The following is a 100,041-nucleotide window of genomic DNA, read 5'->3' as shown; positions in this document are numbered from 1 at the left end:
TCCACCTCGACCTCGACCGGCCTGTCGTCCGCTAACAGCTCGATCGGTTCGCTGTCGACCGGCCTCAGCTCGACCAACAGCTCGGTTACGTCGCTCTCGTCGTCCACGTCCACCGGCCTCTCGTCGGCCAACAGCTCGATCGGCTCGCTCTCCACGTCGACCTCGACCGGTCTGAGCTCGACCAACAGCTCTGTTACTTCGCTTTCGTCGTCGACCTCGACGGGTCTCTCGTCGGCTAACAGCTCGATCGGCTCGCTTTCCACCTCGACCTCGACCGGCCTGTCGTCCGCTAACAGCTCGATCGGTTCGCTGTCGACCGGCCTCAGCTCGACCAACAGCTCGGTTACGTCGCTTTCCTCGTCCACGTCGACCGGTCTCTCGTCGGCCAATAGCTCGATCGGCTCGCTCTCCACGTCGACCTCGACCGGCCTGTCGTCTGCTAACAGCTCGATCGGTTCGCTCTCGACCGGCCTCAGCTCCACCAACAGCTCGGTTACGTCGCTCTCGTCGTCAACGTCCACCGGCCTCTCGTCGGCCAACAGCTCGATCGGCTCGCTTTCCACGTCGACCTCGACCGGCCTGTCGTCTGCTAATAGCTCGATCGGTTCGCTGTCGACCGGCCTCAGCTCGACCAACAGCTCGGTTACGTCGCTCTCGTCGTCAACGTCGACCGGCCTCTCGTCGGCCAACAGCTCGATCGGCTCGCTGTCCACGTCGACCTCGACCGGGCTGTCGTCTGCTAACAGCTCGATCGGGTCCCTGTCGACTGGCCTCAGCTCGACCAATAGCTCGGTGGCATCGCTGTCGACATCCACGTCGACCGGCCTCTCGTCGGCAAACAGCTCGATCGGCTCGCTGTCCACCGGCCTCAGCACGGTCACGACCAAAACCGACAATCTCGGTAACAGCACCGCCGCAGCCCTCGGCGGCGGCGCGGGCTACAACCCGGCAACCGGCACGGTTTCCGCTCCGTCGTACACCACGTACAACACGAACGGTACGACGTCGACCGCCAACAGCGTCGGCTCGGCGATCGACAGCATCAACAACCAGGGCATCAAGTACTTCCACGCGAATTCGACGGGCACGGACAGCCAGGCGCTCGGCACCGACTCGGTCGCTATCGGTCCGAACGCCATCGCCAACAATACCGGCGACGTCGCGCTCGGCAGCGGCTCCGTCACCAGCACCCCGAACGCAACGCCGACCGGTACCGTCGGCGGCGTGACGAGCACGTTCGCGGGCGGCAATCCGAGCAGCGTGGTGAGCGTCGGCAACGCGAGCACGGGCACCACGCGTCAGATCACCAATGTCGCGGCAGGTCAAATCACGGCGACCAGCACCGACGCGATCAACGGCTCGCAGCTCTTCGCGACCAATTCGGCCGTGAATTCGCTGTCGACGACGGTGTCGTCGTCCAGCAACGCAATCTCGTCGTTGTCGACCGGCATCACTTCGTTGTCGACAGGCCTCAGCTCGACTAACAGCTCGGTTACGTCGCTCTCGTCGTCCACGTCGACCGGTCTCTCGTCGGCTAACAGCTCGATCAGCTCGCTGTCCACGTCGACTTCGACCGGTATTAACTCGTTGTCGACGGGTCTGAGCTCCACCGATAGCTCGGTCACTTCGTTGTCGACCTCGACGTCGACAGGCTTGTCGTCGGCAAATAGCTCGATCACGTCGCTCTCCACGTCGACTTCGACCGGTATCAACTCGTTGTCCACGGGCCTCAGCTCGACCGACAGCTCGGTAACGTCGCTGTCGACTTCGACGTCGACGGGTCTGTCGTCGGCGAATAGCTCGATCACATCGCTCTCCACCTCGACCTCGACGGGTATCAACTCGCTGTCGACTGGCCTCAGCTCGACCGACAGCTCAGTGACGTCGCTGTCGACTTCGACGTCGACCGGCCTCTCGTCGGCGAATAGCTCGATCAGCTCGCTTTCCACGTCGACTTCGACCGGTATCAACTCGCTGTCCACGGGCCTCAGCTCGACCGACAGCTCGGTAACGTCGCTGTCGACTTCGACGTCGACTGGCCTCTCGTCGGCGAATAGCTCGATCACGTCGCTCTCCACGTCGACTTCGACCGGTATCAACTCGTTGTCCACGGGCCTCAGCTCGACCGACAGCTCGGTGGCTTCGCTGTCGACCTCCACGTCGACGGGCCTGTCGTCGGCAACCAGCTCGATCAGCTCGTTGTCCACCTCAACCTCGACGGGCATCAACTCGCTGTCCACCGGCCTCAGCTCGACCGACAGCACGGTAACGTCGCTCTCGACTTCGACGTCGACCGGCCTCTCGTCGGCGAATAGCTCGATCACGTCGCTCTCAACCTCGACCTCGACCGGCATCAACTCGCTGTCGACCGGCCTCAGCACGACCGATAGCTCGGTGGCTTCGCTCTCGACCTCCACGTCGACCGGCCTCTCGTCGGCCACCAGCTCGATTGGTTCGTTGTCCACGTCGACCTCGACGGGTATTAACTCGCTGTCGACTGGCCTGAGCTCGACCGACAGTACGGTAACGTCGCTCTCGACCTCCACGTCGACGGGCCTGTCGTCGGCAACCAGCTCGATCGGCTCGCTTTCCACGTCGACCTCGACCGGTATCAACTCGCTGTCGACTGGCCTCAGCTCGACCGATAGCTCAGTGACCTCGCTGTCGACTTCCACGTCGACTGGTCTGTCGTCGGCAACCAGCTCAATCAGCTCGTTGTCCACCTCGACTTCTACCGGTATCAGCTCGTTGTCCACGTCGACCTCGACGGGCATTAACTCGCTGTCGACTGGCCTGAGCTCGACCGACAGCACGGTAACGTCGCTCTCGACTTCGACGTCGACCGGCCTGTCCTCGGCGACCAGCTCGATCACGTCGCTCTCCACGTCGACCTCGACAGGTATCAACTCGCTGTCCACCGGCCTCAGCTCGACCGATAGCTCGGTGGCTTCGCTCTCGACTTCGACGTCGACGGGCTTGTCGTCGGCAACCAGCTCGATCAGCTCGTTGTCCACCTCGACCTCGACGGGTATCAACTCGTTGTCGACGGGCCTCAGCTCGACCGACAGCACGGTAACGTCGCTCTCGACCTCCACGTCGACCGGCCTGTCCTCGGCGACCAGCTCGATCACGTCGCTCTCCACGTCGACCTCGACTGGTATCAACTCGCTGTCCACCGGCCTCAGCTCGACCGATAGCTCGGTGGCTTCGCTGTCGACCTCCGCGTCGACCGGCCTCTCGTCGGCGAATAGCTCGATCACGTCGCTCTCAACCTCGACCTCGACCGGCATCAACTCGCTGTCCACCGGTCTGAGCTCGACCGACAGCTCGGTAACGTCGCTCTCGACTTCGACGTCGACCGGCTTGTCGTCGGCGAATAGCTCGATCACGTCGCTCTCCACGTCGACCTCGACTGGTATCAACTCGCTGTCCACCGGCCTCAGCTCGACCGACAGCACGGTAACGTCGCTCTCGACTTCGACGTCGACCGGCCTCTCGTCGGCGAATAGCTCGATCACGTCGCTCTCAACCTCGACCTCGACCGGCATCAACTCGCTGTCCACCGGCCTCAGCTCGACCGATAGCTCGGTGGCGTCGCTGTCGACCTCCACGTCGACCGGCCTCTCGTCGGCCACCAGCTCGATTGGTTCGCTGTCCACGTCGACTTCGACGGGCATCAACTCTCTGTCCACGGGCCTCAGCTCGACCGATAGCTCGGTGGCTTCGCTGTCGACTTCCACGTCGACCGGCCTCTCGTCGGCAACCAGCTCGATCGGTTCGCTGTCCACCTCGACTTCGACGGGCATCAACTCTCTGTCCACGGGCCTGAGCTCGACCGACAGCTCGGTTGCTTCGCTCTCGACCTCCACGTCGACCGGCCTGTCCTCGGCGACCAGCTCGATCAGCTCGTTGTCCACGTCGACCTCGACGGGTATCAACTCGTTGTCGACCGGCCTGAGCTCAACCGACAGCACGGTTGCTTCGCTCTCGACTTCGACGTCGACGGGCCTGTCGTCGGCGAATAGCTCGATCACGTCGCTGTCCACCTCGACCTCGACGGGCATCAACTCGCTGTCCACGGGCTTGAGCTCCACCGACAGCACGGTAACGTCGCTCTCGACTTCGACGTCAACGGGCCTCTCGTCGGCCACCAGCTCGATCAGCTCGCTGTCGACATCGACCTCGACCGGCCTGTCGTCCGCAACCAGCTCGATCGGTTCGCTGTCCACCGGCCTCAGCTCGACCAACAGCTCGGTGGCTTCGCTGTCGACTTCCACGTCGACGGGCCTGTCGTCGGCCACAAGCTCGATCGGCTCGCTGTCCACGTCGACCTCGACGGGCATCAACTCGTTGTCGACTGGCCTGAGCACGACCGACAGCTCGGTGGCTTCGCTCTCGACCTCCACGTCGACCGGCCTGTCGTCGGCAACCAGCTCGATCGGTTCGCTGTCCACGTCGACCTCGACCGGCATCAACTCGCTGTCCACCGGCCTCAGCTCGACCGACAGCACGGTAACGTCGCTCTCGACCTCCACGTCGACCGGCCTGTCGTCGGCCACCAGCTCGATCGGCTCGCTGTCCACGTCGACCTCGACCGGCATCAACTCGCTGTCCACGGGCCTCAGCTCGACCGACAGCACGGTAACGTCGCTCTCGACCTCCACGTCGACGGGCCTCTCGTCGGCCACCAGCTCGATCAGCTCGCTGTCGACCTCGACCTCGACGGGCCTGTCGTCCGCGACCAGCTCGATCGGCTCGCTGTCCACCGGCCTCAGCTCGACCAACAGCTCGCTCACGTCGTTGTCCACGTCGACCTCCACGGGCATCAACTCACTGTCGACGGGCCTGAGCTCCACGAACAGCTCGGTCGCGTCGCTGTCGACCTCGACGTCGACCGGCCTCTCGTCGGCGACCAGCTCGATCAGCTCGCTGTCCACGTCGACTTCGACGGGCCTGTCATCCGCAACCAGCTCGATCGGTTCGCTGTCCACTGGCCTGAGCTCGACCGACAGCACGGTAACGTCGCTCTCGACCTCCACGTCGACGGGTCTGTCGACGGCCACCAGCTCGATCACGTCGCTCTCCACGTCGACGTCGACCGCGATCGACGCCGCGAAGACGCACTACTACAGCGTCAACGACAACGGCACGCAGCAAGGCAACTACGCCAACGACGGCGCAACGGGTGTCAACTCGCTCGCCGCCGGCGTGAACGCCAGCGCCGCAGGCGCCAGCAGCGTCGCGGTCGGCGATGGCTCGAACGCACAGTCGGCGGGTGCAGTCGCGATCGGCCAGAACGCGTCGGCCACCGGCGGCAAGGCGGTGTCGATCGGCTCCGGCAACACCGCGAGCGGCGACGGCGCGGTCGCGATCGGCGACCCGAGCGTCGCAACGGGCACCGGCGCAGTGGCGATGGGCGCGAACGACACGGCGACCGGCAGCGGCGCAGTGGCGCTCGGCAACGCGAACACCGCAACCGGCAACAGCGCGCTCGCCCTCGGCAGCTCGAATCAGGCCACCGCGGACAACACGATCGCGCTCGGCAACAAGGCAGTCGCAAGCGCCACCGGCGCCCAGGCCTACGGCTCGGGTGCATCGGCCACGGCAGCGGATGCGCTCGCCTTCGGCACGAACGCCACGGCGAACGTCGCGAACTCGATCGCCCTCGGCGCGAACTCGGTCACGGGTGCGGCAGTCGGCACCTCGAGCGCCACGATCGGCGGCGTCTCGTACCTCTTCGCGGGTAGCTCGCCGGTGGGCGTGGTGAGCGTCGGCCAGCCGGGGCAGGAACGCCAGATCACGAACGTCGCGGCAGGCCAGGTCTCGGCCACCAGCACGGACGCGATCAACGGCAGCCAGCTCCACGCGACGAACCAGGCAGTCAACAGCCTGTCCACGTCGACCGCGTCGAACATCTCGTCGCTGTCGACCGGCATCGGTTCGCTGTCCACGGGTCTCAGCTCGACCAACAGCTCGGTGACGTCGCTGTCCACGTCGACCTCGACGGCGATCAACTCGCTGTCGACGGGCCTCAGCTCGACGAACAGCAACCTGACATCGCTGTCCACGTCGACCTCGACCGGCATCGGCTCGCTGTCGACCGGCCTGAGCACGACGAACAGCACGGTGGCCTCGCTGTCGACGGGCGTGACGAACCTGGGCGACCAGGTGTCGCAACTGTCGACGACGATCAACAACAACACGACGCGCTCGTTGAGCAACAACGGTGTCGCGGTCGACATGAACGGCACCGGCAACGATCGGCCGACCGTCACCGCCGGCTCGAACTCGGTGGCGATCGGCGCGAATTCGAATGACGGCGGTCGTTCGAACGTGGTGTCGGTCGGCAGCGACACGCAGCAGCGCCAGATCACGAACGTCGCGCCGGGCACGCAAGGCACCGACGCAGTGAACGTGAACCAGCTGACGCAGGTGCAGACGACGCTGTCGACGGCACTGTCGGGCCAGCAGACCCAGATCAACTCGCTGGGTTCGCAACTGCAGCAGACCGACCAGATGGCGAAGCAGGGTATCGCGGCCGTCGGCGCGATGGCGTCGATCCCGCAGCTCGATCGCGACGCCAACTTCGGGATGGGTGTGGGCACGTCGACCTTCCTCGGCCAGAAAGCGATGGCGGTCAACATGCAGGCCCGGATCACCGAGAACCTGAAGGCGTCGATCAACGGCGGCTTCAGCGGCGGTCAGAAGGTGATCGGCGCCGGCATGCTGTACCAGTGGAAGTAACGCGTCGCGCCGCCACGCCGCCGGCTCACGAGCCGGACGGCGTGCGGCGGCCCCGACGGCACGACGAGCCCGCCGCGCAACCCGCGGCGGGCCTCGGTCAACCCAAGCTTTGAGGACGTAACCGTGAACAAACTCGCTCTTGCGCTCGCACTTTCCACGATGGCCCTCGCCGCGTGCTCGACCGCATCCGGCCCGACCTTCAGCGCATCCGAACTGCAGCCGCGCGATGGCGTGCGCACCTTCCAGGTGGACTGCCACGGCCTGCTGTCGGGTCCGCAGACCTGCATGAAAGCCGCCCGCAAGATCTGTGGCGAGCAGCCGGTACGCACCGTCGACTCGGCCCGCGCGCTGCGCGACGGCTCGGATCCCGCGACGCTGGTGTTCCAGTGCGGCGCCGCGCCGGCCGAAGCGGCATCGGCCGCCGAGCCGGCACCCGCGCCCGCCGCGGTCGAACACGTGAACCTCGCGGGCGACGCACTGTTCGCGACGGGCCTGGCCACGCTCACGCCGGCCGCGCGCGCATCGCTCGACAAGTTGTTGAGCGAGCGCGAAGACCGTACGTATACACAGGTCACGGTCACCGGCCATACGGATTCGGTCGGCAACGACGCCGCCAATCTCGCGCTGTCGAAGCGCCGCGCGGAAACCGTCGCGGGCTACTTGAAGTCACACGGGCTGAAGGCGCAAACCGTGTCGGTCACGGGCCGCGGAAGCGCGGATCCGGTCGCGTCCAACGCGACGGCCGAAGGCCGCGCGAGCAACCGCCGCGTCGACATCTCGCTGCAACGCTGAGCCGCCGGCCGTCGCACCCGCAAGCGACGGCCCTGATCGCCACCGCCCACCGCCCCGCCGGACCCCGCCGACACCGCTTCGCCAGGGCGCCGGCGGCTATGTCAAAGTTCGTCAGCCCCCCTCCACAAACCGCTGACTTCCGTGCCACAATCGCCGCAGACAGCTGCCGGGGCGTTCCGCCCGCGTCGCGCGCCGTGCCAGTCCCGCCCGACGACACACCGGAATCCGCCGGCCGCCCCGCGATCCGCGTCGCTCGACTCGTTGTCGAGCGCGCGCCGGCGCAAACGCAACCACGACAATCCACGGCGCGCCGTTACGCGGCCAGGCGCTCGACGCCACGGCCGAACGCACGACGCCGCAGAGGAAACCAACCGGTGACGGACATCAATCAAGCCGCCTCGGGCGGCACCCGCAAGCAACGGCCTGCCGTCGGCATCTCGCTGTTTGCGCGGGACGGCCAGGCGATCTGGGAAAACGGCATTCACCAGAACATCGCGTACCTCGCGATGATGCTCAAGCGCTCGGACCGCGTCGGCCCCGTCTATTTCCTGAACGGCGGCGACGCGAACGCACTGCCGCTCGGCCTCGAACTCGACGGCCTCGACGTGCCGCTCGTGAAGCCCGCCGACGTCACGCACGAGCTCGACGTCGTGATCGAGATGGGCGCGCAACTGCCGCTCGAATGGCTCAGGCACGTGAAGGCGCTCGGCACGAAGCTCGTCGCGTGCTACGTCGGCCACACCTACAGCGGTCTCGCCGAAACGCCGATCTTCGAAAAGCCGTCGGGGCACATCTTCAACGGCACGCAGTTCGACGAAGTGTGGGTGCTCGAGAAGTCGCAGAAGATCGACGTGCCGCTCTTGCGCACGCTCACGCGCGCGCCGGTTCATACGATTCCGCATCTGTGGTCGCCGTACTTCCTCGATCGCCGCATCGCCGCGCTGGCGAGCGAAGGCGTCACGTTCGGCTATCGGCCCGGCCGCCGCCCGTGGCATCTCGCCACGCTCGAGCCGAACATCTCGGTCGTGAAGACCTGCCATTACCCGATGCTCGTGTGCGACGAGTTCTACCGCGCGCATCCGGACGCGGTCCAGCATCTGTTCGTCGTCAACGCGATGCACATGAAGGCGCATCGGACCTTCGTACACTTCGCGAACAGCCTCGACCTCGTGCGCCAGCACAAGGCGACGTTCGAGCCGCGCATCGACCTGCCGGGCTTCATGGCGCGTCATGCGGATGCCGTCGTGTCGCACCATTGGGAAAATCCGCAGAACTACCTGTACTACGACGTGCTGTACGGCGGCTATCCGCTGATCCACAACTCGACGCTGCTCGGCGACGCCGGCTATTACTACCCGGACTTCGATTCCGTCGCGGGCAGCCACGCGCTGCGCGATGCATGGCTGCATCACGACGAGCGGCTCGACGACTATCGCGCGAAAGCCGACCGGCTGCTGCAGTCGGTCTCGATCGACAACCCCGCGAACCTGGACGCGTTCGTCACGCGCCTGGTCGCCTGAACCGGAGCATACGCATGTCGGACTCCAATGCCCGTCAAGCGCCCGGCGAGGGCAAGCGTCTCGTCGTCGGCGTGTCGCTGTTCGTGCGCGGCGCCGGCCAGTCGCTGTGGGAAAACGGCATCTTTCAGAACTGCCTGCTGCTGATCCTGCTGCTGCGTCAGTCGCCGCACGTCGCTCAGGCCGTGATGGTGAACGGCGGCGAACAGCTCGCCGATCCGCAGTTGATGCTCGGCGAATGGGACGTGCCGCTGCTGTCGATGGACGAAGCGCTGCAGCGCTGCGACGTGTTGATCGAAATGAGCGCGCAGTTCAGCGCCGATTACCTGCGCGCGTTCCGCGACCGCGGCGGCAAGGTCATCACGATGCGGGTCGGCAACGACTACGTGATCGACATCGAGCGCGCGATGTTCGACAAGCCGTCGGGCTTCCTGTTCTCGGGCGCGCCGTACGACGCGGTGTGGACGATTCCGGAATTCGAGCGCTCGTGCCTGCACTATTACCAGACGGGCCTGCGCGCGCCCGTCACGATCGTCCCGCACATCTGGCATCCGATGCTGTTCGACAAGGCGCGCGCGACGCTCGGCGCCGGCCTGTCGTTCGGTTATCAGCCCGGCAAGCCACGCTGGCGCGTGACGATGTTCGAGCCGAACATCTGCATGGTGAAGACGAGCATCATCCCGATGCTGGTGACTGAAGAGGCGTATCGCGCGAAGCCCGAATTCCTCGAGTTCGTGCGCGTGTGCAACACGCTGCACCTGAAGGAACATGCGACGTTCGTGCACTTCGCGAAGAGCCTCGACATCGTGAACCACGGGATCACGACGTTCGAAAGCCGCTACGCGGTGTACGAGTTCATGGCGGCCTACGGCGACGCGGTGGTGTCGCACACGTGGGAAAACGCGCAGAACTACCTGTACTACGAACTGCTGTACGGCGACTATCCGCTGATCCACAACTCGCCGTTCCTCGGCAAGGCCGGGTATTTCTATCCGGACTTCGATTGCCAGGCCGGCGGCCGTGCGCTGCTGCAGGCGTTCGACGAACACGACGCGAACCTGGAAGCGTATCGCGAGCAATCGAAGCACGTGCTCGACTCGGTCAGCATCTACAACCCCGACAACGTCGCCGCGTATTCCGACGCGATCGCGTCACTCTATCGCGACGCCTGACGCGCCGCCCTCTTCGGACTCCGACATGAACCCATACCGGCCCCTCTCCCGCGCGAAATGGCTGATCGGCTGCGCCGTCGCGTCGCTCGCGATCGGCGCGCACGCGCAATCCGGCGGCGAATCGGCCGACGCACTGCTGCGCGACGCCGACGCGGTCTTCAAGCAGCTCGACGCCGGCCAGTACGGCGCGGTATGGACCGATTCCGCCGCGTTCGTGAAGGCACGCATCAAGCAGGATCAGTTCGCGGCGGACATGCAGCGCGCGCGCCAGTCGGTCGGCACGGTCCGCCATCGCGGCTGGGCGCAGGTCACGCGCATTCGCTACACGAACGCACCGGCAACGCCCGACGGGCTTTACGCGAACGTCGACTACGCGACGACGCTCACGACCGGCACGACCGTGTACGAAAAGCTGAGCTTTCGACTCGACGACGACGGCCGCTGGCACCTGACCGGCTATGTGCCGCGCCAGGGGCAGGATTTCACGCCGTAAGCCGCACAGCGCCCGAAGCCGGCGCTGTAAATCAACCTCGCGATTACGATCAAGGTGCAGCGCGACGCCACGCAGTCGCGGATGATGGACGCGTTCATCGCCCCGTCGCACACGAAAGCCGATGCGCGCCGGAAATCCGAAGGTTTCGGTAACAACTGACGGTGCGCTTGCCGGGCAAGCGCATGCCCGCGATCGGTGAGCGTCAAGCGCGGCGCGCAAGCGGGCGCGACGCTTGCACGCCGTCGGCGCGCCGTGCGGCAAACGCGCGGCCATGCCGGCGTCCGATCCGCGCCAGCCTCGTGAAACAGCGGAGTGCGGCGCCGCTGACCTGGCCGGCCCGCCTCGCGAGGCTGCCGGATACACCGCAGGCGATCGCCGAATCTTCGCCGCAGGCCCCCGCAAACACGCCGGCGTAATAGTGCCGCGCCGCGAGGTCGCGGCCGTCGGCGTCGAGCGGCTTCATCCGGTGAATACGGTGCGCGACGGCCTGCAGGCCGTCGAGATACGGTGCGACGTCGATCGGCGTATCGGTCGATTCGGCACCGAGCTGCCACAACATGTCGGCCAGTTCGGCGATCGCGACGAGTTCGCGCGCATCGGCCGCCTGCGTGCCCGTTTTGTGCCCGGCCCTCTTCGTCGCCACCATGCCCACGCCCCTTTGCGATCCATCGTTGCCCGATGCCAGCGCCCCGCGCCCGCGCCGCTGCGTCATGCGGCGGCCGGCGACCGCCAAGAGAAGCGAATGCCCTGCGCCCACGCGACGCCGGAATCCAGGATGATCTGCCGGTCGGTCTCATTCTCCACGCCTTCGACGACGACGTGCCGCGCGCTTTCGTGCGCAAACGCGATCAGCCGGCGAAACTGGTAGCGCCCGATCGCGTTGCGCTTGATGAGCGACAGGACCGACCTGTCGAGCTTCACGATATCGGGGTTGCCGACCACCAGGTTGTTCAGCGCGCTGAAGCCGACGCCGAAGTCGTCGATCGCGACGCGGCATCCGGCCTGGCGGAACCGATTCACGAACGACCGGCCCGCGACGGGGTTCAGCGGCCCCGTCTCGGTAATCTCGACGACCAGCCGCGCCGCGACGGACGGCTCGCGCTCGAGCCGCCTGAAGATGGCCAGCCACGCGTCGTCCACCACCGCGCTCGCCGCCGCGATGTTGCAGCCATATACGGCCTGCGGATCGGCACGCAGCGCGTCGATCGTCCGGCCCACCACGAGCCGGTCGAACCAGCGCATCAGCCCGAGCGACTCGAGGCGCGGCAGGAACGCGAGCGGCGGCAACGCGTCGCGCGACCCCCAGCGCAACCGCGCGAGGCATTCGTGATACAGCACGCCGCCCGACAGGTCGGCGCGGCAGACCGGCTCGCGCGCAAACCCGAGCCGGCTTTCGACGAAACTGCGTACCGACGCAAGGTCGGGGTGATCGTCAGGCGCGCCGAACACGAGATCGATTTCGTCCCGATTCGCTACGCTGTTCGCCTCCAGGCGAGGTTCGACCGCATTCATCCGGCGCTCCGGCAATTGTCGGGCCGCCGATGACGGCCCGCGCTCTCGATACATGTGGCGCGAGCCGACCACGACACGCGCCACCGCCTACCCGGCCCATCCTCTTGTTTCGATCTTTTCAGGGAGCGTACTTTTCATTTCGGCGTGCCGTCAAATCCGATATTGTCAACGATATTCAAATACCGAAAATACACCACGCATGCACATCGCCGACAGTGCGACAGGTTACATAAAACCATCGGCGATATTGCCCGCCCAAACGCCTTTGGCAAAAATCGATTTATCGAGGGTCTCGTTTCAAAATCAGACACCCGTTATTTCGTATGATTAATGTCCGGCAGCGAAACGGTATCCGGACATGTCGCCCGGATTCGCCGCGAGGCCCTGCGGGCCACGTCACCGGTGGATTCCCATCGGGCATTCGGTCCCCGGAGAATTCAATTTCGCCGTTTCAAACGATATTGAAAATAGCCAAACGATAATTCGCCAAAATAAAATTACAATATCGGCCCGAACCATACGGCATTTGTCGATTGAAAGATTTTTAACAATCTTTTCGATTTGTTAACCTATAAAATAATTTCTGACGGACTTCCCTCGGAGCCGTCAATTTCGTGCCTTCAAAAACCGTCGAATCTTCCCCGGTTCGGCGGTTTCTTTTTTACGGCATGATTTTCATCAGACATTAACGCGGGGCCACCGGCTACGGCAGGCGTCACGCAAGCTCAAGCAGCCGTCGCGCCGATCAGGTTCGCGAGCAGCGCGTCGTATTCGGCGACGAGCGCGGGGTTTGCCGACGTATAGCGGCCGAGGATCTCGCGCTGGCGCCGCGTGTACCCCTGCCAGTCGTCGTCGTGTGTGTGCAGCGCGTGCAGCAGCGCCTGCGCGCCCTGCTGCACGTCGTTGTCCGGATAGTAGTAGCCGAGATCGGGCGCGAGGCTCGCGTTGTGCACGAGCGGATAGCCCTGCCAGCACACGTCGAAATAGAAGTAGTTGAGCGGGTTCGACCATTGATGCGACACGACGATGTCGGTCAGGTCGGCCAGGAACAGCGGCGTGTCGAAGCGTCCGACGAAGCTCGCCTTGCCCGCGCGCACGATGTCCAGATAGTTCATCAGCATCACGAACTCGGGGCTGTCGTGCGCGAGACGGTCGGCGTTCGTCACGTGCGTGAAGCAGATCGCCTCGGGGTCGCGGCGATACGCCTCGTCGATGATCAGCATCGGGTACACGCAGAACTTCACGACGTTGTGGTTCGGCTCCATCACCGTGAGCCGCTTGCCCGGCTCGCTGCGCGGCCGGTATTCGCCGTGCTCGGGCAGCGATGCCGCGCGCGCGCTCAGGAACATCGGATCCCACACGAACGGCACGACGCGCCCCGGGCAGCGACGCAGCGACTGCAGGAACGGCAGCGACGACGGCGCGATCTGCGGAATCGCCCACACCTCGTCGTAGCCGCGGTTGATGAACAGCGTTTCCCACAGCCGGCGGCCGAACAGCATCGACTCCATCGCGTTGATGTACTCGACGCCGCAGCAATAGCTGACGATCTTCGCGCCGCGCGCCTTCAGGTAGTCCGTCTGCGCGGCGTCGATCTGGCCGCCGAGTTCGATCACCACGTCGAGCGCATCCTTCATGTCGGCGAATGCACGCGTGTCGAATACGGTGCGATCCCACGGCAGCGCGTCGGTGAGCGACACGTCGGTCGTGTTGACCAGCGTCACGCGATAGCCATGCGGCGACGCCATCAACAGCTTCGCGAGAAACAGCGCGTTCTGCTTGATGCCATTGATCCACAGGCTTTCGTCGGGGGCGCGCAGACCGATCGTGATACCGATGCGCAGGCCGTTCAGGACAGGAGACGTCATCGTCGGCGGGACGGGAAATTGAATGGACGCGATGTGGTGCGCATGGCGGCGCACCCCGGGAACAACGGGTCATTCTAGCGGACTGCCGACCGCAGGAGTGTCATGGATGGTCAGCGATGGACGAGTTACGGCGCGGCCTTTGCCGAGCTGTCACATCTCCCATCGTCCGGCTTCGATTGCCGCCTCCATCATCCGGATGGTCAGCGGACGCTCCAGGATTTTGTCCCTGGCGCCGCTGCTGAACGGCGACTTCAACACTTCCACCAGATATCGACCGAAACCCAGTTTTCTGGATGGGTAATAATAATCCACATCGAAAGCAGAAATATCGACGCCGAACGATTCCGAAAATCTCCGCATCAATCTCAACATGGCTCTGTCGGAAATCTCAAGATCAATGCAGAGATCCGTTTCCGGGGTAATTTCAAGCTCACCCCACAATGGCGAATCAGCCTCCTCCCGCACCATCTCGATCAAACGAGCGTCCATCAAAAACGATCCTCCGGCTTGACCAGGCGATTGTACGTGACTGCAGAGCGATACATTATGATCGATATGTCGGCAGCTGTAATGATCCATCCTGCCACCGGCACCGCCCGTCCGACAAATACGCCGAGCTCCCTGGTAAATTTCACCTTGAGAAGCACGAGACTCTTGAATGAAGTTACCGTTGGAAGAATTTTGTGCTTGATTTCATAGGGCAACATCCTCCGTGAAACCCTTGATGCGACCGATGTCCCCTTGACCGCTCCGCGGAATTTTCCTCGGGTCGGCACAAACCTTTGTCCCAACAAAATCATTGCGATCCCGACAGCATCATCGATACCCAATTCATCACAGGCGACGTCGATCACGATCAGGCAAAACAATTCCGGCGGCGTCAGATCTCCGTGGCCCCTGTAATCATCGAGCGTGAGCAGAAAGATGCGGTGGTTTCGCTCATCCAGCATGACATCCGGAAAGCGATCGATGTCATTCAGCGCGTTGCTCCACGGGGGAAACAGGCGAATTCGCGTTGCGGATGAAGCTGAGGAGAAGCCGTTTTCGATCTGTCAACGAGTGTTGCAATAGCCGAATCGACGAGCAACGGCGCATGTTGCGCCGCTGATCAACGGCCGGGATCGGTTGATGGCCCAGAAACCATGAGGACATTGCACGCGCATCTTTTATTTTTTGTATGCGATCGACGATTCGCGAGCGGACGCCCGCGCTATCCGTGAGGGCCGGCAAGGGCCCTCACGCACACGCTCCGGTCAGTCTTCCGCCATCACCAGCAACTGCGCGCCATCCGCGACCTGGTCGCCGACGCCGTACAGCACTTCCGCGACGACGCCCGTACCCGGCGCGCCGATCGTGTGCTCCATCTTCATCGCTTCCATCACGATCAGCGGCGTGCCGGCCTCGACCTTCTGGCCCGGCTCGACCAGCACCGCGATCACCTTGCCGGGCATCGGCGCGGTCAGGCGGCCGCCGCCATGCTCGGCATCGCCCGCGTGCGCGAGCACGTTGCGCCATTCGAACGTCTCGGCGACACCCTGCGTGAACACGTGGAAACTGTCGCCGTCCGCATACACGCGGCCGCTGCTGCGCACGCCGTCGAGCGTCACGTCGAAGTCGAGCGGCGTCGCGCCGCGCGTCCACGCGAACGGCTGCGCGGCCGCATCGCCGGTGGCGAGGCTCGCGCGGCCGCCATTGTCCTCGTAGGTGACCGTCGCGTCCGCTTCACGATCGGGGGCATGCCATTCAAGCGTGCGGCGATAGCCGCCGTTCAGCCGCCAGTCCGGCAGCGCACGCCACGGCGACATGCCCTGCTGCGCGGCCGCCCCGCGCTCGCGCGCGAGCAGCGCCGCGCAGGCCAGCGCCAGCGTCGCACGCGGCGACGGTTGCGGCGCGAACAGCGCATCGTGGTTGCGCTCGATCAGGCCCGTGTCGAGATTGGCGGTCGCGAACGGCTCGCACGCGACGATCCGCTGCAGAAACGCGGCGTTCGTGTGCAGGCCGACCACTTCGCAAGCCCGCAGCGCGCGCAACATCGTGCCGAGCGCTTCCGCGCGGTCCGCGCCGTGCACGATCAGCTTCGCGATCATCGGATCGTAGAACGGCGTGATCGCGTCGCCTTCGCGCACGCCGCTGTCGACGCGCACCGGCGCGCCGATCGCGAACTCGACGCCTTCCGGCAGCCGCAGGTGCTTCAGTGTGCCGGTGGACGGCAGGAAGCCGCGCGCCGGATTCTCCGCGTAGAGACGTGCCTCGATCGCGTGGCCCTGCACGCGCAGTTGGTCCTGCGTCAGCGGCAGCGGCTCGCCCGATGCAACGCGCAGTTGCCACTCGACGAGATCGAGCCCGGTAACCATCTCGGTGACCGGATGCTCGACCTGCAGGCGCGTGTTCATTTCCATGAAGTAGAACGCGTCGGCCGTCATGATGAATTCGACGGTGCCCGCCCCGACGTAATGCACCGCGCGCGCGGCCGCGACGGCCGCCTCGCCCATCGCGCGACGCAGGTCGTCAGGCAGGCCCGGCGCCGGCGCTTCCTCGAGCACCTTCTGGTGACGGCGCTGCACCGAGCAGTCGCGATCGAACAGGTAGACGGTGTTGCCGTGCGTGTCACCGAACACCTGCACTTCGACGTGACGCGGGCGCGTCAGGTATTTCTCGATCAGCACGCGGGCGTTGCCGAAGCTGCTCGCGGCCTCGCGCTGGCACGACGCGAGCGCCGCCCGGAAGTCCTCCGAGCGCTCGACCACGCGCATCCCCTTGCCGCCGCCGCCCGCGCTCGCCTTCAGCAGCACCGGGTAGCCGATCTCGTCGGCTTCGCGATGCAGGTTGGCCGTGTCCTGGTCGTCGCCGTGATAGCCGGGCACGAGCGGCACCGCGGCCGCGTGCATCAGCGCCTTCGCGGCCGCCTTCGAGCCCATCGCCGCGATCGCGTCGACCGGCGGGCCGATGAACACGATGCCGGCCGCTTCGCATGCGTGCGCGAAATCCTCGTTCTCCGACAGGAAGCCGTAGCCGGGGTGGATGGCCTGCGCGCCGGTCGCACGCGCGGCCTCGATGATGCGCAAGCCGCGCAGGTAGCTGTCCGCGGCCGCCGCGCCGCCAATATGCACGGCTTCGTCGCATGCGGCGACGTGCTTCGCGTTCGCGTCCGCGTCGGAATAGACGGCGACGCTCGCGATCCCGAGACGTTTGCACGTCGCGGCGACGCGGCAGGCGATTTCGCCGCGGTTGGCGATCAGAATCTTGTCGAACATGGCTTCGGTGTCGTCCGGAAAGTTATTGGCACGCCGTCATTCACGCCACGAAGGCGTGCGCTTCTCGAGGAACGACGCGATCCCTTCGCGCGCTTCCGCGCCGGCGCGGGTGCGCGCGATCCAGTCGGCGGTCTGCTCGATCAGCATCGCGTCGAGCGGCCGGCCGGCCACGTCGGCGACGAGCCGCTTGCACGCCCGCACCGCGTCGGGGCCGTTCGCGACAAGCGCCGCGGCCAGCTTCGCGACCGTTTCGTCGAGCGCCTCGGCCGGCACCGCGTCGTGAATGAAGCCGAGCGACGCGGCGCGCGCGCTGTCGAACACTTCGGCCGTCGTGAAGTAGCGGCGCGCCGCGCGCTCGCCCATCGCGCGCACGACGTACGGCGCGATCGTCGCGGGAATCAGCCCGAGCCGCGCCTCGGACAGGCAGAACTTCACGCCGTCGGCGGCGATCGCGATGTCGGCCGCCGCGACGAGGCCCACGCCGCCCGCATAGGCGTCGCCGTGCACGCGCGCGATCACCGGCTTGCCGCAGCGATGGATCGCCTCGAGCATGCGCGCGAGCTTGCGCGCATCGGCACGGTTCTCGTCGTCCGAGTAACCGGCCATCTTCTTCATCCAGTTCAGGTCGGCGCCCGCGCAGAACGCGGCGCCTTCCGCCGCGAGCACGATCGCGCGCACGCCTGCGTGCGCGTCGAGCCACTCGAACGCGGTGGTCAGCTCGGCGATCGTCGTCTCGTCGAACGCGTTGCGCACGGCGGGGCGCGCGAGCGTGACGGTCGCCACGCGGTCGGCCTCGTGTACCTTGATCGTTTCGTATCGCATCGGTCAGCCCTCCCGGCCGTTACATGCGGAACACGCCGAAGCGCGTGTCGTCGATCGGCGCGTTCATCGACGCGGCGAGGCCGAGCCCGAGCACGTCGCGCGTCTGCGCGGGGTCGATCACGCCGTCGTCCCACAACCGCGCGCTCGCGTAGTACGGATGCCCCTGGCGCTCGTACTGATCGCGGATCGGCTGCTTGAACGCATCCTCCTCCTCGGCCGACCACGAGCCGCCCTTCGCCTCGATGCCGTCGCGACGCACGGTCGCGAGCACCGACGCGGCCTGCTCGCCGCCCATCACCGAAATCCGCGCGTTCGGCCACATCCACAGGAAGCGCGGACCGAATGCGCGGCCGCACATACCGTAGTTGCCCGCGCCGAACGAGCCGCCGATGATCACCGTGAACTTCGGCACCTTCGCATTCGACACGGCCGTCACCATCTTCGCGCCGTGGCGCGCGATGCCTTCGTTCTCGTACTTGCGGCCGACCATGAAGCCCGTGATGTTCTGCAGAAACACGAGCGGGATCTTGCGCTGGCAGCACAGCTCGATGAAATGCGCGCCCTTCACGGCCGATTCGGAAAACAGGATGCCGTTGTTCGCGATGATCCCGACCGGATGGCCCCAGATGTGCGCGAAGCCCGTGACGAGCGTCGTGCCGAAGCGCGCCTTGAATTCGTCGAACTCCGAATCATCGACGATGCGCGCGATCACCTCGCGCACGTCGAACGGCTTGCGCGTGTCGACCGGAATCACGCCGTACAGGCTCTTCGCGTCGTAGCGCGGCGGCTTCGGTTCGCGCAGCGCGAGCGGCGACGCGATCTTTGGCGCGAGATGATCGACGATATTGCGCGCGATCGACAGCGCATGCGCGTCGTTCTGCGCGAGATGGTCGACCACGCCCGACAGGCGCGTGTGCACGTCGCCGCCGCCGAGATCCTCGGCGCTCACTTCCTCGCCGGTCGCGGCCTTCACGAGCGGCGGGCCACCGAGGAAAATCGTGCCCTGGTTCTTCACGATGATCGACTCGTCGCTCATCGCCGGCACGTACGCGCCGCCCGCCGTGCACGAGCCCATCACGACCGCGATCTGCGCGATCCCCGCGGCGGACATCGTCGCCTGGTTGAAGAAGATGCGGCCGAAGTGGTCGCGATCGGGAAACACGTCGTCCTGGTTCGGCAGGTTCGCGCCGCCCGAGTCGACGAGGTACACGCACGGCAGCCGGTTTTCCGCGGCGATTTCCTGTGCGCGCACGTGCTTCTTCACGGTTATCGGGTAGTAGGTGCCGCCCTTGACCGTCGCGTCGTTGCACACGATCACGCACTCGCGGCCCGCGATCCGGCCGATGCCGGTGATCACGCCCGCGCCGGGCGCGTCGTCGTTGTACATGCCGTTCGCCGCGAGCTGCGAGAACTCGAGGAACGGCGCGCCGGGATCGAGCAGTTGCGCGATCCGGTCGCGCGGCAGCAGCTTGCCGCGTGACAGGTGCTTGTCGCGCGCGGCCTGGCCGCCGCCTTGCGCGAGCTGTTCGATCTTCGCGCGCAGGTCGGCGACGACCGCCTCCAGCGCCGCGGCGTTCGTGCGGAATTCTTCCGAACGCGGGTTCAGTTTCGATTCGATGATCGGCATCGACGGGGCTCCGTTCGCGTGACGTGGGGCGTTACATCGTTTCCGCGAACAGCTCGCGGCCGATCAGCATCCGGCGGATCTCGCTCGTGCCGGCGCCGATCTCGTACAGCTTCGCATCGCGCCACAGACGACCGACCGGGTATTCGTTGATATAGCCGTTGCCGCCGAGGATCTGGATCGCCTCGCCGGCCATCCACGTGGCCTTCTCGGCCGTATAGAGGATCACGCCCGCGCAGTCCTTGCGCACCTGGCGAATATGGTCGCTGCCCGCCGAGTCGAGATGGCGGCCGACCGCGTACAGGTAGGCGCGGCATGCCTGGAACGTCGTGTACATGTCGGCGACCTTGCCCTGGATCAGCTGGAACTCGCCGATCGACTGGCCGAACTGCTTGCGGTCGTGGATATACGGGACCACCGCGTCGAGACACGCGGCCATGATGCCCGTCGGGCCGCCCGAGAGCACCGCGCGCTCGTAGTCGAGGCCGCTCATCAGCACCTTCACGCCGCCGTTGAGCTGGCCGAGGATGTTCTCCTCCGGCACCTCGACGTCCTGGAACACGAGCTCGCCCGTGTGCGACCCGCGCATGCCGAGCTTGTCGAGTTTCTGCGCGACCGAGAAGCCCTTCATCCCCTTCTCGACGATGAAGGCGGTGATGCCGCGCGGGCCGGCGTCGATGTCCGTCTTCGCGTAGACGACGAGCGTGTCGCAGTCGGGGCCGTTGGTGATCCACATCTTCGTGCCGTTGAGCACATAACGGTCGCCGCGCTTGTCCGCGCGCAGCTTCATGCTGACGACGTCGGAACCCGCGTTCGGCTCGCTCATCGCGAGCGCGCCGATGTGTTCGCCCGACACGAGCTTGGGCAGGTACTTCTGCTTTTGCGCGTCGGTGCCGTTGCGGTGGATCTGGTTCACGCACAGGTTCGAGTGCGCGCCGTACGACAGGCCGATCGACGCCGAGGCGCGCGAGATCTCCTCCATCGCGACCATGTGCGCGGTGTAGCCCATGTTCGCGCCGCCGTATTCCTCGGCCACCGTCATGCCGAGCACGCCGAGATCGCCGAACTTCTTCCACAGATCCATCGGAAACTGGTCGGTGCGGTCGACCTCCGCCGCGCGCGGCGTGATTTCCTTCGCCGCAAACGTCGCGACGGCGTCGCGCAGCATCTCGATGTCTTCACCGAGCATGAATTGCACGCCGGGCAGGTTGATCATGTCTCCTCCGTCTCCAGAAAGTGGGTCGCACGCGCCGATTTCTGAGTTTCGCTCAAATCGGATCAATGCGTCGATTCATTAAGCTAATACAGCGGAAATTTTGCACAGTTTCGCGCCTCGTCCGGCTTGGCGTCAATAGTTTTTTGAGTGATACTCAGATATCATCGCAGCATGACAGCCGCTCCCGCCGACACCATGACCGCCACCGCCAGACCCGACCGCGCCGACCCGTCGCGCGCACCCGCCGGGCGCAAATCCCAGCAGCGCGTGCAGGACATTCTGCGCGCCGGTCGTGAAGTGTTCGCCGAAAAGGGTTACGAGCATGCGACGGCCGCCGAGATCGCGCAGCGCGTCGGCGTGTCGGAGGCGACGGTGTTCAGCTATTTCCGCGGCAAGCGCGAGCTGTGCGCACGCGTGATCGCCGATTGGTACGACGAAATCATTGCCGCGTTCGAACACGGGATGCCGGTGGAGGCATCGGTGCAGCAGCAGTTCGCGTTCATCGTGCGCACCCACCTGCGGCTGATGCTGGTGAACGGCACGGGGCTGTGCGCGCTGGTGCTGTCGGAGGGTCGTGCGAAGCAGCATGCGCTGAGCGACGAGCTCACCGCGCTGCAGCGCCGCTACACGGCGCCGTTGATGGACGTGCTCGCGCGCGGCCAGGCAGCCGGGCAGGTGCGCCGCGACATGCCGCTGAGCCTGCTGCGCTCGATGGTGTTCGGGCCGATCGAGCACGTGCTGTGGGATGCGATCCTCGGACACCGCAAGCTCGATACGGAAACGACGGCCACGCAGTTGGTCGACATGCTGTGGGCGGCCGTGCAGCCGCCCGCGCCGGAGCAGGCGGCCCTGGTGCGCTTCAGGAACGAGGTCGCGGAAGCGGTGCGGCGGCTGGAAGGGCAAGCGTCACGCGCGTGACGCCGGCGGGTTTCGCCTGCCGCCCCGCCGCCTCTTCTGCGCTGTGTCGCGGACCCCGCCGCTACGAATCCTCGCCCACCCGCAGCGGCGCGCGGCTCTGCTCGTTGTTCAGATGGACGAACTTGCGCAACAGCCGCATCAGTTCCTCCGAATCGTCCTCTCCCATCCCGTCGAACAGGCCGGCACGCAGTTCCTTCACCGACGGAATCAGGTGCGTGAGTAGTTCCACGCCCGCCGGCGTCAGCAGCAGGCGCCGCTGACGCCGCGGCAGCACTTCGCGGACGATCAATCCTTTCGCTTCGAGCCGGACCGCGAGATCCGCGGTCGTCGACGTGTCGAGCGCCACCCGCTGCGCGAGCGTCACCTGGTCGAGCCCCGGGCATTCGTAGAGCATCCGCAGGACCGCGTACTGCACCGGCGTCACGTCCCGGCCCAGCTTTTCGTAGAACATCGCAACCGCGATCTGGTGGGCGCGCCGGATCAGGTGCCCGGGTTCGTCGTACAGATCGAGCGGGAATGCCGGCGCGTCGGCGGGATTCGTTTTTTCCATGGATGAGTCGATGACATAGGCGGCGCACGCCGTTGCGTGCACCGACGGCATGGCGCTGCCTCGCGCCATTTCCCGGGAAAACCAGTATACCGCCCGCCTTGCTCCCGCCAATCTCAATGCGTACACTGAATCTCATTCAGTACACGGAATGACCACGTGCCGCGTAACGGCGGCACTGCCCTGAAGGAGACGATGAACGTGTTTCTCAAGAACGCTTGGTATGTGGCCTGCACGCCCGATGAAATCGACGGCAAGCCGCTGGGCCGCAAGATCTGCAACGAGCCGATGGTGTTTTACCGCGCGGCGGACGGCCAGATCGCCGCGCTCGAGGACTTCTGCCCGCACCGCGGCGCGCCGCTGTCGCTGGGATTCGTGCGCGACGGCGTGCTCGTGTGCGGCTATCACGGGCTGGAAATGGGCTGCAACGGCAAGGCGGCCGGCATGCCGGGCCAGCGGGTTGGCGGCTTCCCGCCGATTCGCAGCTTCCCCGTCGTCGAACGGTACGGCTTCGTCTGGGTGTGGCCGGGCGATGCGTCCGAAGCCGATCCCGCCCGGCTGCCCGCGCTGTCGTGGGCCGAGGATCCGGCCTGGGCGCACGGCGGCGGCCTGTATCACATCCGCTGCGACTACCGGCTGATGATCGACAACCTGATGGACCTCACGCACGAAACGTACGTGCATGCGACGAGCATCGGCCAGAAGGAAATCGACGAAGCGCCGCCGAAGACGACCGCCAACGGCGACGAAGTCGTCACGAGCCGCTTCATGCAGAACGTGATGCCTCCGCCGTTCTGGCAGATGGCGCTGCGCGGCAACGGGCTGGCCGACGACGTGCCGGTCGACCGCTGGCAGATCTGCCGCTTCACGCCGCCGAGCCACGTGATGATCGAAGTGGGTGTCGCGCATGCGGGCCACGGCGGCTACGACGCGCCGGCCGAGCTGAAGGCCTCGTCGATCGTGGTCGACTTCATCACGCCCGAGACGGACAGCTCGATCTGGTACTTCTGGGGGATGGCGCGCAACTTCCGGCCCGACGATCACGCGCTGACCGCCGAGATCCGCGAAGGCCAGGGCAAGATCTTCGCCGAGGATCTCGAGATGCTCGAGCGCCAGCAGCTCAACCTCGAGCAGTGGCCGGACCGCAAGCTGCTCAAGCTGAACATCGACGCCGGCGGCGTGCTGTCGCGCAAGGTGATCGAGCGGCTGCTCGCCGACGAACAGGCGTCGAGCCCGCAGCGCCCCGTGATTCCGGTCGCGCAGATCAAGGAGGCGTCATGAGCGCCGCGACGCTGACGGTCCGGGTGGCCCGCAAGTGGCAGGAAGCGCGCGACATCTGCGGCTTCGAATTCGTCAGCGACGACGGTTCGCCGTTGCCGCGCTTCGACGCCGGCGCCCATATCGACGTGCATTTGCCGGGCGGCCTCGTGCGCCAGTACTCGCTGTGCAATCACCCGGAGCACGGCGATCGCTATCAGATCGCGGTGCTGCGCGATGCCGACGGCCGCGGCGGGTCGCGCGCCATTCACGACGAAGTGCGGCAAGGCGATACCGTGCGGATCGGCCTCCCGCGCAATCAATTCCCGCTCGCGCCCGACGCGCCGCACCACCTGTTGCTCGCGGGCGGAATCGGCGTCACGCCGATTCTCTGCATGGCGGAGCGGCTGTTCTCGTCCGGCATCCCGTTCGACATGCACTACTGCGCGCGCTCGACCGACCGCATGGCCTTCGTCGAGCGGATCAACGCGGCCGGGTTCAATGACCGCGCGCGCTTCCACGTCGACGACGGCGACCCCGCGCAACGCTTCGACCTGGCCTCGGTGCTCGCCGCGGCACCCGACGGCACGCACCTGTACGTCTGCGGCCCGCGCGGCTTCATGGATGCGGTGCTAAGCGCCGCGCGCGAGCGCGACTGGGCGGACGAGCGGCTGCATTACGAGTTCTTCGGCGGCGCGGTTGCGTCGTCCGCCGCGGATCGCGCGTTCCAGGTCCGGATCGCGAGCAGCGGCAAGGTGATCGACGTGCCGGCCGAATGCACGGTGATCGCGGCGCTGGCGGCCAACGGCGTCGAGGTTCTTACGTCGTGCGAGCAAGGCGTATGCGGCACCTGCGTGACGCGCGTGCTGGAAGGCCAGCCCGATCATCGCGATTCGTATCTGACGGAAGCGGAACAAGCGGCCGGCGACCAGTTCATGCCGTGCTGTTCGCGATCGCGAACCGACCTGCTGGTACTCGATCTGTAGACGGACCGCGCGGCGCGCGGCGGAAAACCACAATACTGGAGACGATCAATGGCGCATCATGCCGCACCACCAATTAATACTACTAAGTTTCCGATCGACCGATGGTGGGTCGCCGCGCTGTCATCGGAACTGACGGACAAACCCGTCGCGCGCACGCTGCTCGGCCGCCCGGTCGTGCTGTTCCGCTTGCCGTCCGGGGAAGTCGGTGCGCTGGAGGATCGCTGCTGCCACAAATCGCTGCCGCTGTCGTGCGGCTCGCTCGAGGTGCGCGGCCTGCGCTGCGGCTATCACGGCCTGCTGTTCGACCGCGGCGGCACCTGCGTGGAGATTCCCGGCCAGGACCGGATTCCGGCGAAGGCGTGCGTGGCGTCGTATCCGGTGCGGGAACAGGACGCCATCGTATGGATCTGGATCGGCGCCGACGCGCACGCTGAACCGACCGGCGCGCCGCCGCGCTATCCGTTCCACGCGGATCCGCAATACCGGTTCGGCGGCGGCAACTACCATTACGACGCGCCGTATCAGCTGATTCACGACAACCTGATGGACCTGAGCCACCTCGGCTATGTCCATCTGAAAACCATCGGCGGCAACGCGTCGCTGCACATGGGCGCGGAAACCCGCGTCAGCACCGAGGGCGACACGGTGACGCTGGTCCGCCGCATGCCCGATTCGGAGCCGCCGCCGACCTACACGGCGGCATGGCCGTTCACGGGCCGCGTCGATCGCTGGCAGGAAATCGAATTCCACGTGTCACACATCCGGATCTGGACCGGCGCGATGGATGCCGGCACCGGCGACCTGCACGATCCGGCGCGCGGCGGCTTTCACATGCGCGGCTTCCACGGCATCACGCCCGAGACGGAAACGACCACGCACTACTTCTGGACCGTCGCGACCAATCCGCAGCACGACATCGAACGCGTCGCGCGAACGGTCATTGAGCAATCCGCCGCGACGTTCGACGAGGACAAGACCGTGATCGAAGCGCAATACCGGAATCAGCTGCGGTTCCCGGACCGCCGCCAGATCGACATTCATGTCGACGCGGGCCCCAATCGCGCGCGGCGCGTGATCGAGCGGCTGCTGCTGCAATCCGAACCCGCGTAGCCATCGCGCCGGCGCGCGTAACCCGGGTTGCCCGTCAGCCCACGCATTCGCTTTCGTCCCATTCGCTACGGCAGTGCGTCGATTTCATCCCATTCAATTAGTCATACTATTTTTATGAAGGATCTTTGACGTGAGCGCAAATATCCGCAATACGATCGACGAATCCCCGATGAGCGCGTTTCAGACGATGGCGGTCACGGCCTGCGTCGTGCTGAACATGCTCGACGGCTTCGACGTGCTGGCCATCGCGTTTGCCGCGCCGCATCTGGCAGCCGAGTGGAAACTGAGCGGCAAGGAAATCGGCCTGCTGCTGAGCGCCGGGCTGGCCGGCATGGGCATCGGCTCGGTGCTGATCGCGCCGCTGGCCGATCGCGTCGGCCGCCGCCGCATCATCCTGCTGTGCCTCGCCGTGATCTCGACCGGAATGCTGGCCTGCGCGGCCACCCACAGCACGCTGCAACTGGCGGCCGCGCGTGCCTACACGGGGCTCGGCATCGGCGGCATGCTGGCGAGCCTGACCGTCATCAGCGGCGAGTACGCATCGAACAAATGGCGCAGCGCCGCGATCGGCATGCAGTCGACCGGCTACGCGATCGGCGCCACCGCCGGCGGCGTCATCGCCGGTTACCTGCTGTCGACGTGGGGATGGCGCAGCGTGTTCGCGTTCGGCGGCATCCTGACCTTGATGTCGATCCCGATGGTGCTCGCGCTGCTGCCGGAATCGCTCGACTTCCTGCTGGCACGGCGTCCGGACAACGCGCTGCCGAAAATCAACCGCATCCTCGCGAGAATGAAGCGCGCGCCGATCGACATGCTGCCGGCCGCGACCGCTTCCATCGACACGGCGAACCCCGCGTCGAGCTGGACGGCCGTGCTGCGCGCACCGCTCACGCGCCGCACGATCGCGCTGTGGATCGCGTTCTTTCTCGTGATGGGCAGCTTCTACTTCGTCGTGAGCTGGACGCCAAAACTGCTGGTCCAGGCCGGAATGTCGGCATCGCAGGGCGTGACCGGCGGCGTGCTGCTCAATCTCGGCGGCATCGCGGGCGCGTCGCTCTTCAGCCTGCTGTCGACGCGGTTCGGCCTGCGCAACCTGCTGGGCGCGACGCTGCTGCTGGGCGGCGTGCTGATGGTCGTGTTCGGCGCGAACACCGGCTCGCTCGGCATCGGCATGACGGTCGCGGTGTTCCTCGGTGCCGTGATCAACGCGTGCGTGGCCGGCATGTATGCGCTGTCGCCGACGCCGTATCCGGCCGAGATCCGCACGACCGGCATCGGTCTCGCGGTCGGCATCGGCCGCCTCGGTGCGATCCTGTCGCCGATGACGGTCGGCGCGCTGCTGGACGACGGCTGGTCCGTGTCCCATCTCTATCTCGCGTTCCTCGTGCCGCTGGCCGGCGCGGCAATCGCCGTCGCCGTGGCGGGCGCGCGCGCCGCGGCACCGCACCGGCAACGCGATCCGGCGATGTCGTAACGCACGACACCCGCAGGCTTGACCGATACCCGTCGGTACCCCGGGCATGTCCGGGGCAATCAAAAAAACGATAAGTAGATCTACATACTGTTTGGAGACAGCCATGAAAACGAAACTGGGCGCCGCGCTCGCGACGGCGATGGCACTGGCCGGACCGGCCTGCGCGCAAAGCAGCGTCACGCTGTACGGGATCATCGATACCGGTGTGTCCTACTACAACAACGCCGCGCACGGCGGGTCGTTCACCGGGATGCCGACGCTGACCGGCGAGGTGCCGTCACGCTGGGGCCTCAGAGGCACGGAGGATCTCGGCGGCGGCTACCAGGCCTTCTTCGTGCTCGAAAACGGCTTCCAGCCCGGCACCGGCGCATTCAACTATGGCGGGCGCCTGTTCGGGCGACAGGCGAACGTGGGCGTGAACAGTCCGTTCGGCGCGCTGACCCTCGGCCGCCAGATGAACATGTCGATGATCGTGCTGACCAATGCCGACGTGATCGGCCCGTCGATTCATTCGATGGCGGATTTCGACTCCTACCTGCCGAACTCGCGCAGCGACAATGCAATCGGCTACAAAGGCACGTTCCACGGCGTGACGCTCGGCGCCACCTACAGCTTCGGCCGCGACGCGGCCGGCCCGGCTGGACCGTCGGCGACGGGCTGCGCCGGCCAGGTGCCCGGCGACATCGTCGCCTGCCGGCAGTACACGGCGATGCTCGCCTATGACGCGAGCAATTTCGGGCTGGCCGCCTCGCACGACGTGATGCGCGGCGGCGGCGGCGCGCTCGCGCCGCTGAACAATCCGGCGTATACCGACACGCGCGACATCGTCGCCGGCTACGTGAAGATCGGCCCCGCGAAACTCGGCGCCGGGTGGATCCGCCGCAACCTCGCGGCGGCCGAACACCTGCAGGCCGACATCGTGTTCGCGGGCGGCACGTACTACGCGACGCCCTACCTCGCGCTCGACCTGCAGGGCGTGCGCTACCTGCAGCGTCGCGAAAACAGCCAAGGCGGCACGAACGCCACGCTGCTCGTCGGCCGCGCGAACTATTTCCTGTCCAAGCGGACGACCGTCTATACGTCGGTGGGCTACATGTTCAACAGCGCCACCGCCGCCAATGCGGTGGCCGCGGGCGGAACCGTCGCGACAGGCAGCAACCAGCTCGGCGTCATGGCCGGGATTCAGCAGAAATTCTGACGCCCCGGGCAGCGCCGTTGCGGGCGGCTCGCCGCCGCCCGCGAACCGCGCGCGCCGGACGTCAGCCCTCCAGCCGGCAATGCGCGAGCTTCAGCCCCGGCAATACGGGCGCATCGATATAGCCTTCGTTCACGCAGCTGAAGCGGAAATTCGCGGACGCCGTGAACGGCTTGATCTCGCCGCCGGGGAATTTCGGTTTCAGCGCAGCCTGATCGGCCACGTCGAAGTGCGTATCGAACTGTTCGCCGTCGGTCGTCAGCGCGCCGAAGTACGTGCCGCCGGGGTCGCTGCCCATCCGAATCACGGCGCCGACGAACACGAGGCGCTTGCCGTCGTACTTCGTCTTCGCGGCGGCCATGTCCCGCGTGTAGGCCTCGATCACTGCGCCGTAATGCGCGTCAACCGTGGGCTCGGCGGCCGAAGCCGCGCAAGCGGTCTGCTGAATGCCCGCCAGCAGCGTGCAGGACGCAAGCGTCAACGCCGCGAACGGCGCGGAAATCTTGTTCATGGGTGGTCTCCCCTCTAGCGTGGTGATTGAAGTGATTGAAGCCCGGCGCTACGCCGGATGAATTCGCTTCCGTTGCTTTATTCGTTCGAATGGCGGAACACGGCTGCAATCACTTCACCACCCGCGTGGTCGACCGCAGCGCACGAGTTCGCGCTCGCGCTGCACGCGACGTGACGGGAAGATGACATGGTGCGGCCCCCGGCTCTCAATGAATTTCACTGCGTCTGATTTTGGCCGCTACGGTAGCAGACGGCCGACGGCCCGGCAATCGCGGGGCACGGTCCGTCTCGGCCTCATTACAATTGCAAACGATTCTCATTACGTATATCATGCGCATCCTGCCGCAGCGGCGCAGTGAAGCGCTGCGGCCTGTGCCCTCGTCCTTAGCACTCCGTCATTCATCGATTCATGCCATCCCGTCGAACGCCCCGCCGCGCGCGGACCTTGCGCCCGTGGCGCGCGAGCCTGCCTGCCCTGATCACCCTTTGCGTCGCCAGCGGCGCGCATGCGGATACCGAACCTGCCGCGGCGGCATCCGCGCCCGCGTCCGCACCCGAGTCCATTTCGCCGCCCGAACGCGAACTGCCGACGATCAGCGTCAACGCATCGGCGGTCGCCGATCCGACCGTCGGCTATCAGCCGCGCACCAGCAGCATCGCCGGCGGCGACGAGCGCCCGCTCAAGGAGATCCCGCAATCGGTCGCCGTGGTCAGCAGCAGCGTGATGCAGGATCAGCAGGCGCGCTCGCTCGACGACGTGCTCGGCAACATCAGCGGCGTCACGCAGACCAACACGCTCGGCGGCACGCGCGACGCATTCATCAAGCGCGGTTTCGGTTCGAACAACGACGGCTCCGTGCTGGTCGACGGTGTCCGCACGCCGGTGCTGCACAGCTATCTCGCGACGATCGACCGCGTCGAAGTGCTGAAGGGCCCGGCTTCGCTGCTGTACGGGATGCAGGACCCGGGCGGCGTGATCAACCTCGTCACGCGCAAGCCGGAGGACACGTTCGGCGGTTCGATCTCCGCATCGCGCACGAGCCACGACGGCAGCAGCGCGCAGTTCGACCTGACGGGCCCGCTCGGCAAGCCGGGGCAGGTCGCGGGCGGCACGCTCGCGTTCCGGCTCACCGGCGAATACGACACGAGCCGCTACTGGCGCAGCTTCGGCCGCGAACGCAACGCGCTGATCGCGCCCGCGCTGTCGTGGCACGACGCGAACACGTCGATCGACGTCAGCTACCAGTACGTCGACTACACGATGCCGTTCGATCGCGGCACCGTGCTCGTGAACGGCCGCCCTGACGACTCGCTGCGCTATCGCCGCTACGAGGAAGCCTGGGCGCAAAGCAGCGGGATCCAGGAAACGCTGCGGGCGCGCGTCGAGCACCGCTTCTCCGACGCGTGGCGCGTGCGCGCGACGTACGGCTGGGGCCGCGACCGCTACGATCAGTACATCGCCCGCGGCACCACCTTCAACAGCGCGACCGGCGCGATGACGCGCACGGCCGATGCGAACCTCGGGCGCAACGACTCCGACCAGATCGCGACGCTCGGCCTGCTCGGCAACCTGACGCTCGCGGGGATGAATCACGCGCTCTACATCGGTGGCGAATACGAGCGGCAGCGCAGCTTCCGCGGCGACACCATCCGCGGCAAGGCGATCAAGGGCTTCGATCTCTACGATCCCGTCTACGGTCTGCTTGCGCCGGGCGGCACGCCGAACGCGAAGTCGAGCGATTCGCGGTCGTTGGTCCACACGTATTCGATGATCGTGCAGGACTCGGTGAAGATCACCGACCGGCTCACCGCGGTCGGCGGGCTGCGCTGGGAGGACTGGCAGCAGGAATCGGGCATGGGGCGGCCGTTCGCGTTCGCCGACCGCTCGCACGGCAACGTGTGGCTGCCGCAGTTCGGGCTCGCGTATGCGCTCACGCCGTCGCTGACCGCGTATGCGAACGTGAGCCGCTCGTTCAAGCCGAACGTCGCGTCGAATGTCACGTCGCCGCTCGCGCCGGAATTCGGCCGCGTGCTCGAAGCCGGCCTGAAGTTCAGCCTGAAGCCCGGCATCACCGGCACGCTCGCGGCCTACCAGATCGACAAGCGCAACGTCGCGGTAACAGTAGACGACATCACGTCGACGATCGGCACCGCGCGCTCGCGCGGGATCGAACTCGACGTCGCGGGGCAGATCACGCGGCACCTGAGCCTGATCGGCAGCTACGCGTACACGAACGCGAACGATCGCGACAGCAACACGTCGCTCGTCAACGTCGCGCGCCACACCGGCAGCCTGTTCGCGGTGTATGACACGGCGCTCGGGAACCTGCCCGGCCGCTGGCGCTTCGGCGGCGGCGCGCGGCTCGTCGGCGCACGGCCCGGCGACACCGCGAACAGCTTCACGCTGCCCGGCTACGTGACCGTCGACGCATTCGCGGCCTACGAGACGACGATCGGCAAGTTCCCGACGCGCATCCAGCTCAACGTGAAGAACCTGCTCGACAAGACCTACTATCCGTCGAGCAACAGCAACCTGATCGTCGCGGTCGGCGAGCCGCGGCTCGTCACGCTGACGACGACGGTGTCGTTCTGACGATCATCGCGCGGCCAGCGGCGGCCTGGCCTGCGGCTAGTCCGTCGTGGCCGGGCAGACCAGGTAGAACACGACGCTGCACACCGCCAGAAAGCATGCCAGGACAGTCATGCCGATCCGCAGGCCCGCATAGCCGATGATCGTCGCGCCCAGGACGCCGGACAGGCTCCCGCACGCGTTGATCAGCGCGAAACCGGCCGCGGCCGCCGGGCCGGACAGCACACGCCCCGGCAGCGTCCAGAAGATCGGCATCAACGACAGGATGCCCGACGTCGCGACGGTCAGCATCGCCAGTGCGAGCCAGAAGTTGTCGTGCGCCACCGTCGCGACGAACAGGCCGGCCGCCGCCAGCGCGACGGGTATCACGCCGTGCCGCCGCAGCCGCCCGGATTGCTCCGCATGCTTCGCGTTCACGTACATGCAGATGGCGGCAGCGCCGAACGGAATGGCCGTCAGCAGCCCGACGGTCAAACTGTTCTTCACCCCTGCATCATGGAACAGCGTCGGCATCCAGAACGTCAGCCCGTAGAACCCGGTGTTGAACAGGATCATCACGACGATCAGCGCATAGATCTTCGGCGACCGGAAGGCATCAGCCACGCGATGCGACTTGAGGGCCGCCTCCGTCGCGACGTTCGCCTCGATGATCCGCTTCTCGCGCGGCGTCAGCCAATCCACGTCGGACGGCTTGTTTCGCAGCAGCACCAGGATGACGACGCCGAGCAACACCGACGGCAGCCCTTCGAGCAGGAACAGCCACTGCCACCCATGGATGCCGGCCACGCCGTTCAGCGTCTCCATGATCGCGCCGGAGAGCGGCGCACCGAACACGACGGCGATCGGCAACGCCATCAGGAACAGCGAATACATGCCGCTTTGACGCCGCGCCGGCAACCACGTGTTCGTGTAGTACATCACGCCCGGTACGAAGCCCGCCTCGCAGACGCCCAGCAGGAACCGCAGCGAATAGAACGCAACCGCGTTCCGCGAGAAGACCATCAGGATCGACACGATTCCCCACGTAATCATGATCCGCGCGATCCACGCGCGTGCGCCGACACGCCGCAGGATCAGGTTGCTCGGAATCTCGAACAGCATGTAGCCCCAAAAGAACACGCTCGCTCCCAACGCAAACGACGCATTCGTCAGGCCGAAATCGGCCGCCATCTGCAATTTCGCGAAACCGATGTTGACGCGGTCCAGATAGGACATGATGAAACCGAGGAAGAACAGCGGGACGATCCTCAGTATCACTTTCCGGTACAACGCGTCTTCGTTCCGTGCCTCGATGCCTGCGTCCAGCGCAAGCGCGACATCCGCCTTCATGGTCAGTTCTCCCGATGAAAACCAGCGTCCTTGCAGCAATGGGGCCATTCCGTCAGTGCGGTCCGGCGCGACGGCCGGCGCGTCAGCGCTGCGGCGACGCCCGCCGCTGCGCGAGCGCGAGCATGTCGGCCCAGATTCCGTCGTCTACGGCGATGCCGTTGCGCCGCTGCTCCATCCGCGTGCGCAGCGCGCTCTGCCCCGGATAGAGCACTTCCGTGCTGTCTTCCGCGAGCTCGGACGTGTTCACATAGTCCGCCACGCTGTCGGCCACGTGGTTCGTGAATGCTTCGCCGCCGAGTTTGCGCGGGTCGATCACGATGAAGACCTGCGAGCAGCCGGTGCAGCTTCCCTGCTCGATCGCATCGATCCCGTTCGTCGCGAGCCCTTCGGACAGCACCGCCGCCAGCACGTCGAGCATGATCGCGAACCCCGAGCCTTTCCAGTAGCCCATCGGCAAAATGCGCATCGACGCCTCGATCGGGCCGGGCTCGACAGTCAGCTTCCCGTCGCTGTCGAAGCCGGCGGGAAACGGCATGTTCTTCCCCTTGAGGCGGGTGGCCTGCAGCTTGCCGTACGAGTACTGGGACATCGCCATGTCGAGCACGATATGGCCGCGCTCGCGCGGCGCCGCCATCACGAACGGATTGTTGCCGACGCGCGTGTTCTTGCCGCCCCAGCCGGGCATGCAGGATTCGGTGTTGGTCCAGCAGATCGCGATGTAGCCGCGCTCGGCCGCGTGCCAGCCATACGTGCCGCCTCGCATCCAGTGGGTCGCATTGCGCATCGCCACGATGCCGACGCCCTGCTCGTCGGCCATTTCGATGGCCCGGTCGGTCGCGGATAGCGCATTGAGAATGCCGGGGCCGCGCTGGCCGTCGCAGACCTCGATCGCGCCGAATTGCTTGACGGGCGTGCACGCTCCGTCCAGGTTCACCCACCCCTTGTCGACATAGTCGACGAATCGCGCGACGCGATTGATGCCATGCGAATTGACGCCGTCACAGGTCGATTCGGTATGCACCCGCGCACAGATTTCGGCGTCGCGTTCGCGCATGCCGGCATTCACGAGCGCCGCATGGATCACGCGTTGCATTTCCTCGAAGGCAATCCGGGTCACGATGCATGTCTCCTGATATTGGATATCGTTGTGTCCGATCCCGAAGCTGCCCTCGCTACGGCGCGCGGGATTCGCGCCGCCGCGACTCGCCTGCGGCGAGCGATCGCACCGGGCGGCCGGGGCCGCGCGACACGCGCGACACGCTCCGGCCGGCGACACGAACCGGTAAGGCGCGCTATCAGCCGCCCGCGAAATCGAGCAGGATCTTGCAGCTTTCCGCGGGATTGCGCTCGGCCATCTCGAACGCCTGCGCGACGTCGCGAAAGCCGACCTTGTGCGTGACGATGTGCTCAGGCTCGATCAGCCCGCGAGCAATCCAGTCGATCACCTGCGGGAACATCGCGCAGTTGAGCCGCGACGCGGCGAGCGTGAGCTCCTTCTTCGTCAGCTCGGCCTGCACGATCGCCGACGGCTCCGACGAAAATCCGAGCACGCCGATCCGGCCAGCCGGCGCGGCGATCGTCACGGCCTCCTCGAGAATCGACGGATGGCCGACCGCATCGAAGATCAGCGTCGGGCCGCCGTCGACGCCGCGCTTGTCCAGCGCGTCGGGCAGCGACTCGACGCTCGTGTTGATGATCTCGTCCTCCGCCGCGCCGCACTTGCGCGCGAGCTGCAGCCGCGCGTCGAGCCGGTCGGTGATGAACGCGCGAATGCCGTGCACGCGCTTGAGCACCTGCAGGATCGTCAGCCCGACGGTGCCGGCGCCGTAGATCAGCGCGACATCGCCCGGCAGCACGCCGGTGCGCGACGTCGCGTTCGCGGCCACCGCGAACGGCTCGACGATCGCCGCGCAGGTATCGGCGATCGCGTCCGGAATCCAGTACGCATTGCCGGCCGGCACGCACGTGTACTGGCTGAAGCCGCCGTCACGATGCACGCCGAGCACGGTCAGGTGGCGGCACACGTTGCGCCGGCCGATCATGCATGCGTGGCAATGCCCGCAACTGATCACCGGATCGACCGCGACGGTCTCGCCGAGCCGCGCGGCATCGACGCCCGCGCCGACCGACTCGATCGTGCCGACGAATTCATGGCCGATGATGCGCGGGTACGACACGAACGGATTCTTGCCGTGAAAGATGTGCAGGTCCGACCCGCAGATGCCCGCATAGCGCACCTTCACGCGCACCTCGCCGGCGGCGGGCACGGGCAGCGGCACTTCACGCACGCCCATGCTGTTCGGACGATCGACAACGACGCTTAACATTTCGGTTCTCTCCTTCGGATCTTCGCCGCTCACCAGTTCCACATCGAGCCGTCGCGCAGCCGCGCGACCGGCAGGTACGCGCGCTCGTACGGATATTTCGCGGCCAGCGTCTCGTCGATGTCGACGCCGAGGCCCGGCACGTCGTCCATCACGAGATAGCCGTCCTCGAAGCGGTAGTTGTGCGGAAACACTTCATCGGTCAGCGTGCTGTGCGGCATCAGTTCCTGGATGCCGAAGTTCGGCGCCCACAGCCCGAAGTTCACGGCCGCCGCCATGCAGACGGGCGACAGGTCCGTCGCGCCGTGGAAGCCGGTGCGTACCTGGTACATCGCCGCGTAATCGGCGATGCGCCGCACGTGCGTGATGCCGCCCGCGTGCACGATCGTCGCGCGGATGTAGTCGATCAGCTGGTCGCGGATCAGGTCCTTGCAATCCCAGACCGAGTTGAACACCTCGCCGACCGCGAGCGGCGTCGTCGTGTGCTGGCGGATCAGGCGGAATGCGTCCTGGTTCTCCGCGGGCGTCGCGTCCTCGAGCCAGAACAGCCGATGCGGCTCGAGGTCGCGACCGAGCCGCGCGGCCTCGATCGGCGTGAGCCGGTGATGCGCGTCGTGCAGCAGGTGCGGCGCATCGCCGACCGCGTCGCGCACCTTGCGGAACAGTTCCGGCGTGTGACGCAGGTAGAGCGCGGTGTCCCACGGCTCCTCGGGCGGCAGACCCTTCTCGGCCGGCTCGTACGCGCCGGCCGTCTTGCCGACGCCGTACACCTTGTCGAGCCCCGGCACGCCCGACTGCACGCGGATCGCGCGATAGCCGGCCTCGATGTGCGCACGCACCGCGTCGACCGCTTCCGCGTGATCGCGCCCGTTCGCGTGGCCGTACACCATCAGGCCGTCGCGGCTCTTGCCGCCGAGCAACTGGTAGACGGGCATGCCCGCGAGCTTGCCCAGGATGTCCCACAGCGCCATGTCGATCGCGGCGATCGCCGTCATCGTCACGGGCCCGCGCCGCCAGTACGCGCCGCGATACAGGTATTGCCAGATGTCCTCGATGTTGCGCGGGTCGCGGCCGACGAGGCACGGGAACACGTGGTCTTCCAGGTACGCACGCACCGCGAGCTCGCGCCCGTTGAGCGTCGCGTCGCCCAGGCCGTGGACACCCTCGTCGGTCACGATCTTCACCGTCACGAAGTTCCGGCCCGGACACGTGACGATGGTCTGCAAGCGTTCGATTTTCACAGCGCTCCTCCAGCGGGCGATTCAGATGTCAGTCGACAAAGTAATGGGGCGCGCGGCTGCGCACTTCCGGCAGGTGCGAGCCGATCCGGTCGACGTGCGCCGCGACCGATGCGCCGAGCAGCGCCATGTTGCGCGACGCGATGTGCGCGAGGATCTGTTCGTGTTCCTGCAGCGCGCGGCGCGCGTGATCCTCGACGCGATCGAGCAGCAGCCAGCGCACCCGGTCGAACTGGCGCTTCATCGGCTGCAGCATTTCCCACACGTGCGGCCGGCCCGCGAACGCGAACATCCGTCCGTGCATTGCCTCGTCGAGATCGAAGAACGCTTCGACATCGCCGGCGGCCACCGCGTCACGCTGGGCGTCGATGATCCGCGACAGCTCCGCGAGTTGCGCCGGCGCGATCTTCTGCGCGAGCTCGACGTGGTTCGCGCATTCGAGCGTGCTGCGCGCGAAGCGCCCTTCCTCGAGGATCGACACCGGAATCGGCGCGACCAGCGTGCCGACCTTGCGGATGATCTGCACGAGCCGCTCGTCGGCGAGCTGCGCGAACGCTTCGCGCACCGGCGTGCGGCTGACCTTGATCGTCGTGGAGATCACCGCCTCCGACAGCGCGGTGCGCGGCGGCAGCGCGCCGCGCACGATCGCGTGGCGCAGCAGCGCATGCACCTGCTCCGTATATGACCGGCTCTCGTCCAGCGAGAACCCCTGCAACGCCGTGACGACGACGTCCGCTTCTTCCATTACTGCCGTTTCGCTCATGGTGCGATTGATCCGACTCGATATCGATAACTACCATGGTACAGAACCGATCGAATTCAGGCGATCTGGCGTTTACACCAATAACTTCGCGAGAAAACTCGAAATAACCTGCACGCATTCGACCATCTACCATGGTACGCACCGCCCCTGATCACCATGTCATCCGCCCCCGATTTCCTGCGCACCGCGCCGCCCGGCACCCGCCGCCCCCGTTATGACCGGCGGGCGGTCCACACCGGCATCGTCCATCTCGGCCTCGGCGCGTTCCATCGCGCGCACCAGGCGCTTCATACGGAAACGGTGCTCGAACAGGGCGATCTCCGCTGGGGGATCGTCGGCGTCGAGCTGCGCCGGCGCCATACCGTCGACCTGCTCGCCGCGCAGGATCACCTGTACACGGTGACCGAACGCGACGGCCACGGGGCACGCACGCGCATCGTCGGCGCGGTGCACGGCGCGCTGTTCGCGCCCGAATCGCTGCCCGCGCTGCTGGCGCTGATCGCCGATCCGGCGGTGGCGATCGTCAGCCTGACCGTGACCGAGAAGGGCTATTGCCGCCGCCCCGGCGGCGGTCTCGATGCCGACGATCCCGCGATTCGCCAGGATCTCGCGACGCCCGACGCGCCGCGCACCGCGCTCGGCGTGATCGCGGCCGGCCTGCGCCGGCGGCCGGCCCATGCGCCGCTGACCGTCGTGTGCTGCGACAACATGACGTCGAACGGCGACACGCTGCGCGCGTTGCTGATCGACTATGCGGAACGCATCGACGGCGCGCTCGCGCGGCGCATCCGCGACGACGTCGCGTTCCCGAACAGCATGGTCGACCGGATCGTGCCGGCCGCGACGCCCGAATCGCTCGACTGGGCGCACGCGCATCTCGGCGCGCGCGACGCGGCCGCGATCGTCTGCGAGCCGTTCTCGCAATGGGTGATCGAGGATCGCTTCGCCGGCCCGCGCCCGCGCTGGGAAGACGCCGGCGCGCACCTCGTCGGCGACGTGCGGCCCTACGAAACGATGAAGCTGCGGTTGCTGAACGGCTCGCATTCGGCGATCGCGTATGCGGGGCAGCTGCGCGGCCGCGCGACCGTGTCCGACGCGATGGCCGATCCGGCGATCGCGGCGCTCGTCGACGGCGTGATGACGCGCGACCTGCTCGCGACCGTCGACGTGCCGTCCGGTTACGACGCGCACGGCTATTGCGCGACGCTCGTGCAGCGCTTCCGCAATCCGACGCTCGCGCATCGCACCGAACAGATCGCGATGGACGGCACGCAGAAGGTGCCGCTGCGCTGGCTGCCGGCGCTGGGCGAAAGCGCGGCGACCGGGGTCGAGCGTCCCTGCCTGGAACGCGCGCTGGCGCTCTGGCTGCACTACGTCGCCACCGCACGCGACGAGTCGGGCCGGCCGCTCGCGATCAGCGATCCGGGCGCGGCCGCGCTCGGCGCGACGCTGTCGGCGGCCGGCGATGCAACCGGCGCGGTTCGCGCCGCACTCGGCAGCAGCGCGCTCGCCGGTTCGACCGTGTGGCCCGATGCGTTGATCGCGCGCGTCGGCGCGCATCTGTCGACGCTGCGCACGCACGGCACCGACGCGCTGCTCGCGCCGTTGCACGCACGCTGAACGAACGCTCGTCACGGTTCGCCGCAACCGCAGCGAACCGCGCAATGCCCCTGCCCGCCGACGGCGATACCGACGCGGCGAACGATCGATCGACACGACATGACGGCCGGCCCACCGGCACGAAGGAGACAGACAATGAAGCAGAAGTCGCAGGCGTGGTTCACGGTGTTCCTGCTGTTCCTGGTGTACGGGATCAACTATCTCGACCGCGTCGCGCTGTCGATCGTCGCGCCGATCGTGCAGACCGATCTCGGCATCGATGCCGCGCAGATGGGCCTCGTGTTCAGCACGTTCTTCATCGGCTACGCGTTGTTCAATTTCATCGGCGGGCTCGCGTCCGACCGGCTCGGGCCGAAGCTCGTGTACGTGCTGTCGGTCGGACTGTGGTCGGTGTTCTGCGGGATGACCGCACTCACCGTCGGCTTCGTGAGCCTGCTGATCGTGCGGCTGCTGTTCGGCATGGCCGAAGGGCCGCTGTGCTCGGCCGCGAACAAGATGGTCAACAACTGGCTGCCGCGCGACGGCGCCGCGACCGCGATGGGCCTGCTCAGCGCCGGCTCGCCGCTCGGCGGCGCGATCGCCGGGCCGATCGTCGGCCTGCTGGCCGCGCAGTTCGGCTGGCGGCCGGCCTTCTGGATCGTGTGCGCGATCGGGCTCGCGTGGGTCGTCGTGTGGATGACGTCGACGTCGGACCGTCCGGCCGCGCCGGCCGGCGATGCGCCGGATGCGCGTGCAGCAACGCGTGCGGCATCGCCCGCCCACGCGCCCGCGGCGGCGGCCGCGACGCCGGCGCACACGCTGTCGCACTACGTGCGCCAGCCGCGCATCATCGCGACGGCCGCCGCATTCTTCAGCTACAACTACGTGCTGTTCTTCTTCCTGAGCTGGTTCCCGAGCTACCTCGTGCGTGCGCACCATCTGAACATCAAGGAGATGAGCGTCGCCACCGTCGTGCCCTGGCTCGTCGGCACGGTCGGCCTCGCGTGCGGCGGCGCGATCTCGGATGCGCTGTACCGGCTCACCGGCAACCTGCTGCTGTCGCGCCGGATCGTGCTCGTCACCTGCCTGCTCGGCGCGGGTGCTTGCGTGGCCGTCGCGGGCGCCGTGCAGTCGACGCAGGGCGCGGTCGCACTGATGTCGGTGTCGCTGTTCTTCCTGTACGTGACGGGCGCGATCTACTGGGCGATCGTGCAGGACGTCGTGCATCCGACCCGCGTCGGCGGCGTCAGCGGCTTCCTGCATTGCATGGGCAGCCTGTCGGGCGTGATCGGGCCGGCCGTGACCGGCTTTATCGTCGAGCGCAGCGGCTCGTTCGCGTCCGCGTTCGTGCTGGCCGGCGCGATCGCCCTCGCGGGCGCGGTGCTGGCCGGCGTGTTCGTGCGCAACGTGCGGCCGTCGAACGTGCTGCGCGAACGTACCGTGCACTGACTTTCCACCGCTGACGAAGGCCGCGCGGCGCCGCATGAACGGCACCGCGCGGCCTTGGCGTTTGCGCCAATCATCGCCCCCTCGAATATCTCCCATCCGATATCGCGATTTCCGGTATCGATCGCGCGCCTCTAGACTGGCTACGCGATGGCGATGCATCGCCGGCAGCACGGCGATGCGGCACGCCCCCCACAACAACGACATGGGAGAGATCGATGTCCGACCGGCATGCGCGCCGCGGCGCGCTCAAGACACTCGGCCTCACGGCCGGCACCGCGCTGCTCGGCGCAGCGCGCGTCGCCCAGGCGGCCACACCCGAAACCGGCGCGCTGCTGGCCAGCGGCGCGACGCACCTCGCCGAGCTCACCCGCCGCCTCGCAGCCGCGCCGAGACGGCGCGACTTCAAGACGGTGCCGATGATCGTCGAGCGCCCCGATCAATGGGATCACGCGGCGCTCATGGAAGTAATCGGCTATCGCGGCGGCCCGAAGCAGGTGTGGGACAACACCGAGCTCGGCGGCCCGTGGCTGAACCTGATGCGCAATGCACTGAACGCGCAGATCTGGGGGTTCGGTCATCCGGACTTCCTCGTCGTGTCGGCCACGCACGGCGCCGCGCATCTCGCGCTGTTCGACCAGCTCGCGTGGGACAAATACGGCCTCGCGAAATTCGCGGGCGCCGCGTTTCCAACCAACACGCTGCTCGCCGCGAAACCCGCGCAGTCGAAAGACGCGCACGACCACGAACTGGCCGACGGCGCATTCTCGTCGCACGACAACAGCATCGCCGCGCTCGAGCAGCGCGGCGTCGTGTTCCTGTCGTGCCACAACGCGATCTGGGAACTCGCCGAACGGCTCGACCGCGCAAGCGCAAATCCGGACAAGCTGCCGCTCGACGCCCTCGCCGCCGACCTGACCAACCATGTGATTCCGTCGGCGATCGTCACGCCAGGCGCGGTCGGCACGCTGCCCGAACTGCAGCACGCCGGTTTCACCTACGCGAAGTGAGGCGCGCCATGACATCGATCCGTACGCGCGCTCCGTTGCAACGCGGGTGGCGCACGGCGCTGCAGGCGGCGCTGGCTGCGCTCTGCTGCACGTCGGCGCTGGCGCTCGCCGCACCCGCCGCCCCTTCCACCAGCGTCTTTCCGCCGTGGCAGGACGGCCGCAACAACGACGCGACGAATCGCGGCCTCGAATTCACGGTGCCGCAGGTCGACGTGCTCGCCGATTTCCATGGCGACCTCACCGCACCGAAGCTCGTCCTGTACGTCGGCGGCAATTACTTCTTCGCGATGGCGCCGCTCGTCGCGAAGTTCGAGGCCGATCATCCCGAATACCGCGGCCGCATCTACTGGGAAACGATCCCGCCCGGCCTGCTCGTGGAGCAGATTCACGCGGGCGGCACGATCACCGTGGGCAACATGACGTGGACGGTCAAGCCCGACGCGTATTTCGCGGGGCTCGGCAAGATCGACGACCTGATCGCGGACGGCACGCTCGAAGGGCCGGCCGTGCCGTACGTGACGAACCAGCTGACGATCATGGTGCGCGCCGGCAATCCGAAGCACATCGCGTCGCTGAACGATCTCGCGCGGCCCGACGTGCAGCTCGCGATGCCGAACCCGGCATTCGAAGGCGTCGCGCGGCAGATTCGCGCGTCGCTCGTGAAGGCCGGCGGCGATGCGCTCGCGCGCACCGTCTACGACGACAAGGTGCGGGCCGGCACGACCGAACTCACGCACATCCATCATCGGGAAACCGCGCTGTTCCTGATGCAGGGCCGCGCGGACGCCGGCGTGCTGTGGCAGTCGGAAGCGGCGTTCCAGGAACAGGTCGGGCATCCGCTGATGCACATCGACATCCCGGCCGCGCACAATACGACGGCGATCTATGCGGGCGCGATGGTGAAGCACGCGCCGCATCCGGAAGCCGCGCGTGCATGGCTGGCGTTCATCCGGTCGCCGGACGCATTCCGGATTTTCGCGCGCTACGGCTTCGGGCAATACGACGCGACGGCGCCGACGCCGCATCTCGCGCCGCCTCTCGCGCCACGGCAAGACCGGCCCGACGCGGGCTGAGCGCGCGAGCGCACGCGCAACAAGACAGACAACAAGGAGGGGACACGTGAACGATTCGGTCGACCTACCGCGACGCCGGTTCGCGCCGCTGCTGCTCGCCGCGGCCGCGCTGTTGGCCGGCCACGCCCGCGCGGACGACATCGCGCTCGGCAAGACGATCGCCACCCAGGGCACGACGACGGGCGTGGCCGCCTGCGTCGGCTGCCACGGTGCACAGGGTGAAGGCAACGCGGCCGCCGGCTTCCCGCGTCTTGCCGGCACGAACGCTGGTTACCTGTCCGTGCAACTCGCCGCGTTCGCGGACGGCAGCCGTCAGAACCCGGTCATGCAGCCGCTCGCGAAACAGCTGTCGCCGCACGATCGCGATGCGGTGTCCGCGTATTTCGAGAGCCTGCCCGCGCCGCCGGCGATCACGACGTCCGACGCCACGTCGATCGATCCGGCCAACACCGGCGCATGGCTCGCGACGCGCGGACGCTGGTCGCAGGGCCTGCCCGCGTGCGCGCAATGCCACGGCGCGGGCGGCCTCGGCGTGGGCGCCGCGTTTCCGCCGCTCGCCGGCCAGCCGGCCGCGTATCTCGCGGGCCAGCTGAACGGCTGGAAGCACGGCACGCGCGCACCCGGCCCGATGGCGCTGATGCCGATGATCGCCGGCAAGCTGTCCGACGCCGACATCGACGCGGTGGCCGCCTACTATGCGCGCGGCGGCGCCGCGAACGGAGAAAAACAATGATCAAGCGCACGAAGTTGATCCGCGGCGCGCGCGCCGCGCTGCTCGGTGCGGCCTGGCTGCCCGCGCTAGCCTGCGCGGCCGCGCCGCAGGACGCACCGGCCGCCGCTTCCGCCACCGCGGTGGCGCCGCTTCCCGCCGCGGCGAAGCCGTTCACGCCACCGCCCGAATCCGCGATCCCTGCCGACGACTTCGGCAAGACCGTGAAGCTCGGCGAGCAGATCTTCCTGCACACGCCCGAGTACGCGGGCAAGTACGTCGGCAACAAGCTGACCTGCGCGAGCTGCCACCTCGACGCGGGCCGCCGGCCCGATGCGGGCCCGATGTGGGCCGCGTACCTGCTGTACCCGGCCTACCGCAGCAAGAACGGCCACGTGAACACGTTCGCCGAACGCCTGCAGGGATGCTTTCGCTACAGCATGAACGGCAAGGCGCCGCCGGCTGGCGACCCGATCCTCGTTGCGCTCGAAACCTATTCGTACTGGCTCGCGAAGGGCGCGCCGGTCGGCACCCGGCTGCCCGGCCAGGGTTTTCCGAAACTGCCGCCGCCCGCGCAAAAGGCCGACTACGCGCGCGGCGCCGCCGTCTACACGCAGCACTGCGCGCTGTGTCACGGCGCGGACGGCCAAGGACGGTCGAGCGGCGACAAGCCGGTCTTTCCGGCGCTGTGGGGCGCACGCTCGTTCAACTGGGGGGCGGGGATGGGCGACATCCGCAACGCGGCCGGCTTCGTGAAGGCCAATATGCCGCTCGGGCTCGGCGGCACGCTGACCGATCAGCAAGCGTGGGACGTCGCGACCTTCATGGACAGCCACGAGCGTCCGCAGGACCCGCGCTTCACCGGCTCGGTGCAGGACACGCGCGCGAAATTCCACGACACGCCCGACTCGATGTACGGGCGCGAGGTGAACGGCCACGTGCTCGGTGCGCCGTGAGGTCCGCCCGCCGCGGCCTGCGTGGTCACGGATGCCAGCGATACACGACGAGGCTCGACCCGTTGTAGTTGTCCTTCGTGATCACGTATTCGCCGGTCGAGCGCCGGTACGCGCGGATGCCGTACATCGAGTCGACGTCGTTGCCGACGTCCATCGCGGACGTGTTCGAGTTCGTCAGCGTGGTGACGAGGCTGCCGGTGTTCAGGTCGAACACGTCGACGTTCGGCACCGTGTGCACGTAGCCGACGAACAGGTAGTGGCCGGCCGCCGCCATCGATTTCGGGTTCGCGCTCGTCAGGTCGATCGCCACGTTCGGCGTGCTCGTGTTGCCGGCCTTCCAGCCGCGATAGACCTCGATGTGCCCGTTCATCGCGGTCCAGTCCCAGCTGCCCGAGATGCCCTGCGCGAGGATCATCGTGTCGCTGTCGGCCTGGTAGATGATCCGCGTGAGCGGCAGCACCGTGCGCGGAATCTGGATCTGCTCCGGCGTGCCCCATGTCGGCTTGCCGGTCGCGTCGAAGCCCTTCATCGGATAGTGCGAGATGTTGTTGGTGCGATCGAGCCCGGCCCATACGTCGCCGTTGTCGTCGAGCGCGAAACCGGCCGTCACCTGCAGGGTCGTGTTGAACGGCTTGCCGGGGATCGAGCCGTCCGGAATCGCGATATAGCCGCTCGCGTTGTTGAAGTGATAGAGGTTGTAGTTGCCCGGGTTCTGCCCGGTCGCGACGAGCATCCGGGTGCCGTTCACCAGCGCGAGCTGCCCGAAATGCTGGCCGCGCTGGTAGTCCTTCATGTCGAGGCGCGGGTCCTTCGGATAGGTGAACGGATCGATCGTGTTCGCGACGAACGTGCCGCCCGCCGTACCGGTATAGACGTTGTTGCCGCTGTAGAAGAACGCGCCGTCGGTCGCCGGGTCGGGCGCGGCGGCGCCCTCGAAATTCAGCGCCTGCAGCTTCCATTGCAGCACGCCCGTCGGGCCGTACGAATGGAGGTCGGTGCTGCCGTTGCGCCCGAGATCCCAGCCGCCGCCCCACGCGTTGTTCAGCACGTACAGGTTGCCGGCCGCGTCCTTGCCGATGCCCGCGACGCGCGTGAAGCGCTTGTCGCCGACCTGCCCCTTGATGCCCGACGTCGTGTCGAGATAACCGCCCTGCACGCCGAACGTGCCGACCTGCACGGGCTGGCCGGCGAGCGTGTAGATCTTGATGTTCATGTCGGGGCCTTCGTCGCCCACCAGCATCTGTCCGCTCAGCGCGTCGAAATACAGCGACGCCGGCCGCGCGCGGGCCGCCATCTGGATCGTGTTCATCGCCGTGCCGGCCGGGCTGAACTGCGCGACGATGCCCGCGCTCTTGCGTGCGACCCACAGGTTGCCGCCCGCGTCGAGCGCCAGCGCGCCGGGCCCCGCTACGCCGATGTCGCGCTGCCACACGCCGTCCGTCGTATACACACGCACGCGGTTGCCGTAGAAGTCGCTCACGTACAGCAGGTTGCCGGTCGTCGCGAGGCCGGTGATCACGTCCGCGTACTGGATGCCCGTCCACGTGCTGACCGGGATGCGCAGGTCGCGCTGGTTCGTGCTGCGGTTGTAGCGGCCGACCGAGCCGCTGCCGAAGGTGCGGTTGTAGCCGAGCGCGACGAACAGCGAGTTCGCGTTGCCGGTGATCGCGCCGCCCTGGAATTCGTCGTGGATGCCGATCGTGCCGAGCGTCTGCCCGTTCTGGTAGATCGCGACGCCGCCGGCATTCTCGTCCCAGCGCGACGCCGTATAGATCACGCCTTCGGGCGCGACCCACAGCGAGCGCGCACCGTTGCCGACGTGCGCGGCCACCGTGCCGAACGTGTTCGCGAGCCAGTCCGTCGTGTATTGCGCTTGTGCGTGACTGACCGGCGCCAGCATTGCCATGCACAATCCAAGCAATGCCGCGCGAATTTGTTTCGATAACATGAATGATGCTCCCGGACGATCGCCTGTCGATACTCTAGTTCGACGCGTATGAAATATTGGTGATTTCTGCAAAAACCCGTTCATTTCCACCACGAATGACTCATTACGTTCTTTTACCGCGTGACAGTGGTTGGCCGACGCCGGAGCATCCCGGGACCAGCGCCTGGGCTCCCGCCGGACAGCGCTGTGGCGATTCATCATTACCGGCACTTTGTTCCGAATTTCCTAATGCAAATGCGTCATTTTTTCTGATACACGCACATTGAATTTCCATTGCCGGCAAATCGACTCGATGATTACAAATCGAAATTAAAATGAAAGAGAAAAAATATTATCCGCAGCATGTTGCATTGCCGGGAAAATCGTGAAGAAGTGAAATAAGGCGGGGCGCGGCGGAATACGGTTGCCGACGAAGACGGAGGGATAAACGAAGGTGGGCCGCACGTGCGGCGAAGCGTGATGCGGGCCGTGTTGAATAGAGAATGGAGAAGGCCGTACGCCGGCCCGGCGTGCGACCGGCGGCCCGCAGCGCGCGCGGGCGGCCGGTCGCGCGCGTGGCGTCAGAACTTCTGGCGCAGGCCGAGGCTGACGATCGCCTGCGACCGCGAATCGGACGAGTGGCCGTTCGCCTTGTCCGACACCGACGCGGTCGCGGCCACCGGCCGACCGAGTGCGTCGAGCGTCGTGCCGGACGCACGCTGGTAGGCGCCGAGCAGGTACACGCTGGTGCGCTTCGACAGGTCGTAGACCGCGCCGAGCGTGACGTTGTGATACTGCGCGCGGTTGTCGATGCCGTCGACGTCACTGCCGCGCGTGTAGCTGTAGCCGGCGAACAGCTGGGTCTGCGGCTGCACGTTCCAGCGCGTGAACACGCCCGCGACGTTGAACGTCGCATGACCGTTGAACAGCGACTGCGCGCCGCTGCGGTACTGCACGTTGCTGTAATTCACGCCGACGACGGCCGGGCCGAAGTCGTACGTCGCGCCGGTCGCGATGACCTGCTGCGACTGCGCGCTCGCATAGCCTTCGTTGATCGACGAGTTGAACAGCCCGTCGTCGGTGCTCTGCCATTTGCCGGCCGTCGGATCGGTCGCGCCCGTCTTGCTGTTGTCCGAGCGCTCGTAACCGACGCCCACGCGCAGCGGCCCCGCCGCGTATGCCGCGCCGACGCTCCACGTGTTGCGCTGCTTCATGCTGCCCGGCTGGCTGCCGAAGCCGTACAGCGCGCCGAACGTGAAGCCCGCGTAGTTCGCGCTCGTGTACTTGATCGAGCTGTCGACGCGTGCGGTCTGGTCGAGGTCGTCGATGTCGCCCGGGTGCGCGCCGAACCCGCCGATGAACGACGACGGGCCGACCGGGCTCACGAAGTCGTTGAGCGACGTGTACTGGCGGCCGAGCGTGACCGTGCCGTAGCGGTTGCTGCCGACGCCGACGAACGCCTGCCGGCCGAACTGGCGGCCACCCTGGCCCGACGTGCCGTTGGTGATGTCGAAGCCGTTCTCGAGCACGAACAGCGCGCGCATCCCGCCGCCGAGATCCTCGGAACCCTTGATGCCCCAGCGGCTGCCCGACAGGTTACCGGTGGTCAGGCCGACCTCCGAATGCCCGGTGTAGGCGCCCGGCGAGCCGACCCGTTCGTTGCTGCGATAGGTCACGCCCGCGTCGACGATGCCGTACAGCGTGACGGAGCTTTGCGCGGATGCGATGCCCGCGAGCGAGAGCAGCAGCGGTGCTGCGATCAGTTGCTTGTTCATGGTTTTTAGCGTCTCCGGGCGGTCAGCCCGTTGTTCTATGCGAGTAACGCGTGCGGCCGGCGAGATACGCCTGCATGCGAGGCCGACGGCGGTCGCACGCGGGAACGCGCGCGTGCGATACGCGCGCGGCACGTCGCGGCGAGCATGCCCGCCGAGGCCGCCATGGTAGATGGAACCGGTTCCGTTCGATAGCGCAATAATGAAAACAGCTTCTTGCCGATTTCGAGATAATTTGTCGCGCGACGAACGTCGCTGTACGGCGTGGAGCCGCGCGCCCGATAATCGAGCGCGCATCTGCCATCGGGAGTCTCCGTCATGCCTGAAACCACCCCCGCTGATCTTCGCCGCCGCCGCAGCCCGTGCTGCTCGCGCTGTATCGGCGTCATGCTGCGTAGGGGCGTCGGCACGCGTATCGCATCGTTCGCGACGAGCGCGCGATGAGAATCGCCGCGCCGCCCCGCGCCGGCGCCCCCGGCCTGTCGCTCCGGCAACTCGACCGCACGGATCTCGACGCGTGGTACGCGTACCTGTCGAACCCCGACGTCGTCCGCCACACGAGCTGGAACCTGCATTCGCGCGACGACCTGCTGCCGCTGTTCGACGGCATCGATTCGGCCCAACCGGATTCGATCCGCCGGCTCGCGATCGTCGATGATGCATCGGGCGCGCTCGCCGGGACGATCGGGCTGCATACGGTGTCCACCGCGAACCGCTCGGCCGAGATCGCGTACGACCTCGCGCCGTCGCACTGGGGGCGCGGCATCGCGAGCGCGGTGTGCGCGAGCGTCACCGCGTGGGCATTCGCCGAAGACGGCTTCATGCGCATCCAGGGCGTCGTGCTGACCAGCAACGCCGGCTCCAAGCGTGTGCTGCAGAAATGCGGCTACCGGTACGAGGGATTGCTGCGCGCCTACCGGATGGTGCGCGGCGTGCCGGGCGATTTCGCGATGTACGCGCGCATCGCGACCGACTGAAGCGCCGGCCGACCGATGGCCGACGCTCGACGCGCGGGTCCACTCGCCGTCGGCGCGATTGGACGCGCCACGCCGAATTGGCGACAATCGCCGCTCCCCGCCTCGACTTCCTCGCCATGAAAATCGCCGCGCTGTCCGACATCCACGGCAACCTCGCCGCGCTCGACGCGGTGCTCGACGACGTGCGCCGCCGCGGCGCCGACCTGATCGTCAACCTCGGCGACATCGTGTCGGGCGCGCTCCATCCGGCCGAGACGGCCGATCGCCTGATCGCGCTCGACCTGCCGACCATCAAGGGCAATCACGAACGGCAACTGCTGAGCGGCGATCGCGAAACGATGCGGCTCTCCGATCGCTGGGCGCACGACACGTTGCGCGACGACCATCGCGCGTGGATCGCCGCATTGCCCGAACGCCTGACGCTCGACGACGACGTGCTGATGGTGCACGGCACGCCCGCCAGCGACCTCGTTTATTTCCTCGAAACGGTGACGCCCGACGGCTGCCGCGCGGCGACGCCCGATGAAATCGCGCAGCGTGCGGGTGACGCGCCGGCGTCGCTGATTCTGTGCGGCCACACGCATGTCCCCCGCATCGCGAAGCTCGACGACGGCCGGCTGATCGTCAATCCGGGCAGCGTCGGGCTGCAGGCGTACACGGACGATCAACCGCATCCGCACCGGATCGAAACGGGCTCGCCGCATGCGCGCTACGCGATGGTGTCGCGCACGCCGGCCGGCTGGCAGGCCGAATTCCACGCGGTCGAATACGACTGGCACACGGCCGCCGACACCGCGGCAGCGCGCGGCCGCGACGACTGGACCGTCGCGCTGCGCACCGGCCGGTGCTGACGGATCCCGCGCGATCCGGCCGTCGCATCACACATCACGCAGCATTCGCCAGCGTCAGCCGCGCTTCGAGCCCGCCGCCATCCGTCCGGTTGCGCAACGTGAGCGTGCCGCCCATCGCGAGCGCAAGCTGCCGCGCGATCGCGAGACCGAGCCCCGTACCGCCCGTCTCGCGATTGCGCGACGTCTCCACGCGCCGGAACGGTTCGAACACCGCGTCGAGCTGATCGTCCGGAATGCCGGGCCCGCGATCGCGCACCGCAATGACCGCGCCGCCGCCTGACGCCGCCTGCACGTCGATCTCGGCCGCGCCCGCAAACTTCAGCGCGTTGTCGACGAGGTTGCCGACGATCCGGCGCAGCGCCTTCGGTCGCGTGACGAGCGCGAGCGGGCCGCCGCTGTGCAGCGCGACGTCCTGCCCCGCATCCGTGTAATCGCACACGATGCTGTCGAGCAGCGCATCGAGATCGATGCGGCGCGCGGCTTCATCCGTGCCGTGCAGCGTGCGCGCATAGGCGACGCCCTCCTTCACCAGATGCTCCATCTCGATCAGGTCCTGGCGCAGCTTCGCGCCCTGCGCGTCGTCGTCCATCACGTCGACGCGCAATCGCATGCGCGTGATCGGCGTCTGCAGGTCGTGCGAGATCGACGCGAGGATCTGCATGCGTTCGGCCATGTACTGCGCGATGCGGTCCTGCATCGCGTTGAACGCCCGCGCGGCACGCGCGACTTCGGACGGCCCGCCCTCGTTCAGGCGTTCGCCCTTCAGGTCGGGGCCGAGCGCGTCGGCCGCCCGCGCGAGCTGGTTCAGCGGCCGCGTCGCGAGCCGCACCGCGAGCCAGCAGCACGCGGCCAGCACCGCGAGCTGCAGCGCGAGCACCACCGGCAGCCAGCCCGACAGCGGCACCGTCGACATCGGGTGGATGTCGATCGTCAGCGGCGAGCCGTCGGTCAGGCGCAGATGCACCTGCAGATGCTCGCGATCGCCGGGGATCGCGTTCGCGGTCAGCGGGTAGTCGCCGCCGATGCCGTCCGAGATCGACCGCTCGACGCGCGCCGACAGCCGCGCCTCGGACGGCGTGCCCGTCTCGCCGGGCCCGAGGATGAACACGTAGCTGCGCCGCGCGAGACGCGGCAGCCATGCGGCGCGCTCGCCGGGCGGCAGGTGGTCGAGCAGCGCGACCGAACTCGCGACCTCGCGCTCGATGTAGCCCATCATCAGGTTGGTGGTCGCCTGGTCGCGCTCCATCACCGTGAGCCAGAACGACAGCGTCTGCGCGAGCGCGAGGCCCACGCACAGGATCAGCGCGAGCCGCGCGAACAGCGAGCGCGGCCAGTGCCACAGGGTGCGCGCGCTCATGCGTCGCCTTCGACCGTGGTCACCGCCGACGAGAACACGTAGCCCTCGTTGCGCAGCGTCTTGATGTAGCGCGGCTCGCGCGCGCCGTCGCGCAGCCGCTGGCGCAGCCGGCTCACGAGCAGGTCGATCGACCGGTCGAACGGATCGGACTGGCGGCCCTGCGTGAGGTTGAGCAACTGGTCGCGCGTCAGCACGCGCTGCGGATTGTCGAGGAACACGCGCAGCAGCCGGTATTCGGCGCCGCTCAGCGCGACCAGCGTGCCTTCGGCGTCGAGCAGGTGACGCCCCGTCGTGTCGAGCCGCCATTCGCCGAACGCGAGCATCTCGGCCGTCTCCGTCACCTGCATGCCGGGCGGCAGCATGCGCGCGCGGCGCAGCACCGAGCGGATCCGCGCCAGCAGCTCGCGCACCGCGAACGGCTTCGCGAGATAGTCGTCGGCGCCCATCTCGAGGCCGATGATGCGGTCGGTTTCCTCGCCGCGCGCGGTCAGCATCAGCACCGGCACCGTCCGGAACTTGCCGGCGCGCAGGTCGCGGCACAGCGTGAGGCCGTCCTCGCCGGGCAGCATCAGATCGAGCACGATCAGGTCGGGCGCGCCATCCTCGAGCACGTTGCGCATCTCGCGGCCGTTCGCGGCGAGCGACGCGCGCATGCCGTTCTTCTCGAGGTAGTCGGCGATCAGTTCGCGGATCGCGCGATCGTCGTCGACGATCAGTACGTGGTCGATCTTGTCCATGAGTCGGGGTCGGGGTCGTGAGGTTGCGGCTGGCGATGTCCGCCTTTATACCGCACCGCGGGCACGCATTTGTATCCCAATGTATCGCGCCGCCGCGACGACACACAACATTGCACGCACGCGGCTCGCCGGACACATCGCAGATACGTCGGCGCGGCCCAATGAGGGCTGTCGAAACCAGTCCGGCCGACGCGATCGCGCGGCGGCCGGCCGAACCGGAGAACCGCCATGCTGCCCAGACTCAAGACTGCCGCCCTCGTGATCGCGCTCGCCGCCACGGCCGGGCTCGCCGCGTTCGCCGGCACCCGCGACGACGCGGGCATGACGGCCTCGCTCGCCGGCACGCCGGCGCCCGACTTCACCGGCATCGAGCGCTGGCAGAACAGCGCGCCGCTCAAGCTCGCGCAGCTGCGCGGCAAGGTCGTGCTGGTCGATTTCTGGACCTACTCGTGCATCAACTGCATTCATACGATTCCGTACGTGAACGACTGGTACCGGAAGTATCGCGACCAGGGGCTGGTCGTGGTCGGCGTGCATACGCCCGAGTACCCGTTCGAACGCGATCCGAAGAACGTCGCCGATGCGCTCAAGCGCTTCGACATCCAGTATCCGGTCGCGCAGGACAACCGCTACGACACGTGGCGCGCGTACGGCAACCAGTACTGGCCCGCGCTGTACCTGATCGACGCGAACGGGAAGATCGTCTATACGCGCTATGGCGAGGGCGGGTACGACAAGACGGAGGCGGCGATTCGCGAGGCGCTGGCGCAGGCGCATGCTGGCGAAGGCACGAAGGGCGCGACGCGTACGCAGTAACGGGCGCCGCCGGGGGCGCGGCATGCGCCCCCGGGCGATTCACCGCCGCTCACTTGAGCTTCGCGTCCGCCTCCGCCAGCATCGCCTCCCCGATCGCGAGATGCCCGTCCGCGATCAGCGCGTCGCCCGCGCCGCGGATATCGTCGACCGCCTTGTTCTGCCCGAGCTTGCGCTTGCCGACGAGCCGCGTGATCTCGATCTGCAGACCGACGATCGACTGCAGCATCGTGTCGAGATAGTCCTTCGGCGCGTCGGCCATCTTCCACGGCGCCGGCTGCGACGCCTCGTGCGTGCGGGTCAGCCGCGCGACCACGCCGCGCACGAACTTCTCGTCGTCGCGCACCGTGATGCGGCCGTGCGCGTGCACGACCACGTAGTTCCACGTCGGCACCTGCCGGTGCGCGACATGCTTGCTCGGGTACCAGTTCGGCGAGATGTACGCATCGCCGGCACGGAAGATCACGAGCACCTCGTCGCCGTTCACAACCTCCTGCCAGACCGGATTCGCGCGCGCGACGTGCGCATGCAGCTCGCCGAGGCCGCCGTCGCCCGGCAGCAGTTCGAACGGAATGTGGTTCGCGTCGAGCCCGCTCCTGCCATGCGTGATCAGGCTGCCGAACGGATGCTGGACGATCAGTTCGCGCAGCGCGTCGGGACGGGATTCGGCGAAATCGGCGGGGACATACATGGCGGCTCCACGGTCGGACAGGGTTCAGGAACGAACGGGCCTGAAACAGGCGCGTCATGCCCCGATTGTGAGCGCTAACTGGTTTATGCTGTAGAGCCGGTTTCGAACAATTTCAGCAGACCAGAATCATGGCCAGAACCGCCCGGATCGTCGAAATCCCGTCGCTCGGCGCGCTCGACCGCGCGGCCGGCGACCTGAGCCGCCAGCTCGCGCAGGCGTTGCGGGACGCGGTGCGCCGCGGCGACGTGCGGCCCGGCGACACATTGCCGTCCACGCGGCTGCTCGCGGCATCGCTCGAGGTCGCACGCGGCACCGTCGTCGACGCGTATGCGCAGCTCGTCGCCGAAGGCTTCCTGGAGTCGCGCGGCGGCGCCGGCACGCGGGTCGCGAACGCGCTGGCCGAGCCGCCGGCGGCCGGCGAACCACCGGCCGCGCGACCGCGCGCCGCGCACGCCGGCCTGCCCGAGCCGGCCGCGACGTTCGCGCGGATCGCCCGCGAATTCCGTCCGCTGCCGGCCGCGCCGTTCGCGATCTCGGTGCCGGTCGGGCTCACCGCGCCCGACGACATCTGGCGCCGGCTCGGCAACCGGCTGCGCGCACGCGGTGCCGGTGCGCCGTCCGGCTATGCGGATCCACAAGGCGCGTTACCGCTGCGTGAAGCGATCGCCGATTACGTGCGCCGCTCGCGCTCGGTGCGCTGCAGCGCCGATCAGGTCGTGATCACGAGCGGCACGCAACAGGGGCTGCACCTCGCGAGCCAGGTGCTGCTCGGCGCGCACGATCGCGCGTGGGTCGAGAATCCCGCCTATCGCGGCATCACCGCGCTGCTCGAGAGCACCGGGCGCCGCGACGCGATGGTCCGCGTGCCGGTCGACGCGGACGGCATCGACGTCGAGGCCGGCATCCGCGTCGCACCGGACGCACGCGCGGCATTCGTCACGCCGTCGCACCAGTACCCGCTCGGGATGCCGATGAGCATGGCGCGGCGCAACGCGCTGCTCGGCTGGGCGCGCACGCATCGCGCCTGGGTGGTCGAAGACGATTACGACAGCGAGCTGCGCTACGAAGGCTATCCGTTTCCGTCGCTGCAGGGGCTCGACCCCGATCGCGTGGTCTATCTCGGCACCTTCAGCAAGATCCTGTTTCCGTCGCTGCGGCTCGGCTACGTGATCGCGCCCGACGATCTCGTGCCGGCCTTCTGCGGCGCGCGCGTGCTGATGGATCGCCATGCGCCGACCGCCGATCAGCACGTGCTCGCCGCGTTCATCGCGGAAGGCCATCTCGACCGCCACATTCGCCGCGTGCGCGGCGTCTACGCGGAACAGCGCGCGCTGCTGATCGACACGCTCGGCGCGCGGCTGCCGCGCGAGCGCGCCTGGGTGCAGCCGGGCGATCAGGGCATGCACGTCGTGCTGTGGCTTGCGCAAGGGATCGACGATCTCGACGTGGTGGCGCGCGCCGCGCAGGCGGGCGTCGCGGTGCGTGCGGTGTCGCCGATGTTCGCGCCGGGCACCGAGCGTCCGGGCCTCGTGCTCGGTTTCGGCGGGTTCGATCGCGCGCGGATGGAAGCGGCCGCCCAGCGGCTCGCGGATGTAGTGGGCGACGCGGCCGGCGCCGATTCATCGGACGAATCGCGATGACGCGACGACCAAAGGTTGTCCGCGGGCAACAAACGTAATCGTCTGTAAATCCTGCAAGAAAACCGGCATTTTGGCCACAGCCAACGTTGCGCGGTTTGCTAGGATCGCGCCTTTTCCGAACGCGCTCCTGCCGCCGTGAATCGCTTCGTGCCGTTTCTCCGCAACCTTTGGCTTCGCTGCCGTGACGGCGCCCGCGCGCTGGGCGTCGGCACGTGGCGACGCCTGAGCCATCCGACGCGCCGCGGCGTCGCGCTGACGCTCGCCGCGATACCTGTGCTCGGCCTGCTGGTCCTGCTCGCGTTCGTGCCGTTCACGCCGAGCATCGGCGACATCCGCAAGGCGCGCATCGACCGTCCCGCGCGCGTGCTGTCGGCCGACGGCCAGCTGGTCGCCGAGTTCCGGCCCGTCAACCGCGAATGGGTGCCGCTCAAGCAGATCTCGCCGCACATGGTCGACGCGCTGATCGCGACCGAAGACCACCGCTTCTACGCGCATCACGGCATCGACTGGCGCCGCACGCTCGCGGCCGGCCTGCATACGTTCTCGGGCAGCCGCCAGGGCGGCTCGACGATCACGCAGCAGCTTGCGCGCAACCTGTATCCGGATGAAGTCGGCCGCGCGCCGACGCTCACGCGCAAGATGAAGGAGCTGATCACCGCGTTCAAGATCGAGACGGTGTACAGCAAGGACGAGATTCTCGAGACGTACCTGAACACCGTGCCGTTCCTGTACAACGCGTTCGGCGTCGAAATGGCCGCGCGCACCTATTTCGGCAAATCGGCGGACCAGCTCGACATCGTCGAAAGCGCGACGCTCGTCGGGATGCTGAAGGGCAATAGCTACTACAACCCGGTGCTGAATCCGGAGCGTGCGGTCCAGCGCCGCAACACCGTGCTCGCCCGGATGGCGGCGATGGGCATGCTGTCGCCGCAGCAGCTCGCGCGATTGCAGCGCCGGCCGCTGCGCGTCGACTTCGAGCCGCAGACGGCACAGCCCGGCCTGGCCCCGCACTTCGCGGTGCAGCTGCGCAAGTGGCTGATCGCATGGGCCGACCGGAACAACTACGACCTCTATTCGGACGGCCTCGTCGTGCGCACGACGCTCGATGCACGGCTGCAGGACATGGCGACGCAAGCGCTGACCCGGCAGACCGAACGGCTGCAGGCGGTCGCCGACGGCGCGTGGCGCGGCCCGTCCGGCTGCGGGCTGCGCAACGACCTGTTCCGCGGCTTCATCCGGCAGACATCCGACTACCGCGACGCGCGCGATGCAGGGCTCGCCGATGCAGCGGCACTGAAGCAGCTCGGCGCGAATCGCGCGTTCATGCAGGCGTTGTGCGAGCGCAAGACGCAGGTGCAGGCCGGCTTCGTCGCGATCGATCCGCGCAACGGCGCGATCCGCGCATGGGTCGGCAGCCCGGATTTCGGCAGCGAGCCGTTCGATCACGTCATGCAGGCGCGGCGCCAGCCGGGCTCGACATTCAAGCCGTTCGTCTATGGCGCCGCGTTCGCGGACGGGATGCGGCCGGGCGATACGTTCGTCGACCGCCCCGTCGCGATCCCGATCGGCGCGCACGCGATATGGCGGCCGACCGATGCGGAGCCGCCGACCGACGCGCCGATGACGCTGCGCGACGCGCTCGCCCTGTCGCGCAATCGCATCACCGCGCAGGTGATGCAGCGCGAAGGCGCAGCCAGGGTCGCGCAGCTCGCGCGCGCGATGGGCGTGCGCGACAGCCCGCTCGACGCGGTGCCGTCGCTCGCGCTCGGGACGAGCCCCGTCACGCTCAAGGAGATGGTGTCCGCGTACGGGACGATCGCAAACCGCGGCGTGTACGTCGCGCCGCAGATGATCACGCGCATCGAGGATCGCGACGGCAAGGTGCTCGCCGCATTCGGCAGCGCGCCGCCCGAACGCGCGCTGCCGGTGGCCGCGGCGCAGACGCTGGTCGACGTGATGCGCGGCGTCGTCGATTACGGGACCGGTGCCGACATTCGCTCGCGCTACGGGATTCGCATCGACGTCGCGGGCAAGACCGGCACGACGCAGGACAACACGGACGGCTGGTTCATCCTGATGCATCCGCAACTGGTGGCCGGCGCGTGGGTCGGCTTCGACGACGGCAGCGTGACGCTGCGCAGCGACTACTGGGGTGCGGGCGCACACAGCGCATTGCCGATCGTCGGTTCGTTCTACGATGCGGCGCTGCGAGCGCGGGCAATCGACCCGCATGAGCAGTTCTCGCCCGACTTCCGGCCGCGCAGCGCACCGGCGCCGGCACCGAAGCGGCGTCCGCATCCCGGCCTGTTCGACTGGTTGAGAATTTTCCGCTGACCGCTGCGCGAAGTCGCTCGACGCGGGCGGCAGGCGGCAGACGGCCGGCGTGACCGCGTGAGCGATCCGCCGGCCGGCCGTTACGGCAGAAAGCGCGCTCAGCCCGCCGCGAGCGTCGCGGCCAGTGCGTCGAATTCCGGCGCCCACGCCGCGCGCCATGCGGCCTTCGTGTCATCGTCAACCCACGCGCCGTCGATCCCGTTCAGCATGAGCTGCTTCAGGTCGGCGGTCGCGAAGCCGAAATGGCTGAACATCAGCTCCCACGCCTCGGACGGATTCACCTTGTGCAGCGTCGGATCGTCGGTATTCGGATGGATCTTCAGCCCGAGGCCCGGCATCTTGCGCATCGGATGCCGTTCCGCCCATTGGTCCGGCGGCAGCGTGCGCAGGTAGTACGAATTGGTCGGCACGACCGTGAAGACGATCCCGCGCTCCGCATAGCGCGCGCAGAGCTCGGGGTTGTCGACGATCGTATAGCCGTGATCGACGCGGTCGACGTGCAACAGATCGACGGCCGTCTCGACGTTGCGCCACGGCATCCCGAACTCGCCCGCATGCGCAGTGGTGCGGAAGCCGGCCGCACGCGCGTCGCGATACGCCTTCCAGAACAGCTCCGGCGGTCGGTCGTTCTCGCGATAGTCGATCCCGAGCCCCGCGACTTCGTCCGCGCGATTCGCCTTCATCCAGTCGACGATCGCGACCGCTTCGTCCGGGTCCTGCTCGCGATCGATGCTTGGAATCAAGCGGGCGCCGATCCCGAAATCGCGCGCGGCATCGCGCATCCCCGTCACGATCGCGGCCTGCGCGTCCGCATATGGAATGCCCGACACGCGCACCGTACCCGTCGGATTCCAGAAGAATTCCGCATGCCGGACATTGTGCGCGGCCGCATCCTCGAGATACTCGTACGCGATCCGCCGCAGGTCGTCGGGGCGCGTGAGCAGGTATTGGTCGAGCGCGCGCAGCACGTGCAGCACGCCGACCGGCTTCTCGCCGCGCGCATAGAACGCGTCGATCTCCGCGCGCTCGATCGGTGCGCCGCTGCGCTGCGCGAGTGCGACGAACGTGTCGTGCCGCACCGCGCCGAGCAGGTGGCAATGCAGCTCGACCTTCGGCAGCGCGTGGAAGAAGGCCCGATGAGCGGCCGTGATTTCGATGCCCGTGCGCGCGGCCGGGACGTTGCCTGGTGTTTCCTTCATCAGAATTTGCTCCGAGAAACCCCGCCATTGATGGCGGGAAGGAAAGGAGTGCTGTTGACAGGCAGCTTCTTCCACGGGTTAGGATCACCGGCATGATTCTTGTCTACCGCTATCGCGTGAAGTCGCTCAACGGACTGCTCAACACGCAGAGCCGTGCGGTGAACTACGTCTGGAACTTCTGCAATGACACGCAGAAGCACGCGCTCAAGTGGAGCAAGAAGTGGCCGACGGGTTTCGATCTGAACGTGCTGACGACGGGGAGCAGCAAGGCGCTCGGCATCCACTCCGGCACGATCAACGCGACGTGCGAGCAATATGCGAAGTCGCGCAGTCAGCACCGTCGGCCCTGCCTGCGCTATCGCGGCAGGAAATCGCTGGGCTGGGTGCCGCTGAAGGGGCGTGACCTGAAGCGCGAAGGCGATGCGTTTCGTTTTGCCGGCAACACGTTTCGGGTATTCCACAGCCGGGCGCTTCCCGAAGGCAAGATCAAGGATGGGACCAACTTTGCGCAGGATGCACGCGGCAACTGGTTTCTCAACATCGTGATCGAGATGCCCGATATGCAGGCCCGCCCGGTCCGTTCCGGTGTTGGCATCGATCTCGGCCTGAAAGACTTCGCCACACTTTCGACCGGCGAGAAGCTGCCCAATGACCAGTTCGGTCGACGAGCGGCGGAAAAGCTGGCGAAAGCGCAACGGGCGCGAAAGCACAAGCGGCATATCGCGAAGTTGCACGCCAAGGTTGCGAATGCCCGTGCCGATTTTCAGCACAAGCTCGCGCTCGATCTGGTGCGGCGTTTCGATTACCTCGCGGTCGGCAACGTGTCTGCCGCGAAGCTCGCCAGAACCAGGATGGCGAAGAGCGTCTACGACGCGTCCTGGTCGTCCTTCCGAAACAAGCTCCGTTACAAAGCGATCGCGCACGGAGCCACGTTCGAGGAAGTCGACGAAAGCGGTTCTACCCAGTCCTGTTCGGCGTGCGGATCGAAAGACAGCACGACGCGGCCGAAAGGTATCGCGGGACTGCGAATAAGAGAGTGGGCCTGCAGTGACTGTGGTGTCGTGCATGATCGTGATATCAACGCTGCGCTGAACATTCTCCGATGCGGACGTGCATCGCCAGGTGTGGGAATCACCTGCCTTTAGGCGGGTGAGGACGTCAAGTCTGTCTCTTTTTCGGTAGTGCCAATGCGTCGTGAATACCGTCTCTCAGTGCGGCTTCACGACGGTCCAGAAGTAGTAGCCGAGCGGCAACGCGAGCACGACGAGCCCCCACGACACGTCGCGCCAGCGGCCGGCCAGCAGCTTGACGAGCACGTAGCACAGCAGCCCGCCCGCGATGCCGGTGCCGAAGCTGTTCGACATCAGCGTGAGCAGCACCATCGACATCACGGGCAATGCATCGGTGAAGTCGTCGAAGTGGGTATGGCGGATCGTCGCGAACATCGACAGCCCGATCAGGATCAGCGCCGGCGCGGTCGCCTCCTTCGGGATCGCGAGCGCGACCGGCACGAACAGCAGCATCGCGGCGAACAGCACGGCCGCCGCCAGCGACGACAGCCCGCTGCGGCCGCCGGCCTCGACGCCCGCCGCCGATTCGATCAGCGCGGTCAGCGCGGGAATGCCGAACACGGGGCCGAACGTCGCGGCGAGCGAGTCGACCAGGAACGGCCGGTTGATGTTCGGCAGGTTCCCCTGCCCGTCGAGCAGGTTCGCCTTCGCGCCGACCGCGAGCGCCGTGCCGAGCGTCGAGAAGAATTCCGCCGCGAAGAACGCGAACAGGTACGGCGCGGCAGCCAGCGTCAACGCGCCGCGGAGGTCGAGCTTGAACGCGATCGGCGCGATGCTGTGCGGCAGCGACATGAACGACGCGGGCAGATGCGTGACGCCGAGCGGCACGCCGGCGGCGGCCGCGGCGAGAATCGCGATCAGGATCGCGCCGGGCACCTTGCGCGCCTGCAGCACGATCGCGACCGCGAGACCGATCAGCGCGACGAGCGCGCCCGGCCGCGAGAAATCGCCGAGCGCGAACGCGTTGGTCTTCGCGTTCGCGACGACCATCCCTGCATTGCGCAGCCCGAGCATCGTCACGAACAGGCCGATCGATGCGCCGAGCCCGAGCTTGATCTGCACCGGAATCAGCCGCATCACGACGCCGCGCGCGCCGAAGATCGTCAGCAGGAAGAACAGCACGCCCGACACGCAGGCGATGCCGAGGCCCGTCTGCCAGCCGACATGTTCCGTCGTCGCGAGCGTCACGCCGATGATCACCGAGCCGCCGATGCCGGGGCCGACGAGGAACGGCAGGTTCGCGTAGAGGCCCATCAGCGTCGTGAACAGCACGAACACGATGATCGTCGCGGTCGTCGCCGCGCCGCGCTCCATTCCGCCCGTCGCGAGCAGCGACGGGATCACGACGAGCAGGTACGCGGCCGCGAGAAACGACGTGATGCCGGCGATCGTCTCGGTGCGCACGCTGGTGCCGCGCGCCGCGAGCGCGAAGCGTCGTTCGAGCCAGTTGGCCGGCGTACGCGCCGGCATCGTGTCAGTCGCTGACATGGTGGTTCTCCTGTGATTCCGATTATTGTCCTGTGTCGGTTCGCGCGGCGCGGCCCTATACTGCCGCGTACCGCACCCGACCGTTATTGCCCGATGTCGTCCGACCGCTCGTCGCTGTTACCCGCACTCACGCTGCGGCAGGTCCAGCACTTCGTCGTCCTTGCGCATGCGCGCAGCTTCACGCAGGCCGCGCAGGCGCTGTCGCTCACGCAGCCCGCGCTCACCGCGTCGATCCGCCAGATCGAGTTCCTGCTCGGCGGCCGCCTGTTCGCGCGCACCGCCCACCGGCTCACGCTGACCTCCGCCGGCGAGGCCGTGCTGCCGCTCGCCGAGCGGCTGCTGAACCAGGCGCGCGGCACCTTCGACGACATGACGCGGCTCATCGGCGAACGCATCCAGACCGTGCGGATCGCGTTCATCCCGTCGGTCGCCGGCCGCCTGCTGCCCGCGCTCAACGCACTGCGCGGCACGCATCCGGCGCTGCGCTTCACGCTCACCGATCTGCCGAACAGCGCACTCGTCGAAGCCGTGCGCGACGGCGTCGCGGATCTCGGCATCGGCGTGCGCGAACCCGACAGCGACGACGGCACGCTGCACTATCAGCAGCTCTTCGAGGACGAGATCGTGATCGTCGTGCGGCACGACGATCCGCTCGCGGGCGTGAAGAGCGTCACGTGGGCGAAGCTCGTCGACCGCGAGCTGGCCGTGTTCGTGCGTGGCAGCGTCAGCGAGTCGCTGCATCGCACCGGCGGCGCCGCGAAGCTGCGCCTGAACGTCGCGTACCGGATGGAATACACCGAACCGCTGTATGCGCTCGCGCGCAACGGCCTCGCGACCGCCGTGCTGCCGAGCCTCTACACGATGCATCTGCACGATCCCGAACTTGTCGCGCTGCGCGTCGAGAAACCGCGCGTCACGCGTGCGATCTCGCTGATCTCGCTCGCCGCCGACGATCGCGGCCCGCACGTGCGCACCTGCCGCGAGTGGATTGCGAAGCACATCTGATCCGGTTCGGCGCGCGACACGTCACGTTGCGTCACATTGCCTTCAGGGAAGCTTCGCGATGCGCTCGGCGAGCGTCGCGTAGAAGCGGTCCGCGTCGACCTCGTTGATCCACGTCGCGTTCGGCGCGCGGCCGCTGCGCCCGTTCCAGTCGACCACCGTCTCGCCGAGCGTCCACTGCCCGGTCGTCTCGACGACCACGTTCACCTTGCGCCCGTTGAACAGCGTCGGATCGACGAGATAGCCGACCGCCGTCGGGTCGTACATCGGCCCGTCGTCGACGCCGCGCCGCTTCTTGTTGTACGCGAGCTCGGCGTCCATGATGTCCGCGACGATCGCGCCGCAGCGGTTGCCGAGCGCACGGAACGGCGCGACGCGCGCCGGCGTGATCGGCGCCTTCACCGCGACGTCGCGCGGCAGCACGATGATCGGCACACCGCTGCCGAACACGACTTCGGCCGCCTGCGGATCGACGTAGATGTTGAACTCCGCGGCCGGCGTGATGTTGCCGCGCTCGAAAAACGCGCCGCCCATCAGCACGATCTCGCGCAACGCGCCGCGAATCTGCGGCGCTTCGACCAGCGCGGTCGCGATGTTCGTCAGCGGGCCGAGCGCGCACAGCGTCACGCTGTTCGGCGCCGCGCGGCTCAGCGTATCGACGAGGTACGACACCGCGTGCCCGGACGCGAGCGGCGCGCGCGGTTCGTGCAGCGCGACACCTTCGAGGCCGGTCTTGCCGTGCACGTTCGCGGCCGTCACGAGCTCGCGCACGAGCGGGCGCGGGCAACCCGCGAAGACCGGCAGTGTCTGCGTGCGGCCGGCCCAGTCGCGGATGATCCGCGCATTGCGTTCGGTCAGGTCGAGCGGCACGTTGCCGGCCACGGCAGTCAGCGCGCGCACGTCGAGGCGGTCCTGCGCGCCCAGCGCGAACAGGATCGCGATGGCGTCGTCCTGCCCTGGGTCGGTATCGATGATCACCGTGCGGCGCGCGGCGTCGCCGCCGGCCGCGAACGCGCCCGTTTCGGGCAGCAGCGCGGTGCCGGCCAGCGCGGCGGACAGTTTCAGGAAGGTGCGGCGGGATGCGATCGGATGGGTCATGGTCGGGCTCTCAGAATACGTGCCGCACGCCGAGCGTCGCCATCATCTGGCGCGTGCCGGTCGAGCGTGCGTACGCGAAGATCTGCGCGTGCTCCGCATCGCCGGCCGCCTGCTGCGCGATCACCGTCAGCGCGACGTCGGTGCGTTTCGACAGGAAGTAGTCGGCCTGCAGGTTCACCTGGTGCCATTTCGGCCGCTTGTCGATTACGTCGTACTTGCCGTTCGTGAACGCATACGCGGCACCGAGAAAGAGCTGCGGCGTCATCGTATAGACGACGTTCACGCCGACGTTCTGCAAGTGCAGATGCGAATTGTCGAGGTAATCGTAGCGCACGTCGGTAAACAGCGCCGCGAACTGCGCGCGGCCGATCGTGTAGAAGCCGCCCGTGCCCGCGATGCGCTGCCGGCTCGCGAACACCGCCGGCGACATCGCACTCTTCGCGAAGATCAGGAGCGGCGAACCATAGTCGTTCGCGATCGCGCCGTCCTGATTCGTGCTGCTGTATGGATGGTTGTACTGCGCGTAGACCACGCTCCAGCGCAGCGGGCCGCGCTCGTAGCCGAGACCGAAGCTGTACGCGCTGTTGTTCGCGAAGCCCGTCGCGTTACTGAAGCCGTACAGCGCGGTGAACTTCAGGCCGTAGTAGACGGGGCTCACGTACTTCACCGAGTTCTGCACGCGGATGTCGTTGTAGCCGTTGTCGTTGTCGCCGATGTTCACGCCGTTGCTCGCGATGATCACGGGCCCGATGTAGTCGTGGATCGCGTCGTACTGGCGGCCGAACGTCAGCGACCCGTAGGTGCGGTCGGCGAGGCCCACGTAGGCCATGCGCCCGAACTCGCGGCCGTTCTGCGCGGCGGTGCCCGTCATCACGTTGAAGCCGTTCTCGAGCTGGAAGATCGCCGACAGCCCCTGCCCGAGATCCTCCTTGCCCTTCAGCCCCCAGCGCGGGTTCTGGTTCGTGCCGGACAGTGCCTGCCAGGCGTTCTTGCCGCCCTGGTTGGTTGCGTACCCGACGCCGGCCGAGATGAGACCGTACAGCGTGATGCTGCTTTGCGCACCGGCATGGGTCGCGAAGGCGCCGAGCATCGCGAGCGGAGCGAGCTTGTAGAGAGTTTTCATGCGGGTCGTAGGGTCGGTGAGGGTCCGGGCGCGGCAGGATTTCCGCGAAACCGGACTCGACTATACGAACCCCGATCGGATAATAAAAGTTTGCTTTTCTTATGTCTCGATAAAACGGATTTATTCTTATCCGACCATCTCCCGCAGCGGCGGACCGGCGGCCGTCAGTCCGCCGTGTCGCCGTTCTTCGGCAACTTCGACCATGCGTTGCGCCCCGGCGCCGGCGACCATGCCGGACGCGTCTTGCGCGCGCTGTCGATCACGACCAGGTAGCGGCCGGCGATCGGCGTGATCTCGCGATCGTGGCGCAGCACCCACAGCGACTTGCCGGCTTCGACGCGCGCCTGATAGTCGTCGTCGAGAATGCCGTGCCGGTCGAGGAACGTGTTCAGCGACGCGGGAATCCGCACACAGCCTTTCGAGTGGCGGATGCCCAGCAACGCCTCGAGACGGTCGGGGTCGGTCGCGTGCATCTGGAAACGCATCGGCGACTTGCCGCCCTTGCCCCAACCGCGCTCGCCGTCCACCCAGCCGAAGTCGTAGATGCGCATGTCGCGCTGGCCGTAGCCGCGAATGCCGTTGTCGTTCGTCGTGCCTTCCGCGCGGAAGTCCATGTTGTCGGGCGAATGATGGAACACACCGAGCGGCGTCAGGAAGTGATCGTACTTGCCGGGCCAGCCGGTGCCGACCGGCGACGCGCCGATCATCAGCCACGGATTGGTCGGCGTCGCGCGGAAGTAGATGAACAGCGCCTGCACGTTCGGCGTGCGGTCGACCATCGCGACGTACTCGCCGGCCAGGTCGCCGAGGTTCGCATCGGCGAGGGCCTTCTGAAGGCGCACGCCGTACGCGCGCTGCTCGCTCGCGGGCACGTTCAGGCGCCGCGTGACTTCCTGCGTGAAGTCCTTGCGCATGTCGATCGCGCGCGCGGTTGCATTCTTCGCTTCGTCGGCCGACAGCGGCGGGTGTCGGCGCGGCGGCGTCGGCGCGGGAGCCTCGGCTTCGCTCGCCGGCGTGCCGGAAGCGGCCGATGCAGGCGATGCCGCGGATGCCGGCGATGCGGTGGACGCGGAGGATGCTGCTGATGCCGCGCTGGCCGGTGCAGCATGATTCACAGTGGATGCCGCTGATGCCACGCTGGCCGGCGCAGCATGATGCACGGCCGATGCCGCGGACGCCCCGCTGGTCGGCGAAGCATGATGCACGGCCGATGCCGCGGCTGCCCCGTTGGTCGGCGCAGCATGATTCACGGCGGATGCCCCGGACGCCCCGCTGGCCGGCGCAGCACGATGCACGGCCGATGCCGCGGATGCCCCGTTGGCCGGCGAAGCACGATGCACGCCCGATGCCGCCGATGACGGCGTGGCCCTCGACGACGCAGGTGCCGCCGAAGCAGGATGCGCGGGCGATGCAGTTGATGAGGATGACGTAGCAGCGGACGACGGCACGTCGGACGCGGCAAAGGCTGACCGCTCGACAAGCACGGAGATCGGGAGCGCGGCCGCGAGCCACACGGACGCGCCGACGGCGAGGGTACGGCAACGCGGCTTGGGCAACCGTCGCGTCAGGTCGGAAAGCATCATACGATCGAGGCCATCGGCCGATCCGGCCGCCGCACATGGCGAACGGCGCGTCTTCCGCACGAGCCATCGACACGCCGCAGGCATCGCATGCCTCGGCGCCGACGCCTCTTCGCGGTGGAGCCGTTCGCAGTGCAACACGTTCGGCACGATGGCGGCTAATGAGTCGTCAGGTCTTTCATTCTACCCGCGCGGACGACAATCGGCAGGGCCGAACCCCCGGTTTTGCGCTTCGTCACGCTTTGTTTCAACTGGTTGCCGATTGCTTCGCCGCCGCATGGCAGGCTGTTACGTTGTGCGTTTCGGCAACATGAAACCGCGGCAACGCGCGCTCGCATGCCGTACCCAACACACGAGCGCACCGCCGTCTCTATTTCGAAATCGCTTCGAGCGCGATGCCTTTGGTGCGCGGCCCCATGAGCCCGATCGCGGCCATCACGATCACCATCGCGCCGGCGATGAACGCGAACACGCCGAACGTGCCGAAGCCTTTCAGCACGGCCGCGATCACGAACGACGAGAAGATCGCCGAGAAGCGGCTCCACGAGTAGACGAAGCCCACCGCGCGTGCGCGGATCGACGTCGGGAACAGCTCGGCCTGATACGCGTGGAAGCTGTACGACATGATGTTGCTCGCGAGCGTGAGGCCGATGCCCAGCACGATCAGGAACGCGCCCACCGTCGTCTGGCTGAACAGCAGCCCGCAGACGACGATCGCCGCCGCCATCGCGACGATCACCGACTTGCGCTCGAAACGGTCGGCGATCACGAGGCCGATCAGCGGACCGAGCGGCGCCGCGAGCGCGATCACACTCGAATACATGAGGCTCGACGTGATCGTGATGCCCTGCTTGATCAGCAGCGTCGGCACCCAGTTCGCGAAGCCGTAGAAACCGACCGTCTGGAACACGTTGAAGATCGTCATCATGATCGTGCGGCGGCGATACGGCGGCACCCACATGTCGCGGAAGCTGCCGCGCGGCGGCACCGGCTCGGCCGGCGCGGGCGGCGGCAGCGGCCGACCGTATTCGGCTTCGACCTTCGCCTCGAGCGCGCGCATGATGCGGTCGGCTTCGTCGACGCGACCCTGCTGTGCGAGCCAGCGCGGGCTTTCCGGCAACGCGCGGCGAATCCACCACACGAACAGCGCGCCGTGCGCGCCGATCAGCACGACCCAGCGCCAGCCGTCGAGACCGAACGGCGCATGCGGCACGAGCAGGTATGCGAGGAACGCGACCACCGGCACCGCGACGAACCCGACTGCCTGCTCGCATGCGAATGCGCGGCCGCGGATCTGCTTCGGCACGAGTTCGGAGATATACGTGCCGATCGTGACCATCTCGACGCCGAGGCCAAGACCGACGACGAAGCGCCAGAAGTTCAATCCGCCTGCGGTGTCCTGGAACGCCATCACGACGTTGGCGGCCGTGTACCACAACAGCGACCACGTGAAGATCGCCCGGCGGCCGAAGCGGTCCGCGAGGAAGCCGCATGCGATCGTGCCGATGAAGAGGCCGGAGAACAGCGCGGCGATGAAGCTCGCGACGCCCGTGGTGCCGAACAGGCCGTGCGTCGTCGCGGACAGGATCCCGCTTTTCACGAGGCCCGGCGCGATGTAGCCGCTGTACAGCAGGTCGTAGAGTTCGAAGAAGAAGCCGAGACTCAGCAGCACGACGAGCTTCCAGACGCTGCGGGTCGGCGGCAGGCGGTCGAGGCGGGCTGAAATCGAGCCGGCGTCGATGGGGGCAGTTCGAATGGTGTCCGCTACGGAAGAGGGATCAGGCGCGGTCGATGCCATGGTGGCGAGTCTCCGGATTATTGATTGTCTTGGCGCTACCAGAGGGCGTTGGCAAGCGGCTTTGCGCATTTTAGCGAGGCGAGAGACTGAACACATCAATCGTTGAAGCACGGTCGCAGGCGACAATGCGCTGGACCCGCGGTGATCCACCGCTGCGTCGACGACCGCCCTGCGCACTCGATCCCCATTTATATACGTGATACGCGCCAGCAGTATGTAAATTTCGTAACTATCGATCCGGCTGATCGAGCACGCCGAATCGTCGAAACAGCGCTTCCCGGGTTCGGGAAATCGGCGTTCGCCCTGTTGGCACGGGCGCGAGCGGCCGTTTCGGGCGCTGCCGCCCGCGCCCCGTCGGCCGAATTCGCGCATATCTGTTCGAATTTCGTTCGACCCACACCCCGGTAACATGCTACCGGGCCAAACTCCCGGCTTCCGGGCGCCGTTCGGCGTCCGGCATTGTCGGCAAAACGTAAGCATTCCATGTCCATACAACGACTATCCACGTACGCACGCCGGATCGCGCTGTTCGCGTTGCTGCAGTTCGCAGCGCTCGCGACCGCGTCGGCGTTTCCGGGCGCCGCATCCGCGCCGAGCGCGAGCGGCGTCGGCGTCCCCGTGCCGACCATCTCGCTGAGCGACGCGGTTGCGCAGCTCAAGCAGATGCAGGTGCAACAGGACCGCATCAAGCAGCAGACGTCGAACGCGACCAACAGCAAGGAGCTCGACGGGCTTGGCGAAGCGACGCAGGAACTGAGCGCCGATGTCGAGAAGCTGCAGAGCGAGCTCGCGCCGCAGCGCACGCAGATCCAGGCTCAGCTCGACGTGCTCGGCCCGCCGCCGGCGCCGGGCGCATCGCCCGAAACGCCCGCGGTCGCGCAGCAGCGGGCGACGCTGAACGCGCGCAAGACGCAAATCGAGGCAGCGCTGAAGCAGGCGGCCGACCAGAAGGCCAACCTGGCGAACCTGAACGACCAGTTCGCGAAACTGCACCGCAGCCTGCTGCGCAATCAGCTCGCGTTCCGTTCGGGCAGCATCTTCGGCGCGCAATTCTGGTTGCCGCTGTTCCATCTGTCGCCGGACGATGTCCAGCGCCTCGCGGACTTCAACGACGAGCTGCGCGACATGCTGCGCTCGTCGTGGACACCCGGCCAGCGCGCCATCACCACGCTGCTGTTGATCGCCGCGCTCGCGGTCTGGCTCGGCGGCCGCCGCCTCCTCGAGCGCGGGCTCGCGTGGTTCTGCCTGAACCGTCTGCCGCCCACCCGGCTGCGCCGCAGCGCACTGGCGCTGGCGACGGCATTCTCGACGCTGCTGGCGACCGCGGTCGCCGTGCAGGTGCTCTATCTCGCGCTCGCCCGCCACTACGAGCTCACGCCGTCGATGAGCGATCTGTGGGACCAGTTCGCGAAGCTCGCCGTGACCTGCGCGCTGATCGCCGGCCTCGGCCGCGCGCTGCTCTGCACGAAGCATCCGTCGTGGCGGCTGCCGGCACTCGCCGATCCCGTCGCGCTCGCGATGCGGCCGTTCCCCGGCGTGCTGGCCGCGCTGCTGCTGATGTCCGGCACGCTCGAATCGATCAACCGGATCGTCGATACCAGCCTGTCCGTCACGCTGTTCGGCCGTGGCATCGTATCGCTCGTCGTCGCGCTGACCGTCGGCGCGTCGATCCTGCGCGCGAACCGCGTACGCACCGCGCTCGCGGCCTCCGGCGAGGCGCCCGAGGAGCGTTCGACGCTCGCGGGGCTGATCCATGCGGGCGTCACGCTGGCGATCGTCGTGTCGCTCGTTGCGCTGCTGATCGGCTACATCACCGTCGCGCGCTTCATCACGTACGAGCTCGTGTGGTTCGAGATCGTGCTGTGCAGCGTCTACATCCTGACGCAGCTGACGCGCGACGCCAGCGAAAGCCTGTTCTCCGCGAACCTGTCGAGCGGCAAACAGATCAAGCATCTGTTCGCGCTCGACGACCGGCATCTCGACCAGGCGCACACCGTCGTGTCCGGGCTCGGCACGAGCCTGCTGATGCTGGTCGCGGCCATCGCGCTGGTGACGGGCGGCTTCGGCACGACGCCGAGCGACCTGCTCGACAGCGCGATCGCGATGATCGGCGGCCAGCGGCTGCAGAGCCTGAACATCATGCCGGACCGGATCCTGAACGCCGTCATCGGGTTCGCGATCGGCTTCTACCTGCTGCGCTCGGTGCGCCGCTGGCTCGACAACGAATTCATGCCGGCGCTCGGCATGGACGCGGGGATGCGCGTGTCGCTGGTCACGCTGTTCACCAACGTCGGCTACGTATTGCTCGTGCTGATGACGCTGGGGCTGCTCGGTGTCAGGTGGAGCAACCTCGCGTGGATCGTCAGCGCGCTGTCGGTCGGTATCGGTTTCGGCCTGCAGGAGATCGTGAAGAACTTCGTGTCGGGGCTGATCCTGCTGACCGAGCGGCCGGTGAAGGTCGGCGACATGGTCAGCATCGCGGGCGTCGAAGGCGACATCCGCCGCATCAACGTGCGCGCGACCGAGATCCAGCTCAGCGATCGCTCGACCGTGATCGTGCCGAACTCGCAGTTGATCTCGCAGAACGTGCGCAACGTGACGATGGGCAACAGCACGCAAGGCGTCGCGACGCTGACGCTGACGTTCCCGCTGAACACCGATCCCGTGCAGGTGCGCGACCTGCTGCTCGATGCGTATCGCGAACACCCGGCCATTCTCGACAAGCCGGCGCCGTCGGTCACGTTCAGCCAGCTGGCGCCGGACGGGATCACGCTGAGCGTGACGGGCTACGTGGCGAGCCCGCGGATCGCGGCCTCGACCAAAAGCGACCTGCTGTTCGAGATCCTGAAGCAGTTGCGCGCGGCGCAGATCACGCTGTCGACGCCGCAGATGCTGGTCGTGCAGAACATGCCGGCGCTCGAGGGTGCCACGCGGCAAGAGCCGGAAGCGAACCCGCGGGTGCACGCTGGTCGATCCTCATAGCACACGCATCACCGGAAACGACAAGGGCCGGTTACCGCTCCCGCGGTAACCGGCCCTGTTCATTCGACCGTCGAGGCGCCCTGCCGGGCGCCGCGCATCACACGTCGAACTTCACGCCCTGCGCGAGCGGCAGCTGACGGCTGTAGTTGATCGTGTTCGTCGCACGGCGCATATACGCCTTCCATGCATCCGAACCCGACTCGCGGCCGCCGCCCGTTTCCTTCTCGCCACCGAACGCGCCGCCGATCTCCGCGCCGCTCGTGCCGATGTTCACGTTGACGATCCCGCAATCGCTGCCCGCTGCCGACATGAACTGCTCGGCCTCGCGCATGTCGTTCGTGAAGATCGCCGACGACAGGCCTTGCGGCACCGCGTTGTGCAGTTCGATCGCATCGTCGAAGTTGTCGTAGATCATCACGTACAGGATCGGCGCGAACGTTTCGCGCTCGACCACCGCCGATTGCTTCGGCATCCGCACGATGGCCGGACGCACGTAGTACGCATCCGCATGACCGATGTCGACGCGCTCGCCGCCCTTCACTTCACCGCCCTGCTCGCGTGCATCGGCCAGCGCCTTCTGCATCGCGTCGAACGACGCGCGGTCGACCAGCGGGCCGACGAGCGTGCCTTCCTCGAGCGGGTTGCCGACCTTCACCGACGCATAGGCCTTCTCGATGCGCGGCAGCAGTTGCTCGACCAGGCTGCGATGCACGATCAGGCGGCGCAGCGTCGTGCAGCGCTGGCCGGCCGTGCCGACCGCCGCGAACGTGACCGCGCGCACCACGAGATCGAGATCGGCGCTCGGCGCGACGATCATCCCGTTGTTGCCGCCGAGCTCGAGGATGCCGCGCGCGAGACGCTGGCTCAGCACCTTCGCAACTTCCTGGCCCATCCGCACGCTGCCCGTCGCGCTGACGACCGGCACCTTCTTCGACGACGTCAGCACCTCGCCGACATCGCGCATGCCGAGCACCAGCTGGCTCAGGCCCTGCGGCGCGACGCCCGGGTGGGTCTTCTCGAATTCGCGGATCGCCTTCTCGAGCAGCACGTGGCATGCAATCGCGGTGAGCGGCGTCTTCTCCGACGGCTTCCACACGACCGAATCGCCGCACACGAACGCGAGCGCCGCATTCCACGCCCACACCGCGACCGGGAAGTTGAACGCCGAGATCACTCCGCACACGCCGATCGGGTGCCACGTTTCCATCATCCGGTGGCCCGGGCGCTCCGACGCGATCGTCAGGCCGTAGAGCTGGCGCGACAGGCCGACCGCGAAATCGCAGATGTCGATCATTTCCTGCACTTCGCCGAGGCCTTCCGACGTGATCTTGCCGGCTTCGAGCGTGACGAGGCGGCCCAGCTCGGCCTTGTGCTCGCGCAGCACGTTGCCGAATACGCGCACGAACTCACCGCGCACCGGCGCCGGCACCGTGCGCCACTTGAGGAATGCGTCGTGCGCGGCGTCGATCTTGCGCTCGGCGTCGGCGGGCGAGTCGACCGCCAGCGTCGCGAGCGTCGCGCCGTCGAGCGGCGAACGCGCGGTCAGCGCGGTGCCTTTCCACCGGGCGAGATCGATGTCGAGCGCAGCAAGAATGTCGTTGAATTGCATCACTTCCTCTTCAGGGACAGATTGATCGGTGCGGCGGCGACGCCGCCCGCGTGATTCGATTGGAGCGCGTTCGCGCGCCTTGTGCAAGCGGATGCGCGCCTCGGCCGGCCCGACGCGCCGTACGGCGCATCGCCCGCGCGCCGCCGCCGAAACCCCGGCCGGCCGGCACGCCCTCGCCTCGCGAGGCACGATCCATGAGACACATTGTCGGCGGCCACAAGTCGGCCCGCTATTGATATTAACTCACGACTTCATTCCGAAAGCGCAACACCCTGGCTGGACGAATCCCCCACTTTCCGTATCGGCATGAGACTTGTCCGAGGCCCGTGACCGGGCCGGCCGCCGCGTTGCCGCCCACCCCGACTTGATGACTAACCCGCATTACCCTGTGCGGAAATATCGTTTGCCGCGCGTGCCGCCGGCCGCACACAATCGGGTCGCGTCGAAGTGCTCCGCACCCGGCGCGACGACGGCCGCCCGACACGCGGCCGGACGACAGACGAACGCGACGCGCAGCGCGCCCCCGGTTCGCCCGAACCGGGCCGCGCGGAACCGCCGCTGTCCGGCCGGCGGCCGGCGACGGGTGGCGCTTCGCGGCCAAAAAACAATTCCGGAGACAGCGCCCAGCCCCGCCCATGCATTCAGATGCCCGCCCCGATTCCCCCTCCCCGTCCGGCTCGCGTCCCGCGAAACCGGCCCTCCACCGCAGCCTGCAGGCGCGCCATCTGCGGATGATCGCGATCGGCGGCTCGATCGGCACGGGCCTGTTCGTCGCGTCCGGCGCATCGATTTCCCAGGCCGGCCCCGGCGGCGCGATCGTCGCGTACATGCTGATCGGCCTGATGGTCTACTTCCTGATGACGAGCCTCGGCGAAATGGCCGCGTTCATGCCGGTGTCGGGCTCGTTCGCGACCTACGGCTCGAAGTTCGTCGACGAAGGCTTCGGCTTCGCGATCGGCTGGAACTACTGGTATAGCTGGGCCGTCACGCTCGCGGTCGAACTCGTCGCCGCGCAGCTCGTGATGCACTACTGGTTTCCGCACGTGCCGGGCGTCTGGTGGAGCGCGCTGTTTCTCACGCTGATCTTCGCGCTCAATGCGCTGTCGGTGCGCGGCTTCGGCGAAGCCGAATACTGGTTCGCGCTGATCAAGGTGCTGACGGTCGTCGCGTTCCTCGGCGTCGGCGTGATGATGATCTTCGGCATTCTGCAGGGCGGCCCGAGCGCGGGCTGGGCCAACTTGACGATCGGCGACGCGCCGTTCGCCGGCGGCCTGCCGGCATTGATGGGCGTCGCGATGATCGCGGGCTTCTCGTTCCAGGGCACCGAAATGATCGGCGTCGCAGCCGGCGAATCGGAGAACCCGCGCACGACGATCCCGCGCGCGGTGAGCCAGATCTTCTGGCGCATCCTGCTGTTCTACGTGCTCGCGATCATCGTGATCGGCGTGCTGATTCCGTACACCGACCCGAGCCTGTTGAAGAGCGACGTGACCGACATCGGCGTGAGCCCGTTCACGCTGGTGTTCCGCCATGCAGGCCTCGCGGTCGCGGCCGGCGTGATGAACGCGGTGATCCTGACGGCCGTGCTGTCGGCCGGCAACTCGGGCATGTACGCGTCGACGCGAATGCTCTACAACCTCGCGGTCGAAGGCCGCGCGCCGAAGCTGTTCGCGAAGCTGTCCCCGGGCGGCGTGCCGCGCAATGCGCTGTACGCGACGACCGCCGTCGGCGCGCTCTGCTTCCTCACGTCGCTGTATGGCGACAAGACGGTCTACCTGTGGTTGCTGAACACGTCGGGCATGGCCGGCTTCATCACGTGGCTCGGCATCGCGATCAGCCACTACCGGTTCCGCAAGGGCCTGCTGAAGCAGGGCTACCGCGTCGACCAGCTGCCGTATCGCTCGAAGTGGTTCCCGTTCGGCCCGATCTTCGCGTTCGTGCTGTGCGCGGTCGTCGCGCTGGGGCAGGACTACCAGGCGTTCATGGGCAGCAAGATCGACTGGGCGGGCGTCGCAGCAACGTATATCGGCGTGCCGTTCTTCCTCGCGATCTGGCTCGGTTACGCGCTGGTGCGCAAATGCCGCCTCGTGCGCTACGAGGACATGGAGATCGCGCCGTGGATCGAGCGCAACGCGACGCCCGACGCCACGCAGAAGCCCGACGCCGGCTATCCGGCCTTCGTCGCCAGCCCGGCCAACCCGACGCCGGGCGCCTGACGTCCGGTAAGCCCGGGAACCAGGGAAGCCCGATAACGCAGCGGCCGCCGCCCGAATGCGACGGCCGTTGCGCTGAAAACCCCATTCGACGCGGCGCGCGCGTTCAGGCAAGATCGACGCGCGACGCCTGTTTTTCCGCCGTTACGAGTCACCGAAACCGCATGCAGAACTTCTACGAAGCCACCGTTACCCGCCAGCCCTACCCGCAACTGACCGGCCCGATCGATACGCAGGTCTGCATCGTCGGCGGCGGCCTCGCCGGCCTGTGCACCGCGCTCGGTCTGGTCGAGCGCGGCGTGCAGGATGTCGTCGTGCTCGACGGCGAACGGGTCGGCTTCGGCGCGTCGGGCCGCAATGGCGGCTTCGTGTTCGGCGGCTACAGCCTCGACAACGCGGACCTGCTGCGCACGCTCGGCCGCGACGAAGGCCGTCGCCTGTACCGGCTCACCGTCGATGCGGTCGAGCTGATCCGCGCGCGGATCGCCCGCTACGGAATCGACTGCGACATCGTCGACGAGGGCGTGATGCTCGCGAACTGGTTCGACGATCCGTCGCGGCTCGACAGCGTGCGCACGCTGATGAAGCAGGAATTCAACGTCGACTGGGCACCCGTCGCGACGGACGCGCTGCGCGCGCGGCTGAAGACGCAGCGCTATCACGGCGGCCTGTTCGAGCCGAACGCGTTCCACTTCCATCCGCTCAAGTACGTGCTCGGCGTCGCGGCGGCCGCGTCGCGCGGCGGCGCACGCGTGTACGAACGCTCGGCCGCGCTCGGCATCGCGCGCGAAGGCGCCGGCTACGTCGTGCGCACGGCGCAGGGCATGGTGCGTGCGAAGGACGTCGTGTTCGCCGGCGGCGGTTATGCGCGCGGCGTGTCGCCGCGCATCGAGCGCGCGGTACTGCCGATCGCGACCTACGTGATCGCGACCGAACCGCTCGGCACGCGGCTGCCGGACGCCATCGATGCGCCGTACGCGATCTACGACACGCGTTTCGCGTTCGACTATTACCGTCCGCTGAAGGACACGCGAATTCTGTGGGGCGGCCGGATCTCGGTGCTCGACCGCGGCCCCGACGCGATCGCGCGGCTGCTGCGGCGCGACCTGCTGCGCGTGTATCCGCAGCTCGACGGCGTGAAGGTCGAATATGCGTGGGGCGGGCTGATGAGCTACGCGCGGCACAAGATGCCGCAGATCGGGCGCGACGCGGACGGCGTGTGGCACGCGATCGCGTTCGGCGGCCACGGGATGGCGCCCACCACCGTCGCCGGCGAAGCGCTCGCCGCCGCGCTGGCCGGCGAGCGGCCGGTGCCGGAAGGCTTCGCCGCGTTCGGGCTCACGCGCACGTTCGGGCTTGCTGGCCTCGCCGCCGCGCAGCTCACGTACACCGCGTATCAGGCCCGCGACGCTCTCGCGTCGTGCCGGCGCTGAACCGTCGCGGCGGCGGCCGAAACCGCGCCGCCGATTAGAGCGGCGAGTCGGCAGGATGGCGATTTCCTGCATGCTAGAATGATTTTTTCATGCCGCCGCGAACGCACAACAAAGTCACATGAAAGCTGCAAGCAAGGCCGCCACGTCCGAAAGCCGCGCGCTTGCGACCGATGCGCGGCGCAAATACGATCCCGAGCAAACCAAGCGCAACATCCTCGACGTCGCCACGCAGGAGTTCTCCGCGATGGGCCTCGCCGGTGCGCGCGTCGACGCGATCGCCGAGCGTACGAACACGACGAAGCGGATGCTCTACTACTACTTCGAAAGCAAGGAAGGCCTGTACGAGGCCGTGCTGGAGAAGGTGTACGGCGACATCCGCGCGCTCGAGCAGGAACTGCACGTCGGCGACATGGAGCCGCGCGAAGGCATGCGCCGGCTCGTCGAATTCACGTTCGACTATCACGACAAGCATCGCGACTTCGTCCGCCTCGTGTCGATCGAGAACATCCACGGCGCGAAGTATCTCGAACAGCTGAAGTCGTTCAAGAACCGCAACGTCAGCATCATCAAGACGCTCGAGGAACTGCTCGAGCGCGGCGCGGCGAGCGGCGCGTTCCGCAAGGACATCGACGCGTTCGACCTGCACCTGCTGATCAGCTCGTTCTGCTTCCACCGCGTGTCGAACCGCTACACGTTCGGCGCCGCGTTCGGCCGCGATCCGTCGGCGCCGCGGCTGCGCTCGCGGCATCGCGAGACGATCGCCGACTCCGTGCTGCGCTACGTCGCCGCGTAGTCGCACCGCGCGATTCCGCGCGATTCCACCCGAAGGCCGAACGACATCACGACGCGTGCAACCGGCATGAGCCGGAAGCACGTCGCGCTTCCGGGCGAGCGCATGCGTCATGCGTCATGCGCCACCCGTCAGTCGGTCGGCGCGGTCGACGCCAGCGCGATCCGCGCCTTCTCTTCCGGGCTTCCCGCCACGTAATACTTCTTCGCCCAGCTCGAATCCAGCGCGAGCGCGAGTTGCCGATGCGAACCGGCGCCGTGCTGTTTCGTCTCGATCGCCAGCGCCCGCGCGCGATAGTGCTCGTAGAGCCGCAGGAATTCCGCGAGATAGATCGCCGCGATCCGCGTGTCGCGAATCTCGAGCAGGTTTTCGTCGTTGTACTGCTCGGAATTGCGGCTCATGTTCGCCGAGCCGGTATAGACGATCGGGTTCGCGCCTTCCGCATCGAGTACCTGCAAGTGCTCCGGCGTGGCGACGACCGGAAAGACGTCATAGCGAAACGACGCATCGCGAGCCTGCGGATCGATGCGCGCATCCCACCACTTGACGTCCTCGTCCGCGCTAAAGGCGGAGGATTCCCACACCTGGCGATGCACGTCCGCATCGGAGAATGTTCACAGCAGCATTGGTATCTCGATCATGCTCGACACCACAGTCACTGCAGGCCCACTCTCTTATTCGCAATCCCGCGATACCTTTCGGCCGCGTCGTGCTGTCTCTCGACCCGCACGCCGAACAGGACTGGGTAGAACCGCCTTCGTCGACTTCCTCGAACGTGGCCCCGTGCGCCATCGCCTTGTAACGGAGCTTGTTTCGGAAGGACGACCAGGACGCGTCGTAGACGCTTTTCGCCATCCTGGTCTTGGCGAGTTTGGTGGCCGACACATTGCCGACCGCGATGTAATCGAAGCGCCGCACCAGATCGAGCGCGAGCTTGTGCTGAAAATCAGCGCGGGCGTTCGCCACCTTCGCGTGCAGCTTCGCGATATGTCGTTTGTGCTTTCGCGCCCGTTGCGCTTTCGCCAGCTTCTCCGCCGCTCGTCGGCCGAATCGATCGTTCGGCAGTTTCTCGCCTGTCGAAAGGGTGGCGAAGTCTTTCAGGCCTAGATCGATGCCGACACCAGACCGGATCGGTCGGGCCTGAACATCGGGCACCTCGATCACGATGTTGAGAAACCAGTTGCCGCGCGCATCCTGCGCGAAATTGGTGCCGTCCTTGATCTTGCCTTCGGGAAGCGGTCGACTGTTGAACACACGGAAGGTGCTGCCGGCAAAGCGGAACGCATCGCCCTCGCGCTTCAGGTCGCGGCCCTTCAGCGGAACCCAGCCCAGCGCCTTCCTGCCACGATAGCGCAGGTAGGGGCGTCGGTTCTGGCTGCGCGACTTCGCGTACTGCTCGCACGTTGCGTTGACGGTACCGGAATGGATACCGAGTTCCTTGCCGCTGCCGGTGGTCAGCACGTTGAGATCAAAACCAGTCGGCCACTTCTTGTTCCACTTGAGTGCGTGCTTCTGCGTATCGTTGCAGAAGTTCCAGACGTAGTTCACCGCACGGCTCTGCTTGTTGAGCAGTCCGTTGAGCGACTTAACCCGGTAGCGGTAGACAAGGATCATGCCGGTGATCCTAACCCGTGGAAGAAGCTGCCTGTCAACAGCCCTCCTTTCCGCCATCCGCCCCGAAGGAAGTCCCCTTGGGGGAAATGGCGGGGTTTCTCGGAGCAAATTCCGATGAATTTCTGGATCGGCGCCTGGTCGGTTGGCGCGTCGCCCTGCGTGTCGGCGGCCGGGCCGTCGAACGTCAGCCGGTTCGGCAGCCAGCTGTTCGGCGCCCGCGTCTTGCCGTCGGCCGACCAGAAGCCCGGCGTGCGCCGGATCGCGAAGCCGAGGAAATCGGCGCGCAACGCCGCCTCGGGCCAGTCGAAGGCCAGCAGGACCAGGGTGGGGGAAAGATAGCTGCGTACGCTGACGGTCATTCGTGCTCCTGGCGTTTCGGCCGAAAGAGATGAATGGGTCAGTGTTGACGGCGGTTCTTCCCGGGCGATGACCGTTCGATGAACCTTGTATGTCGGAGCCGCGTCAGTCGCACACGAGCAGCTCGATGCCGCGTGCGGCCAGCGCGCGGCGCACGGCCTTGTCCGGCGTGCGCTCGGTGACGAGGTAGCGCGCGGCCGACGTGCCGTTGATCCGCACCGGCGTCACGCGGCCGAACTTCGAATGGTCGGCGACGATGACCGCGGTGCCGGCCGCCGCGATCATCCGGCTGCGCACTTCGGCGGCGAGCCGCGAGTAGTCGGTGCAGTCGCCGTCGACCGTGATGCCGCCCGCGCCGACGAACGCGAAATCGACGTGGTATTGCGCGAGCTGCTGGATCGTATCGAGCCCGAACGTCGCGTCCTCGTCGTCGGACAGCTCGCCGCCGAGCAGCGTCACGCGATTGCCGTTGCGGCGCGCGAGCACGAACGCGGTGCGCCAGTCGTTCGTGTAGATCGACAGCCGGTGCCGGTCGGCCAGCGCGAGCGCCACCGCATGCGGCGTGCTGCCCGAGTCGATCAGCACCGATGCATCGTCGGGCACGAATTCGGCCGCACGTCGCCCGATCGTGCGCTTCGCTTCGGCGTTCGCCGCTTCACGCTCGGACAGGCTCGGCTCGCGGCGGTCCGCCGCCAGCGCGCCGCCGTGCGTCATCACGAGCAGGCCGCGCGCCGCGAGCGCGTTCAGGTCGCGCCGCACGGTCTCGCGCGACACGTCGAGCGAGCGCACGAGTTCGGCAACCGACAGCGCGCCCGATCGTCCGAGCTCCGACAGAATGTATTGATGACGTTGTTCCGCCAGCATCGCAATGCGCCCGAGGCGACTGGTAATGGGTAAGCCAGCCATTGTATTACGGCCGTTTGACTACCATTTGACGACGCCGCGTCCGGCAGCGGCCGCGTTTCACGCCAGCGAAATTCTGTATTGCCGGATGCGCGCGAATCGGCACGGCAAGCGATTGCTACACTTTGCGCTTCGCCTAACGACAGACCATCAAGGGGCTTGCGCAATGTATCGCAAAGGCAGTGTGCTCGAAATCCAGTTTTCGCCGGAACGACTCAACGACGGGGCCGGCGATCCGTACTGGATCGACCTGACGCTCGACGAAGCGCGCCGGCTGTATGAACAACTCGCCGCTCGCTTCGCGACCGACGCGCGCGCCAACCAGCCGCTCGACACGTTCTCGCTCGACTGATCTCCGTTCCTTTGCCCACGCCACGGCGCGCCTTCATGGCGCGGCGCTTTCGCCCGGCCGGGTGATAACCGAACGGCTGGCTCGACTGATCCCCGCTCCTTTGCCCGCGCCACGGCGCGCCTTCATGGCGCGGCCCTTCCAGCCGGCCTGCCGCTGATCGAACGGCCGGTACGCTAGCGCGCGCTGGCGACGCATCGCATCCGCGGTCGCCGCTTGCAGCCGCAGCAGCGCGCGGCGCATGGCCGCCGCATGCGTCCCGCACGCGCGACAAGCGAGTGCAGAATCCGACAAGACGGCGGCACCGCTTGACCCGATACTGACCGACTTCACGATTCGTCCGGCCGTATCGCGGCCCGCCACGCATGTTTACCTCGCTCGTCGCCGCGGCTTTCGTCGCGCTGTGGTCCACCGGCTTCATCGTCGCCCGGGCAATCAAGCCCTACGCCGATCCGAACCTGTTCCTGCTCGCGCGTTTCGCAGGCACGGCCGCGCTGTTCGGCGCCGTCGCACTCGTCGCGCGCGCGCCGTGGCCGGCCCGCCGCGAATGGCCGCGCCACCTGATCGCCGGCGCGCTGCTGCAGGGCGTCTATCTCGGCGCCAGCTACTGGGCCGTCGCGCAAGGGCTGAACGCGGGCGTGATGGCGCTGCTCGGCGCGCTGCAGCCGCTCGCCACCGCCGTGCTCGCCGTGCCGCTGTTCAACGAGCGACTGCCCGCGCGCGGCTGGCTCGGGATGGCGCTCGGGCTGGCCGGCGTGGCGCTCGTGCTCGCGCCGAAGGTCGCGGGCGGCGTCGCGCCGCCGCCCGGCGCCGCGCCCGCGTGGTTCGTCGTGACCGTATCGGTCCTGGCGGTCGGCTCGATCACCGCCGGCTCGCTGTACCAGAAGGGCAAGCTCGCGCAGAACGATCTGCGCACGGCCGTCGCCGTGCAGAACCTCGGCGCGGCGATCGTCGCGGCCGTCTTTGTCGTGCTGCTGCATGAAACGCGCTGGATCGGCGCGCCGGCGCTGTGGATCTCGCTCGTGTGGGGCGTCGTGTTCCTGTCCGGCGGCGCGGTCACGATGCTGATGTGGATGCTGCGGCGGGGCAACGCGGCGCGCGCGACGTCGCTGCTGTTCCTCGCGCCGCCGCTCGCCGCGCTGCAGGGATATCTGCTGTTCGGCGAAACGCTCGCGACCGTCCAGCTCGCCGGCTTCGCACTTGCGCTGGTGGGTGTCGTGCTCGCGCGGCGCTGACGCAGGCGGTCAGGCGATCGGAAGCGCCCGTCACCGCCGCCCCCACCCTGCATCGAAACGAAGCATCCGTGCGCACGCGAGGGTGCGCCGCCGCGCGCGCTGCACCATGACGATGCACCGCGTCTCGCCGATGCAACGCGAAGCCGCCGGATCGCATGCCCGGCGCGGCGCCGCGCCACGATTGCGCTTATGATGGGCGCCTCGCATTTCGTTCCGGAACCACCCCCATGACATCCGCCGATTACGCCAGCCGCCAACGCGCGATCATTGCCGAACTGAACGTCGCCCCGCACTTCGACGTCGACGCCGAGATCGCCCGGCGCGTCGATTTCCTTGCGCAGTACCTTCGTTCGAGCGGCCTGCGGACCTACGTGCTCGGCATCAGCGGCGGCGTCGATTCGTCGACGGCCGGGCGGCTCGCGCAGCTGGCGGTCGAACAGTTGCGCGCCGGCGGCTACGATGCCCGCTTCATCGCGATGCGCTTGCCGAACGGCGTGCAGAACGACGAAGCCGATGCGCAGCGCGCGCTCGCGTTCGTGCGCGCGGACGAGACGTTCACGGTCGACGTGAAGCCCGCGGCCGATGCGATGCTCGCGTCGCTGGTCGCGTCGGGCCACGCGTTCGAAACCCCGGCGCAGCAGGACTTCGTGCACGGCAACATCAAGGCGCGCGAGCGCATGATCGCGCAGTACGCGGTAGCCGGCGCGCGGCGCGGCATCGTGATCGGCACCGACCACGCGGCCGAATCGCTGATGGGCTTCTTCACGAAATTCGGCGACGGCGGCGCGGACGTGCTTCCGCTTGCCGGCCTGAGCAAGCGCCGCGTGCGTGCGGTCGCCCGCGCGCTCGGCGGCGACGAGCTGATCGTGATGAAGGTGCCCACGGCCGACCTCGAGGAACTGCGTCCGCTGCGCCCCGACGAGCATGCATACGGCGTCACCTACGACGAGATCGACGATTTCCTCGAAGGCAAGACCGTCGCCGACACGGTGTACGAAACGGTGCTGCGCTTCTACGACGGTTCGCGCCACAAGCGCGCGCTGCCGTATACGCCGTTCGACTGGCCGACCGCGTAAGTCGACCGCGTAAGTCAAACCGCGCCGCGCGAACCCTAGCGGTCACGCGCGGCACGTGCACGACGGGCTACGCTACGCGTGCCCGCCCGTCTTCTTCGCTTGCAGCGCGCGAATCCGCAGCCGCGCGCCCGTATCGCTGACCGTCGCGTCGTACATCGTCGCGAGATCGCGCTTGAGCGCGGTGCGCGAACCGCCGTCGAGATACACCATGTGCCCCGACGGATAAAAGCGTGCCGACAAGTTCTGCCGCACCTTCTGATCCTCGAGCGGCATCTGCTGCAGGTCGATCACGGTCTGGTAGAACGGCGTGACGAAATCGTACAAGCCGTTCGCCGACAGCACCTTCAGGTCGACGTTCAGCGCCATCACCGCGGCGAGGTCGCCCGCCGTGTAGAGAATCACGTTCCCCTTCGCATCGATGCCCTGCTGCGCGCCGGTCGGGTCGATATGGCTGAAGTCCCAGTTCTGGAACGCCTGGTCGTTCAGGTCCGTGAACGCGGAGTTCGACGTGAACTTCAGCTGCTCGTTCAGGTAGCTGTTCCACATCGCCGTGTAGACGCCCGTCACGGCCGTCATCGTCGGATCGTTGCCGCCCGAGTTCGGATCGATCTTGCCGGCGATACCGGTCGAGATCGCCGTCACGCGGCCGTCGTACGAACCGAGCGCCAGCCCCTGCGCCTGCAGCAGCGTCGTCAGGAACAGCGAATTGCCGCGCGCGTTGTAACCGGCGATGTCGAGCCCCCACGTCTGCAGCGTTGCCGTGTCGATGCCCGTGTAGTCCGACAGCTTCCGCACGGCGGCCGGGTCGGCATGCGGCACGTTGCGCAGTGCCTTCAGGTAATCGGTGCGCGCGAACTGCGCGACTTCCTCGATGAACGTGCCGAGATCGGCCGGCGCCGGCTTGACGCCGAGTTTTTTGTGATACCACGCGTCGGCCGCCGCGGTCGGCAGCGCGCCGACCGGGTTGCCGGCCTGCCGATAGTCGAGGATCGACGACTGCAGCGTGACGCCGTTCAGATCGACGCCGTCCTCGTGCAGCTTGTACGCGAGCACGCAGCTGCGCGCGGTGCCATACGACTCGCCGAACAGGTATTTCGGCGAATTCCAGCGGTTGTTCTTCGTCAGATAGCGCTTGATGAACTGCTTCAGCGAATCCGCATCCTGGTCGACGCCCCAGAAATTGCGGTTCTTGTTCGGCGCGACGGCCGCCGAATAGCCGGTGCCGACCGGATTGATGAACACCAGGTCGCTGTGGTCGATCATGCTGTCCGGGTTGTCTTCCATCTGGTACGGCGCAGGCGGCGTGAACCCCGGCATCGACGTCTTGATGCGCTTCGGCGCGAACGAGCCGAGCAGCACGAACACCGACGACGAACCGGGCCCGCCGTTGTAGAAGAACGTGACGGGCCGCGTTTCTTCCTTCGCGCCGTCGGCCGTGAATGCGACGTAGAAGATCTTCGCGGCCGGCTGCGAACTGCTCGGGTCGACCGTCACGAGATGGCCGACCGTCGCCGTGTACGCAATCCGCTTGCCGCCGATCAGGATCGTGTGGTGCGTGATCGCAGCCGCTTCGGTCGTGTCGGTCACCGAGTCGTCGGGACCGTTGCCGTACGCGACCGGATCGAAGAACGGCTGGTCGCGGCCGTGGCTCAGCGCGACGGGATTGATGGTCGGCGGCACGCTATGCGAATTGTGGTCGCCGTGATGCAGCGGATACACGCCGCCGGAAGATGCGGAATCGATGCCCATCGTGCTGCTCCTGGAGGTGAAAAAAGACGCGGGCAGGGAACCCGCGTCACATGGAAAGGCCTGTGCCGGCGTGTCAGCGCGATGGCTTGCGCGCGAGGATCGCCGCGAGTTTCGCGCCGTCGGGGCTGCCGAGGCCCGTGCACGCGTCCCAGCCGGACGCGGCCGCATACGTGCCGTTCGAGCCCTTCGTGATGTCGCGCAGCGTGCCCGGATTCTTGTACAGCGCGGGATTGATCCAGCCGGCCGATGCGCCGGCCGCCGCGTTGATCCGGGCGATCAGCGCGGCCCACAACGGCGCGACCGCGCTCGTGCCGCCCATCACCGCGGGCGTTCCCGCGATCGACACTTCGTAGCCCGTTTGCGGCGACGCATCGCCGGCGACGTCCGGCACGCCGCGCTTCGCGAGCGGCCTGCTGCTGCCGTCGGCGAGCGTGACGGTCAGCCCCTTCTGCCAGGCCGGCACGTCGAACATCGTGCTGACGCCGCCGCCACCCGCGCCGCCACCGGCCGTCTCGTCGTTCCACGTGATCTCGCTGCGAATGCCCTGCCCCGGCAGCGCATCGAGCTGCGTGCCGCCGCAGCCGAGCACGTACGGGCTCGACGCCGGGAAGTCGACGTGATCGGCGCCGTCCTGCAGCCCGTCGCCCGAGCCGCTGTCGCCCGACGCCGCGCACACCGTGATCCCCTGCGCGGCGGCGGCCTGCAGCACGCGGTTGAACGCATGGGCCGACTGCGCCTGCCAGATCGCTTCCGGGCCGCCCCAGCTGATCGAGATCACGGACGGCCGGTTGGTCTTGTCTGTGACCGCCGCGTTGACGGCCTGAATGAAGCCCGCGTCGCTGTTCGGCGCGAAGTAGACCGCGATCTTCGCGGCCGGCGCGATCGCACCGGCGATCTCGATGTCGAGCGCGACTTCGCCGTCCGGGCCGTTCGCGTCGCCGGTCGGCGTGTTGCGGCCGGTGCCGACGTTCACGTCGACGAGCGTCGGCGGCTTGTCGATCCCGAGCCCGCGGAAATACTGCTGGATATCGGTCGCGCGATAACCGCCGCCGAGTTCGACGATCGCGATGCATTGCCCGGCGCCATCGCCGGCCGGAAAGCCGTACAGCGACGCGAGCTGGGGCGGCGTGAACGTGACGGCGGTGGCGCCGCGCGCGGGCTTGAACGGCGGCCGCAGCCGGAAGTGCGGCCGCGCCTGCGGCCGGCTGTCGAGGCCGAGCACGGCCGTGACGACATCGCCGAGCTCGTCCGGCAGCGCGATCGGGCCCGAGCGGCCGCGGTACTGGCCGATCGAGCGATGCTCGAAACGCTCGAGCTTCACGCTGAATGCCGCCTCGAACTGCTGGATCGTGCCGGACAGCACGACGACGCTTTCCACCGGATCGACGCGATCGACCGTCAGCTGGTGACGGTGCGCGAAGTCCTCGGTCTTGCGAATGTCGTCGGGATTGGCGGAGAAACGCTGCGCGAAGGCGTCGCGCGACAGCGGTTTTGCGTCGGTGTCGCCAGCGGCGAGCTGATTGACCAATGCGTCGAGTTGCCCTTCTTCCTGCCGCCGCAACATGATCGTGACGTGGATGCGTTCTGCCGGATCGCACTGACCGAGACACTTGGACTCGGCGACGATGCGGGGTTCACGGTCGGCTTGAAGATGCCTTGCCATGTTCTGACCCTCCTTGGTATCGCGTTGCACGGGCGTTGCACGGAACAGCCAGGAAATCGGACAGGGCCGGCGGCAGACGGTTCCGTCCGGTCGTCGGTTCGCGGCAGCGCGAAGTCAAAGGAAGTTTAGAACAGTCAGATGATTTGCGCGCGTGCCCTGTCGTTGTCGGGGCCGGCGCGCGAAGGCCGGCATTGCGCGCGGCCCCGCGTTCGTTGGTGCACTGCACCGCGCGATGCGGTGCAGTGCGATGGTGCGGCTCAGTCCATCGACAGGCGCAGCGCGAAGCCAATCAGCGCCGCCGAGAAGGTCCAGCGCTGCACCGTCTGCGCGAGCGGATGCGCGCGCATCCACGCCGCAATGCGCGACGCGCCGAACACGCATGCGAGGTCGAAACACACGCCGGCCGCGACGAGCATCGCGCCAAGTTCGAACATCTGCCACACGACGGGCCCGGCCTCGGGCCGCACGAATTGCGGCAGCAGCACCGAGCAGAACAGCAGCGCCTTCGGGTTCAGCAGGTTCGTCAGCAGCCCCTTGAAGAACGACTGACGCAGCTCGCCCGCGGCGGCCGCGTCGCCGTCACCGAGCGCGAACACCGGCGAGCGGAACACCTGGATCGCGACATACGCGAGATACAGCGCGCCACCGTAGCGGATCGCTTCATACAGCCACGGCGCGCTGCGAATCAACGCCGCGACGCCGCAGGCGGACAGCGTCACGTGCGCGGTGCGCGACAACGACAGGCCGGCCGCCGCCGCCATGCCCGGTCGCACGCCGCGACCGATGCTGGTCTGCAGCACGAGCGCCATGTCGGGGCCCGGCACCGCGTAGATGGCCGCCAGCGCGGCGAGATAAATCAACAGCAAATGCGTGGAAATCATGGTCTGCCCCCGTCCTTCAATGACGATATGTTGCCGCTGAAGGTGGAGGGATTATTGGCCTTCTGTGTCCGAGAATTGGCGATCCATAGCGGAATCCGCCACAATCCTGAAACTACAACACGGATTCCGCCAACATGATCGAACTCGACAAAACCGATCGCGCGATTCTCGCCGCGGTGCAGCGCGACGGCCGCCTGCCGATCGCGCGCCTCGCCGATTCCGTCGGCCTGTCCGAGACGCCGTGCGCACGGCGGCTGAAACGTCTCGAAAACGACGGCTACATCGAGCGCTACCGCGCGCAGCTGTCGCGCCAGGCGCTCGGCTACGGCGTCGTCGCGTTCGTGCTCGTGCGGTTCGCGACGCACGACCGCAAGGTCGCCGACCGGTTCGAACGGGAAGTGCTCGCCATCGAGCGGATCCTCGCGTGCCACAACGTCGCGGGCACGGCTGATTACCTGCTGCAGGTGGTCGCGCGCGATCTCGACGACTACGGCACGTTCATTCGCGATTCGCTGCGGATGCTGCCCGGCGTGACGTCGATCGAATCCGCGCTGTCGCTGCGGGAGGTGAAGCACGACGCGGGGTTGCCGGTGCCGTGATGCGGCGGGCCAACGGCGGGAAGCGGCACGTTACCGCACGCGCCCCGTCACATCGACGCGCATCGATGTGGGCGGTTGGCCGCCCGCTGCGTAACACTTGTTCACCTGTTTGACGCCGCTGGCCCTCACACGGCGTCGGGCGCCTGGTGCGCGTGTTCGAGATCCTCGAGAAACGCCTCCACGAGCGGATTGCCGCGCCCGTCGCGCGCGACGACCATGTGGAACGTGACGTCGTAGCGCAACTCCTCCGGATTGAGCGGCGCGAGCAGCCCCTGCGCGACGTACGGCGCCGCGAAGTGCTGCGGCAGGTAGCCGAGGTGATGGCCCGACAGGATCAGCAGCGCGACGGCCTCCATGTTGTCGGCGGTCGCGGTCACGCGGTCGGGCGTCGTCGACATCTGCGCCTCCGGCAACGGATACGAGCGCCACGCCCACTCGAATCCCGCGACGTCGGCCGGCGTCAGCGCGCCAGCGACGTCGAACAGCGGATGGCCGCGCCCGCAATACGCGATCTGCCGCTCAATGAACAGCGGCGTGTAATGCAGCGACGGCACGCGATGCCAGAAATAGCCGACGGCAATCTGGATCTCGTCGCTCAGCAGCTTCTCCTCGAGATCGCCCGGCGCGCGCACCGAGATCGAGAAGCGCACGGCCTGGTCGCGCGCGCGGAACGCGGCGATCGCCTCGGCGATCCGCGCGTTCTGGCTGATCGGCGTATGGCCGATCAGGCCGATGTTCAGCGTGCCGACCAGTTGGCGGTCCATGTGCCGCGCCGCCATCCCGAATTCGTCGAGCGCCGCGAGCAGCTTGCGACTCATCGCGTGGAACCGCTCGCCCTTCGGCGTGAGCCGGAAGCCGCTGCGGCCGCGTTCGCAGAGCCGGTAGCCGAGCCGTGTCTCGAGCGACGACAGCTGCGCGCTGATCGTCGACTGGCCGACGTTCAGCATCACCTGCGCGGCCGACACGCCGCCCGCGTCCGTGACCGCGAGAAACACGCGGATCAACCGCAGATCGAGGGTCGACAGATTCCCCAGCACGCTATTCCCCTTCCATACATCGATGAAAATCGATGTTTACGTCGATATCTTCGCATTCTTCTTTGCGGTCGGACGCGTAAGACTATGCGCCAGACCGCGTCGCATGATACGGCAACCCCACATCGGAAGAGACACCATGAACGACCACACCCATTTCCAGCCGCTCGGCGGCAATGAAATGCCGCGCTGCGGCGGCATCGCGACGATGATGCGCCTGCCGCACGTGGCGAGCGCCGCGGGCCTCGACGCATGCTTCGTCGGCGTCCCGTTCGATCTCGGCACCTCCAACCGCACCGGGGCACGCTTCGGCCCGCGCCAGATCCGCACCGAATCCGTGCTGCTGCGCCCGTACAACATGGCCACGCGCGCCGCGCCGTTCGATTCGCTGCAGATCGCCGACATCGGCGACGTCGCGATCAACCCGTACAACCTGCACGACTCCATCGCGCGCATCGAGGCCGCATACGACGCGATCCTCGAGCACGACTGCAAGCCGATCACGCTCGGCGGCGACCATACGATCGCGCTGCCGATCCTGCGCGCGATCCACCGCAAGCACGGCAAGGTTGCATTGATCCACGTCGATGCGCACGCCGACGTGAACGATACGATGATGGGCGAAAAGATCGCGCACGGCACGCCGTTCCGCCGCGCGGTCGAGGAAGGCCTGCTGCATGGCGACAAGGTCACTCAGATCGGCCTGCGCGGCACCGGCTACGCCGCGGAGGATTTCGACTGGTGCCGCGAGCAGGGCTTCCGCGTCGTCCAGGCCGAGGAATGCTGGAACAAGTCGCTCGCGCCGCTGATGGACGAAGTGCGCGCGCGCGTCGGCGACACGCCCGTCTACATCAGCTTCGACATCGACGGCATCGATCCGGCCTACGCGCCCGGCACCGGCACGCCGGAAATCGCCGGCCTCACGGTGCCGCAGGCGCTCGAGATCATCCGTGGCGCGAAGGGGCTGAACATCGTCGGCTGCGATCTCGTCGAAGTCGCGCCGCCGTACGACCCGTTCGGCACCACGGCGCTGCTCGGCGCGAACCTCGCGTACGAGCTGCTGTGCGTGCTGCCCGGCGTCGCATACCGCGACTGATCCGGCCGCGCGACCGATTCCAAATCAGAGGATTCCAGAGGAGCACAAAAACAGATGGGGACTTCCGTCAAACAACCGAAGCGGGCGGCGCTCGCGTCGTTCGTCGGCACCACGATCGAGTGGTACGACTTCTACAGCTACGCGACCGCCGCCGCCATCGTGTTCGGGCCGCTGTTCTTTCCCGGTGAAAATCGCTTCGTCAGCCTGCTCGCGTCGTTCGGCTCGTTCGCGGTCGGCTTCTTCGCGCGGCCGCTCGGCGGCGTGATGTTCGGCTATCTCGGCGACCGCTTCGGCCGCAAGCGTTCGCTGCTCGCGACGCTGATGCTGATGGCCGTGTCGACGGTCGCGATCGGCCTGCTGCCGACCCACGCCCAGGCCGGCGTGATCGCACCGATCCTGCTCGTGCTGATGCGCGTGCTGCAAGGCATCGCGGTCGGCGGCGAATGGGGCGGCGCGGTGCTGCTCGCCGGCGAGCATGCGCCCGAAGGCAAGCGCACGTTCTTCGCGTCGTTCGCGCAGCTCGGCAGCGCGAGCGGCCTGATCCTGTCGATGCTCGCGTTCGGCGCGATCAGCACGCTGTCCAGGGACGACATGATGAGCTGGGGCTGGCGCGTGCCGTTCCTCGCGAGTTCCGTGCTGCTGGTGGTCGGCTTCGTGATCCGCGCGAGCGTGTCGGAGTCGCCCGAGTTCGAGGAAGTCAGGAAGAGCGGCAACACCGCGCAAAACCCGGTGCGCGAAGCGCTCAAGTACTGGCCGCTGCTGCTGCTCGCGATCGGCGCGAACGTGTACGGGATCGCCGGCGTGTATTTCAGCAACATCTTCATGATCAGCTACGCGACGCAGTTCCTGTCGCTCGACCGGTCGATGGTGCTGCATTGCATGACCCTCGTCGCCGTGCTGCAGTTCGTCGTGCAGCTCGCCGCCGCGTTCCTCGCGCAGCGCTTCGGCACGACGCGCGTGCTGCTGATCACCGGCGCCTGGGCCGCGATCGTGCCGTTCGTGATGCTGCCGCTCGTGCACATGGGCACGCCGCTGTCGATCACGGTCGGCGTCGGCCTCGCGACGCTCGCGGAATCGGGCTACTACTCGGTGGTCGCCGGTTTCGTCAGCGGCATCTTCATCGCGCGCATCCGCTACACGGCGATCTCGATCGCGTACCAGGTGTGCGGCGCGATCGCCGGCGGCCTGACGCCGCTCGTCGCCACGCTGATCGCGCAGAACGTCGCGCCGCAATGGTGGCCGCTCGCGATCCAGTACACGAGTGCCGCCGTGCTGTCGTCGCTGTGCGTGTGGCTGATCTCGCGCCGCGTCAGCATCGACGATGCGGGCGCGCCGCGTGAAGCGCTGCCGCGCGGCGCTCGCACCGCCTGACGCACCACCCGACGGGCGGCCTCCCGGGCCGTCCTCCCCCCTACACAATCATTCAGGGCCTGCTGCGACGCTGTCGCGGCAGGCTTGCGCACGCCCCGGCCTCGCGGCCGTGCGCCAGGAGACACTGCCGTCATGAACCGCCCCGACACCCTCGCGCTCGACCGCGCCGAACCGGCCGGTCTCGAGATCGAGCATCGCTCGATCGACTACATCCCCGAAACCGAACGCCACGCGAAACTCGCGAGCCAGGGCCCGTTCTGGTTCCTCGGCAACTTCCATTTCTTCACGATCTCGATCGGCTTCGTCGGGCCCGGCATGGGGCTGTCGGCCGGCTGGACCACGCTCGCCGGCGCGCTCGGCATCATGTTCGGCACGCTCTTCATGGCGTTCCACGGTTCGCAGGGCCCGGAGATGGGCCTGCCGCAGATGATCCAGTCGCGCGCGCAGTTCGGCTATCGCGGCGTGATCGTCGCGCTGCTCGCGACGTTGTTCGTGTTCGTCGGCTTCAACGTCGTGAACGTGTCGCTGATTGTCGACGGCGTGCATAACGTGTTCGGGATCGACGGCGGATTCGTCGCCGTCGCGGCCGTGTCGATCGGCGCGCTGCTCGCGATCTACGGCCACGACCTGATGCACCGCACCTTCAAGTGGGCGCTGGTCGCGACGCTGCCGCTCTATGCACTCGTCACGCTCGCGGTCGCCTTCGGCCACGCGGCGCCCGCGCAGGCGGGCACCGCCGCCGCGCCGGGCTTCAACTGGATCGCGTTCGCGACGCAGTTCGCGATCGCCGCGAGCTACAACATCTCGTATGCGCCCTACGTGTCCGATTATTCGCGCTACCTGCCGAAACACACGAGCCGCGCGAAGTTGATCGCGGTGATCTTCGCCGGCGCGTCGCTGTCGGGCGCGTGGATGATCGGGCTCGGCGCATGGCTCGCGCAGACGCTGCACGCGGCCGATGCGCTGGTCGCGATGAACGACGTCGGCACGTCGCTCGCACCCGGCCTCGGCAAGCTGATCGCGATCGTGTCGATCGCCGGCTTCCTGCCGATCATCGCGCTCAATGCGTACAGCGCGATGCTGACCGTGCTCACCGGCGTCGATTCGCTCGTGCCGATCAGGCCGACCCGGCGCGCGCGCGTCGTGTCGATCGTTGCGATCAGCGCATTTGTGCTCGGCTGCGTGTTCGCGATCCGTGGCAACGGCATCGCGCTGCTGCAGACGTTCCTCACGCTGATGCTCTACTTCCTCGTGCCGTGGACCGCGGTGAACCTCGTCGACTATTTCTTCGTGCGCCGCGGCCGCTACGCGATCGCGCACTTCTTCACGCCGCGCGGCCTGTACGGTGCGTGGCAACTGCGCGGCATCCTGTCGTACCTGATCGGCTTCGCGGCGATGGTGCCGTTCTTCTATGTGTTCGACGCCGAAGCGAACCGCGAGGTGTTCGTCGGCCCGTTCGCGCGGATGCTCGGCGGCGTCGATCTCGCGTGGCTCGTCGGGCTGGTGGTCGCGGGCGGCGTCTACGGGCTGCTGTCGCGCTCGCTCGACCTCGACCACGAGCGGCGCGTGATCGCCCAAACACCCGCGCCCGACGCGCCGGCCGCCACGGCGGCGCAGGGAGACGCACGATGAACGGTCCGCGCATTCGCATCGTCCAGTCGGCACTGCGCGACGGCGACGTTACCGGCAATCTCGCAAAAGCGCTCGCGATCATCGCCGCCGCGCGCGGCGCAACCGACCTCGTCGTGTTCTCCGAAACTTACGCCAGCGGCTTTCCGACGCCCGACGACGTCGCTCGGCTGGCCGAGCCGCTCGACGGGCCGTCCGTCATCGCGGTACGCGATGCCGCACGCGATGCGGCGGTCGCCGTCGCGTTCGGCTTCCCGGAACGCGACGGCTCGCGCTTCTTCAACACAGCGCTGCTGATCGATGCGAACGGTGACGTGCTGTTGCGCTACCGGAAGACCCATCTGTACGAATCCGACCTCGGCGTGTTCGAGGCCGGCGACGCGTTTCCGGTCTGCACGTGGCATGGGATGCAGGTCGGCCTGCTGATCTGCTTCGATCTCGAGTTTCCGGAAACGGCGCGCGCGCTCGCGCATGCCGGGGCCGAACTGATCGTGATACTCGACGGCATGATGAACCCGTACGGCGACGTGCATCGCCGGATGATCCCGGTGCGCGCGCTGGAAAACCAGCTCTACGTCGCGATGGCGAACCGGGTCGGCGCCGGCGACCGCTACACGTTCAGCGGCACGAGTCTCGTCGCAGCCCCCGACGGCACGTGCATCGCGGTCGCGCCCGGCGATCGGGAAGCGATCGTCGACGTCACGCTCGATCCCGCGGCGATTCGCGATGCACGCGCGGCGTTCCGCTACGTCGACCTCGCCGCGGTGCCGCTCAGCGCGGCGACGCGGCGCAATTGACGCGAACGGCCCGGCGGTTGGGGGATGACCCGCGACGATCCGGCATCGTGGCGACAGCGCCGTCCGCGCTCCCGCGTCACGGCGCGCGATTGCGCAGCGTCTTCGCGGCGGCGACCATGTTCGTCAGCGCCGGAATCACTTCCGCCCACTGGCGCGTCTTCAGCCCGCAGTCCGGGTTCACCCACAGGCGTTCCGCCGGAATCCGCTCGGCCGCCTTCTTCATCAGGCCGACGATGTGATCCTGCGTCGGGATGTTCGGTGAATGGATGTCGTACACGCCCGGCCCGATCTCGTTCGGATACCTGAAGTTGTCGAATGCGTCGAGCAGTTCCATGTCCGAGCGCGACGTCTCGATCGTGATCACGTCCGCGTCCATGTCGGCGATCGACGCGATGATGTCGTTGAACTCCGAATAGCACATGTGCGTGTGGATCTGCGTGTCGTCCTGCACGCCGTTCGCGGTGATGCGGAACGATTCGACCGCCCACTTCAGGTACTCGCCCCATTGCGCGCGGCGCAGCGGCAGCCCCTCCCGCAGCGCGGCCTCGTCGATCTGGATCACGCGCACGCCGGCCTTCTCGAGATCGAGCACTTCGTCGCGGATCGCGAGCGCGAGCTGATAGCACGACACCGAGCGCGGCTGGTCGTCGCGCACGAACGACCAGTTCAGGATCGTCACCGGACCGGTCAGCATGCCCTTCATCGGCTTGTTCGTCAGCGACTGCGCGTACGTGATCCATTCGACCGTCATCGCCTTCGGACGGCTGATGTCGCCGAACAGGATCGGCGGCTTCACGCAGCGCGAACCGTACGACTGCACCCAGCCGAACTGGCTGAATGCGTAGCCGTCGAGCTGCTCGCCGAAGTATTCGACCATGTCGTTGCGCTCGGCTTCGCCATGCACGAGCACGTCGAGTTCGAGCGATTCCTGTTCGCGCACGCTGCGCTCGATCTCGGCCTGCATCGCCGCGCGGTAGCCGGCTTCATCCAGCGCGCCGGACTTGAACTGGCTGCGCGCCTGGCGAATTTCGGCGGTCTGCGGGAACGAGCCGATCGTCGTCGTCGGGAAGGCCGGCAGGTTCAGGCGTGCCGACTGCTTCGGCGCGCGCTGCGTATAGGGGCTCGCGCGGTTGCCGAGCTGCGCGTCGATGCGCGCGATCGCGGCCTTCACCGCCGGATTGTTCACGCGCGGCGAACGGCGGCGTGAGTCGATCGCGGCGGCGTTGGCGGCAAGCGCGTCGGCCACCTTGTCGCGGCCTTCATTCAGCGCCGTCGCGAGCACTTTCAGTTCGTCGAGCTTCTGCAGCGCGAACGCGAGCCACGAACGGATCTCCGTGTCGAGCTTCTCTTCGCTCGCGAGATCGACCGGCACGTGCAGCAGCGAGCACGACGGCGCGACCCACAGGCGATCGCCCAGTTGCTTCGCGAGCGGCTCGAGCCAGTCGAGCGTCGCGCTCAGGTCCGTCTTCCAGATATTGCGGCCGTTGATCGCGCCCACCGACAGCACGCGGTCGGCCGGCAGTTCGCGCACGAGCGCGTCGACTTCGTCGCGGGCGTTGATCGCGTCGACATGCAGGCCGTCGACCGGCAGCGACGCCGCGAGCGTCAGGTTGTCCCGAAGCGGGCCGAAGTACGTGGCGAGCAGCAGCTTGATACGGCGCGTTTCCAGCGCCGCATACGCGGTGCGGAATGCCTGACGCCATTCGGCGTCGAGCTCGGTGACGAGGATCGGTTCGTCGATCTGCACCCATTCGACGCCCTGCGCGGTCAGCGTGTCGAGCAGCGCGCCATACACTGGCAGCAGCTTCGGCAGCAGCGCGAGGCGATCCGAATCGTCCTTCGCCTTGCCGAGCCACAGGTACGTGACGGGGCCGAGGATCACCGGCTTCGTGGCGACGCCCAGCGCCCGAGCTTCGGTCAGTTGCTGAAGCAGGCACGACGGATCGAGCGAAAAGTTCGTGTCCGCGTGGAATTCCGGGACGATGTAATGGTAATTCGTGTCGAACCACTTCGTCATTTCGCCGGCGGAAACGCCGCCGCAGCACGCTGCATGCTCGTCCACCGCTTGCGCCGAACGGCCGCGCGCGACGCGGAAATAGTTGTCGAGCACGTCGCCGTGGAAGCCCTGCACGCGCTTCGGCAGGTTGCCGAGCGTAAAGCTCATGTCGAGCACCTGGTCGTAGAACGAGAAATCGCCGATCGGCGCGAGATCGAGGTCGCGCTGGTCGTTCCAGTGACGCTCGCGCAGCTCGGCGCCGAGTGCCTTCAGCTCGTCGCGCGACGATTCGCCCTTCCAGTAGCGTTCGAGACCGAACTTGAGTTCGCGCTTCGCGCCGACGCGCGGAAAACCGAGATTGTGTGTCGTAACCATGAAGCTGCCGTCCAGAGAGAAATTGAAGATCCGGCAGCCATCATAGGGATTTCATCTCATGAAATAAAATGGCATTATTTCATTCATCCATTAAATTCTTTCATGTGTTTGCGGAGTGAGCGATATCCATGCTGGAACGATTCCATCTCGTCGTGATCCGTGAAGTCGAGCGCCAAGGCTCGTTGACTGCAGCCGCCAATGCGCTGCACCTCACGCAATCGGCGCTCAGCCATACCGTCCGGAAGATCGAGCAGCAGCTCGGCACGCCGATCTGGGATCGGGAGGGCCGCGGCCTGCGGCTGACGCAGGGCGGGCAATATCTGCTGAAGCTGGCGAACCGGCTGCTGCCGCAGTTCGAGCTCGCCGAGGAGCGGATGAAGCAGTATGCAAAGGGCGAGCGCGGCACGCTGCGCATCGGGATGGAATGCCATCCGTGCTACCAGTGGCTGCTGAAGGTCGTGTCGCCGTACCTGTCGCGCTGGCCGGACGTCGACGTGGACGTGAAGCAGCGCTTCCAGTTCGGCGGCATCGGCGCGCTGTTCGGCCATGACATCGACGTGCTCGTGACGCCCGACCCGCTGAACAAGCCGGGGCTGCGCTTCGATCCCGTGTTCGATTACGAGCAGGTGCTGGTGGTCGCGGATGCGCACCGATTCGCGAACGCCGACTACGTGACGCCCGAACAGCTGACCGACGAGGTGCTGATCACCTACCCGGTCGAGACCGACCGGCTCGACATCTACAACCAGTTCCTGACGCCGGCCGGCATCGTGCCGCGGCGCCACAAGTCGATCGAGACGACCGACATCATGCTGCAGATGGTGGCGAGCGGGCGCGGCGTGGCCGCGCTGCCGAGATGGCTTGCCGACGAATACGCGGACCGGATGCCGGTCGTGCCGGTCAAGCTCGGGACAAAGGGCATCGCGAAACAGATCTTCCTCGGCATCCGCGAGGCGGATGCGTCGATCGACTATCTGGCCGCATTCGTCGCGCTGGCGCGCGAATCGACGTGGAGCGCGCCGCGCATGCTGCGCTAGGCGCGCCCCGATGCCATGCGCGTCAGGCGGCGCGCATGCCGGTGCGTTCGCCGCGTTCGACCCATGCGCCGAACAGCAGGCCGATCGTCGTCCACATGATCGCCTGCATGCCGATCGCGGCGACGCGGAACTTCCACAGCACCGCGGCCGGGAATTCGGCCGGCACTTCATCGATCGACGGCAGCCCGATCTGCACGGCCGCGATGATCGCGACGAACGTGAGGCCCCCGACGATCGATGCGTTCCACGGGCCGAGCTTCGCCAGCAGATGACGACGCACGCTGACCGAGAACACCATCGTCGCGATCGAGATCGCGATCATCAGGAAGAACAGGCCCGTGCGATAGCCGATCGTGTCGTGGTCGCCGACCGCCGGCGGATTGGCCGGGTACTTGATGTTCGGCACGATCACGAGCGCGACGAACGCCGCCGCCGCGAGCCATGCCGCGAGCGGCCGCGCCGGGAGGCGGCTGCCTCGCCCGTATGCAAACGCGAAGACCAGCGAGAACAGCCCGCCGAATGCCGCGCCGTAGGTCACGACGCCCGTCAGCAGGCCGACGCCGGCCTGCGTGTGGCGGCTGACCAGTTCGGGCTCCGGCGCTTCGCCGTTGGCCGCTTCGGTTTTTTCTTCGAAGGAGATTGCCTGATCGACTTGCGGTTCGCCGACGATTCTGGCGAAACCGAACGTGAGGAGGCCTGCGGCGATGCCTGCGAGCATCCCGCGCATGAGCAGCTTTCCGACCATCGTGTACTCCGCGTCAGTGGCAGGGAAAGCCGAGCAGATGGCGGCCGTCGTGGACGAACTCGTGCACGTACATGCCCGGCACGAGCGACGTCGCCCCCTGTTCCGCACCGACGAAATAGAGCGCGAGTAACAGGATCAGGCCGACGAAGATGGCCCACGGCAACAGTTCGCGGACGGGAATGGGCGCCGGCACGACGACCGGCTTCAGCACTGCTTCGCTCATGGATGCACCTCAGGGGAATCGCGCCCCGACAAAAGTTGGATGGAATACGAAGGCAGGTCTGGCTTCCGGGATTGAAGATCCGCGGTTACAGTGGCGCGACCGCGCCGGGCTTGCACCGGCTTCCGCCCTTCGTATCGGGCGAATTGTACGCGCGAACGTTCGCGTGTTGAAGGCCCGCGCACCACGGGCGCGGCCGTTCCGAACCCTCCGGCCATCGACATGACCCAACCTGCCTTGCTGCGCCTGATCGCGCATGCGCCGACCCGCGCGATGCGCGCCGGCGCGTTTCCCGCCGACGATCCGCTCGATGCACCCGGGCTCGCCGAGGCTGCCGCGCTGCGCGGGCGGTTCGCCGGCGCACCCGGCGCGATCGTGCTGTGCAGCCCCGCACGTTGTGCGCAGCAGACCGCCGACGCGCTCGGACTGCGCGCGGGCATCGACGATTCGCTGCGCGATGTCGACTACGGCCACTGGCACGGCAAGCGGCTGCACGACCTCGCGCGCGACCTGCCGGACGAACTTGGCGCCTGGATCGACGATCCGGCCGCGTCGCCGCACGGCGGTGAATCGTTCGAAGACGTCGCGCGCCGCGTCGGCGCATGGTTGAACGCACTGCCACGTCGTCGCGATATCGTCGCGATCACGCATGCGGCGATCGTTCGTGCGGCCATCGCGCACGTGCGCCGGATGGACGCGAAGGCGGCGACCCGCATCGACGTCGCGCCGCTGTCGTGCACGGTATTCGCCGCGTCGGGAGAGGGCTGGACGTCGATCACGGACGACGTTCGACGCGATGCCGATGCCGATGCGTAAGCCCGCCTGCTCACTATATGGAGAATGACGACGCCATTTTCTTACATGTCTGTAAGACAATGGTTCGTCCTCCCGACTGTCATCAAACTGACTGGTAGCGAAAGCTAGGATCGGCTGCGGTTACCTACGAGATGCCGCCATGAATCAACCTGCTTCGTCCGCCGCGAACCCTTCCGGCTCAACCGAACGTACCCGACAGGTCGGCTATGCCGTCTTTCTGCTGGTGCTCGTGATCGGCGCCGTCTATATTGCCACCCATCTGATAGCCGATCTGTCGCCCGTGCGCGAAGGGTCGCTGTTCCCGTACCTGATGCTCGGCGCCGCGCTGGTGATCGCGCTCGGCTTCGAATTCGTCAACGGCTTCCACGACACCGCGAATGCGGTCGCGACCGTGATCTACACCCACTCGCTGACGCCGAACGTCGCGGTGATCTGGTCCGGCATGTGGAACTTCCTCGGCGTGATGGTTTCCAGCGGGGCCGTCGCCTTCGGCATCCTGCAGCTGCTGCCGGTCGAGCTGATCCTGCAGGTCGGCAGCGGGTCGGGTTTCGCGATGGTGTTCGCGCTGCTGATCGCCGCGATCGTCTGGAACCTGGCGACCTGGTACTTCGGGTTGCCGTCGTCGAGCTCGCATACGCTGATCGGATCGATCATCGGCGTTGGGCTGATGAACCAGCTGATGCATGGGCCGTCGGGCACGAGCGGCGTCGACTGGGGCCAGGCGCTCGGGGTCGGCAAGTCGCTGCTGTTGTCGCCGATCGTGGGCTTCCTGTGTGCGTCGCTGCTGCTGCTCGTGCTGAAGGCCGTCGTGCGAATTCCGGAACTGTACAAGGAGCCGCCGAAGGATCAGCCCCCTCCGTTCTGGATCCGCTGCCTGCTGATTCTCACGTGTACCGGCGTGTCGTTCGCGCACGGGTCGAACGACGGGCAGAAAGGGATGGGCCTCATCATGCTGATCCTGATCGGCACGATGCCGACTGCGTATGCGCTGAACAAGGCGGTCACGACGGCGGAATCGCAGACCTTCGTCGCCGTCGCGAACCAGGCTGCCGCGACCTTCGCGAAATACTCGAACGGCGTCGCGGCGTCCGCGAATCCGCGCGCCGACGTCGAGCACTTCGTGCAGCGCCGCGAGATAACGCCTGCCGTGCTGCCGGCCCTGCAGCAACTGTCCACGTCGCTCGCGGCCTCGGTCGGCTCGTCGGGCTCGATGGCGGCCGTGCCGCAGGGCGACGTCGACAACGTGCGCAACACGATGTATCTGATATCCGAAGCGATTCGCCTGATCGAGAAGGCGGGTCAGCCCGCCTTCGCCGCCGACGACAAGCTCGCGATCGACAACTACCGCAAGCAGCTCGATCACGCGACCAAGTTCATTCCGACCTGGGTGAAAGTGGCCGTTGCGATCGCGCTGGGTCTCGGCACGATGGTCGGCTGGAAGCGGATCGTCGTGACCGTCGGCGAGAAAATCGGCAAGCAGCATCTGACGTACGGACAGGGCGCGTCGGCCGAACTCGTCGCGATGCTGACGATCGGCGCGGCCGACGTGTACGGGCTGCCCGTGTCGACGACGCATGTGCTGTCGTCGGGCGTCGCGGGCACGATGGCGGCGAACGGGTCCGGATTGCAGTGGAGCACGGTGCGCAGCCTCGTGCTCGCGTGGGTGCTGACGCTGCCGGCGTCGATCGCACTGGCGGCTGGACTTTACTGGCTGTTCCGGTCGATCGCCTGAGCGGACGGGCGGTGAGCGGCCGGGGAACCGGCCGCTCACCGTCGAGGATTTGGCTCGGTTGCTACGTCTCCTCACCTCGCCTCGTCTCTCTTCGCCTCTCCGCCTCTTCGCCTCTTCGCCTCTTCGCCTCTCCGCCTCTTCGCCTCTTCGCCTCTTCGCCTCTTCGCCTCTTCGCCTCTTCGCCTCTTCGCCTCTTCGCCTCTTCGCCTCTTCGCCTCTTCGCCTCTTCGCCTCT

79 protein-coding genes, 3 pseudogenes and 1 riboswitch are annotated in these 100,041 nt (G+C 67.2%); of the genes and pseudogenes, 40 read left to right on the top strand and 42 right to left on the bottom strand.

From position 1 onward, the window contains the following. Positions 1 to 881: hypothetical protein (locus ACVK00_RS31590; protein ID WP_456826976.1), on the bottom strand; the 881-nt coding region annotated here is incomplete at its 3' end. Here ACVK00_RS31590 and ACVK00_RS31585 point away from each other — a divergent pair. Beyond that, a pseudogene (locus tag ACVK00_RS31585) lies at positions 862 to 6,744 on the top strand (YadA family autotransporter adhesin); the annotation flags it as partial. The gene ACVK00_RS31590 and the pseudogene ACVK00_RS31585 overlap by 20 nt on opposite strands. Here the strand turns inward: ACVK00_RS31585 and ACVK00_RS31580 are convergent. Then, on the bottom strand, positions 6,702 to 6,845 hold the full coding sequence (locus ACVK00_RS31580) for a hypothetical protein (RefSeq protein WP_354123251.1): 144 nt from the start codon (positions 6,843 to 6,845) through the stop codon (positions 6,702 to 6,704). The pseudogene ACVK00_RS31585 and the gene ACVK00_RS31580 overlap by 43 nt on opposite strands. Positions 6,846 to 6,867: 22 nt before the next feature. On the opposite strand from ACVK00_RS31580, the gene ACVK00_RS31575 reads away from it, so the two are divergent. From ACVK00_RS31575 to ACVK00_RS31560, 4 genes are all read left to right on the top strand, one after another. Further along, positions 6,868 to 7,536, top strand: coding sequence for an OmpA family protein (locus ACVK00_RS31575; protein WP_284888950.1), 669 nt, complete (start codon positions 6,868 to 6,870; stop codon positions 7,534 to 7,536). Between the two features lie 374 nt (positions 7,537 to 7,910). Continuing rightward, positions 7,911 to 9,056: a DUF2827 domain-containing protein gene (locus tag ACVK00_RS31570; RefSeq protein ID WP_284888951.1), complete on the top strand. Its 1,146-nt coding sequence runs from the start codon at positions 7,911 to 7,913 to the stop codon at positions 9,054 to 9,056. 14 nt (positions 9,057 to 9,070) lie between these two features. Then, positions 9,071 to 10,225, top strand: a complete 1,155-nt coding sequence (locus ACVK00_RS31565) for a DUF2827 domain-containing protein (protein WP_006754840.1) — start codon at positions 9,071 to 9,073, stop codon at positions 10,223 to 10,225. Between the two features lie 25 nt (positions 10,226 to 10,250). Further along, positions 10,251 to 10,718 (top strand): DUF4019 domain-containing protein, encoded by a 468-nt coding sequence (locus ACVK00_RS31560; protein ID WP_228908373.1) that lies wholly within the window; start codon positions 10,251 to 10,253, stop codon positions 10,716 to 10,718. 202 nt (positions 10,719 to 10,920) lie between these two features. On the opposite strand, the gene ACVK00_RS31555 is transcribed toward ACVK00_RS31560, so the two are convergent. The 9 genes from ACVK00_RS31555 to ACVK00_RS31515 all read right to left on the bottom strand — a co-directional run bounded on the left by ACVK00_RS31555 (position 10,921) and on the right by ACVK00_RS31515 (position 21,014). After that, positions 10,921 to 11,364 carry a hypothetical protein gene (locus ACVK00_RS31555; protein WP_228910021.1) on the bottom strand — a complete coding sequence of 148 codons (444 nt, stop codon included), beginning with the start codon at positions 11,362 to 11,364 and terminating at the stop codon, positions 10,921 to 10,923. A 62-nt stretch (positions 11,365 to 11,426) separates the two neighbouring features. Continuing rightward, positions 11,427 to 12,230 (bottom strand): EAL domain-containing protein, encoded by an 804-nt coding sequence (locus tag ACVK00_RS31550; RefSeq protein ID WP_228908374.1) that lies wholly within the window; start codon positions 12,228 to 12,230, stop codon positions 11,427 to 11,429. Positions 12,231 to 12,955: 725 nt separating this feature from the next. Then, positions 12,956 to 14,098, bottom strand: coding sequence for a DUF2827 domain-containing protein (locus tag ACVK00_RS31545; protein WP_284888952.1), 1,143 nt, complete (start codon positions 14,096 to 14,098; stop codon positions 12,956 to 12,958). Positions 14,099 to 14,248: 150 nt separating this feature from the next. Then, positions 14,249 to 14,587 carry a DUF1493 family protein gene (locus tag ACVK00_RS31540; RefSeq protein ID WP_284888953.1) on the bottom strand — a complete coding sequence of 113 codons (339 nt, stop codon included), beginning with the start codon at positions 14,585 to 14,587 and terminating at the stop codon, positions 14,249 to 14,251. After that, on the bottom strand, positions 14,587 to 15,048 hold the full coding sequence (locus ACVK00_RS31535) for an STM2901 family protein (RefSeq protein WP_284888954.1): 462 nt from the start codon (positions 15,046 to 15,048) through the stop codon (positions 14,587 to 14,589). The genes ACVK00_RS31540 and ACVK00_RS31535 overlap by 1 nt, the downstream gene beginning before the upstream one ends. Positions 15,049 to 15,351: 303 nt before the next feature. Further along, complete coding sequence (locus ACVK00_RS31530) at positions 15,352 to 17,352, bottom strand: acetyl/propionyl/methylcrotonyl-CoA carboxylase subunit alpha (protein ID WP_284888955.1); 2,001 nt, start codon at positions 17,350 to 17,352, stop codon at positions 15,352 to 15,354. Between the two features lie 36 nt (positions 17,353 to 17,388). Beyond that, on the bottom strand, positions 17,389 to 18,174 hold the full coding sequence (locus ACVK00_RS31525) for an enoyl-CoA hydratase/isomerase family protein (RefSeq protein ID WP_284888956.1): 786 nt from the start codon (positions 18,172 to 18,174) through the stop codon (positions 17,389 to 17,391). A gap of 19 nt (positions 18,175 to 18,193) precedes the next feature. Next, a complete protein-coding gene (locus ACVK00_RS31520) occupies positions 18,194 to 19,801 on the bottom strand; it encodes a carboxyl transferase domain-containing protein (RefSeq protein ID WP_284888957.1) in 1,608 nt (535 codons plus the stop codon). A gap of 31 nt (positions 19,802 to 19,832) precedes the next feature. Next, positions 19,833 to 21,014 (bottom strand): isovaleryl-CoA dehydrogenase, encoded by a 1,182-nt coding sequence (locus ACVK00_RS31515; RefSeq protein ID WP_059532493.1) that lies wholly within the window; start codon positions 21,012 to 21,014, stop codon positions 19,833 to 19,835. 171 nt (positions 21,015 to 21,185) lie between these two features. On the opposite strand from ACVK00_RS31515, the gene ACVK00_RS31510 reads away from it, so the two are divergent. After that, complete coding sequence (locus ACVK00_RS31510) at positions 21,186 to 21,932, top strand: TetR/AcrR family transcriptional regulator (protein ID WP_175654251.1); 747 nt, start codon at positions 21,186 to 21,188, stop codon at positions 21,930 to 21,932. Positions 21,933 to 21,993: 61 nt separating this feature from the next. Here ACVK00_RS31510 and ACVK00_RS31505 read toward each other — a convergent pair whose 3' ends face one another. Further along, a complete protein-coding gene (locus ACVK00_RS31505) occupies positions 21,994 to 22,482 on the bottom strand; it encodes a MarR family winged helix-turn-helix transcriptional regulator (RefSeq protein WP_166723434.1) in 489 nt (162 codons plus the stop codon). 198 nt (positions 22,483 to 22,680) lie between these two features. Here ACVK00_RS31505 and ACVK00_RS31500 point away from each other — a divergent pair, with 198 nt between their 5' ends. From ACVK00_RS31500 to ACVK00_RS31480, 5 genes are all read left to right on the top strand, one after another. Beyond that, entirely contained in the window at positions 22,681 to 23,760 is a 1,080-nt protein-coding gene (locus ACVK00_RS31500) for an aromatic ring-hydroxylating dioxygenase subunit alpha (RefSeq protein WP_284888979.1), read from the top strand. Next, positions 23,757 to 24,722, top strand: coding sequence for a PDR/VanB family oxidoreductase (locus tag ACVK00_RS31495; RefSeq protein WP_284888958.1), 966 nt, complete (start codon positions 23,757 to 23,759; stop codon positions 24,720 to 24,722). Before ACVK00_RS31500 ends, ACVK00_RS31495 begins: the two co-directional genes overlap by 4 nt. Before the next feature lie 48 nt (positions 24,723 to 24,770). Continuing rightward, on the top strand, positions 24,771 to 25,832 hold the full coding sequence (locus ACVK00_RS31490; RefSeq protein WP_284888959.1) for an aromatic ring-hydroxylating dioxygenase subunit alpha: 1,062 nt from the start codon (positions 24,771 to 24,773) through the stop codon (positions 25,830 to 25,832). Between the two features lie 130 nt (positions 25,833 to 25,962). Further along, entirely contained in the window at positions 25,963 to 27,306 is a 1,344-nt protein-coding gene (locus ACVK00_RS31485) for an MFS transporter (RefSeq protein WP_284888960.1), read from the top strand. A 103-nt stretch (positions 27,307 to 27,409) separates the two neighbouring features. Continuing rightward, complete coding sequence (locus tag ACVK00_RS31480) at positions 27,410 to 28,504, top strand: porin (protein ID WP_284888961.1); 1,095 nt, start codon at positions 27,410 to 27,412, stop codon at positions 28,502 to 28,504. Positions 28,505 to 28,565: 61 nt separating this feature from the next. Here the strand turns inward: ACVK00_RS31480 and ACVK00_RS31475 are convergent, their stop codons facing one another. Then, on the bottom strand, positions 28,566 to 29,012 hold the full coding sequence (locus ACVK00_RS31475; RefSeq protein ID WP_284888962.1) for a hypothetical protein: 447 nt from the start codon (positions 29,010 to 29,012) through the stop codon (positions 28,566 to 28,568). Between the two features lie 408 nt (positions 29,013 to 29,420). On the opposite strand from ACVK00_RS31475, the gene ACVK00_RS31470 reads away from it, so the two are divergent. After that, on the top strand, positions 29,421 to 31,604 hold the full coding sequence (locus ACVK00_RS31470) for a TonB-dependent siderophore receptor (RefSeq protein ID WP_284888963.1): 2,184 nt from the start codon (positions 29,421 to 29,423) through the stop codon (positions 31,602 to 31,604). 36 nt (positions 31,605 to 31,640) lie between these two features. On the opposite strand, the gene ACVK00_RS31465 is transcribed toward ACVK00_RS31470, so the two are convergent. The 5 genes from ACVK00_RS31465 to ACVK00_RS31445 all read right to left on the bottom strand — a co-directional run bounded on the left by ACVK00_RS31465 (position 31,641) and on the right by ACVK00_RS31445 (position 37,255). Next, complete coding sequence (locus tag ACVK00_RS31465) at positions 31,641 to 32,930, bottom strand: MFS transporter (RefSeq protein ID WP_228908386.1); 1,290 nt, start codon at positions 32,928 to 32,930, stop codon at positions 31,641 to 31,643. 82 nt (positions 32,931 to 33,012) lie between these two features. Further along, a complete protein-coding gene (gene yiaK, locus ACVK00_RS31460) occupies positions 33,013 to 34,047 on the bottom strand; it encodes a 3-dehydro-L-gulonate 2-dehydrogenase (protein ID WP_284888964.1) in 1,035 nt (344 codons plus the stop codon). 178 nt (positions 34,048 to 34,225) lie between these two features. Beyond that, on the bottom strand, positions 34,226 to 35,257 hold the full coding sequence (locus ACVK00_RS31455; protein WP_284888965.1) for a Zn-dependent oxidoreductase: 1,032 nt from the start codon (positions 35,255 to 35,257) through the stop codon (positions 34,226 to 34,228). Between the two features lie 29 nt (positions 35,258 to 35,286). After that, entirely contained in the window at positions 35,287 to 36,495 is a 1,209-nt protein-coding gene (gene manD / locus ACVK00_RS31450; protein ID WP_284888966.1) for a D-mannonate dehydratase ManD, read from the bottom strand. Between the two features lie 28 nt (positions 36,496 to 36,523). Next, a complete protein-coding gene (locus ACVK00_RS31445) occupies positions 36,524 to 37,255 on the bottom strand; it encodes a GntR family transcriptional regulator (protein WP_284888967.1) in 732 nt (243 codons plus the stop codon). A gap of 156 nt (positions 37,256 to 37,411) precedes the next feature. Between ACVK00_RS31445 and ACVK00_RS31440 the strand changes: the two genes are divergently transcribed. The 6 genes from ACVK00_RS31440 to ACVK00_RS31415 all read left to right on the top strand — a co-directional run bounded on the left by ACVK00_RS31440 (position 37,412) and on the right by ACVK00_RS31415 (position 44,048). Then, positions 37,412 to 38,875 carry a mannitol dehydrogenase family protein gene (locus tag ACVK00_RS31440; protein ID WP_284888968.1) on the top strand — a complete coding sequence of 488 codons (1,464 nt, stop codon included), beginning with the start codon at positions 37,412 to 37,414 and terminating at the stop codon, positions 38,873 to 38,875. Between the two features lie 135 nt (positions 38,876 to 39,010). Next, the gene (locus tag ACVK00_RS31435) at positions 39,011 to 40,303 is read left to right on the top strand and encodes an MFS transporter (protein WP_228908392.1); all 1,293 of its coding nucleotides are present in this window, start codon (positions 39,011 to 39,013) and stop codon (positions 40,301 to 40,303) included. A 215-nt stretch (positions 40,304 to 40,518) separates the two neighbouring features. Next, positions 40,519 to 41,310: a thiosulfate dehydrogenase gene (gene tetH, locus ACVK00_RS31430; protein ID WP_284888969.1), complete on the top strand. Its 792-nt coding sequence runs from the start codon at positions 40,519 to 40,521 to the stop codon at positions 41,308 to 41,310. A gap of 8 nt (positions 41,311 to 41,318) precedes the next feature. After that, on the top strand, positions 41,319 to 42,383 hold the full coding sequence (locus ACVK00_RS31425; protein WP_284888970.1) for a molybdate ABC transporter substrate-binding protein: 1,065 nt from the start codon (positions 41,319 to 41,321) through the stop codon (positions 42,381 to 42,383). A 46-nt stretch (positions 42,384 to 42,429) separates the two neighbouring features. Then, on the top strand, positions 42,430 to 43,116 hold the full coding sequence (locus tag ACVK00_RS31420) for a c-type cytochrome (RefSeq protein WP_284888971.1): 687 nt from the start codon (positions 42,430 to 42,432) through the stop codon (positions 43,114 to 43,116). After that, positions 43,113 to 44,048, top strand: coding sequence for a c-type cytochrome (locus ACVK00_RS31415; protein WP_228908396.1), 936 nt, complete (start codon positions 43,113 to 43,115; stop codon positions 44,046 to 44,048). The genes ACVK00_RS31420 and ACVK00_RS31415 overlap by 4 nt, the downstream gene beginning before the upstream one ends. Positions 44,049 to 44,073: 25 nt before the next feature. On the opposite strand, the gene ACVK00_RS31410 is transcribed toward ACVK00_RS31415, so the two are convergent. Further along, complete coding sequence (locus tag ACVK00_RS31410; RefSeq protein ID WP_354123250.1) at positions 44,074 to 45,996, bottom strand: SMP-30/gluconolactonase/LRE family protein; 1,923 nt, start codon at positions 45,994 to 45,996, stop codon at positions 44,074 to 44,076. 560 nt (positions 45,997 to 46,556) lie between these two features. Continuing rightward, positions 46,557 to 47,750 (bottom strand): porin, encoded by a 1,194-nt coding sequence (locus tag ACVK00_RS31405; RefSeq protein ID WP_229050658.1) that lies wholly within the window; start codon positions 47,748 to 47,750, stop codon positions 46,557 to 46,559. A 437-nt stretch (positions 47,751 to 48,187) separates the two neighbouring features. Between ACVK00_RS31405 and ACVK00_RS31400 the strand changes: the two genes are divergently transcribed. Further along, entirely contained in the window at positions 48,188 to 48,724 is a 537-nt protein-coding gene (locus ACVK00_RS31400) for a GNAT family N-acetyltransferase (RefSeq protein ID WP_284888973.1), read from the top strand. 116 nt (positions 48,725 to 48,840) lie between these two features. Continuing rightward, positions 48,841 to 49,575 (top strand): metallophosphoesterase family protein, encoded by a 735-nt coding sequence (locus ACVK00_RS31395; RefSeq protein WP_284888974.1) that lies wholly within the window; start codon positions 48,841 to 48,843, stop codon positions 49,573 to 49,575. Between the two features lie 34 nt (positions 49,576 to 49,609). Here the strand turns inward: ACVK00_RS31395 and ACVK00_RS31390 are convergent, their stop codons facing one another. Further along, the gene (locus ACVK00_RS31390; protein WP_228908401.1) at positions 49,610 to 50,932 is read right to left on the bottom strand and encodes an ATP-binding protein; all 1,323 of its coding nucleotides are present in this window, start codon (positions 50,930 to 50,932) and stop codon (positions 49,610 to 49,612) included. After that, positions 50,929 to 51,669: a response regulator gene (locus ACVK00_RS31385; RefSeq protein ID WP_284888975.1), complete on the bottom strand. Its 741-nt coding sequence runs from the start codon at positions 51,667 to 51,669 to the stop codon at positions 50,929 to 50,931. The genes ACVK00_RS31390 and ACVK00_RS31385 overlap by 4 nt, the downstream gene beginning before the upstream one ends. A gap of 228 nt (positions 51,670 to 51,897) precedes the next feature. On the opposite strand from ACVK00_RS31385, the gene ACVK00_RS31380 reads away from it, so the two are divergent. Further along, the gene (locus ACVK00_RS31380) at positions 51,898 to 52,485 is read left to right on the top strand and encodes a thioredoxin family protein (protein WP_006750895.1); all 588 of its coding nucleotides are present in this window, start codon (positions 51,898 to 51,900) and stop codon (positions 52,483 to 52,485) included. A 49-nt stretch (positions 52,486 to 52,534) separates the two neighbouring features. Here the strand turns inward: ACVK00_RS31380 and ACVK00_RS31375 are convergent, their stop codons facing one another. Next, a complete protein-coding gene (locus ACVK00_RS31375) occupies positions 52,535 to 53,173 on the bottom strand; it encodes an FMN-binding negative transcriptional regulator (protein ID WP_228908402.1) in 639 nt (212 codons plus the stop codon). Positions 53,174 to 53,301: 128 nt separating this feature from the next. Between ACVK00_RS31375 and pdxR the strand changes: the two genes are divergently transcribed. Further along, complete coding sequence (pdxR, locus tag ACVK00_RS31370) at positions 53,302 to 54,813, top strand: MocR-like pyridoxine biosynthesis transcription factor PdxR (RefSeq protein WP_284888976.1); 1,512 nt, start codon at positions 53,302 to 53,304, stop codon at positions 54,811 to 54,813. Between the two features lie 135 nt (positions 54,814 to 54,948). Beyond that, the gene (locus ACVK00_RS31365; protein WP_284888977.1) at positions 54,949 to 57,147 is read left to right on the top strand and encodes a penicillin-binding protein 1A; all 2,199 of its coding nucleotides are present in this window, start codon (positions 54,949 to 54,951) and stop codon (positions 57,145 to 57,147) included. A 98-nt stretch (positions 57,148 to 57,245) separates the two neighbouring features. Here the strand turns inward: ACVK00_RS31365 and add are convergent, their stop codons facing one another. After that, positions 57,246 to 58,346: an adenosine deaminase gene (add, locus tag ACVK00_RS31360; RefSeq protein WP_354123249.1), complete on the bottom strand. Its 1,101-nt coding sequence runs from the start codon at positions 58,344 to 58,346 to the stop codon at positions 57,246 to 57,248. A gap of 92 nt (positions 58,347 to 58,438) precedes the next feature. Here add and ACVK00_RS31355 point away from each other — a divergent pair, with 92 nt between their 5' ends. Then, entirely contained in the window at positions 58,439 to 59,491 is a 1,053-nt protein-coding gene (locus tag ACVK00_RS31355) for an RNA-guided endonuclease InsQ/TnpB family protein (protein WP_354123248.1), read from the top strand. A 63-nt stretch (positions 59,492 to 59,554) separates the two neighbouring features. Here ACVK00_RS31355 and ACVK00_RS31350 read toward each other — a convergent pair whose 3' ends face one another. Beyond that, positions 59,555 to 60,904 (bottom strand): NCS2 family permease, encoded by a 1,350-nt coding sequence (locus ACVK00_RS31350; RefSeq protein WP_284901646.1) that lies wholly within the window; start codon positions 60,902 to 60,904, stop codon positions 59,555 to 59,557. A gap of 93 nt (positions 60,905 to 60,997) precedes the next feature. On the opposite strand from ACVK00_RS31350, the gene ACVK00_RS31345 reads away from it, so the two are divergent. Further along, positions 60,998 to 61,909: a LysR family transcriptional regulator gene (locus ACVK00_RS31345; protein ID WP_284901647.1), complete on the top strand. Its 912-nt coding sequence runs from the start codon at positions 60,998 to 61,000 to the stop codon at positions 61,907 to 61,909. A 42-nt stretch (positions 61,910 to 61,951) separates the two neighbouring features. Here the strand turns inward: ACVK00_RS31345 and ACVK00_RS31340 are convergent, their stop codons facing one another. The 4 genes from ACVK00_RS31340 to ACVK00_RS31325 all read right to left on the bottom strand — a co-directional run bounded on the left by ACVK00_RS31340 (position 61,952) and on the right by ACVK00_RS31325 (position 67,505). After that, positions 61,952 to 63,004, bottom strand: coding sequence for a nucleoside hydrolase (locus ACVK00_RS31340; RefSeq protein WP_284901650.1), 1,053 nt, complete (start codon positions 63,002 to 63,004; stop codon positions 61,952 to 61,954). 10 nt (positions 63,005 to 63,014) lie between these two features. Further along, the gene (locus ACVK00_RS31335) at positions 63,015 to 64,127 is read right to left on the bottom strand and encodes a porin (protein ID WP_284901652.1); all 1,113 of its coding nucleotides are present in this window, start codon (positions 64,125 to 64,127) and stop codon (positions 63,015 to 63,017) included. A 164-nt stretch (positions 64,128 to 64,291) separates the two neighbouring features. After that, positions 64,292 to 65,710, bottom strand: coding sequence for a hypothetical protein (locus ACVK00_RS31330; RefSeq protein ID WP_435521266.1), 1,419 nt, complete (start codon positions 65,708 to 65,710; stop codon positions 64,292 to 64,294). Between the two features lie 367 nt (positions 65,711 to 66,077). Then, positions 66,078 to 67,505 (bottom strand): MFS transporter, encoded by a 1,428-nt coding sequence (locus ACVK00_RS31325; RefSeq protein WP_284901656.1) that lies wholly within the window; start codon positions 67,503 to 67,505, stop codon positions 66,078 to 66,080. 483 nt (positions 67,506 to 67,988) lie between these two features. Between ACVK00_RS31325 and ACVK00_RS31320 the strand changes: the two genes are divergently transcribed. Further along, positions 67,989 to 70,487 carry a DUF3772 domain-containing protein gene (locus tag ACVK00_RS31320; protein WP_284901658.1) on the top strand — a complete coding sequence of 833 codons (2,499 nt, stop codon included), beginning with the start codon at positions 67,989 to 67,991 and terminating at the stop codon, positions 70,485 to 70,487. Positions 70,488 to 70,584: 97 nt separating this feature from the next. On the opposite strand, the gene amaB is transcribed toward ACVK00_RS31320, so the two are convergent. Next, positions 70,585 to 72,096, bottom strand: a complete 1,512-nt coding sequence (amaB, locus tag ACVK00_RS31315; RefSeq protein WP_126226063.1) for an L-piperidine-6-carboxylate dehydrogenase — start codon at positions 72,094 to 72,096, stop codon at positions 70,585 to 70,587. A gap of 635 nt (positions 72,097 to 72,731) precedes the next feature. On the opposite strand from amaB, the gene ACVK00_RS31310 reads away from it, so the two are divergent. The 3 genes from ACVK00_RS31310 (at position 72,732) to ACVK00_RS31300 (ending at position 76,535) form a co-directional block, all read left to right on the top strand. Continuing rightward, positions 72,732 to 74,312 (top strand): amino acid permease, encoded by a 1,581-nt coding sequence (locus tag ACVK00_RS31310; protein ID WP_284901661.1) that lies wholly within the window; start codon positions 72,732 to 72,734, stop codon positions 74,310 to 74,312. A 161-nt stretch (positions 74,313 to 74,473) separates the two neighbouring features. After that, positions 74,474 to 75,742 carry an NAD(P)/FAD-dependent oxidoreductase gene (locus ACVK00_RS31305; protein WP_228908413.1) on the top strand — a complete coding sequence of 423 codons (1,269 nt, stop codon included), beginning with the start codon at positions 74,474 to 74,476 and terminating at the stop codon, positions 75,740 to 75,742. Positions 75,743 to 75,860: 118 nt separating this feature from the next. Further along, a complete protein-coding gene (locus ACVK00_RS31300) occupies positions 75,861 to 76,535 on the top strand; it encodes a TetR family transcriptional regulator (RefSeq protein ID WP_166725025.1) in 675 nt (224 codons plus the stop codon). Positions 76,536 to 76,663: 128 nt separating this feature from the next. Here the strand turns inward: ACVK00_RS31300 and ACVK00_RS31295 are convergent. From ACVK00_RS31295 to ACVK00_RS31280, 4 genes and pseudogenes are all read right to left on the bottom strand, one after another. Further along, positions 76,664 to 77,017, bottom strand: a pseudogene (locus ACVK00_RS31295) (phospholipase D-like domain-containing protein); the annotation flags it as partial. 76 nt (positions 77,018 to 77,093) lie between these two features. Further along, positions 77,094 to 78,146: an RNA-guided endonuclease InsQ/TnpB family protein gene (locus tag ACVK00_RS31290; protein ID WP_354123246.1), complete on the bottom strand. Its 1,053-nt coding sequence runs from the start codon at positions 78,144 to 78,146 to the stop codon at positions 77,094 to 77,096. Between the two features lie 113 nt (positions 78,147 to 78,259). Further along, positions 78,260 to 78,505 (bottom strand): annotated as a pseudogene (locus ACVK00_RS31285) (phospholipase D-like domain-containing protein); the annotation flags it as partial. A 103-nt stretch (positions 78,506 to 78,608) separates the two neighbouring features. Continuing rightward, on the bottom strand, positions 78,609 to 79,367 hold the full coding sequence (locus ACVK00_RS31280) for a DeoR/GlpR family DNA-binding transcription regulator (protein WP_166725027.1): 759 nt from the start codon (positions 79,365 to 79,367) through the stop codon (positions 78,609 to 78,611). 205 nt (positions 79,368 to 79,572) lie between these two features. Between ACVK00_RS31280 and ACVK00_RS31275 the strand changes: the two genes are divergently transcribed. Continuing rightward, positions 79,573 to 79,758, top strand: coding sequence for a hypothetical protein (locus tag ACVK00_RS31275; protein ID WP_006752380.1), 186 nt, complete (start codon positions 79,573 to 79,575; stop codon positions 79,756 to 79,758). Between the two features lie 33 nt (positions 79,759 to 79,791). Here ACVK00_RS31275 and ACVK00_RS31270 read toward each other — a convergent pair whose 3' ends face one another. Then, positions 79,792 to 79,998 (bottom strand): hypothetical protein, encoded by a 207-nt coding sequence (locus ACVK00_RS31270; RefSeq protein ID WP_229050651.1) that lies wholly within the window; start codon positions 79,996 to 79,998, stop codon positions 79,792 to 79,794. A gap of 122 nt (positions 79,999 to 80,120) precedes the next feature. On the opposite strand from ACVK00_RS31270, the gene ACVK00_RS31265 reads away from it, so the two are divergent. After that, a complete protein-coding gene (locus ACVK00_RS31265) occupies positions 80,121 to 80,990 on the top strand; it encodes a DMT family transporter (protein WP_284901671.1) in 870 nt (289 codons plus the stop codon). A gap of 227 nt (positions 80,991 to 81,217) precedes the next feature. Then, positions 81,218 to 82,066: an ammonia-dependent NAD(+) synthetase gene (nadE, locus tag ACVK00_RS31260; protein WP_175658704.1), complete on the top strand. Its 849-nt coding sequence runs from the start codon at positions 81,218 to 81,220 to the stop codon at positions 82,064 to 82,066. Between the two features lie 72 nt (positions 82,067 to 82,138). On the opposite strand, the gene ACVK00_RS31255 is transcribed toward nadE, so the two are convergent. From ACVK00_RS31255 to ACVK00_RS31245, 3 genes are all read right to left on the bottom strand, one after another. Then, positions 82,139 to 83,815: a S10 family peptidase gene (locus ACVK00_RS31255; RefSeq protein ID WP_228908416.1), complete on the bottom strand. Its 1,677-nt coding sequence runs from the start codon at positions 83,813 to 83,815 to the stop codon at positions 82,139 to 82,141. A gap of 73 nt (positions 83,816 to 83,888) precedes the next feature. Further along, positions 83,889 to 85,478 (bottom strand): S53 family peptidase, encoded by a 1,590-nt coding sequence (locus tag ACVK00_RS31250; protein ID WP_284901674.1) that lies wholly within the window; start codon positions 85,476 to 85,478, stop codon positions 83,889 to 83,891. A 257-nt stretch (positions 85,479 to 85,735) separates the two neighbouring features. Next, complete coding sequence (locus ACVK00_RS31245; protein ID WP_006758659.1) at positions 85,736 to 86,359, bottom strand: LysE family translocator; 624 nt, start codon at positions 86,357 to 86,359, stop codon at positions 85,736 to 85,738. A gap of 134 nt (positions 86,360 to 86,493) precedes the next feature. Between ACVK00_RS31245 and ACVK00_RS31240 the strand changes: the two genes are divergently transcribed. Next, positions 86,494 to 86,958: an Lrp/AsnC family transcriptional regulator gene (locus ACVK00_RS31240; RefSeq protein ID WP_175732528.1), complete on the top strand. Its 465-nt coding sequence runs from the start codon at positions 86,494 to 86,496 to the stop codon at positions 86,956 to 86,958. A gap of 125 nt (positions 86,959 to 87,083) precedes the next feature. Here the strand turns inward: ACVK00_RS31240 and ACVK00_RS31235 are convergent, their stop codons facing one another. Beyond that, a complete protein-coding gene (locus ACVK00_RS31235) occupies positions 87,084 to 87,995 on the bottom strand; it encodes a LysR family transcriptional regulator (protein WP_228908418.1) in 912 nt (303 codons plus the stop codon). 136 nt (positions 87,996 to 88,131) lie between these two features. Between ACVK00_RS31235 and speB the strand changes: the two genes are divergently transcribed. The 4 genes from speB (at position 88,132) to ACVK00_RS31215 (ending at position 92,885) form a co-directional block, all read left to right on the top strand. Further along, positions 88,132 to 89,088, top strand: a complete 957-nt coding sequence (gene speB, locus ACVK00_RS31230) for an agmatinase (protein WP_228908419.1) — start codon at positions 88,132 to 88,134, stop codon at positions 89,086 to 89,088. Between the two features lie 54 nt (positions 89,089 to 89,142). Then, the gene (locus ACVK00_RS31225) at positions 89,143 to 90,459 is read left to right on the top strand and encodes an MFS transporter (RefSeq protein WP_284901678.1); all 1,317 of its coding nucleotides are present in this window, start codon (positions 89,143 to 89,145) and stop codon (positions 90,457 to 90,459) included. 132 nt (positions 90,460 to 90,591) lie between these two features. Next, complete coding sequence (locus ACVK00_RS31220; RefSeq protein ID WP_284901680.1) at positions 90,592 to 92,091, top strand: purine-cytosine permease family protein; 1,500 nt, start codon at positions 90,592 to 90,594, stop codon at positions 92,089 to 92,091. Then, on the top strand, positions 92,088 to 92,885 hold the full coding sequence (locus ACVK00_RS31215) for a carbon-nitrogen hydrolase family protein (RefSeq protein WP_354123245.1): 798 nt from the start codon (positions 92,088 to 92,090) through the stop codon (positions 92,883 to 92,885). Before ACVK00_RS31220 ends, ACVK00_RS31215 begins: the two co-directional genes overlap by 4 nt. A gap of 76 nt (positions 92,886 to 92,961) precedes the next feature. Here ACVK00_RS31215 and metE read toward each other — a convergent pair whose 3' ends face one another. Next, positions 92,962 to 95,256 carry a 5-methyltetrahydropteroyltriglutamate--homocysteine S-methyltransferase gene (gene metE, locus ACVK00_RS31210; protein WP_284901683.1) on the bottom strand — a complete coding sequence of 765 codons (2,295 nt, stop codon included), beginning with the start codon at positions 95,254 to 95,256 and terminating at the stop codon, positions 92,962 to 92,964. A gap of 128 nt (positions 95,257 to 95,384) precedes the next feature. On the opposite strand from metE, the gene ACVK00_RS31205 reads away from it, so the two are divergent. Next, positions 95,385 to 96,293: a LysR family transcriptional regulator gene (locus tag ACVK00_RS31205; RefSeq protein ID WP_284901685.1), complete on the top strand. Its 909-nt coding sequence runs from the start codon at positions 95,385 to 95,387 to the stop codon at positions 96,291 to 96,293. 22 nt (positions 96,294 to 96,315) lie between these two features. Here the strand turns inward: ACVK00_RS31205 and ACVK00_RS31200 are convergent, their stop codons facing one another. Continuing rightward, a complete protein-coding gene (locus ACVK00_RS31200) occupies positions 96,316 to 97,038 on the bottom strand; it encodes a CbtA family protein (protein WP_228908425.1) in 723 nt (240 codons plus the stop codon). Between the two features lie 13 nt (positions 97,039 to 97,051). Continuing rightward, positions 97,052 to 97,261, bottom strand: a complete 210-nt coding sequence (locus ACVK00_RS31195; protein WP_006752367.1) for a CbtB domain-containing protein — start codon at positions 97,259 to 97,261, stop codon at positions 97,052 to 97,054. 34 nt (positions 97,262 to 97,295) lie between these two features. Beyond that, a riboswitch (cobalamin riboswitch) is annotated at positions 97,296 to 97,437 on the bottom strand. 43 nt (positions 97,438 to 97,480) lie between these two features. On the opposite strand from ACVK00_RS31195, the gene ACVK00_RS31190 reads away from it, so the two are divergent. Continuing rightward, on the top strand, positions 97,481 to 98,074 hold the full coding sequence (locus tag ACVK00_RS31190) for a histidine phosphatase family protein (RefSeq protein WP_284901689.1): 594 nt from the start codon (positions 97,481 to 97,483) through the stop codon (positions 98,072 to 98,074). A gap of 139 nt (positions 98,075 to 98,213) precedes the next feature. Beyond that, the gene (locus tag ACVK00_RS31185) at positions 98,214 to 99,806 is read left to right on the top strand and encodes an inorganic phosphate transporter (RefSeq protein WP_354123244.1); all 1,593 of its coding nucleotides are present in this window, start codon (positions 98,214 to 98,216) and stop codon (positions 99,804 to 99,806) included. Positions 99,807 to 100,041: the final 235 nt, after the last annotated feature.

It is taken from the genome of Burkholderia sp. PvR073 (assembly GCF_054055695.1).
The sequence above is the reverse complement of the archived record's forward strand: the minus strand, read 5'-3'. Positions and strand labels throughout refer to the sequence as shown.

What these genes read in the sequence shown, in the direction of transcription:
- ACVK00_RS31565 (WP_006754840.1), top strand. Translation starts at nt 9,071, where the DNA reads ATGTCGGACTCCAATGCCCGTCAAGCGCCCGGCGAGGGCAAGCGTCTC.
- ACVK00_RS31560 (WP_228908373.1), top strand. Translation starts at nt 10,251, where the DNA reads ATGAACCCATACCGGCCCCTCTCCCGCGCGAAATGGCTGATCGGCTGC.
- ACVK00_RS31555 (WP_228910021.1), bottom strand. Translation starts at nt 11,364, where the DNA reads ATGGTGGCGACGAAGAGGGCCGGGCACAAAACGGGCACGCAGGCGGCC.
- ACVK00_RS31550 (WP_228908374.1), bottom strand. Translation starts at nt 12,230, where the DNA reads ATGAATGCGGTCGAACCTCGCCTGGAGGCGAACAGCGTAGCGAATCGG.
- ACVK00_RS31545 (WP_284888952.1), bottom strand. Translation starts at nt 14,098, where the DNA reads ATGACGTCTCCTGTCCTGAACGGCCTGCGCATCGGTATCACGATCGGT.
- ACVK00_RS31540 (WP_284888953.1), bottom strand. Translation starts at nt 14,587, where the DNA reads ATGGACGCTCGTTTGATCGAGATGGTGCGGGAGGAGGCTGATTCGCCA.
- ACVK00_RS31535 (WP_284888954.1), bottom strand. Translation starts at nt 15,048, where the DNA reads ATGCTGGATGAGCGAAACCACCGCATCTTTCTGCTCACGCTCGATGAT.
- ACVK00_RS31530 (WP_284888955.1), bottom strand. Translation starts at nt 17,352, where the DNA reads ATGTTCGACAAGATTCTGATCGCCAACCGCGGCGAAATCGCCTGCCGC.
- ACVK00_RS31525 (WP_284888956.1), bottom strand. Translation starts at nt 18,174, where the DNA reads ATGCGATACGAAACGATCAAGGTACACGAGGCCGACCGCGTGGCGACC.
- ACVK00_RS31520 (WP_284888957.1), bottom strand. Translation starts at nt 19,801, where the DNA reads ATGCCGATCATCGAATCGAAACTGAACCCGCGTTCGGAAGAATTCCGC.
- ACVK00_RS31515 (WP_059532493.1), bottom strand. Translation starts at nt 21,014, where the DNA reads ATGATCAACCTGCCCGGCGTGCAATTCATGCTCGGTGAAGACATCGAG.
- ACVK00_RS31510 (WP_175654251.1), top strand. Translation starts at nt 21,186, where the DNA reads ATGACAGCCGCTCCCGCCGACACCATGACCGCCACCGCCAGACCCGAC.
- ACVK00_RS31505 (WP_166723434.1), bottom strand. Translation starts at nt 22,482, where the DNA reads ATGGAAAAAACGAATCCCGCCGACGCGCCGGCATTCCCGCTCGATCTG.
- ACVK00_RS31495 (WP_284888958.1), top strand. Translation starts at nt 23,757, where the DNA reads ATGAGCGCCGCGACGCTGACGGTCCGGGTGGCCCGCAAGTGGCAGGAA.
- ACVK00_RS31490 (WP_284888959.1), top strand. Translation starts at nt 24,771, where the DNA reads ATGGCGCATCATGCCGCACCACCAATTAATACTACTAAGTTTCCGATC.
- ACVK00_RS31480 (WP_284888961.1), top strand. Translation starts at nt 27,410, where the DNA reads ATGAAAACGAAACTGGGCGCCGCGCTCGCGACGGCGATGGCACTGGCC.
- ACVK00_RS31475 (WP_284888962.1), bottom strand. Translation starts at nt 29,012, where the DNA reads ATGAACAAGATTTCCGCGCCGTTCGCGGCGTTGACGCTTGCGTCCTGC.
- ACVK00_RS31470 (WP_284888963.1), top strand. Translation starts at nt 29,421, where the DNA reads ATGCCATCCCGTCGAACGCCCCGCCGCGCGCGGACCTTGCGCCCGTGG.
- ACVK00_RS31465 (WP_228908386.1), bottom strand. Translation starts at nt 32,930, where the DNA reads ATGAAGGCGGATGTCGCGCTTGCGCTGGACGCAGGCATCGAGGCACGG.
- ACVK00_RS31455 (WP_284888965.1), bottom strand. Translation starts at nt 35,257, where the DNA reads ATGTTAAGCGTCGTTGTCGATCGTCCGAACAGCATGGGCGTGCGTGAA.
- ACVK00_RS31445 (WP_284888967.1), bottom strand. Translation starts at nt 37,255, where the DNA reads ATGAGCGAAACGGCAGTAATGGAAGAAGCGGACGTCGTCGTCACGGCG.
- ACVK00_RS31440 (WP_284888968.1), top strand. Translation starts at nt 37,412, where the DNA reads ATGTCATCCGCCCCCGATTTCCTGCGCACCGCGCCGCCCGGCACCCGC.
- ACVK00_RS31435 (WP_228908392.1), top strand. Translation starts at nt 39,011, where the DNA reads ATGAAGCAGAAGTCGCAGGCGTGGTTCACGGTGTTCCTGCTGTTCCTG.
- tetH (WP_284888969.1), top strand. Translation starts at nt 40,519, where the DNA reads ATGTCCGACCGGCATGCGCGCCGCGGCGCGCTCAAGACACTCGGCCTC.
- ACVK00_RS31425 (WP_284888970.1), top strand. Translation starts at nt 41,319, where the DNA reads ATGACATCGATCCGTACGCGCGCTCCGTTGCAACGCGGGTGGCGCACG.
- ACVK00_RS31415 (WP_228908396.1), top strand. Translation starts at nt 43,113, where the DNA reads ATGATCAAGCGCACGAAGTTGATCCGCGGCGCGCGCGCCGCGCTGCTC.
- ACVK00_RS31410 (WP_354123250.1), bottom strand. Translation starts at nt 45,996, where the DNA reads ATGTTATCGAAACAAATTCGCGCGGCATTGCTTGGATTGTGCATGGCA.
- ACVK00_RS31405 (WP_229050658.1), bottom strand. Translation starts at nt 47,750, where the DNA reads ATGAACAAGCAACTGATCGCAGCACCGCTGCTGCTCTCGCTCGCGGGC.
- ACVK00_RS31400 (WP_284888973.1), top strand. Translation starts at nt 48,188, where the DNA reads ATGAGAATCGCCGCGCCGCCCCGCGCCGGCGCCCCCGGCCTGTCGCTC.
- ACVK00_RS31395 (WP_284888974.1), top strand. Translation starts at nt 48,841, where the DNA reads ATGAAAATCGCCGCGCTGTCCGACATCCACGGCAACCTCGCCGCGCTC.
- ACVK00_RS31390 (WP_228908401.1), bottom strand. Translation starts at nt 50,932, where the DNA reads ATGAGCGCGCGCACCCTGTGGCACTGGCCGCGCTCGCTGTTCGCGCGG.
- ACVK00_RS31385 (WP_284888975.1), bottom strand. Translation starts at nt 51,669, where the DNA reads ATGGACAAGATCGACCACGTACTGATCGTCGACGACGATCGCGCGATC.
- ACVK00_RS31380 (WP_006750895.1), top strand. Translation starts at nt 51,898, where the DNA reads ATGCTGCCCAGACTCAAGACTGCCGCCCTCGTGATCGCGCTCGCCGCC.
- ACVK00_RS31375 (WP_228908402.1), bottom strand. Translation starts at nt 53,173, where the DNA reads ATGTATGTCCCCGCCGATTTCGCCGAATCCCGTCCCGACGCGCTGCGC.
- pdxR (WP_284888976.1), top strand. Translation starts at nt 53,302, where the DNA reads ATGGCCAGAACCGCCCGGATCGTCGAAATCCCGTCGCTCGGCGCGCTC.
- add (WP_354123249.1), bottom strand. Translation starts at nt 58,346, where the DNA reads ATGAAGGAAACACCAGGCAACGTCCCGGCCGCGCGCACGGGCATCGAA.
- ACVK00_RS31355 (WP_354123248.1), top strand. Translation starts at nt 58,439, where the DNA reads ATGATTCTTGTCTACCGCTATCGCGTGAAGTCGCTCAACGGACTGCTC.
- ACVK00_RS31350 (WP_284901646.1), bottom strand. Translation starts at nt 60,904, where the DNA reads ATGTCAGCGACTGACACGATGCCGGCGCGTACGCCGGCCAACTGGCTC.
- ACVK00_RS31345 (WP_284901647.1), top strand. Translation starts at nt 60,998, where the DNA reads ATGTCGTCCGACCGCTCGTCGCTGTTACCCGCACTCACGCTGCGGCAG.
- ACVK00_RS31340 (WP_284901650.1), bottom strand. Translation starts at nt 63,004, where the DNA reads ATGACCCATCCGATCGCATCCCGCCGCACCTTCCTGAAACTGTCCGCC.
- ACVK00_RS31335 (WP_284901652.1), bottom strand. Translation starts at nt 64,127, where the DNA reads ATGAAAACTCTCTACAAGCTCGCTCCGCTCGCGATGCTCGGCGCCTTC.
- ACVK00_RS31330 (WP_435521266.1), bottom strand. Translation starts at nt 65,710, where the DNA reads ATGATGCTTTCCGACCTGACGCGACGGTTGCCCAAGCCGCGTTGCCGT.
- ACVK00_RS31325 (WP_284901656.1), bottom strand. Translation starts at nt 67,505, where the DNA reads ATGGCATCGACCGCGCCTGATCCCTCTTCCGTAGCGGACACCATTCGA.
- ACVK00_RS31320 (WP_284901658.1), top strand. Translation starts at nt 67,989, where the DNA reads ATGTCCATACAACGACTATCCACGTACGCACGCCGGATCGCGCTGTTC.
- amaB (WP_126226063.1), bottom strand. Translation starts at nt 72,096, where the DNA reads ATGCAATTCAACGACATTCTTGCTGCGCTCGACATCGATCTCGCCCGG.
- ACVK00_RS31310 (WP_284901661.1), top strand. Translation starts at nt 72,732, where the DNA reads ATGCATTCAGATGCCCGCCCCGATTCCCCCTCCCCGTCCGGCTCGCGT.
- ACVK00_RS31305 (WP_228908413.1), top strand. Translation starts at nt 74,474, where the DNA reads ATGCAGAACTTCTACGAAGCCACCGTTACCCGCCAGCCCTACCCGCAA.
- ACVK00_RS31300 (WP_166725025.1), top strand. Translation starts at nt 75,861, where the DNA reads ATGAAAGCTGCAAGCAAGGCCGCCACGTCCGAAAGCCGCGCGCTTGCG.
- ACVK00_RS31290 (WP_354123246.1), bottom strand. Translation starts at nt 78,146, where the DNA reads ATGATCCTTGTCTACCGCTACCGGGTTAAGTCGCTCAACGGACTGCTC.
- ACVK00_RS31280 (WP_166725027.1), bottom strand. Translation starts at nt 79,367, where the DNA reads ATGCTGGCGGAACAACGTCATCAATACATTCTGTCGGAGCTCGGACGA.
- ACVK00_RS31275 (WP_006752380.1), top strand. Translation starts at nt 79,573, where the DNA reads ATGTATCGCAAAGGCAGTGTGCTCGAAATCCAGTTTTCGCCGGAACGA.
- ACVK00_RS31270 (WP_229050651.1), bottom strand. Translation starts at nt 79,998, where the DNA reads ATGCGCCGCGCGCTGCTGCGGCTGCAAGCGGCGACCGCGGATGCGATG.
- ACVK00_RS31265 (WP_284901671.1), top strand. Translation starts at nt 80,121, where the DNA reads ATGTTTACCTCGCTCGTCGCCGCGGCTTTCGTCGCGCTGTGGTCCACC.
- nadE (WP_175658704.1), top strand. Translation starts at nt 81,218, where the DNA reads ATGACATCCGCCGATTACGCCAGCCGCCAACGCGCGATCATTGCCGAA.
- ACVK00_RS31255 (WP_228908416.1), bottom strand. Translation starts at nt 83,815, where the DNA reads ATGGGCATCGATTCCGCATCTTCCGGCGGCGTGTATCCGCTGCATCAC.
- ACVK00_RS31250 (WP_284901674.1), bottom strand. Translation starts at nt 85,478, where the DNA reads ATGGCAAGGCATCTTCAAGCCGACCGTGAACCCCGCATCGTCGCCGAG.
- ACVK00_RS31245 (WP_006758659.1), bottom strand. Translation starts at nt 86,359, where the DNA reads ATGATTTCCACGCATTTGCTGTTGATTTATCTCGCCGCGCTGGCGGCC.
- ACVK00_RS31240 (WP_175732528.1), top strand. Translation starts at nt 86,494, where the DNA reads ATGATCGAACTCGACAAAACCGATCGCGCGATTCTCGCCGCGGTGCAG.
- speB (WP_228908419.1), top strand. Translation starts at nt 88,132, where the DNA reads ATGAACGACCACACCCATTTCCAGCCGCTCGGCGGCAATGAAATGCCG.
- ACVK00_RS31225 (WP_284901678.1), top strand. Translation starts at nt 89,143, where the DNA reads ATGGGGACTTCCGTCAAACAACCGAAGCGGGCGGCGCTCGCGTCGTTC.
- ACVK00_RS31220 (WP_284901680.1), top strand. Translation starts at nt 90,592, where the DNA reads ATGAACCGCCCCGACACCCTCGCGCTCGACCGCGCCGAACCGGCCGGT.
- ACVK00_RS31215 (WP_354123245.1), top strand. Translation starts at nt 92,088, where the DNA reads ATGAACGGTCCGCGCATTCGCATCGTCCAGTCGGCACTGCGCGACGGC.
- metE (WP_284901683.1), bottom strand. Translation starts at nt 95,256, where the DNA reads ATGGTTACGACACACAATCTCGGTTTTCCGCGCGTCGGCGCGAAGCGC.
- ACVK00_RS31205 (WP_284901685.1), top strand. Translation starts at nt 95,385, where the DNA reads ATGCTGGAACGATTCCATCTCGTCGTGATCCGTGAAGTCGAGCGCCAA.
- ACVK00_RS31200 (WP_228908425.1), bottom strand. Translation starts at nt 97,038, where the DNA reads ATGGTCGGAAAGCTGCTCATGCGCGGGATGCTCGCAGGCATCGCCGCA.
- ACVK00_RS31195 (WP_006752367.1), bottom strand. Translation starts at nt 97,261, where the DNA reads ATGAGCGAAGCAGTGCTGAAGCCGGTCGTCGTGCCGGCGCCCATTCCC.
- ACVK00_RS31190 (WP_284901689.1), top strand. Translation starts at nt 97,481, where the DNA reads ATGACCCAACCTGCCTTGCTGCGCCTGATCGCGCATGCGCCGACCCGC.
- ACVK00_RS31185 (WP_354123244.1), top strand. Translation starts at nt 98,214, where the DNA reads ATGAATCAACCTGCTTCGTCCGCCGCGAACCCTTCCGGCTCAACCGAA.